Origin of the sequence: Streptomyces corchorusii (genome assembly GCF_001514055.1) — a bacterium.
GTDB lineage: Bacteria > Actinomycetota > Actinomycetes > Streptomycetales > Streptomycetaceae > Streptomyces > Streptomyces olivaceoviridis.
In genome coordinates, this window is sequence record NZ_KQ948371.1 from 56,441 (window position 1) to 153,202 (window position 96,762).

Sequence of the window (96,762 nt, forward strand, 5' to 3'; positions counted from 1 at the left end):
GTCTTCATCCACGCCGGCGCGCTCCACGCCGAGGCGAAGAAGGTGGCGTGGGGGTTGTAGCGCTGGATGAGCTTGATCGTGTCGATGATGTGCAGGTCGATGTCCCGCCGGATGGAGAAGTGCTTCAGCCCGAAGTCGTCGGTGACGCCGGCGGGCAGGTCGTCCTCCGACCAGAACGGCAGGTGCTCGATGAGGTCGGGGCTGCCGATCGTCAGCCGGAACCGGTCCAGGCCCGCGCCGTGCACGGGGTCGACGAGCAGCCGGACGGCCTTCTCCCGCTCGGCCGGGCTGAGCTTCCACAGGTTGGACACGCTCGTCTCGTCCAGGGAGAAGCCCACGCCCGCGTACTGCTGCCGGACGGCCTTCGGGTCCGCGACGACGGTGGCGTCGACCGGGCCGCCGGGGTCGGTGCCGGTCCTGACCTCCGGCAGCGGCAGCCAGGCCCGCGCGGCGCCGGTGGAGTAGGTGCCGGTCACGATCCGGCCGTGTCCGGGCGGTCCGCCCGCGGCTCGGTCGGCGTGCGCGGCCGGGCCCGCGCCGACCAGCGCGGACACGGTCATGGTCGCGACGGCCGCTAGTGCGGTGAGATGACGCCTCACGCCTGCTCCCTGGGCTCCGGGGGTGTCGGGGGTCGGCGCCGTACGGTGCCCACGGCGCGCGACCGCTCCGGATCCAAGCAATTCCGTGACGTTAAGTCAAGGCTTGAAGTAAGCCCTGTTCAGACCTGCCCCACGGCCGTACGCGTGTCGCCGCCGGCCTTCTCCAGACGCCGGGCGGCCTCCTCGGCGGTGCAGTGGGCGAGGAGCATGACGATGGCGGTCTTGGCGTGGCCGCCCGCCGCCCGCAGCGCCTCGGCGGCGGCGTCGGGGTCCGCGCCGGTCGCCTGGACGACCATGCGGCGGGCGCGGTCGAGCAGCTTCTCGTTGCTGGCCCGGACGTCGACCATGAGGTTCCCGTAGACCTTGCCCAGGCGGACCATGGAGGCGGTCGAGAGCATGTTGCACACCATCTTCTCGGCGGTGCCGCCCTTCAGCCGGGTGGACCCGGTGAGGATCTCGGGCCCGGTGGGGACCTCGATGGGGATGTCGGCGTAGCGGCTGATCACCGCGTCGCGGTTGCAGGCGACCGACACCGTCGTCGCGCCCTTGGCGGCGGCGTGCTTCAGGCCGCCGACGACGTAAGGGGTACGGCCGCTGGCGGCGAGCCCGACCACCGTGTCCCGGTCGTCCACGCCGATCCCGTCGAGGTCGGCGGCGGCCCGCTCGGGTTCGTCCTCGGCGCCCTCCACCGCGACGACGAACGCGCCGGGGCCGCCGGAGAGCAGGCCCACCACCTGTTCCGGGGCGGTGCCGAAGGTCGGGGGGCACTCGACGGCGTCGAGCAGGCCGATACGGCCGCTGGTGCCGGCGCCGAGGTAGATCAGCCGACCGCCCCGGCGCAGGGACGCGGTGATCGCCTCCACGGCGGTGCCGATCTCCGCGAGGGCGCCGCGTACCGCGAGGGCGACCGTCTGGTCCTCGTCGTTCATGACCGACAGCAGTTCACCGACCGGCATGCGGTCGAGGTCGGCGGTCCGCTCGTTGCGGGTCTCGGTGCCGAGAGCGCTGAGGTCCATGGCGGCGTTTCCTTTCCTGGGCGGTACGCGGGTTCTTGGGCGAGCCGAGGGCTCGGGCTCTGAGCCGGGGGCTCGGGGGCAGGGGCGGGTGCGCCCCCGCCGGGGTGGAGCCGGAGTGCTGGTGGCGGTAGCGGGACGAGGTGGCGGGCGTGCCGTCAGTCGGTGGTCTGCGCGCGGCGCCCTGGCTGCGGGGGCCTGCGGCGGCGGACGGCCTCGTAGGTCTCGTGCAGCGCCGCGGTCGCGGCGTCGAAGCCGCGCTGGGCGACGCCGACGAACAGGCAGTCGACGACGGCGAGCTGGGCGATGCGGCTGACGGTCGCGCCGGACCGGAAGGGCGTCTCCCGGGCGCAGGTCGTCAGCACGAGGTCCGCGCCGCGGGCCAGCGCGGAGCGGGGGACGTTGGTGAGGGCGATGGTGGTGGCGCCGCGTGCGGCGGCGGCCTGGAGCGGCTCCACGGTGTCCTCGGTCTCCCCGGAGTGGGATATCGCGAGGGCCACGTCGCCGGGTCCGAGCAGGGCCGTCGCGGTGAGGGCCGCGTGCCGGTCGGTCCAGATGAACGCCATGTGGCCGATGCGGTGCAGCTTCTGGTGCAGGTCCTGGCCGACGAAGGCGCTCGCGCCGACGCCGAAGATGTCGATGCGCCGCGCTCCCGCCACGGCGTCCACCGCACGGCCCAGGACGTCGATGTCCAGCCCGGCCCCGGAGTCCTCCAGGGCCCGCACCTCGTTGTAGACGATCTTCTCGACGATCTCGCTCAGCGTGTCGGTGGCGCTGATGTCGGTGCTCGGCATCGGGCGCTCGCCGTCGAGGGCGTGTTCGCGGGCCGCGGCGGCGGCGAGGGCGAGGCGCAGCTGGGGGTAGTTGGTGATGCCTATCGTCCGGCAGAAGCGCATGACCGTGGCCACGGAGGTGTCCGCCCGCCGGCCGAGCGCGCTGATGGACAGCTCCGACGCCTGCGCGGGATCGGCCAGGACGACGTCGGCCACCCGTCGTTCCGACGGTGCCATGGCGGGCAGTTCGGCGCGGATGCGCGCCAGGGTCCCGGCGGGGGACTCGTCCGCCGGCCGGGCCGGGGTGCGGGGTGGTTTCTGGCCGGCCATGGACCGCTGCCTCCTGGGTGAACGCCCGTCTGGGTGGCGCCACAGTAACCAGGCCCCGCGAGGCACGTCAAAAATTTACGGACCTCACCCGATGAGGTTACTTATTGACATCCGGAGGTTCGCCTTCTGATACTCGCTGCACCGCGATCCGCGCCGGCCACTGGCCTCCTGGCCACCCTGTGACCGTTCGACGTGACGGATCCCCTGGACACACGAAGGCGTGCCGCATGACAGCAGCAGTCGCGGTGGACCTGGGCAAGACCGGCTGCCGTGCCGTGCTGTGGGACGGCGCCGGCCCTGCCTCAGACGTCCACGAGGTGCCCGGCGCCCCCGGGCTCGCCACCGACGACGGGGTGACGACGGCCCGTGCGGCCGTGCTCGCCGCCGTCCGGCCCCTCCTGGCGCGGGAGCCGTCCGTCCGGCCGTCGGCCGTCTGCGTGGGCGCGGCGGGAGCCGCCGCCGCACCGGACGCGGCCCGTGCCCTGGCCGGGCTGCTCCTGGACGACCTGTCCGCCGAGGAGGTGGCCGTCACCAGCGACGCGGTCACCGCCCACGCCGGCGCCCTGGGCGGCCGTACCGGCGTCGTGCTCGCGATCGGCACCGGCTCGGTGGCCATCGGCATCGGGGACGACGGCACGTTCGCCCGCGTCGACGGCTGGGGTCCCTGGCTCGGCGACGAGGGCAGCGGCGCCTGGATCGGCGCCGCCGGGCTGCGGGCCGCGCTGCGCGCCCACGACGGGCGCGGCCCGGACACCGCGCTGCTGGCCGCCGCCACCGAGCGCTTCGGCGACCCCGACCGGCTGCCGCTGGCCCTGGGCCGCGACGGCAATCCCGCCCGCACCGCCGCGTCCTTCGCACCGGACGTCGCGCGCACGGCCGCGGCGGGCGACCCCACGGCCTCGGCGATCGTCCGGGACGCCGCCACCGCGCTCGGTGAGGCCGTGCTCGCCGCGGCCCGCCGGATCGGCGGCGACGGCCTCGACGTCGCCGTCACCGGCGGACTCACCGGCCTCGGCGAACCGCTGCTCGGTCCGCTGCGCTCGACGCTCGCCGGCTTCCCGCGCCCCCTGCGCCCGCACCCCCCGCTCGGCGACCCGCTGGACGGCGCGCGCCTGCTGGCCCTGGACGCCCGCAGGCCGCACGAACCCCATGTCGTCCGCGTCCGGCGGGCGGCCCCCTTCCCCCCTGTCCCCACCCCGCCGGTCTCCCCGCCGGCCGTTGCTTAGGAGAGAGCGTGCGCCAACTCGACCTCGTGGTGATCGTCGTGTACCTGGTGGCGATCGCCGTGATCGGACTGCGCCTGGCCGGCCGGCAGAAGACGTCGAAGGACTACTTCGTCGGCGAGGGCAGCATGCCGTGGTGGACGGTGTCGTTCTCCGTGGTCGCCACCGAGACCAGCGTGCTCACCGTCATCAGCGTGCCCGGCGGCGCCTACAGCGGACAGGGCTTCGGCAACGTCGAACTGGCCCTCGGCTACGTCATCGGCCGCGTCGTCGTGGCCACCGTGCTCATCCCGCTGTACAAGCGGGGCGGCTTCGTCAGCGCCTACCAGTACCTGGGGACCAGATTCGGGCTGAAACTCCAGGGGCTGGCGTCGGTCACCTTCGTCTTCACCCGCCTGCTCGCCGAGGGCGTGCGGCTGTTCGCCTCCGCGATCCCCATCAAGCTGCTGCTCGACGAGTTCGGCGTGCACGCGGGCTACCGCGTCATCATCATCGTGCTCACGGTGATCACCGTCGTCTACACGTACCTCGGCGGCATCAAGGCGGTCATCTGGACCGACGCCATCCAGATGGGCCTGTACCTGGGCGGCGCGGTCCTCGCGATCGCCGTCCTGTCCGGGCACGTCGGCGGCGCCGGCTTCTCGCGCGCCCTGCACGCGGGCGAGTTCCGGCTGTTCGACACCGACTTCACTCTCGCGCACATCCTGACCAGCCCGTTCGCCCTGCCCACCGCGATCGTCGGCGGCGCGATCTTCGCCATGGCCAGTCACGGTTCCGACCAGCTCATCGTCCAGCGCATCCTGGCCACCCGCTCCCTGCGCGACGGCCAGAAGGCGATGATCGCCTCCGGTGTCTTCGTCACCTTCCAGTTCGCCGCGTTCTCCCTCGTGGGCGCGCTGCTGTGGGCGTACAACGAGGGCAAGAGCTTCAAGGAGCTCGGCCTGGCCAGCTCCGACAACCTGTACCCGAACTTCATCCTGCACGGGCTGCCCGTGGTGATCTCCGGCCTGCTCGTGGCCGGCATCCTCGGCGCCGCCATGGGCTCGCTGTCCTCGGCGCTGAACTCCATGTCGAACTCGACCGTCGCCGACATCATCCACAGCTTCTTCCGCACGACGCCGTCCGAGGCGTCGCTGCTGAAGCTCGCCCGGGTGATGACGCTGGTGTGGGCGGCGCTGATGGCGGTCTTCGCCTGCGCGTTCAGCACCAGCACGGGCAACGTCTACCTCACCGGCCTGACCATCGCCGGCTACACCTACGGCGCCCTGCTCGGCGCGTTCCTGCTCGGCCGGATCGTCCGGCGCGCCAATGAGGCCGACTCCGTGGTGGCGTTCCTGGTGACGGTCGGCGTGATGACGTACATCGTGCGCGAGGTGAAGATCGACGTGACCGTGGGCGGCGCCACCGTGCCGACGGCCATCGCCGCGCAGTGGCTGGTCCCGATCGGCGTGGTGGTCACCCTGGTCGTCGGCGGTCTGATGAGCTTGTTCCACCGCGCCCCCGAACCCGGGCAGGACCGGTCGGCCGACGGCGACCCCGGCCCCGGCCAGGGGCGGGTCACGGCGGCCGTCCGGCAGGACTGAGTCCGGCCGGGCCGGGGGCGGGACGGCACCGCCGCCCCCGGCCGGCGACCGAGGACCGCACCCACTCCCTTCCCTCACGCTTCCCGGAGGCACGCACCATGTCCCAGCCGCAGCGCACCGCGTCCGCCGAGCCGGCGGGGGACGGTCCCGGAGGGGCCATGCGGGTGATCGGGCTGATGTCCGGCACGTCGTACGACGCCATCGAGGCAGCCGCCGCCGACCTCAGCCTGGACGGCGACAGCCTGCTCCTGCGGCCCCTCGGACACCTCTCCGTGCCCTACCCGGACGACCTGCGCGCCCTGATCGCCGCCACGCTGCCACCGGCCGCCACGACCACGCAGGCCGTCTGCGCGCTGGACAGCGGCATCGGGCAGGCCTTCGCCCGAGCGGCGGCGCGTGCCCTGCGGGAGCTGTGCGCGGGGGCGGCGGACCTGGTGGTCTCGCACGGCCAGACCCTGCACCACTGGGTGGAGGACGGCATCGTCCGCGGCACCCTGCAACTCGGCCAGCCGGCCTGGATCGCCGAGGAGACCGGGCTGCCCGTCGTCTCCGACCTGCGCAGCAGGGACGTCGCCGCCGGCGGCCAGGGCGCCCCGCTGGTCGGTCTGCCCGACACCCTGCTGCTGCGCGCCCTGCCCGGCACCCCGGCGGCGCTGAACCTCGGCGGCATCGCCAACGTCACCGTCGTCGCGCCCGGCGCCGAGCCGCTGGCCTTCGACACCGGCCCCGCCAACGCCCTGCTCGACGCGGCCGTACGCCACTTCACCGGCGACGGCACCGCCTACGACGCGGACGGACGCCGGGCCGCCGCCGGAAACGTCAGCCCCGAACTGCTCCGCTTCCTGCTGGCCGACCCCTACTACCGCAGGCCCGCCCCGAAGACCACCGGCAAGGAGCACTTCCACCTGCCGTACCTGCTGCGGGCGCTGGACGCCGTACCCACGCCCGCCGCCGACGACGTCCTGGCCACGCTGGCCCGGCTGACCGCGGTGACCGTGGCCGACGCCTGCCGGGCCCACGGGGTCACCCAGCTCGTCGCCTCCGGCGGCGGCACCCGCAACCCGGTGCTCATGCGCATGATCGGCGAAGAGCTGCCCGGCGTACCGGTGCGCCGCAGCGACGACCTCGGGCTGCCCTCCGACGCCAAGGAGGCCCTGGCCTTCGCCGTCCTGGGCTTCCTCACGGTCCACGGCCTGCCCGGCACCCACCCCTCCGCCACCGGCGCCGCCAGGGCCACGCTGCTCGGCAGCATCACCCCCGGCCGGGCGCCGCTGCGCCTGCCCGCACCCGTCGACCAGCCGCCGCACCTGCTGCGGATCGTCTGACCCCACCCGAGGACCCATGAGCCCCTCCGCCGCCCCCTCCTCCGCCGCCGCGCACGCGCCCGACCGCCTGGCCGAGCTGCTGTCCGCGTGCGTCGACGACCCGGCCAGGGTCACGACCGACGTCCCCCGCAGGGTCGCCGCCGCCCACGACGCCTCGCCGTACCTGTTCACCCCGCGCGCGGTGGTGCGTGCCGTGTCGGCGGCCGAGGTGGGCGCCCTGATGGCCGGCGCCCGCGCGGCCGGGCTGCCGCTCACCCTGCGCTCGGGCGGCACCAGCCTCGCGGGGCAGGCGGGCGGCGACGGCATCCTCGTGGACGTCCGCAGCGCGTGGCGCGGCGCCGAGGTCCTCGACGACGGGCTGCGCGTCCGGGTGCAGCCGGGGCTGACCGTGCGGCAGGTGAACGCGCGGCTCGCCCGGTACGGACGCCGGCTCGGCCCCGACCCGGCCAGCGAGTCCGCCTGCACCATCGGCGGCCTGGTCGCCAACAACTCCAGCGGCATGAACTGCGGCACCCGGGACAACGCCTACCGGACCATGGAGTCCCTCCAGTTCGTGCTGCCCTCCGGCACGGTGGTCGACACCGCGCTCCCCGACGCGGACCAGGCGCTGCGCGCCCGCGAACCCGAACTGCACGCGGGCCTGCTGCGGCTGCGCGACCGCGTGCGCGGCTCGGCCCGGTCCCGCGCCACCGTCGAGCGGCTGTTCTCGATGAAGAACACCATGGGCTACGGCCTCAACTCGTTCCTGGACCACGACGAACCGGCCGACATCCTCGCCCACCTGATGATCGGCAGCGAGGGCACCCTCGGCTTCGTCGGCGAGGCCGTCTTCCGCACCGTCCCCCTGCTGCCGCACACCGCCACCGGTCTGCTGGTGCTGCCCGGCCTCGCGGAGGCCACCGACGCCCTGCCCGCGCTGCTCGCCGCCGGCGCCCGCACCGCCGAACTCCTCGACGCGGCGTCGCTCCGGGTGGCCCAGCAGTCCCCCGACCCCGTCGACGAGGTGCGCGGCCTGCGCGTGGAGCGGCACGCGGCCCTGCTGGTGGAATTCGCCGAGGAGGACCCCGGGCTGCTGGCACAGCGGGTGGCGGACGCGCGGGCGGCCCTGGACCGGCTGCCCACGGTGAGCGACACCGTGCTCGTGGGCGACCCGCGCCCGCGGGCCCGGCTCTGGCACCTGCGCAAGGGCCTGTACACCGCCGTCGCGGGCGCGCGCCGCCCCGGCACCACCGCGCTGCTGGAGGACATCGCGGTGCCGATGGACCGGCTGACCCGTACCTGCGAGGGCCTGACCGGGCTCTTCGACCGGTACGGCTACCAGGACGCGGTGATCTTCGGCCACGCCCGCGACGGCAACCTGCACTTCATGCTGACCCAGGACTTCGACTCCGCCGCCGAGGTGGAGCGCTACGCCCGGTTCACCGACGCGATGGCCGACCTCGTCCTGGACGCCGGGGGCACGCTGAAGGCGGAGCACGGCACCGGGCGGGCCATGGCGCCGTTCGTGCGCCGGCAGTACGGCGACGAGTTGTACGACGTCATGCGCGAGCTGAAGCGGCTGTGCGACCCGCACGGGGTGCTCAACCCGGGTGTGCTCCTGGACGACGACGCGAGCGCGCACCTGCGCAACCTCAAGAGCATCCCGGAGGTCGACCCCGCCGTCGACGCGTGCGTCGAGTGCGGCTACTGCGAGCCGGTGTGCCCCACCGCCGACGCCACCACGACCCCGCGGCAGCGCATCGCCCTGCGCCGCGAGATCGCGCTGGCCACGGCGGCGGGTGACGAGGAGCGGCGGCGCGCGCTGTCCGAGGACTACGGCTACGCGGCCGTCGACAGTTGCGCGGCCGACAGCCTCTGCGTCACCGCGTGCCCGGTCACCATCGACACCGGGGCGGTGATGAAACGCCTGCGCGCCGACCGGCACGGCGCGGTCGCGCAGCGCGCGGGAGACACGGTGGCCCGGCACTGGGGGACCACGGTCAAGGCCGTGCGCGCCGCCCTGAACACCGCCCACGCCGTCCCCTCCCCCGTCCTGCGCTCCGCCACCGGGGCGCTCCGCCGGCTCGGGGCGGGCGAGCTGGTGCCGGCCTGGTCCGACGACGTCCCCCGCGGCGGCCCCGCCCGTCCCGCGCCCCACGACCCGGCCGGGGCCCGCGCGGTGTTCTTCGCCGCGTGCATCGGCAGTCTCTTCGCACCGGAGGAAGGCGGAGCGGGCAGCCCGGCAGGAGCGGCCGGCGCGGCCGGGGCCTTCCTGCGGCTGTGCGCGCGGGCCGGGGTTCCCGTGACCGTGCCCGCCGGGCTGGACGGGCTGTGCTGTGGCACCCCCTGGCAGTCCAAGGGCTACACGGCCGGGTACCGCACCATGGCCGCCCGCACCCTGGAAGCGCTGTGGGAGGCGAGCGGGCACGGCCGGCTGCCGGTGGTGTGCGACGCCTCGTCCTGCACGCACGGCCTGGACCAACTGCGCGAAGCCCTGCCGGAGTCCGACCGCGCCCGCTTCGCGTCCCTGCGCTTCGTCGACAGCGTCGTCTTCGCCGCCGAGCACCTGCTCCCCGCCCTGCCCGCACCCCGGCGCCTGGGCAGCCTCGCCCTGCACCCCACCTGCTCCACGGTGCACCTCGGCATCGAGACCACCCTGCGCGCCGTGGCCGCGGCGGTGAGCGACGAGGTGACCGTGCCCGACAACTGGGGCTGCTGCGCGTTCGCCGGGGACCGGGGCCTGCTGCACCCGGAGATCACCGCGTCCGCCGTCGCCGCCCAGGCCGCCGAGCTGAACGCGGGCACGTACGACGCGTACGCCTCCTGCAACCGCACCTGCGAGCTGGGCATGACCCGGGCCACGGGCCACCCCTACCGGCACGTCCTGGAACTCCTGGACGAGGCCACGGCCTGAGGGGCGGACGGCGGGCCGGCACCGGCCGGGTGGGCACCGCGGCTCACAGTCGGTCCCCCACGCCGGCCGGCTTTGGAGGATGCGGTCCGCCACCGTCCTTGACGTCCTGCTCGCAGGTGCGTCCGTGGTAGGACTGGTCGTTGGGGATCAACAGGACTCCGGCAACCTGCTCAGGGTGCTCGACGGCGAGCCAGTCGTCGCCCGTGTGGTCACCGTCCGGGCCGAAGGCCTCGGCCGAGTGGACCGTCCGGCACCCCAACGCCACGCGCTCCTCATCGACCGCGCAGGCGTCCACCGCGGGGCCGGATCCCTCGTCGGCGCCGTCGAAGCGGTAGTGGAAGTGGACCTGGTCTCCTTCGTCGGGCACCTGCGGGTGGGGCTCAAGGCGCCAGTCGACGACCTCGGCGATGACGCCGAGAGGCCGCCCGGACACGTCCTCGACCCGCACCCTGACACCGGCCTCACCGCGCTCCGCGGTCGTGTCGGTGCAGCCCCAGTGGGAAGAGCAGCCGGACAGGGCGAGCATCACCAGAGCCGGCAGAGCACCGGCAAGTGCGTGGAACAACGTCTTGCGCGACGGGCCGCCGGCCGCGAGGCGCCCCTCCCGGGCGGGCGCCGTCGGCGGCCCCAGGAGCACGGCGTCTCCCGGAGAGCGGCCGGCGCGGGAACTCCCCGCGTGTACGGCACCGCGCCCGCGCGGCCCTCCGCCCGCGCTGCGGCGGCGCTCGTTCAGCGGGCTCTTCTTCCGATGACCGCGCGCGTGCCTCATCCCCCAGGCGCCCCGCTGCGCAAGCCGTCCATGACCAGGTCGAGGAGGCGGGCGGCGCGGGGTTGCCAGTCGTCGTGGGGGTCGAGTTGCCACAGGCCCGCTATGGCGAGGAAGAAGTCGTCCGCGGTGACTCCGGGCCGGATGGTGCCCGCTTCCTCGTTGGCGCGGAGCAGGAGTTCGGCCGCGTGGGCCACCGGGGTGGGCGACGGCTTGGCGGGGCCGCCCGGCGCGCCGGTGACCTGGCGTATCGCGTCGGCCAGCCCGGCCTTGGCCATGGCGAACTCGGCGAGCCGGTCCATCCAGGCGCGCAGGGCCTCGTCGGGTGCCCGGTCGGCGAGCAGGTGTTCCGCGCTGTCCGAAACCTGCCGCATCTCATGGCGGTAGATCTCCAGGACGAGTGATTCGCGGTTGGGGAAGTTGCGGTAGAAGGTGCCCTGCCCGACACCGGCCTTCTTGGCGATCACGCTCAGCGGGGCGTCGGCGCAGCGCGACAGCTCGGTGAGCGCCACCTCCAGGATGCGCTCGCGGTTGCGCTGTGCGTCCGAGCGCCGGGGTGAGTCCTTCTGCTGCGGCACTCGTCCTCCTCCAGGCTTGGCCGAACCTCGCCCTTGCTAAGCGGACAAGTGTCCGTTACGTTTTCTGTGAGCGGACAGCTATCCGTTTACGTTCACCATAGCGGCTGAGGCGGCCCTACGGCAGTCGCCAGTCACCCTCACCGGGGTCCCAGCCCCCGGCACTCCGCACCCTTCGCACCGCAGCTCCGCACCCGCCCCTCGTGGCACACACCGCACGACGCACCCCCCGCGCCGCCCACCCCCGGCCGCCGGTCCCCCGTCTGTCCTGGAAATGCGAAAGAAGCAGCCCATGGCCTCATCGACGTCCAGTGTCATCACCTTGAAGATCAACGGCGAGAAGTACACACTGCCCGTCGACCACCGCACCACCCTGCTCGACGCCCTGCGCGAGCGGCTCGATCTCACCGGCACCAAGAAGGGCTGCGACCAGGGGCAGTGCGGGGCCTGCACGGTCCTGCTGGACGGGCGCCGGTCCGTCGCCTGTCTGCAACTGGCCGTGGCGGCCGAGGGCCGGGAGATCACCACCATCGAAGGCGTGGCCGACGGCGACCGTCTCCACCCCGTGCAGCAGGCGTTCCTCGACCTGGACGGCTTCCAGTGCGGCTACTGCACACCGGGCCAGATCTGCTCGGCGATCGGGATGATCGAGGAACACGCGGCGGGCTGGCCGAGCGCCGTCACCGAGGACGTCCGCCCCGAAGCGGGGCCACCACCCCTGACCGCCGAGGAGATCCGCGAACGGATGAGCGGAAACCTGTGCCGTTGCGCCGCGTACGTCTCGATCGTCGACGCGGTGGCCCGCGCGGCCGAGGCCCGGTCCGACGAGGGCCGCGCGCACTCCGCGACGGGCGCCGAGGAGGCCGTGGCATGAGGGAGTTCGACTACCAGCGGGCGCACGACGTCGCCGGGGCCGTCGCCCTGCTCGGCACCGACCCGAACACCCGCTACCTCGGTGGCGGCACCAATCTCGTCGACCTGATGAAGACCGGTGTCGAGCGGCCCGCGCGGCTCGTCGACATCCGCGAACTCCCGCTGGACGAGATCGAGGCCACGCCGGAGGGCGGCCTGCGCATCGGCGCCACCGTCACCAACGGCGACCTGGCCGCCCACCCCGAGGTCCGCCGCCGCTACCCGGCGCTCGCCCAGGCGGTGCTGGCCGGTGCCTCCGGGCAGCTGCGCAACATGGCCACGGTCGGCGGGAACCTGCTCCAGCGCACCCGCTGCGGCTACTTCACCGACGTCACCCAGCCCTGCAACAAGCGGGTGCCCGGCAGCGGCTGCCCCGCCATCCAGGGCGAGCACCACAACCACGCGATCCTGGGCGCCTCCGACCACTGCGTGGCCGTACACCCCTCGGACATGGCCGTGGCCCTGACCGCGTTCGACGCCGTGGTCGGGTTCGAGACGGCGGACGGGCCCGGACAGGTGCCGCTCGCCGACTTCTACCTGCCCGTCGGAGACACTCCGCACCGGGAGACCGCCCTGCCGCCGGGCGCGCTGATCACCGGCGTCACGCTGCCGCCCGCCCCGGTCGCCGCCCGCTCCCGCTACCGCAAGGTCCGCGAGCGCGCCTCCTACGCCTTCGCCATCGGCTCCCTCGCCGCCGCGCTCGACGTCCGTGACGGCGTCGTCCAGGACGTGCGCCTGGCCCTCGGCGCCGTGGCCTCCCGCCCGTGGCGGGCCGTCGCGGCCGAGCGGGTCCTGACCGGCGCGCCCGCCACCGCCGAGACCTACGCCGCCGCGGCGGACGCCGAGCTGGCGGCGGCCCGGCCGCTGCCGCACAACGGGTACAAAGTGGACCTCGTCCGCAACCTCGTGGTGGCCGTCCTGACCGAACTCGCCGAGGAGACCGCACGATGACCGCCGTCACCACCGGAACACCCGCGCAGGCGCCCTCGGTGGGCACCGGCCACACCCGTGTCGAGGGCAGGGACAAGGTCACCGGAGCGGCCCGCTACGCGGGCGAGGTGCCCTTCGCCGGCCTCGCCCACGGCTGGCTGGTGCTGTCCACGATCGCCCGGGGCCGCATCAGCGCCCTCGACACCGAGCCCGTCCTCGCCATGCCGGGCGTCCTGGCCGTGCTGGACCACCGCAACGCCCTGCGCCTGGAGACCGACTACACCGGCCTGATGGGCATGCGCCCCGACCCGACCTGGGCGGTCTTCCAGCACGACCGGGTGCCGCACCGGGGCTGGCCAGTCGCGCTGGTAGTCGCGGAGACGTCCGAGCAGGCGCGGGAGGCCGCCGAGGCCCTCGTCGTGCACTACGAGCAGGAACCGCACGACGTCGAGTTCACCGGCGAGCGCCCGGACGCCTACCCGCTGGACGGCCACATGCCGGCGGTGACGCAGAAGGGCGACCTCGACGCGGCCCTCGCCTCCTCGCCCGTCGTCGTGGACGCCGAGTACACCACCCCCGAAGAGCACCACAACCCGATGGAGCCGCACGCGGCGACGGCCCGCTGGGACGGCGGGCAGCTTGAGGTGATCGACTCCAACCAGGGCGTCACCTGGGTCGCCGGCGAACTCGCGAACCTCTTCTCGCTCGACCCGGCCTCCGTGCGGGTGCGTTCCGAGCACGTCGGCGGCGGCTTCGGCAGCAAGGGCGTCCGCGCCCACCAGGTCGCCGCCGTGATGGCCGCGACCGTCCTGCAACGGCCCGTGCGGGTGGTCCTCACCCGGCGCCAGATGTTCTCGCTGGCCGGCTACCGCAGCCCCACCACCCAGCGCGTCCGGCTCGGCGCCGACACCGACGGACGGCTGCGCGCGCTGGAGCACAGCGCCGTCAGCGCCACCTCCACGGTGTACGAGTTCGTCGAACCGAGCGCCGGGGTGGCGCGGGTGATGTACGACGCCGAGGCGCACCACACCGCCAACCGCCTCGTGCGGCTCGACGTGCCGAGCCCGACGTTCATGCGCGCCCCGGGCGAGGCACCCGGGTCGTTCGCGCTGGAGGCGGCGCTCGACGAACTCGCCGAGAAGTGCGGGGTCGACCCGATCGAACTGCGCCTGCGCAACGAACCGGACAAGGGCCCGGTCTCGGGCCTGCCGTTCGCCGGCCGCAATCTGGCCGCCTGCTTCCGCGAGGGCGCCCGGCGGTTCGGCTGGGCGGACCGGGACCCGCGCCCCGGGGTGCGCCGCGACGGGCGCTGGCTGCTCGGCACCGGTACGGCCGCGGCCTCGTTCCCGGCGGGCGCCGCGCCGTCCACCGCCGCCGCGACCGCGCTCCCGGACGGCACCTTCACCGTGCGGATCTCCGCGGCCGACATCGGCACCGGCGCCCGTACCGCGCTCACCCTGGTCGCCGCGGACGCCCTCCAGGTGCCGCCGGAGCGGATCCGGATGCGCATCGGGGACAGCGCCTTCGGCCCCGCGATGATCGCCGGCGGCTCCATGGGCACCCGTTCCTGGTCCTGGGCGGTCCGGGCCGCGGCCGGTGAGCTGCGCGAACGGCTGGCCCTCGGCGCCGACATCCCGCCGGAGGGCATCACCGTCCGCACGAACACCGCCGAGGCCATCGCGGCCCTGCCGCCCGCCGAACGGCACTCCTTCGGCGCGCAGTTCGCCGAGGTCGCCGTGGACGTGGGCACCGGTGAGGTGCGGGTGCGGCGCATGCTCGGCGTCTTCGCGGCGGGCCGGATCATCAACCCGCTCACCGCCCGCAACCAGCTACGGGGCGGCATGATCTGGGGCATCTCCATGGCCCTGCACGAGGAGGCCGTCCGGGACCGCGCCTCGGGCGGCCATGTCGGCGCCGACCTCGCCGGCTACCACGTGGCCACCCACGCCGACGTGCCCCGCGTCGAGGCGGACTGGATCGACGACACGGACCCGGACGACCCGGTCGGCATCAAGGGCATCGGAGAGGTCGGCATCGTCGGCGCCGCGGCGGCGATCGCCAACGCGGTCTGGCACGCGACCGGCGTACGCCATCGTGCCCTGCCCATCCGGCCCGACCGGATCCTGTCGGCCGCCGCGGGGGCGCCGGATGCTTGATCTGGCCGAGGAGCTGCGCCGCTGGACCGAGGAGGGCCGGGAGTTCGCCGTCGCCACCGTGGTGGCGGTCGGCGGCAGCGCGCCGCGCGGTCCCGGCGCGGCCCTCGCCGTCGACAGCGCGGGCACGGTCATCGGCTCGGTCTCCGGCGGCTGCGTGGAGGGCGCGGTCTACGACCTGTGCCGCGAGGCGCTGCGGACCGGCCGGAGCGTGGTCGAACGGTTCGGGTACAGCGACGAGGACGCCTTCGCCGTGGGACTGACCTGCGGCGGGACGCTCGACGTGCTGGTCACGCCGGTCACCGGCGAGGCCCCCGTGAGGACGGTCCTGCGGCCGGCGCTGTCGGCCGCAGCGCGGGACGAACCGGCGGCCCTCGCCCGGGTCGCCCGGGGCCCCGCCGAACTCCTCGGCCGGGCCCTGCTGGTCCGGCCCGACGGCACGTCCGAGGGCGGTCTGGGCGGTCACCCGGAGCTGGACCGGGTGGCGGCGGCCGAGGCCCGCGCCCTGCTGGAGGCGGGCCGCACCGGCACGGTGGAGCTGTCGGCGGACGGCTCGCACTGCCCCGGCGGCGTGACGCTGCTGGTCGAGTCGAACGTGCCGCCCCCGCGCATGATCGTCTTCGGCGCGGTGGACTTCGCGTCGGCGCTGGCCCGGGCCGGCAAGTTCCTCGGCTACCACGTCACCGTCTGCGACGCCCGCCCGGTCTTCGCCACGCCGGGCCGGTTCCCGGACGCCGACGAGGTCGTCGTCGACTGGCCGCACCGCTACCTGCGGCGCACCGCGACCGACGCCCGTACGGTCCTGTGCGTGCTCACCCACGACGCGAAGTTCGACATACCGCTGCTGAAGGTGGCCCTGCGGATGCCGGTCGCGTTCGTCGGGGCGATGGGTTCGCGCCGCACCCACGAGGACCGCGACCGGCGTCTGCGGGCGGAGGGCCTCACCGAACAGGAGCTCTCCCGGCTCCGCTCACCGATCGGCCTGGACCTCGGCGCCCGCACACCGGAGGAGACCGCCCTGTCCATCACGGCGGAGATCGTCGCCGCGCGGCGGGGCGGCACGGGGGTGCCGCTGACCGGCGGGAACACGCCGATCCACCACGAGAACGACAAGGGGCACGGGGACGGCGGACGGGCGGCGGTCGCCTGACGGAACTCGGATACGGCGACCGGGAGTGCCGGTCGCGGTCGGCAGGCCGTCGGACAGGTCCACACCGCAGGCGCCGGTGTGGACCTGTCCGCGGCGGTGGCCACCGCGACCGGCTCCGCATCGCCAGCGCCCGCGCCACATGACCACCCGGCGCCGCAGGCGCGGCGGGCGCGGCCGAGGACATCCGCGAACCGGGCGCCGCCGGGACGACGCCCGACGACATCCGGGCCCGCACCACGACCCGCAGGAGCCGGCTGGTCCACTGCCTCCCCGAGGTGCCGCCGACCGTGCCCGCCAGCGAGGCCGAACCCGCCCTGGAGGCGACCCGCCGCCCCTAGACCCGGGGCGGAGGTCGCCGCGACCACGCCCGCCGGGCCAAGAGAACACCGACGTGGCAGGCGCCCGCCGGCTCCGGTGACCCGTACCCCGGCCTCAGGACGGCCCCGGGAGCCGGAGTCCCTGGAGGAGCAGGGCGACCAGGCGGCGGGGATCGTAGCGGGGGTCGTCGCCGGCGCCGACGCAGAGGTTGCCGACGCCGCGCATCAGTTCGTACGGCTGTACGCCGGGCCGGACCTCGCCCGCCTCGACCGCCGCGTCGAGCAGTCGCTCGGCGACGGGCAGCAGGCGGTCGAGGAAGTAGGTGTGGAGCGCGGCGAAGCCGCTGCTGTCCGGTTGCGGTGTGGCGGCCAGTCCGTGCTTGGTGACCAGGAAGTCGATGAAGAGGTCGATCCACTGGCGCAGCGCCGCGAGCGGCGAGTCGGCGTCGGCCAGCAGGCGCGGGCCCGCCTCGGCGCACTCCTCGACCTGGTGGCGGAAGACGGCGACGACGAGATCGGCCCGCGTCGGGAAGTGCCGGTAGATCGTCCCCATCCCGACGCCCGCCTTGGCGGCGATCTCGCGGATCGGCGCGTCGACGCCGGAGGTCACGAACACCTCGGCGGCGGCGGCCAGCAGCTTCTGCTGGTTGCGCACCGCGTCGGCCCGCCTGCCCGGGGCCGGCGCCGGTCCGGTCTGGCCTGAAGTGGACACCGCTCTGTCTCCTTGCCTCTCGCCGCCGATAAGCGGAGCAATGTTCCGCATGCGCTTGTGAAGCGGAACGGCGTTCCGTATCGTAGCCGTGCCCGCAAGCGGAACAAGGTTCCGTTTCACGTCCGGCCGATGCCGGACCCGAGGAAGGCCACGCCCATGAGCGCACCCGACTCCGCCGCCACCGCCACCCCGCCGGCTCCCGTGCTCTCGTACAGCCCGGTGGTGCTGCCCATCCCCGGACGCCCCGTCGACCTCCAGGTACGCGTCACCGCACCGGTCACCGGGACCGGTCTGCCCGTCGTCCTGCTCTCCCACGGACACGGCAATTCGCACCACCTGTCCTCCCTCAACGGTTACGCGCCGCTCGCCCACCTCTGGGCCGCCTCCGGCCTCGCCGTCGTCCAGCCCACCCACCTCAGCTCCAGGACGCTCGCCCACCTGCTCGCCGACTCCCCCGGAGCACCCTTCTTCTGGCGTTCCCGCGCCGAGGACATGACCCACGTCCTCGACCGCCTCGACGTGATCGAGAACGCCGTACCGGGGCTCGCCGGGCGCCTGGACCGCGACAGCGTCGCCGTGGCCGGACACTCGCTCGGCGGCTTCACCGCGAGCCTCCTGCTGGGCGCCCGGCTCACCGACCCCGACGACGGCGGCGAGGTGCGCCTCCTCGAACCCCGGATCAAGCAGGGCGTTCTGCTGGCCGCCCCCGGCCGGGGCGGTGACGTCCTGAACGGGGTGATGGCCGAACGGGCGCCGGTCTTCCGGACCCTCGACTTCTCCACCATGACCACGCCCGCGCTGGTCGTCGCCGGCGACAGGGACGACTCGCGGCACTTCACGGACATGGGACCGGCCTGGCACGCCGACCCGTACCACCTCGCCCCGGCCCCCAAGACCCTGCTCACCCTGTTCGACGCGGAGCACGGCCTCGGCGGGATCGCCGGGTACGACGCCGCCGAGACGACGGACGAGCACCCCGGACGGGTCGCCGCGCTCGCCCGGCTCACCTCCGCCTACCTGCGCAGCGCGTTCAGCCCGGGCGACAGCGCGTGGCGGGACGCCCAAGAGGCGCTGACCACCGGTCCGGACGCGTTCGGGCGGGTGGAATCCAGGTAGCCGCGCACCCGGGGCCCGCTTGCGTTTGCATGTATACCGCGTCCGCAACTATTGTCAGGCGTGTGCGCATGAATGCCCACGCCTGGAAAGTACAACGGTCGCTCTCGGACGACGCGACGAGGGGTACCCAGACGGGACGCCCCCGCACCCGGCGAGCGGCGCACTTCCGGAAGGACGGCACTGCCATGACCTCGATCCCGAACGTGACGCTGAACAACGGCATCGAGATGCCGCAGCTCGGCTTCGGTGTCTTCCAGGTCCCCGACGACGAGACCACCGCCGCGGTCGCCACCGCGCTGGAGGCCGGGTACCGCAGCATCGACACGGCCGCGATCTACGGCAACGAGCGTGGCGTCGGCCGCGCCATCGCGGAGTCCGGCATCGCGCGCGACGAACTGTTCGTCACCACCAAGCTGTGGAACGAGGACCAGGGTCACGACGCGACCCTCGCGGCCTTCGACGCCTCCCTCGACAAGCTCGGTCTCGACTACGTCGACCTGTACCTCATCCACTGGCCCGCCCCGGCCCGCGACCGGTACCTCGACACCTGGCGGGCCTTCGAGAAGATCCTCGGCGAGGGCCGCGTCCGTGCGATCGGCGTCTCCAACTTCCAGGTGGCCCACCTGGAGCGGCTGATGGAGAACACCGGCGTCACGCCGGCGGTCAACCAGGTCGAGCTGCACCCCGGCCTCCAGCAGGAGGAACTGCGCGCCTTCCACGAGCGGCACGGCATCGCCACGGAGGCGTGGAGCCCGCTCGCGCAGGGCGCGGTCCTCGGTGACCAGGCGGTGGCGGACCTCGCCGCGCGGTACGGCGTGAGCCCGGCGCAGGTCGTACTGCGCTGGCACCTCCAGATCGGCAACATCGTGATCCCCAAGTCGGTGACGCCCGAGCGCGTCCGGCAGAACCTGGACGTCTTCGGCTTCGAGCTGACCGACGAGGACCTGCGCAGCCTGGCCGCCCTGGACCGGGGCCTGCGGACCGGTCCGGACCCCGACACCTTCAACTGAGCGCCGTCGTCCCGTCCCGCATCCGAGGAGGTTTCCCATGCAGATCGACCTGACGGGCCGGACCGCGCTGGTCACCGGCTCCACCCAGGGCATCGGCCAGGCCATCGCCGTCGGCCTCGCCCGCGCCGGCGCGCGGGTGGTCGTCAACGGCCGTCGCGGCGAGACCGTCGAGAAGGCCGTGCAGGAGGTCCGTGCCGAGGCCGGCGCGGCCGACGTCGTGGGCGCGGCCGGGGATCTGGCGACCGCGGACGGCGCCCGGGCCGTGCTCGACGCCGTGCCCGAGATCGACATCCTCGTCAACAACCTCGGGATCTTCGGCGCCACCCCGCCGCTGGAGATCGAGGACGCCGAGTGGGTCCGCTACTTCGAGGTCAACGTGCTGTCCGCGGTCCGGCTGATCCGCGCCTGCCTGCCCGGCATGCGGGACCGGGGCTGGGGCCGCATCCTGAACGTCGCGAGCGACTCCGCCGTGGTGATCCCGGCGGAGATGATCCACTACGGCATGACCAAGACGTCGCTCCTCGCGGTCAGCCGCGGTTTCGCCAAGGAGGCCGCCGGCAGCGGTGTCACCGTCAACTCGGTGATCGCCGGGCCCACGCACACCGGCGGTGTCGAGGACTTCGTCCGGCAACTCGTCGGGGACGAGCTGAGCTGGGACGAGGCACAGCGCGAGTTCATGCTCAAGTACCGGCCGCAGTCCCTGATCCAACGGCTCATCGAGCCCGAGGAGATCGCGAACATGGTCGTCTACCTCAGCTCGCCCCACGCCTCCGCCACCACGGGAGGCGCGCTGCGGGTCGACGGCGGCTACGTGGACTCCATCCTGCCCTGACGCCGGCGTCACAACCCGCGCTTCTCCGGTGCCTTGATGTCAAGGCCGGCGAGAAGAGGGGCGAGACATGGGCGATCACAGGCGACCCGGCGACCGAGGCGTTCGTCGAGGCCGGCCGCCCCCGTACGGTGGTGCCGCCGGGCGCCACCCGGGGGCCCTGGAGTCGTTCCGGCGGGCGCTGGAAACCGGAAACCCGCCGGACCTCCTCGACGTGCTCGCCCCGCGGATCGTCCTCGTGAGCGACGGCGGTGGTCTCAAGCGGGCCGCGCTGCGGCCGATCGTCGGCGCCGGGAGCGTGCTGCGCTTCTCCTTCGGCGGCTGCCCGCGCAGCCGGGGCGCGGTCACCTGCGACCCCGCCGTGGTCAGCGTCATGGCCGTCCGCGTCGAGGACGCCCGCATGACCGGCCTCTCCTCCGTCCGCAACCCGGAGAAGCCGCCCCGTAGCCGCCCTGCTCACGGAATTTCCTGTTCCGCCCAGATGATCTTTCCGTCGGGTGTGTACCGGGCTCCCCAGCGGTGGACCAGTTGGGCCACCAGGAACAGCCCCCGGCCGCCCTCGTCCGTGCTGCGGGCGTGCCGCAGCCGGGGGGCGGTGCTGCTGCCGTCGGCGACCTCGCAGGTCAGACGGGCGTCACGAAGGAGGCGCAGCCGGATCGGCGGGGCCGCGTAGCGGATCGCGTTGGTGACCAGCTCGCTGACGATCAGTTCCGTCGTCATGGCCAGGTCCCCGAAGCCCCATGCCTCCACCTGGCGGGCGGCGCGGCTCCGGACGTCGGCCACCGCGGCCGGGTCCGCCGGGACGTCCCACGAGGCCACGTGGTCGGGCCGTACCGCGTGCGTACGGGCCAGGAGCAGGGCGATGTCGTCGGACTGGGGGCCGGAGGCGAAGCGCTGGACGGTGGTCCGGCACAGGGTGTCCAGGTCGGTGCCGGGCCGGGCCAGGGCCTCGCCGAGCCGGGCCATGCCCACCTCCATGTCGCGGTCGGCCGCCTCGACCAGTCCGTCGGTGTAGAGGCCGAAGACGCTGTCCGGGGGCAGTTCGATCTCGCCGGTCTCGAATCCGATCCCGCCCAGCCCGAGCGGCGGCCCGGCGGGCGGGGTGGGGAAGTCGACGCGACCGTCCGGTGTGACGAGGACGGGCGGCGGATGGCCGGCCCGGGCCATCGTGCACCGCCGGGTGACGGGGTCGTAGACGGCGTACAGGCAGGTCGCCCCGAGGAACGCGCTCGCGCCGTCGTCGGCGGCCCCGTCGCCGGTCTCCTCCTCGCTGAGCCGGAGCACGAGGTCGTCGAGATGGGCCAGCAGGTCGTCGGGCGCCATCTCCATGTCCGCGAGGGTCTGTACGGCGGTGCGCAGCCGGCCCATGCCCGCCGCCGCGGTGATGCCGTGACCGACGACGTCGCCGACCACCAGGCCCACGCGGGCACCGGACAGCGGGATCACGTCGAACCAGTCGCCGCCGACTCCGCCGGCCGGGTCCGCGGGCAGATAGTGCGAGGCCACCTCCAGCGCGGTGCCGCCGCTCAGGGTGTGGGGCAGCAGACTGCGCTGGAGCGTGACGGCCGCCACGTGCTCCCGGGTGTAGCGGCGGGCGTTGTCGACGCACAACGCCGCCCGCGCCACCAGTTCCTGGGCCACCAGGACGTCGTCGGGCTGGAACGAGACGGGGTTGACCGAGCGTACGAACGTGGTGAGGCCGAGGACGGTGTTGCGGGCCCGCATCGGCACGGAGATCAGGGAGTGCAGTCCGAACTCCGTGATGCTGCCGACCCATTCCGGCTGCTGCGCGATCCAGAGGTCGTCGGCCGGGTCGAGCACCGGGACGAGCGTGGGCTCACCCCTGACGAGCATGCCGGGGTCGCGCGGCGGAGGGAGGAAGTCCACCCGGTCGCCGATCCGTGCCACGGCCTCCGGGCAGCCCTCACGCACCGAACTTATCCCGGCGCGGCGCATCACCGGCCGCGCCGACGCCGGTCCGGCGTCGGTCAGCCACGTCCCGTGTCCCGCCGTGCTGAGGACGGGTTCCAGGAGGTCGACGACGACGAAGTCCGCGAGGCGGGGCACCGCGAAGTCGGCCAGCTCCTGGGCCGTGCGCATCACGTCCAGCGTCCTGCCGATGCTGGTGCCGGCCTCGTTGACCATCGACAGCAGCTGGCGGGCGTTCCACCGCTCGGTGACGTCCATGACCATGTAGCAGACGCCCGTGACCGACTCGTCCGCGTCCACCAGGGGGAAGAAGGAGGTGGAGTAGGCGTGCTGGCGGTGGGGGTCCGACCAGCTCCATCCCACGTACTCGTAGTCGGTGACCGGGGCCCCGGTCTCCACGACCTTCCGCATCAGCCCTTCGAGGGTCTCGGTCTGGAGTCCGGGCAGCAGCTCGCTCAGCCGGTGCCCCAGCCGCTGTTCCCGGGGCACGCCGCCCAGGCGTTCCAGCGTGTCGTTCAGCCACACGTAGCGCAGCTGCCGGTCCACCACCGCCATGCCGACCGGCGAGCGGGTCAGGAACCCGTCGAGGACGGACTCGCCCACGGACCACCGCTGCCGCCGTTCGTGCGCCGAGATCAGGAAGCACTCCTCGCCGTGCATGCGGAAGACGGCGGACACCCGGAGGTCGACCTCCATCCGGTGGCCGTCGCGGTGCCGGACGGGGATGAGGCCGCTCCATCCCATGCCGGCCCGGCAGCGTTCGGCGATGCCGACGATGCGCACGGGGTCCTCCGGCATGGCCGCCAGGCGCGCTGCGGACCGGCCGACGGCCTCCGCCGCCGGATAGCCGAACAGGTCCTCGGCGCCCCGGGTCCAGCCGAGCACGATCCCGCGGCCGGAGAGCACGGCGGCCGCGTCGGAGGACGCGTCGAAGAGGTGGCACGCGTCGGCGGGCGCGGGGGGATCGGAGCCGTTTCGCACAGGGTTCATGGGTTCCGTCCTTTACATGACTATGATCCTGCTTGTCTGGTCGATGCGCACGGTCCGGGGGGTGGGGCGGGGCCCGGCCGGGGTTCGCCGGCGGTGGCCGGGGCGTCACGGGGCTGTGTCGCCCCCGCGCAGGACCGGAGGGAGCATGGAAGGAACCGGGTCCGGCCGGAACGGGGCCTTAGCCGGGCGCCGCCGGCCGGTACAGGAGGCTCAGGGATGACAGCCGAATCCTTCCCGACCGACGATGATCCGCCCGACGAGGATCCGTACGACGCCGAGCCGCCCCGGCGGACCAGCCTGCTGGACGTGCTCAGCGTGGCCGCGCTGGTCCTCGACACCGACGGGCGCATCGTGTTCTGGACCCCGCAGGCCGAGGAGTTGTTCGGCTACTCCGCGGACGAGGCACTCGGCAGACCGGCGGCCCGCCTGATCATCCACCCCGAGCACCTGCAAGCGGTCGTCAAGCTGTTCGCGGACGTCATGGCGACGGGCCGGAGCTGGGCCGGCGCGTTCCCCATCCGGCACAAGGACGGCGGCACGCGCCTGATGGAGTTCCGCAACATGCGGCTGCTCGACGACCTCGGGGACGTCTACGCCCTTGGGCTCGCCGCCGACCACAGCCTGCTCCAGCGCGTCGAGACCGATCTCGCCCTGTGTGAGCGGCTGATCAACCAGTCCCCGATCGGTCTCGCCCTGCTGGATCCCGATCTGCGGTATCTGCTGGTCAACCCGGCGCTGGAGCGGATCGACGGCATCCCCGCCGAGGACCACCTCGGCCGCCGGCTGCGGGAGACCCTGCCCTTCCCCGACGTCGACACCGTCGAGTCCGCGCTGCGTCAGGTGCTCACCACCGGCACCCCGCTGCTCGACCAGTACCACGTGGGCCGGCCCCGCTCCGACCCCGAGCACGAGCACGCCTGGTCCCTGTCCTTCTACCGCCTGGAGGACCCGGGCGGGCGGGTGCTCGGCGCCGCCACCTCGGTCGTCGACGTCACCGAACGGCACCGCGCGGCGGCCGAGGCGGACCGGGCCCGGCGCCGGCTGGCTCTGATCGCCCACGCCTCCACCCGCGTCGGCACCAGCCTGGAGGTGGAGCAGACCGCCGCCGAGCTGGCCGAGATCGCCAGCCGCGAACTCGCCGACGTGGTCGCCGTGGACGTACTCGACTCCGCTCTGGCCTGCCGCCGCGTGCGCGAGCCGGCGGGCGGCCCGGAGCTGTTCCGCGCCCTCGCTCTGAGGGCGGCCCACCCCACCGTGGCGCTGCGCGCGGCCGACGCCCCCGGTGACCTCGCCTCCTACGACGGGGACCGGCTGGTCACGCTGTGCGTGCACACCGGCCGGCCGGTCCTGGTGCGGCACGTCGGCGAACGCGATCTGCGGCGGATCGCCCGGGACGCGGAGGCCGCCGCCCTGCTCGCGCGCTCCGGTGTCCACTCGTACCTCGCCGTGCCGCTGATCGCCCACGGCGAGGTGCTGGGCGCCCTCGACCTCAAACGCACCCGCACCCCGGACCCGTTCGACGACGACGACGTCGTCCTGGCCGGCGAGCTGGCGAGCCGTGCCGCCGTGGCCATCGACAACGCCCGCTGGTACCAGAGCGTGCGCAACACCGCCCTGACCCTCCAGCGCAGCCTGCTCCCCGACCATCCGCCGCGCCACACCGGCCTGCTCGTGGCCTCCCGCTACCAGCCGGCGCAGGCCACCAGCGAGGTGGGCGGCGACTGGTACGACGTCATCCCCCTCACCGGCGACAAGACCGCCCTGGTCGTCGGGGACGTCATGGGCAACGGCATCGACGCCGCCGCCACGATGGGCCGGCTGCGCACCGCCACCTGCGCCTACGCGGACCTGGACCTGGACCCGGAGGAGGTGCTCCGGCATCTGGACAAGATCACCTGCGATCTGGAGCACTACATCGTGACGTGTCTCTACGCCGTGTTCGACCCGCACACGCGACAGTGCCGCATGGCCAACGCGGGGCACATGCCGCCCGCGCTGGCCCGCACCGGCGAGGACCCGAGGCTGCTCGACCTGCCCTCCGGTGCCCCGCTCGGCGTCGGCGGCATCCGGTTCGAGACCGCCGCGGTCGGGCTGGGGCCCGGCGACCTGCTGGTGCTCTACACCGACGGCCTCGTCGAGACCCGGCAGCACTCGATCGACGACCGGTTGAACACCCTGCTCGGCTTCCTCGACGCGCCCGAGCGGCCCCTGGAGGAGACCTGCGACCTCCTGCTGTACGGCCTGCGGCACCCCGACGACCACGACGACGTGGCCCTGCTCGTGGCCCGGGCGCTGTAGGCGCGGCGCCCGGGAGCCGGCGTGCTGCCCGGTCCGCGGCCGGGGCTGGACGCCCGCCCCCGGAACGGGACCGGGACGCCTGCCGTCAGAGGACGCCTCCCGCCTCGTCGTGGAAGACCTCCGGCCAGTAACGGTAGCCGTCCGGGGCCGCGGCGGGGGCACAGGCGACCGGGTCGACCGAGGCCAGCACCTCGATCATGGTGTCGGCGAGCTGGTGGTAGAAGTCCTGGGTGAACTCGTGCTCCTTGTCCAGGGCCTGTTCCCGCTGGTGCAGCCAGAGCGTGAAGGCGAGGGTGGAGATGTCGGCGTTGACCGGGACGACGTGGTCGGCGCCGAGCTCGGTGCGGAAGAGGGCACCGGTGCGGCCGTCGATCAGCAGGTCGAAGTCGTGGACCAGCCCGCCGAGCACCACCAGGTGCTCCGCGTCCGGCGGCAGTTGTTCGCCGCCGTGCCACAGGTGGGCGTGCCGGGGGTTGCTCTGCGACTCGGCCCAGTCCTCCGGGAGCGTGACCAGCGGTTCGCCCGGGGGGCCGTAGAACATGAAGCCGTCGCGGGGCAGGCCCGCTTCGGTCAGGAAACGGCGGGTCGGAGCGTGGCCGAGTGCCGCCGGCACCTGGTCGTCGGTGAGCCGCACCATCCCCTCGGCGCCGAACGCCTCGTCCAGCAGACCTTCCGGCAGGTCCAAGGCCAGCCCCCGCCCAGGACCGGCGATCAGGCCGAGCGGGCGTATCACCGCGGCGATCCTCCAGAACGCCGGTATCGGCCGGTCCCAGCCGGACCGCGGACCGGCCGGACCCCAGCCGTCCTCACCCCACTCCTCCTCGGCGAACACCGCCGTCAGCAGGTGCTCGGCGTCCCTCACCGCGTCAGGGCCCGTCCTCCCGGCCAGGCCGGCGAACCGGCCGCGCAGCCCCCGGAACTCGTCCACCGCCGCCAGGAAGCGGGCCAGCGCGCCGACCGACGGCGCCAGCGGGAACAGCTCCGCGCCGCCCGGCGACTTGACGTAGAGCCACATGCTGAAGACCCGCCCGGTGACGGCGTCGAGGACGACCTCCTCGCCGTCCTCGTCGCCCTCCACGATCAGACGGCCGATCAGCAGCAGTCCGGCGAGGTCCGGATCGAGCTCCGCCGGGTCGCCGCCCAGCACGGTCACATGGTCACGGACCGTCAGCAGCGACGGCTCGGTGAGCGGACGGAAACTGACCAGCCCATGGCCGTCCAACCGCTCCCCCGGAGCCAGGACGCGGCGGGTCGGTTCATGGACGATCGCCGGATGCGGCGCGTGCCCGGGCATGACGACGCTGGTCTCGGACATGTCTCCCCCGTGTGCTGAGTTCGAGCGACCCCTCCACGATAGGAGCCGCCACTGACAACGGCGGCCCCCGGTGGCGTGCATATGCCTCTGTCATAATCCGGCCATGTCGAGCCGAGACGCGATCCAGTACGCCCCCGACGCCGGTCTGCTCATGATCCCGGGCGACCCGGCCAAGGACCACACCCCGGGGTTCGCGGTCTTCGGCGACTCCGTCCCCGCCCTGCGGGCGTTCGTCCTGCGCCTGCTGCGGAAGGAGAACGTCAGGCCGGCACCCGGCACGGCAGAGTCCGCCGCCGTCATACCGGTGCGCGTCAGCCTCGTCCCCCGGCCCGACAACGGCTACGACACGCGTGCCGTCTCGGTCGCCGCCCCGCCCGAGCACGGCGGGTCCATTCTCGACCGGCACCTGGGCTACCTCTACAGCAGCGCGCTGGACGTCACCAGTGAGAGCATCCGCAGGCTCACCGAGGAGACCGGCACACCCGTCGGCTGTCACGGATGGATCGAGCTCCACGACCTGGAGAGCGACAGCCGTTTCCACGACGACCTCTACGACGAGGACGACGAGGACGACGAGGACGACGACGGGAACGGCGAGGGCGAGGCCGACGCGGACTGGAAGCCCAGCCGCCACGAGCCGGTGTCGTGGGCGGAGCAGAAGGCCTTCGGGTACGCGGTCGGTTCGGTACGGCTCGTGCTGCCCGAGCGCCGGACCGTACGCGCCCTCGTGGACGCGTACCTGGCAGAACACAACGCGGGGCGGGACGCGGACGGGAACGCGGACCGGGACGCGGAGCAGGAGACTCCGGCCGGTGTCGAGTGGGGCCTGCGCCGGGCGCTGGCCGAGCGGCTCGCCATCCGCATGCGGGCCGGTGTGAGCCACCGGGCCGCCGGCGGGACCTGGGGGCGCGAGACCGAGCGGGACCGCGCGCGGCGGCGCCGGGACGCCGAGGCACGGTCGCTCCTGGAGGCCTGGGAGACGTACCGGAACACGGCGCACGGCTTCCGCGGCCTGCGTGCCGTCACCCGTTCCGTCTTCCACCGCACCCGCGTCCTCGTGCTGGACGCGTCCGGGGTGGAGGTCGGGCAGTACCACGAGCCGGACGGCCCCCTCACCCTCGTCGACGAGCGACTGCGCGCCGAGGCGCTCGACGCGCTGCGCGCGCACGGGGTGGACGTGGACGCGCCCGAGGACCCGGCGGCTCTCGGCGGCTTCCCGGACGCGGTGGTCGTCGTGGGCCGGGGCACGTGGTCCATCCGGCTCCCGAAGCCGGGGGTGTCACGGGACGCGCTCCCCGAAGCCGGCTGGTTCGACCCGGACTCGGGGACGCTCACCGTGTACGCGGCGCCGCTCGCCGAGGCGCTGACGGTGCTGCTGCGCCGGCACGGCGTGCGGCCACTGCTGGTGACCTGGGGCGCGCCGCCCGAGGAGGTGGAGCGGCGCAACCTCCGGGCCGCGTTCGCGCCGGGCGCGATCAGCCCGGTGAGCCGCTCCAGCCGGGTGACGGCCGCCGTGCAGCGGCTGGTCCCGGAGCCCCACCGCCGCTGGCTCGACACGAAGCCCGGCGGCGGGACGGCCACGGCGACGGCCGAGAGCCCGCTGCCGCCGCTCGCCGACGACGCGGCGGAGAACCCGTACTACCGGCGCGCCCTGGAGTCGCTGTTCGGGGCCCCCGTGGACCTGGCGGGACGCGGGCCGTGCCGGCTCTGCGGGCGCTCCGCCCAGTCGGCGCGCCCGGGGCTCTTCTACTGCCACGGCTGCTGCGCCCTGGCGAGGAACGGGGTGCTGCGGGACACCGGCGAGGACGGCGCGTGGACGGAGGCGGTCGTGTACGCGCTGCGCCGGCTCGCTCGGATCGAGTTCTCCGGGCCGCCGTCCCTCGCCCAACTCGACCGCGTCAGCGTCCCGTTCGGCAACGCCGGCCTGGTCGACGAGGCGATGCTCTGCCGTTTCCTGGTGCCGCGCCCCGCCTCCACGCTGCTGAGCGCGCGGCCGGCGCGCCCGGCCCGCACCTGGACGGAGTGGCTGGGGCACGCGGGGCTCCTCACGGACGGGGTCCGCACGTCGATGGGTACGGCGACCAGGGCGACGGACGGGCACCTGTGCCGTTCCCTGTTCGAACGGCACGTGGACGACTTCCTGCACCACTGGGGCGTGGCCCACGAGCCGGAGCCCGCCTACCCGCGCCACCCGGAACTCAACACGACCGGCCTGCGGGCGGACTGGCGCCTGGCGGACGGCACGTTCGTCGAGGCGCTGGGGCTGCTGACGAGGGAGGCGTACGCGGCGAAGGTCGCGCGCAAGCGGGAGCTGGCCCGCCACCACGGCCTGCGTCTCGTCACGGTCACGGCCGAGGACCTCGACCGTCTCCCGGAGGTCTTCGCGGCCTGGCTCCCGAAGAGCCCGGCCGCCGGCTGACGGCCCGCGCCGGGTGCGGAATTCGCTGTCCTCGACGGGCACGGTGACGGACACCCGGAGTGGACCAGCAGGTCCCCGCGCTCCCGGGGCGCGGCCGGGGCGTCCCGCAGTACGGACTTGGCCGGGGCGGTGGGCCCCGCGGCGGCGGTGGCGGCCCAGGCACGCGCCCCACGCCGAGGTGCTGCACCGCTGTCTGGGGGTCCGCGTCGACGCGGCAGTCCCGGGACGCACTGCGGGAGGCCGGGCCGGACCGCGGCTGCTGGACGTGGCGGGCGGGCCGCGGTCGCCGCAGACCTGCGGCGCCGTCGCCGGCACCAGCTCTACAAGATCGCGCCGCACACCTACGACGCCCGGATCACCACCCTGGGCGCCCCGGGGCCGCTCCCGGCGCCTGGCGCTCGCCGCCGACGGCACCCGGGCCGCCCGCGTCCCCGCCACCGCCGACGTCTGCGCCCGGGGCACGGCCCATGAGCTGCTCCTCCCCCTTACGGCCGCGTTCAGGCGGTGACCGCCGTCTCTTCGACCTCCTCCTGCTATGCGGCACCCGTCACGGCGAGCAACGACTCCGTTTCCGTCCACAGTCGCCGTTGGACGTCCTCGCCACGGCCAGGCTCGGGGCACCGCAACGGCCTGGCGTCGCGTACGGAGAAGTAGCCGCCGGTGGTGTGCGCGAACGCCGGATCGGTCGCCAGGCGGACGATGATCCCCGCGCCCCTGCGCGGGTCGCCGACCTTGAGGACGTCCAGGACGCGCCGGAGCGCGGCGGAGCCGGGCAGGTCGCGGCCGAGACCGGTGGCGTTGAAGCCCGGGTCGCAGCAGTTGACCGTGACCTTCGCGGCGTCCAGGCGCCGGGCCAGTTCCCGGGTCCACATGATGGTCATGAGCTTGGTCCGGCCGTAGAGGGCCATCGACTCGCGCCGCGTGTAGGGGGCGGTGTCCCGCAGGTCCGTGGCCGGTGCGATGCTCCCGGCCCGCCGGGAGGCCTCGGAGGCGACGTTCACGATCCGCGCCGGAGCGGACGCCAGGAGCGTGTCCGTCAGCGCCTGGGTCAGGGCGAACGGGCCGAGGTAGTTGACGGCGGTCATCTCCGCCAGCCCCTCGGCCGTGACGCGCTGGGAGAACGCGTGCAGGCCCGCGTTGTTGACCAGTACGTCCAGCCGCGCGTACCGCGCGGCGATCTCCCGGCCCGCCCAGCGGGCCTGTGCGACGACCCCGAGGTCGGCGAGGAAGACGTCGGCCCGCGCGGCACCCCCGGTCACTTCCCCCAGTTCGGCGAGCAGGGCTTCGGCCCTGCCCGGGGACCGCGCCACGATGCCGAGGTCGTAGCCGCGGCGGGCGAGCTCCAGGGCGGCGATCCGGCCCAGCCCGGAGGTCGCGCCGGTGATCACAGCGATGGGACGAGTCACCGCTCCTCCATTCATGAGGTACCTCATCAATTACGTGTGGGACGATACCCGCCGTCATGAGCGAGCACGAAACGACGCCCCCCACCAGCCCCGACCCCGCGGACGTGGGCCTGCGGTTCCTGACCGTCGCCCACCAGGTCCGGACGGCGGTCGACCAGCACATGGCCGCGGCCGGCCTGTCCCTGGCCCGCACCAAGCTGCTACGGCTCCTCGCCCGGCGCGGCGCCCTCCACCAAGCCGAACTCGCCGAGGCGCTCGGCCAGGCGCCCCGCTCCGTCACCCAGGCCGTCGAAGCCCTCGAACGCCTGCGACTGGTCACCCGGGCCTCCGACCCCGTGGACCGCCGGCGCAAGACCGTCACGCTGACCGAGCAGGGCCACGCGGCCCTCGCCGCCGGCGAGCAGGCGGGCACCCGGATACTCCAGCGCATCTTCGGCGCCCTCGACACCCGTCAGCTCACACGCCTGGAACAACTCCTCACGGACACCGACGAAGCCACCCGGCACGGCGCCGCTGGAGACAGGCACCTCTGACGTCGGGCTCACGTCGGCCAGCCGAGCGGGGGCAGGTGTGCGCGCCGGGGGCAGGGGGCTCTCCGGCCGCCTCACTGAAGGCGTCGAGGGCCTCGACGAGTGCCAGGCGCCGGGCCGGCCGCAGTCGCTGGACGATCGCCTGGATCCCGGCCCGGCGTCGGGCGCTGACCGACTCGACGGTCCGCCGGCCTTCCTCGGTGAGCGTCAGCAGCGTCTCCCGGCGGTCGTCGGGATTGGGCTGCCGTTCGGCGAGCCCGGCCGCGATGACGCGGTCCGCCATCCGCAGCGCGGTGGAGGGCGTGACCCGTAGCGACTCGGCCAATGCGACGAGCTTGATGGCACCACGACCGGACATCACGACGAGCATGCGGAACTGCGGCAGCGTGACCCGTTCCTCGACCTCGGCGAGCGAGCGGGCGGAGACCGCCGTCAGCACGCGGGACGCCGTGAGCACCGCCCGGGTGACCGCATCAACGTCATCGGCTTCCCGGGCCGATGCCTCAAGCTGCGCCATACCTGGCCGGGATCTGCCGGGTCGCCCGACGGGGTGGCTTGGCCATCGGTGTCGACTCCCCTTCGCCGGCCCGGTCAGGTCGGCCGTGGTCCGTAGACGCGGTAGTCCTCGGCGTCGGGCCACTTGACCTCCAGGCCGAGGCCGGGCCGCGAGGTGTCCGGGCGCAGGGCGCCGCCGTCGGGTGACAGGGCGCCGTCGAACAGCAGGCGTTCGAGCCGCACGTGGTCGTGGAAGTACTCCAGGTGCCGCAGCCGGCGCACGGCGCAGAACGCGTGGGCGGAGACGGCCGGCGCGCAGTGGGCGGACAGGTCCAGGTGATGGGCCGCCGCGAGGCCGGCCACTTCCAGGACGCCGGTGATGCCTCCGCAGCGGGTGACATCGGCCTGGAGGCAGTCCACGGCGGGGCCTTCGACGAGATGGACGAAGTCCTGTGTGGTGTAGGCGTATTCGCCGGCCGCGATCTCCAGCCGGGCGGGGCCCCGCTCGCGCAGCATGCGCAGGCCGTCCAGGTCCGCGGAGCTGACGGGCTCCTCGAACCAGCGCACGTCCCACTCCTCGTGGAAGCGACGGGCCCAGTACAGCGCCTGCTTGCGGCCCAGCGCCCCGTTGGCGTCGGTGAAGACCTCCGGCTCGTCACCGACGGCCTCGCGGACCGCCGCCAGGCGTCGCGGGTCGGCTTCGGGGTCCCGGGAGGTCTTCAGCTTCACGCGCGGGACGCCCTGCTCCACCCACCCGGCGAGCTGGTCGGTGAGGCGGTCCAGGGAGTAGTTCGTGAAGCCGCCGCTGCCGTACACCGGCACCCGGTCGTGGTACGCCGGGAGCAACTGGACCAGCGGCAGGCCGAGGAGCCGGGCCTTGAGGTCCCACAGCGCCACGTCCACCGCGGAGACCGCCATGGCGCCGACACCGGGACGACCCGCGTTGCGGATCTGACGCCCCATCAACTCCCACAGGACCGCGGGTGCCGTGGCGGCCTGTCCCTTGATCAGCGGCGCGAGCTGGGAGTCGGCGAACGAGGCGACCGACACGTCCCCGTAGGTGTAACCGAGTCCCGTACGACCGCCGGCGTGCACCCGGACCAGGACCATGGTGGTGGAGTCCCATTCCAGGGTGCCGTCCTGTTCCTTGCCGTCCGGGCCGTCGGTCGGCACCTCGAAGGCGTGCACGTCCACCGCGTCGATCCGGCAGTCCGCCGGGCCCGGCCCGGCACCGGTCCGGGCGCCGCTCATGCGGGCCGTCCCGGCAGGCGCCCGGCGGCCTCGGTGAGTTGCGTGCCCGGGGAGAGCCGTTTGCGCCGGCCGACCAGCGCGACCACGGACTGGTGGTCCGGCTTGGTGTCGTACAGCCCGTGGATCCCGTCGCAGGGACAGCCGTGGGCCCGCTCGATCCCCCCTTCCCGCAGGCGCCGCAGGACGAAGTCGGCCACCAGTGTCATGACGTGCTCCCTCCGATCCGCACCTGTGCCACCGCCCGCGGTGGCACAGCCCCCGCCTCCCGGGGCCCCTTCCACATGACCGAGAGGCCGCGCTGGGCCGCCCCCGACCGCGTTGGTCCTCGCGGGCGGGGTGCGCGGCCCGGACGCGGCCGTGGCCGCCACCCCGCGCGGGCAGATGCCCGGCACCCTCCGCCGCGCCCTCCGGGCCGGCGCGGCCCCCGCCGGCGGGGCGTGAGGGATCGAGATGCCCGAGCGTCTCCCGCAGCTCACCCAGGCAGCGGGCGATCAGCCGGGACACATGCATCTGCGAGAGGCCCACCACGGCCGCGATCTGCTGCTGTGTCAGGTCGTGGAAGAAGCGCAGCACCAGGATGCGGCGCTCCCGCTCCGGGAACCGCCTCAGCGCGTCCACGAGCTCCACGCGCTCGGCGGCGGTCTCGATCCGGGCGTCCCGGCCGCCGAGCACCTCACCGAACGCGGGCAGCGCCCCCTCCCGTCCCTCCAACGGCGCGTCGAGCGAGCGGGGCCGTGCCGCGCCCTGGGAGCGGATGGCCTCGGCCACCGCGTCCTCGGACAGACCACAGGCCCGGGCGATCTCCCCGAGCGTGGGCGGGCGACCGCCCCCCGCCTGTTCGAGCTCCCGCCGCACGCGCCGCACCTGCTGCCTGGTCTCCTGCACGGCCCGGGGCAGTCGCACGAGTCCGGCCCGGTCCCTGAAGTGGCGTTTCAGCTCCCCGGTGATCGTCGGCACCGCGTAGGCCAGGAACGGGTGTCCGTGGGCGGGGTCGTAGCCGTCGACGGCCTTCACCAGGCCCACGCAGGCCACCTGGAAGAGGTCGTCCTGCTCCTCGACGCCGATGCCGCGGTACTTGGCGGCGATCCGGCGAGCCACGGGGATCAGGGTGCGGACGGCTCGTTCCCGCGCCGCGTCCCGTTCGCGCCCCGGCGGGTGCCTGCTGATCCGTCCGACGACCTCGTCGATCCGCGGGGACGTCAGTGCGCCGTCGGTGTCGTGCTTGCCCGGCGGGCGGAGGGTGGTCGGGGCGTTCATGTGAGCCTCTGAGCTGGAGGGGCCTGCTGGGCTGCACCATGGGTTTCCCGATTCCTTCGGCCCATGCGAAGATCACCCGCTCGACGGGGATTTCGGGTGGACCCGCGGGTGGAGCGGATGATTCCGGTTTGGCGGTGCCGAGCGGGGTCCCAGACCTCGCGGAGGCACTCCGAGCTCTTCGTGAAGGGTGAACGGCGCCAGGCCCCGAGGTCGCCGCGCAGCAGCCCGCCTCGCCGGTGGACTTCGCGTGCGCGCACGCCATGAACGCGTGAACCACGACGGCGTGGTCGGTGGGGCGGACATGTTTACCGACGGAGCAGGGTGGCTAACCCCCTCGGGTTCGTCACGGATGCCGACCCGTCGGCACACCGCCTGGAGGGCGCACATGTCGAAGACGCACCCGGGGCTGGGGCGGGAAGAAGACGCCTCCCGCAGCCCCCGCGTGCACACGGGTGACAGGATCAGGGACTACCTGACGACCACCGACCACAAGAAGATCGGCAATCTCTACCTCGTCACGTCGTTCGGCTTCTTCCTCGTCGCCGGTCTGATGGCGATGCTGATGCGCGCCGAACTGGCCCGGCCGGGACTCCAGGTCGTCTCCGCGCAGCAGTACAACCAGCTCTTCACGATCCACGGCACGATCATGATGCTGCTCTTCGCGACGCCCACCTTCACCGGCTTCGCGAACGCCGTCATGCCCCTCCAGATCGGGGCTCCCGACGTGGCCTTCCCCCGGCTCAACGCCCTGACCTACTGGCTGTTCCTCTTCGGGGGCCTCACGGTGCTGTCCGGATTCCTGATCGGCAACGGTCCCGCCGATTTCGGCTGGTTCGCCTACTCCCCGCTCAACGACGGGGTGCACAGTCCCGGCCACGGCGGTGACGTGTGGGCGATGGGGCTCGTGCTCTCGGGGGTGAGCACCACGCTCGGAGGCGTCAACTTCATCGCCACGATCGTGTGTCTGCGCTGTCCGGGCATGACCATGTTCCGGATGCCGATCTTCACCTGGAACGTGCTGTTCACCTCGATCCTCGTCCTGCTCGCCTTTCCTCCGTTCGCTGCCCTCCTGCTGGCCCTGATGGCCGACCGGCAGTACGGCGCGCACATCTTCGACTCGGCGACCGGCGGCGCCCTGCTGTGGCAGCACCTCTTCTGGTGGTTCGGCCATCCGGAGGTATACATCGTGGCGCTGCCGTTCTTCGGCGTCGTCACGGAGATCGTCCCGGTGTTCAGCCGCAAGCCGTTGTTCGGCTACGCCGGCATGGTCGGAGCGACCATCGCGATCACCATGTTGTCGGCCTCCGTATGGGCCCACCACATGTTCGCCACGGGTGCGGTGTTTCTGCCGTTCTTCTCCTTCATGTCCTTCCTCATCGCCGTGCCCACCGGTGTGAAGTTCTTCAACTGGATCGGAACCATGTGGAACGGCAGTCTCTCCTTCGAGACACCCATGCTCTGGGCACTCGGTTTCCTCGTCACCTTCCTCCTCGGGGGACTCAGCGGTGTCCTCATCGCCTCACCCGCTCTGGACTTCCATCTGACCGACACCTACTTCATCGTCGCCCACCTGCACTACGTCCTGTTCGGAACGATCGTCTTCGCCATGTTCGGCGGCTTCTACTTCTGGTGGCCCAAGCTGACGGGCCGCATGCTGGACGAGCGCATCGGCAAAGTCCACTTCTGGACCCTGTTCGTGGGCTTCCAGACCACGTTCCTCGTCCAGCACTGGCTGGGAGAGAGCGGGATGCCGCGGCGCTACGCCGACTACCTGGCCGCCGACGGGTTCACCGCCCTGAACACCGTGTCGTCGATCGGTGCCTTCCTGCTCGGGCTCTCCACCCTCCCGTTCCTCTACAACGTCTGGAAGACCGCCCGGTACGCGCCGAAGGTGGGCATGGACGACCCCTGGGGGTACGGCCGCTCACTCGAATGGGCCACCTCGTGTCCCCCGCCCCGGCACAACTTCACGGCGCTGCCCCGGATCCGGTCCGACTCACCGGCCTTCGACCTGCACCACCCGGAGTTCAAGGAGCGACTGCCCCGGCAGGCGCACGGAGCCGTGGAGGCGACCCCCGACCCGGAAGGGAAGCAGAGCGAATGAAGTCCGAGGCCTACCTCTTCGCCGGCGTGGCCGTCTTCTTCCTGGTCACCGACGTCGCCTACATCTGGTTCGCGCGGGAGCCCGTCGGTATCGCGGCCCTGGGCGTCTCCTTCCTCATGGCGTCGGTGATCGCGTTCTTCTCGATGGTCAACCACCGGCGCAAGGGCTCCCGTCCCGAGGACCGTTCCGACGCGGAGATCCAGGAGCGCGGTGGCCGCATCGACTTCTTCCCCCCGCACAGCCGGCACCCGGTGGTGACCGCCGCCGGCGCCACGCTGGTCGCCAACGGGATCGTCTACGGAGACTGGCTGATCCTGATGGGCCTCGGCGTCCTCGGGCTCGGCATCTTCGGCCTGGTCTTCCAGTACGGCGGGCGCGAGAGCGAGTGAGGCGGGCGGCAGCGGAGACTCAGCCCGTCTCCTCCTCGTCCCCGACGCCGCCCGCCACCGGATCGGCGATGCGGGAGCTGACCTGGAGGCGTTCCTCCGCGGTGGCCGGCATGTCGACCCGGTCGCCGTAGTACCAGGAGCTGAGGGACGCCTGGATCCTGCTCCGCCACGGCGCCCGCCGCCCGGGGTGTTCCAGCGGCTGCGGGATGTCCCGCACCAGCAGCTTGTAGCGCTGCTCCGGACCCAGGGGCTCATGCTGCTCGCTGATCCCGCCCGCCAGGTCCTGATACACCTCGCCGGTCTCCTCGCCCTCTTCCAGCAGGTGCCGGTCGTGCCGTTGCAGGGCCAGGCAGACGCGCTTGGTGACCAGGAAGGAAAGGACCGGCAGAACGAACAGCGCGACCCGGAAGATCCACGTCAGTACGTCGACGGAGACGCCGAACCAGACGGTCAGCACGTCGTTGCCCCCGGCCATGAGCAGCACCGCGTACCAGGCGATGCCCGCCACCCCGAGTCCGGTCCGGGTCGGCCGGTCCCGCGGCCGGTCGCACAGATGGTGCTCCACCAGGTCACCGGTCACCCAGCGCTCGAAGAACGGATACATGTAGAGCAGCACGAACAGCAGGGCCGGCAGCACGACAGCGGGCAGCAGGACGTTCCACATGACCGTGTGCCCGGCGACGTTCCACTCGATGCCGGGCATCAGCCGAAGGGCTCCTTCGAGGAACCCGACGTACCAGTCGGGCTGGGCGTCGGTGGAGACCTGGTCGGGCACGTAGGGGCCGAAGAGCCAGACGGGGTTGATCTGTGCGAGCCCGCCCAGAAGCGCTGTGACGCCGGCGACCATCAGCGACAGCCCGGCCGACTTCGCGGTGAACGAGGGGAACATCGGCTGGCCGACGACGTTCCGGTTGGTCTTTCCGCGGCCGGCCCACTGCGTGTGCTTCAGATAGACCACCAGGATCAGGTGCACGGTGATCAGAGCGAGCAGCGCACCGGGGACGAAGAGGACGTGGACGATGTACAGACGCCGGTCGATCGCGGTACCGGGGAAGGGGCCGTCCCACAGGAGGAAGCTCAGGTAGGTTCCGACGACCGGGATCGACAGGACGATGGAATTGGCGGTGCGCAGACCCGTACCGGACAGCAGGTCGTCCGGCAGCGAGTAGCCGCAGAAACCCTCCAGCAAGGACAGCAGGAACAGCGTCACGCCGATGCTCCAGTTCAGCTCCCGGGGCCTGCGGAAGGCACCGGTGAAGAAGACCCTCATCATGTGGACCCCGATGGCCGCCACGAAGACGAGCGCCGACCAGTGGTGCATCTGACGGATCAGCAGACCGCCGCGCACGTCGAAGCTGATGTGGAGGGTCGACTCGTACGCCTTCGAGACGAGCAGCCCCCGCAAGGGCTCATAGGAGCCGCTGTACGGCACCTCGGCGAGACTGGGATCGAAGTAGAGCGTCAGGTAGCTCCCCGTCAGCACCAGGACGACGAAGCTGTAGAGCGCGATCTCCCCCAGCAGGAACGACCAGTGGTCGGGGAAGGCCTTGCGCAGCAGCCGGGCGGACAGTTCCGACACGGGCGACCGCCGGTCGGTCGCGACGTAGGCCCGGAACCCCGCCTGCCGTACCCATCCCCTCATCCTCTCCCTGCGCCGCCGTAGTAGCACGCCCGACCACTCCTCTTCCGCCCGGCCCTCGTGTGCGCCGCACGGCCCGACGGCTCGCACGACGGGCGCCCGGATACCCGAAGGCCGCGTTCCTCAACCGGCCCCGCCCTCGTGCGGGAATGAAACGGCGGCGCGGCGGGCATCCAGGACCGGCGGCTGCCGGTGACCGCCGGTGCCTCGGCTTCAGGGAGCGCGTGTGGGGAGTGACAGCGGCATCATCGGACAGCTCGCGGCGGACCACCGCGCGATCCAGAACCTTCTCGACCGGGTGCGGTCCGCTCCGCCCGGCAGTGACGAGCGCGCGTCACTCGTGGAACGGGTCAGCGGCCGTCTGGTGACCCATCTGGTGGCGGAGAGGGAGTGTCTGCACCCGCTGGTGCGCCGTTACGTCGTGGGCGGGGACCAGGGGGTGGACGAGCTGCTCGCCGTCGACGAGGAGATCCAGCGGACACTGAAGTCCCTCGGGGCCGTCCCGGCACACAGCGAGGAGTACGTGCGTCACCTGCTGGGCCTCGTCTCGTGCGTCACCGAGCACGTGGTGGGGCTGGAACAGCGGTTGTTCCCCCGGCTCCAGGCCGTGGGCCCCGCTGACGCCCTGCGCGACGCGGGCGCCGGGGCACGTCGCACGCAAGCCCTCGGACCCACCCGGCCGCGCCCCGGCGCGCCCGGCTCGCCGGCGCTCACCAGGCTGACCTCCGCCGTCCTGGGGCCCTGGGACCGTCTGCGCGACCGGCTGGGACGCCGTGGCCTGTCGTGAACCCGCGGTCGCCAAGACACCCCCTCCCTGTCCGGCCCGCGCCCGCCGCTCGTCGTGGGACGGACGCTGACCGGAACCCCGGCACGGGTTCGAGGGCGCCCCTCCTCAGGACGGCGGCGGAGCCGGTGCGTCCGCGTCGAGGGCCGCCGCGCGGAGGGCGGCTGCCACGCGGGTGACCGGGTCCGTCGGCGGATGGGGCAGCCGGGCCAGGAGCACGCGCCGCTGTTCCTGGGGCCCGCCGCGGACCGGGAGGGCGCGGACACCCGGTGGCGCGGCGGCGGCGAGGGCGGCCGGCACGATGGTCAGCCCGCAGCCCGCCGCCACGAGGTGGAGCTTGGCGAGCCAGTCGCGCGCGGTGTGGGCGATCTCCGGCCGCTCGTCCAGACCCGGCACACGCCCGTCAGCCGGTCCTCGCCCGAGGAGGACCCCGCGATCCAGCGTCGCCCGCGCAGGTCGGCCACGTCGACGAAACGCCGCGGGCCGGCGGATGGCCGGCGGGCACCGCCAGACACAGCGCGCGTTCGGTCAGGGGCCGCACGACGAGCGGGGGGCGACTCGGCGTCCGGCGGCCGGAACGGCGGCACGGACGCGAGCGGGGCCAGGTCGAGGCTGCCGGCCCGCAGGGCGCGTACCAGCGCCGGGGTGCCGCCCTCCCGGCCGACGCCCCGGAGGCCGGGGCCGGTGCTGCGCAGTGCCGTGAGGGCGCGCGGCAGCAGGGCGGCGCCGGCGCTCGGGAACCAGCCCAGGCGGACCGTCCCGGCCTGCCCGGGCAGGCCCGACGACTCCCTGGCGGTCGCGCCGATCTCGTCCAGCACGACCGTCGCCCGGCGCATGACGACACGGCCGGCCGCGGTGAGCCGTACGCCGCCGCGCCGCCGATCCAGCAGTTCGGCGCCCGCCGCCCGTTCGAGCGCGGCGATCCGCCGTGACACCGCGGACCGCGTGCAGCCCAGCGACGCCGCGGCGGCGGTGGAGGTCCCCCGCTCGGTGACGGCCCGCAAGAAGCGCGGCGCCGTGAGTGACACATCCGTGAAGTCCATGATCGTTCCGCATGCCAGCCCCGTATGGCTTTCGCCGGACTCATGGACCCAGCAGTCTGATCACGGATGCAGCGGCCCGGGGCGGGCCGCCGGAACGCCGCCGGTGCGCAGCAGAGTCAAGGTCGTGTCGAGCGCCGCTTCCAGGTGTCCGATGGTGCCGGTGGACATCAGGATGGTCACGCCGCCCTGCACCGCGGCGACGAGTGCGGCCGCCGTCCGGTCGGCGTCCAGTCCCCGGTCGACCTCGCCGCTGTCCTGCATGTGCCGGATGCCGGTGCGCAGGGCTGACTGCCACTGGCCGATCAACTGGCCCGTGAGTGCCTGTGCGGCCGGGGTGGTGCGGCCCAGCTCGGTGATCAGCACGCCGAGCGGGCAGTTGACGCCCTGCTGCTCGTACCGCCGTACGACGGCGTCGCGCCATGCCTGCCAGGCCGCCCACGTGGTCAGGTCGCCGAGGTGCGGTTCCTGGTCCTCCAGGACGCGTTCGGCCTCGCGGGCGGCCACCGCCAGCAGCAACTCCTCCTTCCCGCCGGGGAAGTAGTGGAAGATCTGGCTCTTGCTGGTCCCGGTGCGGGCCCGGATGTCGTCGAGTGTCGTCCCGGCGGCGCCCCGCTCGCGGATCTCCTCGGCCGCGCCCTCCACGATGCGGCGCCGGGTGGCCATGCCCTTGGGGGTCAGCCGCGGCGCGGTCCCGCTGTGCATGCTCACGTGCCTGCCTCCACTCCCCGCTCTGGACTTACTAGTCCATTTTATGCGAGGGGGGCGTACCCGCGCCGCCTCCTTCGGGCGCCGCCCTGTCAACACTCCCGTAAGGTGCCCGGGTCGGCGTGACGGAGAGGCGGGCGGGGACGTGGCACCCAGGGCAGTGACGCGGGAGCGGTTGGCGGGAGCGGCACGGGCCGCGCTGGGCGGCGGGCGACGGCTGGAGGCGGTCCAGCGGGTCGCGGGCGGCAGCAGGAAGGGCGTGTACCGGCTGGTGATGGACGACGCGTCGACGGCGGTCGCCTATGTGTGGGACGACGGCGAGAACTACTGGCCGGCGGCCCCGAGCGACGACGACCGCACCGACCCGTTCTCACCCGGTCTCGGACTGGACCTGTTCGAGGCCGCCCACGCGCGGCTGGACGCGCTCGGTGTCCGCGTCCCGGCGATCCGCCTGGTCGAGCGGGCCGGCGTCCGCGGCCCGTCCGACCTCGCGGTGGTGGAGGACGTCCGGGGGGAGAACCTGCGGGACCTCGTCGCGCGCGACCCACGCGCCGCCGCCCCGGTCCTGGACCGGCTCGGGGAGGCGCTGGAGGCGATGCGGCGTCACCGCGCCCCCGGCTACGGCAAAGTGGCGGTGGTCGACGGCGGAGGGACGTCACGCGGGACGTCGTGCGAGGGGGTCGTCCTCGCCCGCGCGCTGCGGGACCTCGCGGAGGCCGCCTCGCGTGATCCGCGGATCGGCGCGGCCCGCGGCCGGCTGGAGGAGCGGCTGCGGGACCTGGCGGGCGCGGTGCGGCCCCGCGAGCGGTACGCGGTCGTGCACGGCGAGCTGGGACCCGACCACGTGCTGGTCGACGCGGACGGCCGTCCCGTGCTGATCGACATCGAGGGCACGATGTACTTCGACGTCGAATGGGAGCACGTCTTCCTGCGGATCCGCCTGGGCAACGCGTACGGTCCGCTGACGGTGGCCGGCCTGGACGAGGACCGGCTCGCGCTGTACCTGCTGGCGCAGCGGCTCTCGCTGACGGCGGGCCCGCTGCGGCTGCTCGACGGGGACTTTCCCGACCGGGCGGCGATGGCGGGCATCGCCGAGCACAACCTGCGAGCGGCGCTCGACCTGTGCTGACCCCGCGCCGCCGCCGCAGGGCAGCCGGCGCGACGGTGGCCGGCGCCCCCGGTTACCCTGGTGACCAGCGGCGGCCCGGAACAGGCGGTCGCGCGGCGGTGGGGCTCGCCGCACCCCGAACCGCGGCATCGACGCCGCCGACAGTCCCTGCTTGTGAGCGACCCGCGCCCGCATGCCGGGCGGCCGCACGAGTAGGAGACGCGCGTCCATGACAGCTCCCCGCGACCAGGCCACGGAGCCCACGGTTACCGGCGTCGGTCGGTCCGCGCCCGCGTGGCGCCGCGGACTCGCCGACGGGCAGGCGCCCGTGATCGCGGTGGTGGCGGCCGGCGGCGCGCTGGGGGCCGTGGCCCGCTACGGCGCCTCCCTGCTGTGGCCGACCGCCGAAGGCGCCTTCCCGTGGACCACCCTCGTGGTGAACGCGACCGGCTGCGCGGTGATCGGGGTCTTCATGGTCGTCATCACGGACCTGTGGGCCGCGCACCGGCTGGTGCGCCCCTTCTTCGGCACCGGCGTCCTGGGCGGCTTCACGACCTTCTCCACCTACAGCGTCGACATCCAGCAGCTCGTGCAGAGCGGGCACGCCCGCACCGGCCTGGCCTACCTGGCCGCCACCCTGCTCGCCGCGCTCGCGGCCGTGTGGCTCGCGGCAGCGGCGACCCGCCGCCTGATCTCGTGGAGGAGGACGAAGTGACCCGGTTGCACGGCTCCGCGCTACGCCTGACCATCTTCGTCGGCGAGGGCGACACCTTCCGTCACAGGCCGCTCTACGGCGAGATCATCCACCGCGCCCACCAGGCCGGGCTGGCCGGCGCGAGCGCGTTCCGGGGCATCGAGGGCTACGGCGCCTCCTCCCTGATCCACACCAACCGCCTGCTGTCGCTCAGCGAGGACCTGCCCGTGGCGATCGTGATCGTGGACGACGCGGCCCGTGTCCGCGCCTTCCTGCCCCAACTGGACGACCTGGTCACGGAGGGGCTGGTGATCCTCGACGAGTGCGAGGTCATCCGCTACGTCGGACGCCACGGGGAGAAGCGGGCGAAGTGAACTGGCTCCTCGTCATCGCCGGTGCCGTGGTCGGAGCGCCGCTGCGGTACCTGACCGACCGCGCCGTGCAGGCCCGGCACGACACCGTCCTGCCCTGGGGCACCTTCGTCGTCAACGTGACCGGCTGCCTGGTCCTGGGGCTGCTGTCCGGCGCCGTCACCTACGGCGCCGCCTCCCACTCGGTGCAACTGCTGGTCGGCACCGGGTTCTGCGGAGCGCTGTCCACCTACTCGACCTTCTCCTACGAGACGCTGCGGCTGGCCGAGGCCGGCGCCAGGTTCTTCGCCGCCGCCAACGTCATCGCCAGCGTGGTCACCGGCCTCGGCGCCGCGTTCATCGGCACCGCAGTCGCCCAGGCGATGTGGTCCTGAACCCGACGGCGGACGGGACACTCAGGTCGCCCGGGGCCACTACGACGCCCGCGGGACATGGCGCGGCAGACACGGCCCGGCACACATGACGAAGGCAAGGAGGTCACCCACTCCTTGCCACTCTCAACATATAGCGCACAGGGGGCCTTGCGGCAAGGCCCCGGTGGTGTTGCAGAATCTCCGGCCTCGACCAGAACCTGCGGAAATGGGGGGCCTTGATGATCGACGTGCTCGTGGTCGGCGGTGGACCGACCGGCTTGATGCTGGCCTGCGAACTGCGGCTGCACGACGTACACGTGGTGGTGCTGGAGAAGTTGACCGAGCCGACGCAGCAGTCCCGAGGGCGCGGCCTGCACGCGCGCAGCGTGGAGATCATGGACCAGCGCGGCCTGCTCGACCGGTTCCTGGCGGCCGGTGAGAAGTTCCGCGTCGGCGGGCTCTTCGGCGGTGTCATGAAGCCGTGGCCGGAACGGCTGGACACGGCTCATCCGTACGGCCTCGCCGTCTCGCAGCAGGCCACCGAGCGGCTGCTGAACGAGCGTGCCCTGCAAGCCGGTGCCGAGATCCGGCGCGGCCAGGAGGTGGTCGGGCTGAGCCAGGACGCGGACGGGGTGACGGCCGAACTGGCCGACGGCACGCGGCTGCGCTCGCGGTACCTCGTCGGGTGCGACGGCGGTCGCAGTACGGTGCGCAAGCTGCTCGGCGTCGGCTTCCCCGGTGAGCCCTCCAGGACCGAGACGCTGCTGGGCGACATGGAGGTGACCGAGGATCCGGCGACGATCGCCGCCGTCGTCGCGGAGGTCCGCAAGACCCAGCTCCGGTTCGGCGCCATTCCCGACGTGGACGGGAACAAGGGGGTGTACCGCATCGGCGTCCCCGCCGACGGGGTGGCCGAGGACCGCACGACCGCGCCGACCCTGGAGGAGTTCACGGCACGGCTGCGGGCGGTCGCGGGCACCGACTTCGGGGCGCACTCCCCGCGTTGGCTGTCCCGGTTCGGGGACGCCACCCGGCAGGCCGAGCGCTACCGGGTCGGCCGGGTGCTGCTGGCCGGCGACGCGGCGCACATCCACCCGCCGACCGGCGGGCAGGGGCTCAACCTCGGCGTCCAGGACGCGTTCAACCTCGGCTGGAAGCTGGCCGCCGAGGTGGCCGGCTGGGCGCCGGAGGGCCTGCTGGACAGCTACCACGCCGAACGGCATCCGGTGGGCGCCGCCGTACTGGACAACACCCGTGCGCAGATGACGCTGCTGGGGACCGATCCGGGTGCGACCGCGCTGCGCGAACTGTTCGGCAGGCTGATGGACTTCGAGGAGGTGAACCGGTACGTCACCGGGATCATCACCGCGGTCGACGTCCGCTACGACCTCGGGGACGGGCACGACCTGCTCGGCCGGCGCCTGCGGGACGTCCAGCTGAAGCGGGGCCGCCTCTACGGGCTGATGCACGGCGGCCGTGGACTGCTGCTCGACCAGACCGGCCGGCTCCCGGCGGCGGGCTGGACGGACCGGGTCGACCACGTCGCCGACGTCAGCGAGGAACTGGAGGTGCCCGCGGTACTGCTGCGGCCGGACGGCCATGTGGCCTGGGTCGGCGAGGACCAGCGGGACCTGCACGAGCACCTGTCCCGGTGGTTCGGCGCCGCCGTGGGGTAGGGGTGGTGAGCGGGCGGGTGCGGCGCCGTAGGCAGGCACCCGCCCCTGTCGCGGTCAGCGGTTGACGAAGGTGAGGCTGGTCGCGTCGTAGCGGCTGCCCGCGATGTGCCCGGGCGGGGCCGCGGCCTCGATCGCGGCGATGTCCTCGGCGGACAGCCCGACGTCCAGCGCCGCGAGGTTCTCCTCCAGGTACCGCTGCCTGCGGGTGCCGGGGATCGGCACCACGTCGTCGCCCCGGTGCTGCAACCAGGCCAGGGCGAGCTGGCCGGCCGTGACGGACTTGGCGGCGGCCAGCTCCTCCAGCTTCGCGACGATCGCCAGGTTCCGTTCGAGGTTGCCGTCGGCGAACCGCGGCTGGCTGCGCCGTACGTCGGTCTCCGCCAGCCCGTCGACCGAGCTGTAGCGTCCGGTCAGGAAGCCGCGGCCGAGCGGCGAGAAGGGGACCAGGCCGATGCCGAGTTCACGGCAGACCGGGACGGTCTCCGCCTCCAGGTCCCGGGTCCACAGCGACCACTCGCTCTGCAACGCGGAGATCGGGTGGACCGCGTGCGCCCGCCGGATGGTCTCCGCGCCGGCCTCGGACAGCCCCAGGTACCGCACCTTGCCGGCCCGCACCAGCTCGGCCATGGCCCCGACGGTCTCCTCGATCGGCACCCGCGGATCGACCCGGTGCTGGTAGTAGAGGTCGATGTGGTCGACCCCGAGCCGGCGCAGGGAGGCGTCGCACGCCTGGCGCACATAGGCGGCGTCGCCGCGGATCAGGGTGGGCTCGCCCAGGCGGTTGGCGAAGCCGAACTTGGTCGCCAGCACCACTTCGTCGCGCCGCCCGGCGATGGCCCGCCCGATCAGCTCCTCGTTGTGCCCGGCGCCGTAGAAGTCGGCGGTGTCGAGGAGGGTGACCCCGAGGTCCAGGGCGTGGTGCAGCGTCGCGATCGACTGCGCGTCGTCCGAGGTGCCGTACCCGTGGCTCATGCCCATGCAGCCGAGCCCCTGCGCGGAGACCGCCAGTTCGCCCAGGTACCGGGTGGGGACGTCGGTCATACTGCTGCCTCCTGCGCTCGTCGGAACGTTCACCCGGGACGCTAGGCATTGGAGTGCGCTCCAAGTCAAACGCCGGGCGGCCGTGGTGGCCGAGGCCCTCGTCCGGCGGGACACCGCCGAGCGCGCCCCGGTCCCGGGTCACCCGGCCTGACAGGACGCCTGCGGTTCGGGCAGCCAGTCGCGGGCCGGGTCGTACTCCAGCCACCGGCTGCGCCGCGCCCGCGCTGCGCAGGCGGCGACGAGGTCGTGCAGCCCCGGGTGCCCGGTGCCGGTGCGCCACAACAGCGACCAGGCGTACAGCGGCGTGGGGTGGACGAGCGGTACGGAGCGCAGCCCGGGGACGTCCGGCAGGGGGACGTCGGCGGGGAGCAGCGAGAAGCGGCGCGGCCCGGCCGCCACCTCGGCGAGGAAGTGGGCGAGGCCGAGGTTGACGCTCGTGGCCCTGTTCCGGATCGCGAACCGGTCGGCGAACTGGTGGAGGAAGTCCAGGCGGTCCAGCGGACCGGGCGCCCAGAGGACGCTGTCGCGCAACTGGTCCGGCCGCAGGGCGGGCCGGGCCGCGAGGGGGTGGTCCGCGCCGAGGACGGCGTCCACCGGTTCGAGGCGGACCAGGCGGTGCGCCAGTCCGCCGTGCAGCGGGGGGTGGACCCGGCCGAAGCCCGCGTCGATGTCGCCGTGCAGCAGCGCCGCCGTCACCGACGGAAGGTCACGCCCGTGGCCCAGCACCAACCCGCCGACGCGCCCGGCCGGTTCGGCGTCTCCGGTCCCCTCGGCGTGCCCGGCGGTCCCGGCCACTTGGGCCAGAGTCCGCATCGGCGCGTACAGATGCCCCCACACGTCCACCCGCAGCGGCCGGTCCTCCCCCACCGCCGCCGCCACCGCCGCGTCGGCCGCGGCCAGGGTCTGCCGGGCCGGTCCCAGGAAGCGCTGTCCGGCCTCGGTGAGGCGGACTCCGCTGCCCCCGCGATCGAACAGCTCGGTGCCGAGCAGGGATTCCAGCCGGGCGATCCGCTTCGACAGCGCCTGCTGGGAGATGGCGAGTGTCCCGGCCGCCCGTCCAAAGTGCAGTTCCTCGGCGGCGCGCACGAAGGCACGCAGCTGCGCCCCGTCCAGATCCATGCCCTCACCATAGGTGACAACCAACGGTTGTGGGTCATGCCGGTCGGTTGTTGGATCCCGGCACGGGCGCGGGGGTTGCATTCCGGCATGCGAAGACTGATTCCCACGGGGGACGCCGCGCGTCCGGTCGCCTTCGCCGAGGTCCCCCAGCCCGTCCCGGAGCCCGACGAGGCGCTGGTCAAGGTCGAGGCGTTCGCACCGAACAGGGGCGAGACGTTCCTCCTCGAACACCCCCGGCCCGGACTGCTGCCCGGCAAGGACATCGCGGGGCTCGTCGTCCAGGCCGCGGCCGACGGCTCGGGGCCCGGCGTCGGCACCCGCGTGGTCGGACACCCGGCGCGGGGCGGCTGGGCCGAGTACGCCACCGTGCCCACGCACTCCCTCGCGGTGCTCCCGCCCGGCATCGACGCCGTACGGGCCGCGGCGCTGCCCCTGGCCGGGATCACCGCGCTGCGCCTGCTGCGTACGGCCGGTTCGCTGACCGGCCGGCGGGTGCTGCTGACCGGCGCCTCGGGCGGGGTCGGGCACTACGTCACCGAACTGGCCGTCGGGGCCGGTGCCGAGCTGACCGCGGTGACGGCCACGCCGGCGCGCGGGGCGCGGCTCGCGGAGCTGGGCGCCGAGGTGGTCCACGACGTGGCGGCGGCTCGGGGGCCGTTCGACGTCGTACTGGAGTCCACGGGCGGGCCCGATCTGCCGCGGGCCCTGTCGAAGGCGCGCCCGGGCGGCACCCTCGTCTGGTTCGGCCAGGCGAGCCGCACCCCGGTGACCCTCGACTTCTTCCAGTTGCTGGGCGGGCCCGAGCGCGTGACGATCCACCACTTCCACTACGCCGGCGCCCCGTACGGCCCCGACCTCGCGGCGCTGGTGCGCCTCGTGGAACAGCAGCGGCTGCATCCGGAGATCGGCCGGGTCTCCGACTGGGCCCGGACCGCCGCAACCCTGGTCGACCTGCGGGAGCGCCGGATACGCGGCAAGGCCGTCCTGACGACCGGAGGGGAACGATGAACGCCACGCAGTTCGCCGCCGCCCAGTGGACCCGCGCCACCGGAGCGGGCGTCGACCCGCACGAGTACCGGCGCGTCACCGACGGCCTCGGCTCCGTCGCCGACTGGGGGCCCGCCTTCCTGCGCACCGGACACGCCCACCTGGAGCGCGCGGAGCGGGCCGGCTCCGCCGTCTCCGCGGGCGGGCACCTGCTCATGGCGGCCCGGTGGTTCCACCTGGCCACGCTCGCGCCCTACCCGGACGCCCCGCGTGCCGCGGCCGAGGCGGACCGGGCCCTGGGCCGCGCCCTCACCCTCCTGGAACCCGGTGCGCGGCGCGTGACCGGGGAGGGGTTCACCGGCTGGCTCCGCGGCCCCGCCGACGCGCCCGGCACCGTGGTCGTCGTCCCCGGGCTGGACTCCGCCAAGGAGGAGTTCCTCGACCTGGTGGCCGCGCTGCTGGACCGGGGCCTGGCGGTGTTCGCGATGGACGGCCCGGGGCAGGGCGTGCTCGCGGCCACCACGGTCCTCCGGCCGGAGTACGAGCAGGTCGTCGGCCGGGTCGTCGACGCCCTCGGCGTCGCCCGCGTCGGGCTCGTCGGCCTCAGCCTGGGCGGCTACTTCGCGGCCCGCGCGGCGGCGCTGGAGCCGCGGGTGGCGGCGGTCGCCACCGTCAGCGGCCCCTTCCGCCTCGACTGGGCCGAACTTCCGCCTCCGGTACGGGACATCATGGTCCGCCGCACCGGAGGAGCGGACGCCGCCCGCGCGTTCGCCCGCGATGTCGACCTCACCGGTCTGGCTCCGCGCATCGCGGCCCCGCTGCTGGTCGTGGACGGCGGCCAGGACGTCATCCCCGGTGTGACCGACGGCGAGCCCCTGGCCCGGCTGGCTCCGCACGGCACCTACCTCACCGTCCCGCACGGTGACCACCTCCTCGGCAACGCCCGCCCCGACTGGCTGCCCCGTGTCGCCGACCACCTGGCGCACACCCTGGCGGGGCCACCGGTGTGAACCCGCCGCCACGCCGCGCACCCTGGTGTCGGGGAGCCCGGCGGGCGCGACCAGGGAACGGCCCGGTCCGGGGCGTCCGGTCAGCGCAGGAGCGGTGGGGCGCCGGGTCCGAGGAGCGGTGGGATGCCGGATGCCGGGCGCGGCGGGCAGCCTCCCGGGGCGGAGGCCACCGGTGGCGGCCCGGCGCCGGTCCGGCGTGCCGAGCCCGCCCGGCAGCCGGCGCCCGGTCTCCTCCCGTACGGCCTGCCGGACCCCACGGTGCTCCCAGCCGACGATGCCCAGACCGCCCGGGAGTCGGCGGTGAACAGCGCGTGCGCCCACGGCATGGAGCGGGGGCCGCCGAAGAGGTAGGTCTCCGGTTCGTACACACCGGGCACGGGCCGCGCCCAGGAGTGGCCGCCCTGCCGGCCCGGGTCCAGTCGGCGCAGCAGAGCGGCGCGCAGGTCCTCCGCCCCGGACGGCTCCGCCGCGCGGAACCGCGCGCGCAGTCCCGGGGGTTGAGCATGAAGAAGAAGTCGCGGGCCTGCCCGGATACCGTGAACTCCGCGGACGCGACGGCCCCCGCCCCCGGACGCGTCCAGGGACGGGGGCCGTGCGTATGCCCGCCGTGCGGCCCGCTACGAGCCCGGTCGGGCCGGTACGCGCAGCCGGACCGGGATGTCCGGCACCCAGTACGGACCGTCGGTGCTCAGGGTCAGGGACGCCGTCCAGTCGCCGGGCCGGGTCAGCCGGCGCGGGTCGAGGGTCACCGTGAACGTCGCGCTCCGCCCGGGCCGGAGCGTCAGGCGGTGCGGGTTCGCGGTCAGCCAGGGGACGTCCGTCTCGGTGCGGTCGTATCCGGGCAGCACGTCCACGGTGGACACGGGGACGGGGAACCGCGGCTCGCCGCTGCCGCCCACCCGGTACAGGCCGGGTGCGCCACCACCCCGGTAGACGGCGGCCGGGGCGTCCGGCAGCCGCTTCCAGGCGTCCGTCCCGGGGTCGTAGGCGTACCCCTCCGCGGTGAGCACCCGGTTGGGGCCGACCCGCTTGAATCCGCCCGAGACGAGGAGCTGTCCGTTGGCGGTGGCGTACGCGCCGGACGCCAGGCCGACCGGCATGGCGGCGATGGGCTGCCAGGTGTCGGAGGCCGGGTCGTAGACGTAGCCGGCGCCGGTCTCCACGTAGTCGTGGACGCCGCCCGCGCAGTACAGCCTGCCGTCGACGGCGCCGCAGTTGGCCCAGCTGATGGTCTGCGGGTAGGCGGCGGCCCGGGACCAGGACCGCGCGCCCGGGTCGTAGGCGTACACGGTGTCCGAGCAGTCGGTGTTCGTGCAGCCGCCGACGACGTAGAGCCGCCCGTCGAGCACGGCGCTCGCCGCGCCGTAGTGCCCCTCGGGGATGTCGGGGCCCTTCGACCAACGGCCGGTGGCCGCGTCGAAGACCTGGGTGGTCCGGCTGACGGTCTCCTGGGGGCCCCAGCCGCCCACGGTGTACAGGCGGCTGCCGATGAATCCGTGCGCGGTGGCCTGCCGGGGCTCGGGCGCGGCCGGGCCCCGCTTCCAGGCGCCGGTGGCGGGGTCGTACACGTACAGGTCGGCGGTGGGTTCCTGGCCGTCGGAGCCGAGGGCGGAGTAGAGCCTGCCCCGGTAGGTGCCGACCGCGTTGTCCATCACGGGGACCGGCAGGTCGGGCAGCGCGCGCCAGTCGGTGGCCGGGGCCGGGGACCCCGGCGCCGTGCCGGTGCGCTCGCCGACGCGGAGCCGGATCGGCGCGGTGCCGGTGTTGCGCACCGTCACCTTCCGTACCACGGTGGCCCGTCGGGAGGTGGCGTCGATCCGCCCCGGACGGACCGCCAGCCGGCCCGCCTTGAGGACGAACGAGGCCTCGGTGACCCGGTCGGCGGGCACCTGGACGGTCCGGGTGGCCGTGACGTACGACGGTTTGGCCGCCGTCGCCGTGGTGGACCGGCCGGAGCCGGGCACGAACAGCCGGTAGGCGCCGTCGCCGAGGCGCGGGTCACCGGTCGTGGCGACCGTCGGCGCGGCCGGCCCATCCGCCGAACCGGTGTGCACGACGGCTCCGATCAGCCCCTTCCCGGTGTTCGCGTCGGTGACGGTGCCGGTGAGGACGCCGCCGGGCACGGGTGTCGCGACCCGTTCGGTGACCGTGACGTCGTCCACCGCCCAGAACAGGCCGGGTCCGCTGAAGTGGAACCGCACCCGCACCGCGCGCTCGCCGGCGTAGGCGGTCAGCGGGATCTCCACCCGGCCGCTCGTCCACAGCTGGTCCTGGTGCCACACCGTGGTCCAGGTCCGGCCGTCGTCGGCGCTGACCTGCACCTCGCCCTGCTGTTCCCCGGAGCCCTCGTAGTCCGTGTCGAAGCTCAGCGCCGGGTCCCCGGCGCGGCCGAAGTCGTAGGCGGGGCTGAGCAGGGAGGTGTCCAGGGAGCTCCCGGCGTGGTCGGCGTCGGCGACGGCGAAGCCGCCGGAACCGCCGGTGGTGTTGCCCCGGCCGCCGGGGTCGTCGAACGTCCAGCCCGGGGTGCCGGTCACGCTCCAGCCGGCGGGCGGCCCGGAGGTGCCGTCGAACGTCTCGCTGCCGACGGTGTCCGCCTGCACGGTGTACGCCGGGTCGTCCTCGGCCCAGGTGTCCACGGGCAGGGCCAGGCCCACGGTGAGGTCCGTGCCGCCGACCGCCACCTCGCGCTCCAGGGACTGGTAGGCGCTGTCGTCGCTGACCACGCGCAGGGTGTACGTGTGGTCCTCGGGGAGGTCGAGGCGGTAGGCGCCGGTGACCGGGTCGGACCACACCGGGGCGCCCGGCACCCCGGCCACCGTGATCTTCGCGTGCAGCGGCCAGCCGTGCCCGGAACCGTCGGTGACGGTGCCGGAGATCCGGTGGGTGGCGAGCTTGCGCAGGCCGAGGTCCCCGCTCGCGGTGCCGCCGTCGGTGAGGTGGACGCCCGGCAGGGTGCCCGGCGCGTATCCGTAGGCCGTCACCCGGACGTCGTGGTCACCGGCGGGCAGCGGCAGGGTGTAGCGGCCGCGGGCGTCGGTGGTCGTGCTGTACGGGCCGGCCGTCACCTCGGCCGCCGCGACGCCCGCGCCCGAGCCCGCGTCGGTGACCGTGCCGGTCAGCGTGCCGTGCGGGCCCATCGTGAAGGCCGACAGGCCGTCGGGGGTGCCGAGGCCGGTGGGGCCGTCGTAGCCCGGGCCCGCGGTGCACAGGTAGGCCGGCGCGCAGGTCCCGTTGGCTCCCGCGGTCACGTCGTGCAGTCCCCGGCCGCCGGTGGCGTACGGGTAGACGGCGGGCCGGGAGCCCGCCGCCGGGGTGCCCGCGTTCGCGTACACGCCGGCGATGATCGGCGCCGAGGCGCTGGTGCCGCCCGCCACGCCCCAGCCGCCGGTGTCGCCGTAACTGTCGTACACGGCGACACCCGTGTCCGGGTCGGCCACCGCGGAGACGTCGGCGACGGTACGTCCGGAGCAGCCGGTGTCCCGCTGGAACGCCGGCTTGGGCTCGTACCGGGAGCAGCCGGAGCCCGTTCCACCGCCGTCGTGGTCCCACACCGACTCCGACCAGCCGCGCGCGGTGGCCGGGTCCTTGGTGAGCGTGGTGCCGCCGACCGCGGTGACGTACGGGGAGGCCGCCGGGTACGCCACGCCGTACCCGTAGTCGCCGGAGGAGGCGACGACGGCCACGCCCGGGTGGTCGTAGTGGACGTCGGCCGCCGACTCCGCCGGGTCCTCCGGGAAGAAGGTGTAGTTGGAGCCGTAGGAGTTGGAGACGTACTTCGCGCCGAGCGCGACCGCCTGGTCCACGGCCGCGCCCAGGTCGTCGATCGTGGCGCTGTCCGCCTCGACCAGCAGGATGCGGGCCTTCGGCGCCACCGCGGAGACCATGTCCAGGTCGAGGGAGATCTCGGTCGCCCAGCCGGGGTCGGGGTCCGGGTAGTGGGTGCCGCCGCGCTGGTCGGTCTTGGTGAAGCAGCCGTTGGCGGTGGTGCAGGGCGGCAGCCCGTACTGGGCGCGGTAGACGGCGAGATCGGCCTCGGCGTTCGGGTTGTCGAAGGCGTCGACCACGGCGATGGTGGCGCCGGCGCCGCCGTCCGCGGGGAGGTCGTAGGCACCGCGCAGGTCGGCGGGCCCGTAGCCCTGGGGATCGGCATCGGCCCCGCGCAGCTTCTGACGGTCCGTCACATCGGTGCGGAGCAGGCCGAAGCAGGTGAACTCGTGCGGCTTGGGCGTGCCGCAGAGCGGTCGTACGTGGTCCCGTGAGGTCTGCGTGGCGTGTGCCGCGGGCCGGTCCCCGGCCTCCGCGCGGGCGGGGGCCGGGGCGGCGAGGGCCGTCAGTAAGGCGGCGGCCAGGGCGGCAGCGCAGGCGGCCAGGCGTCTGCGCCGACGGGGCGCGGCGCCCGGGGACACGAGCAGGGATATGGGCAACTCAACTCCTGTGGCATGGGCGGCGATCGGACACGCCGCCCGGCACACGCTAGTTGAGCCGTGAAGGAGTTTCTGTTCCGGGCGGGATCGGGATCTGTACCAGGAGGGAAGTACCGGCGCCGGGGGGCGAGTCGATGGTGAGCGTGCCGTCGAAGGCGGACACCCGGTCCGCCAGGCCGGTCAGTCCGCTGCCGGCGGTGGCGTCGCCGACGCCGCCGACACCGTCGTCCACGATGTGGATCCGCAGGACGTCCGTGAGGTCGAGGGAGATGTCGATCCGGGACGCCTGGGCGTGTTTGACCGCGTTCGTCACCGCCTCGGCCACCACGAAGTACACGTTCGACTCCACGGTGGTGGAGAGCCGCCGCGGGTACTCGCTGCGCACGACGGCCGGGATCGGACACCGGGACGCCAGGTCCTCCACGGCCGCCGCCAGGCCCTTCACCGTCAGCACCAGCGGGTAGATGCCCCTGGCCAGTTCCCGCAGCTCGTCGATCGCCGTCTGCGCGTTGTCGATCGACTGGTCCATCAGCTCGGTCACCGGCGTGTCCGTGTCGGGGATCATCTCCCGCGCGAGCCGGAGCCCGATCATCAGGCTGACGAGGCGTTGCTGCGCCCCGTCGTGCAGGTCGCGGGCCGTACGCCGGTGCACCGCCTCGACGCTCTCCATGGTCCGTCTGCGGCTGTCCTGCAACGAGGTCGCCATCGTGTTGAAGGACGCGCCGAGCGCGTCGATCTCCGCCACCCTGCTGGGCGGGATGCGGACGCCGAGGTCGCCGCCCGCCAGCCGCCCGGCCGCTGCCGCCGCCCCGCGCACGGGCCGTACGACGGCACGGTGCTGGAGCACCGTGAAGGCGGCCACCAGCGCGGTCGAGGCCGCGATGCCCACGCCGGCCGCGATCACCGCCCGGTGCGCGTTGGCACCGGCGGCGTCCTCGCGCGCGGCGAGCTGGGCCCGCTCACCCGCCGTGTACGCGTCGAACTGGTCCCGCAGGGTGTCGACGCGCCGCTTCCCCTCGGCCGTCACCGCCAGACCGGACGCGGCGGGATCGCCCCGCCGGACCGACTCCACCAGCGGGATCGAGTAGTCGTCCAGGAAGGACCGGACGCCCCGTGTGATCTGCTCGGCGGTGCGTCGCTGCGCGGGGGTGGTGGCGGAGTCGCCGAACCGCCGCATCTCGGCGGGCAGCGCCTTGCGCGCCGCCTGCCACGGCTGGAGGAAGTCCTCCCGTTTCGTGATCACGAAGCCGCGCTGCCCGGTCTCCAGGTCCACGAGGAGCTGCTCCATGGTCCCGGCCTCGACGAGAGCCGTGCGGGAGGCGCGGCGCGCCGATGTGGAGTCGTTCGCGTCGTCGATCGCCCACAGCAGGACCACGAACGCGACACCTATCAGCAGGGCCAGCAGGGCGCTCGCCGCGACTGTGAGGCGCGTCAGCCCCAGCCGCCGGCCCCCGTGCCACCGTCGTACCGTCATGTCCGCAATGTAGCCGCATATGACTGGGAAAGTTTGGTGAGGACGCAGAGCAAGTGGCACATGTTATGTCAATGTCATCGACGTGGGCCCGACACATTGACGTGAGTGGACCGAAGCGCACCCGGGGCCGTATGTCACCAGGTTCCGTCGCCGCGGTCCGGCGCCACGCTGTAGGCGGTCGCCGACAGCAGCCCGGTGATCGTGGCGCCGACGGCCAGGAACACGGCCGCCGTCGCGAGCCGGGCGTCGGACGCGAGGTCCGTGGTGAACGGCAGCAGGGCCAGCGCCACGGTCGCCAGGCCGGCGATCCACACGAAGAAGGCGCGCGGCCGGGCGACGGTCAGCAGCAGCAGGTGCAGCAGCCCGGTGCCCACGACGGCGCCGGCCGCCGCCCAGGCCGCCAGGTACCCCGTCGTCACGTCGCCCCACACGCCCGCACCGCGCGGCGCGAACAGCGGAACGTCGAGGACACCGCGGACGAACATCGTGGCCACGACCGCGACCAGCGCCGCGACCACCGCCGTCGCGGCGCCGGTGGCCCACAGCCGGCCGGCCGCGACGGACCGCGGGCCGGGTGGCGCCTGGTACCCGGGGCCGCCGCCCGGGCGGTAGGACGGGACGTCGTCGTACGGAGCGGAACCGGCCATGGGGACCCACCTTTCGCACGCGGTCGTCACGACGTGACGTCGCGGTCGGCCTGCGGACACTCGCGCTGACTCCAGCATGCCTCCGCCACCGCCGAGGGCGCGACCCAAGCCGGCCAACGCCGGTCCCGCCACGTCTCACTGACGGCACGGCAGCTTCGGCGCGTCCGCCCGAACCCACCCCGCGTGCCCGCCGCTTCCCTGCCGCCGAGTACCTTCTTGACCCTCACACCGTGTCAGGCGGTCAGCTCGGAGACATCATGTTCACCATCGGAGACTTCGCCCGGCACGGCCGCGTCTCGGTCCGGATGCTGCGTCACTACGACGCGACCGGTCTGCTGCGCCCCGCCCACGTCGACCCCGCCAGCGGCTACCGCCACTACACCGCGGCCCAACTCGCCCGTCTCAACCGGATCATCGCGCTCAAGGACCTCGGATTCTCCCTCCGGCAGGTCCGCGACATCGTGGACGAGAAGGTGGGCGCCGAGGAACTGCGCGGCATGCTGCGGCTGCGGCGGGCCGAACTGGAGACCGCCATGGCCGCCGCGGGAGCACGGCTGGTCCAGGTCGAGGCGAGGCTCCGAGCGATCGAGAGCGAGGGGCACATGCCCACGAACGACGTCGTCATCAAGACCGTCCCCGGTGTCCGGGTGGCCGAACTGACCGCGACCGCCGCCAGTTTCGGCCCCGAGCACATCGGCCCGGTCATCGGACCGCTCTACGACGAGCTGTTCCGGCGCCTGGACTCGGCGGGCATCGCGCCCACGGGCCCCGGTGTCGCCTTCTACGAGGACGCCCCGGAGGGCGGCGGCAGGATCACCGTCCACGCCGCCGTCCAGGTCTCCGCCCCCCTCCAGGACGACGGCGCCTTCCGCGTCCTGGACCTGCCGGCCCTCGACCGGGCGGCGACCATCGTGCACCGCGGCTCGATGGACACCGTGCTGCCCACCGCGCAGACCCTGGCCCACTGGATCGACGCGGGCGGCTACCGGTCGACCGGCTACCCCCGCGAGGTCAATCTGGAGTGCCCCGAGAACCGCGACGAGTGGGTGACGGAACTCCAGGCGCCGGTGAGCCGGGCCTGACCACCGGCGGGAGGCGCCGACCCCAGGGGACGGCCACCGGGACCACGGGGCGCCGGCCGCCGGGGTCCCGGCACCCGGCCCCCCGCCGGCCCCGCCCGGCAGCGCCGCCCCCCCGTCCCGCTCCGCCGGACAGCCCTACGGCACCTCGCACCCGGCCGTCGGCACCGCCGCCCTCAAGTCCGGTGATGGCAACACACTTTGACGGAGGGTCGCGTCGAGGCGAGCCGGTCCGGCGCCGTCGTCTATTACGGCGTAATCGCCCGCGGACGCCTTTCCCCATCCGGGTCGCTCCCGGAAGGATCGGTGGCAGCGTCCACGTCAGGGACGCCCGAGGAGAAGGAGACGCTGTTGTCCGGACGTACCGTGCTGATCACAGGAGCGTCCAAGGGGATCGGCCTCGCCACCGCGCAGCGGCTCGCCGGCCGGGGACACCGGGTGCTGGGGATCGCCCGCGGTGTCCCGGACGGTGACTTCCCGGGGGTGCTGCACGCGTGCGACCTGGCCGATGTCCGGGGCACCCAGGAGCTGCTGGACGCCCTTGCCCGCGAGGAGCGCGTGGACGCGGTCGTCAACAACGTCGGCCTCGTCCTGCCGGAACCGCTCGGCGAGATCACCCTCGACGCGCTGCGAGAGGTGTATGACCTGAACGTACGCGCCGCCGTGCAGGTCACCCAGGCGTGCGTCGGCGGGATGCGGGAGCGGGGCTGGGGCCGGATCGTCAATGTGACGAGCCGTGCGCAGCATGGTTCGCGCACGCGCAGCAGTTACGCGGCGGCCAAGAGCGCGCTGGTGGGGCTGACCGGCACGTGGGCGCTGGAACTGGCGGAGCACGGGGTGACGGTCAACGCGGTCGCCCCGGGCCCGGTGGAGACCGAACTCTTCCGCGCGCAGCACCCGGTGGGCGGCGCGGAGGAGGCCAGGGTGCTGCGCTCGGTGCCCATGGGCCGCTTCGGCCGCCCGGAGGAGGTCGCCGCGGCCGTCTGCTTCCTGCTGAGCGAGGACGCCGGCTTCATCACCGGCCAGGTGCTCGGCGTGGACGGCGGGGGGACGCTCCCCGGCCGGTGAGGCCGGGCGGCAACGCCTCGGCGGGTCCGGGTGGGCCGGGGTGGCCCGCACCAGGAAGCCATGCCCCCGAACGACCGGCTCGGCCCCCTTCCGTGACGAGGACCGAGCCGGCCGCCGTGCGTACCCGACGGCAGCCGGTGGGGTGGTTCAGCCGCAGCTGAGGAGGCCGGCGGCGGACTTCGCGTCGAGGACGCGGTGCACGCTGTCGGCGACGTCGGCGCGGAACGCGGCGTCGGTCTTCATACGGGCGCTGACCGCCTGTGCCATCGCCGGTACGGTGGACGCCTTCACGGTGAGGATCATGTTGCCGCCCGCCGACAGGAAGTTGACGGCCCGCTGGCCCGGGGTGAACGACTTCACCGCGACGGCCTGCCCGAGGTCGTCCGAGATGACGACGCCCTTGAAACCGAGCTGGGTGCGCAGCAGTTTGCGGATGACCGTCGGCGAGAAGGCCGCGATGTGATGGGAGTCGATCTTCGAGTAGGTGGCCGAGGAGATCATCACGAACGGCGCACCGGACTTGATGCCGGACCGGAACGGGTCGAGGTAGGAACTGGAGGCGGTCGTCACCGAGTCGACGACGTTCGCGGTCGTGTCGGTGTTGCCGATCACCCGGCCGAGACCGGGGAAGTGCTTGAGCGTCGTCATCACATGGGCCTGCTTGAACCCCGCGGAGAAGGCCCCGCTGTGCGAGGTGACGATCTCGGGGGTGTGGCCGAACTCGCGGTTGTAGCGGCCGATGGGCGCGTTGCGCGTGCCGAGGCTGGCCGGCACGACGTCCGCGACGGGCGCGAGGTCGAGGTTCACCCCGGCGGACTTCAGCTGCGTCGCCCAGCCCGCGGCCCGGCTGCGCAGCGTCGACGTCGACCAGGTGCCCTGGGTGAGCGCGGCCGGGATGGTGGAGAACCCGGGGCCGCTCAGCACCTGCACCTGGCCGCCCTCCTGGTCCGTGGAGACCATCAGGCCCACCCGCCGGCCGGAGACCGTGTCCGCCTGGCCCCGGAAGCCGTCCACCACCTTGCGTGTCGCCGCGGTGCCGGCGCTGCTGCGCCCGGTCAGCATGACGGAGCCCACGTGGTAGTCACGCAGCGTGCGCAGATCGGTCGCGCTGGGGCGCGCGGCGGACACCCCGCCCATGAAGAGCTGGCCTATGCGCTGTGCCTGGGTCATACCGGAGTAGACGCGGTCGGCACAGGTGGTGGCGAGGGGCCGCGGGCCCGGGTCGGCGACGGCGCGGACCGGCTGGACGGTATGCGCGTGGGCGGCCGGTTCGCCGCAGGCGACCGCGGTCAGCAGCATGGTGACGAGCGGGATGCCGGTGCGCAGAGCCGCCGAACGGCCCCTTCCTGGCCGGCGGACACGTGCTGTCATGGATGGCGCTCCTGTCTCGGACGATGGGCGGGCAGGGGGGTCGATGGCCCGCTGTTCCTGCACGGCGGGGGCAGACCGCTCCACCGCGCGCCCCCGCTCCCACACGCTACGCCGCACCGACCGGAGATGCGCGCCCTGCCTGGTGGGAAGCCGCGGACCGGCCCGTGGAGCCGTGCGTCGGCATTGTCATGGACCCGTCCGAACCAGAATGAAGTAAGCAAATCGGACATGGATGACTATTGCTTGATATAAAGATCACTTGAAGGCGTGGCCGGTCCTGGAGGGGGGCGGAGCGCTCGCGCCGGTTGTCGGAGATTGGAGCTTCTAAGGAGAGGCATGCGGCCCTTCAGAATCACGGCAACCCGACAGGTCCCGGTTTCCGTGCCGCCCCGGCCGACCCATCCGGAAGGCACCCAGGCACACTGGTACGGCCCCCTGTCCGTCTGTGTGGATCTGGCCGGCGCGGCCCTGCCGGTCACGGCGGCGATCGTGGAGGTCCACGAGCCCCACCCCCTGCGTCTGGCGGCCGTCGCCGCCCTGGTGTGGCCGCTCATCAGAGTGGTCGGCAAACGGTACACCCCCTCCGCCTGGGGTGACGGCGGTGGCCTGGGAGCCGTGCTGCGGGACTGGCTGCTGCTGGTCGGAGCGCTGGCGACCCTGCGCGTGCTGTGCGGCCTGGAGAGCGTGCCGGCCGAAGCCTTCACCGCGCTGATTCCCGCGCTGGTCCTCACCGCGGCCTGCCACAAGGTGATCCACCGTCATCTCCTGGCCGCCCGCCGCAACGGCCGCCTGCTGCGCCATGTCGTGGTCGTCGGGGAAGGCCCGACGATCGACGCGGTGGTCGGTCAGCTGGCCCAGCGCACCGACCACGAGTACGTGATCGTCGGGTGCTGCCCGGTCGGGGAGGACGAGGTGCTCTCCGGTGTCACCGTGCATGCGCGGCTGCCCCGCGAGACACCCGAGCCCCCCGAGCAGGACGCCACCACGGTGCTCGGGGCGGCCGACAAACTCTGCGCCGACCTGGTCTTCGTGGCGCCGGGCCCGCACCTGTCGGGCGAGCGGCTGCGCCGGCTGTCCTGGTCGATGCACGACCGGGGCTGCCCGATCGTCGTCCTGCCCGGCATCGTCGAGGTCGCCCGCCGGCGGGTCCGGCTCACCTCGGCGTCCGGGCTCACCCTGCTGCACATCTCGCCGCCGCTGCGCCGCGGCATGCCGGCCCTGCTGAAGGCGGCCGTGGACCGCGTGGGCGCACTGCTGCTGATCGTGCTGCTCTCGCCGCTGCTGCTCCTGCTGGCGCTGGCCGTGCGGCTCGGCTCCCCCGGTCCCGCCCTCTACCGCCAGATCCGGGCCGGGCAGTACAACACACCGTTCCCGATGTGGAAGTTCCGCACGATGGTGGTCGACGCGGACCGCCTCAAGGACGAGCTGGAGGCGGCGAACGAGAACGACGGCCACATGTTCAAGATGCGCCGCGACCCCCGGGTCACGCCCGTGGGACGCGTCCTGCGCCGCTACTCGCTGGACGAGCTGCCCCAGCTGTTCAACGTCCTCCTCGGCCACATGTCCCTGGTAGGCCCGCGCCCTCCGGTGCCGGAGGAGGTCGTCAAGTACAACCCGGTGGAGATGCGCCGGCTGCACGTCAAGCCGGGGCTGACCGGGCTGTGGCAGGTGAGCGGACGGTCGGACCTGTCCTGGCACGAGACGGTCTCGCTCGACCTGCGCTACGTCGACAACTGGTCCCCCGCCATGGACGTGAACGTGATGGTCCGCACCGTACGCGCGGTGCTGAACGGCCAGGGCGCCTACTGAAGTTGTTCCTCCATCCGGGCAAGCCTGCCGCCAACACGCGCCGATGGCGGCGGGTCCGCCCCCCGGGGCATGAAGGATCACGCCAGGGACCACCGGGCCGAAGGCCTCGGACCTCCGGGCGAAACCGGGAAGGAACCGGAAGGAACACCGTCATGGCGCAGACCGCGGCCGCACCGCACCGGCCCGTCGTCGAGCGATCCCTGCGCGGCTTCACCGGCGCCGGGTACGACAAGGGGCGCCCCCTGCTCGTACAGGCCGCCTGGTTCGCCGTCCTCCACCTGGTCTTCGTCAAATGGTGGTGCCCGGACCGCTGGCGCCCGGTGCTGCTGCGCGCCTTCGGCGCCCGGGTCGGACAGCGGGTGCTGATCCGGCACGGGGTGCGGGTGCACTGGCCGTGGAAGCTGGAGATCGGCGACGACGTGTGGATCGGCGAGGAAGCCTGGATCCTCAATCTCGAACCCGTCACGATCGGCAGCGACTGCTGCGTCTCGCAGAGCGCGCTGCTGTGCACGGGCAGCCATCGCGTCCGTTCCGCCACCTTCGAGTTCGACAACGGCCCCATCCGGCTGGAGCCGGGCAGCTGGGTCGCGGCCCGTGCCGTCGTCCTGCGCGGTGTCACGGTCGGCCGGGGCGGCGTGGTGGGCGCCGGCGCCGTCGCCCACCGGGACCTCGCACCCGGCGAGGTCCTGACGACGAAGGGACGTACGGCATGAGACTGCTCCACGTGGTCACGCTCATCAGCGACGACGGTGCCTTCGGCGGTCCGCCGAGCGTCGCGGTCGCCCAGTCGGAAGAACTGGCCGCACGCGGTCACGATGTCGCGCTGATGTCGCTGTGGCGGGGCAGCGGCCGGGCACCGGAGCGCGTCGGCACCGTCCGGCTGCGCTCCCGTCCCGCCCGTACGCTGCTGCCGGGGCGGGGTTTCATCGGCCTGCTGCACCCCCTCCTCGTACGCGATCTGTGGCGGGCCATGGGCGGCGCCGAGGTCGTGCACGTCCACGCGGGGCGCGACCTGGTCTCCCTCTCCGCCCTCGCCGTCGCCGCCCTGCGCCGGGTGCCGTGTGTGGCGCAGACGCACGGCATGGTCGAGCCGCGCACCGCGCTCCCCGTCCGGCTCTTCGACCTGCTGTACCTGCCGCTGCTGCGCCGGGCGCGCGCCTGCTGCGTCCTGACCGAGCAGGAGCGCGGGCTGGTGGCGCGGGTGCTGGGGCCGGACGGTCCGCCGCTGCGCGTCCTGCCCAACGGGATCGAGCCGGGGCCGCCCGAACCGGAGCCGCGACGGCCGCGCGAGCCGCACGTGCTGTTCCTGGCCCGGCTGCATCCCCGCAAGCGTCCCGAGGCCTTCGTGGAGATGGCCGCGCTGGTCCACCGGGAGATGCCCGAGGCCCGCTTCACGCTGTACGGCCCGGACGACGGATCGCTGCCCGCCGTGCGCCGGCTCATCGAGGAGGGACCCGCGGGCGTGGTCCGCTACGGCGGTGCGCTCGACCTCTCCGAAGCGCGCGAGGCCTACCGTACGGCGGCCGTCCATGTGCTGGCGAGCGTGAACGAGCCGTTCGGCATGACGGTCATCGAGGCGCTGGCCGCCGGCACGCCCGTGGTGTGCACCGACACCTGCGGCATCGCCGACGAGTTGGCCCGCCGTGGCGCCGCCCTCGTCACCGACGGCAGTCCCGAGTCCATGGCGGCAGCGGTCCGCCGGCTGCTCGGCGACCCGGAGCTGTGCGCCCGGATGGCGCGGGCCGGCCGCCGCGTGGTCGAGGACGTCTACTCCATCGGCGCCGTGGTGGACCGCCTGGAGGAGATCTACCTGGGCACCCAGCGGAACGAGCCCGCCGGCCAAGGCGGTACGGACGGCGGAGCACGTCCGACCACCGACCACCCCCAGCAGGAACCGACCCCAGCCGGCTGACCACCCGAGCGAGACCGCCGGACGGGCCGGGCGGGGGGCGGCAACCGGCGGGGCATCCGGCCCCTACTCGGCCGCGCCCCCTCCCACGCCCCCGCCCGCCGAAGTCACCTGAGCCTGTGGCTTGGGCGGGGGGGGGCCGACAACCGGCGGACGCACGGCGCGCACCGGGCAGGCAACCGACCTCACCAGGCCGCGCCCTCTCCCCCGCCACGCGTCCACCGGACTCATCTGAGTCCGCGGGCCCGGACAGGGGACTGGCGACCGGCGGGAGACCGCCCGGCGGTCAACCGGCACGCACCGGGCGGACTTTCGACAGACAACCGGCAGGCGCTCGGCCGCCTCCCCTCCCACGCCCCGCGTGTGTCAGGGGCACCTGAGCCTCCGCACCAGCCCCCCCCCACCCGCCCACCACACCCATGGCAGCGCTCGCGTACACCCCCTCCGCGCCAGCCCCCCACCCGTCCACCCCACCATGACGGCGCATGCGCGCGAGCGCCCCCCGGCGCCGGTTCCGGAGTGTGCCGGCGGCGGGAGGCGTTCGTTCAGGGGTGGCGGCGGGGTCCGCCGGCGCTCGCGCTGTGGAGGATGTCCTCGAAGCGGGAGGCGCAGCCCTCCAGGGCGAACTCGCGCTCGGCCAGGGCGCGGCTCTCCTTGCCGAGCCGCTCGGCGCGGGCCGGGTCGGCAAGGACCTCCCGGACCCAGGTGGCCGCACCCTCCAGGGCCGACTCCTCCGGGGGGAAGACCGCCGACCCGGCCTGCCGGAGCAGCCGCGCGGCGAGGTTGTCGGCGGGCATCAGGCCGAGCACGGGCCGCCCGGCGCACAGATAGGACAGCGTCTTGGACGGGACCGAGAACTGCCCCGCCTCCGGGCCCAGCAGGACGACGAGGACGTCACCCGTGCCCAGCACCTCGGGCAGCCGCTCGTAGGGCTGGAAGGGCAGCAGGGTCAGGTCGACGCCCCGCGCCGCGGCGGCGTCCCTGAGGACGGGTACGGCAGGGCCGTCGTTGACGACGACGAGACGTACCGGACTGCCCTGCTCGCGCAGCCGCTCGGCCAGCCGCACCAGCAGCGCGGGGTTGTGTTTCAGCCCGAGCGTGCCGGAGTACAGCACGGTCCGCACGTCGTGCAGACCGTGCTCCGCCGACCAGCCGTTGGTCCGTGCCACCGGGACGATCTCGTTTAGCGGCGCCCAGTTGGGAATGACGGTGACCTTGCCGGCGGTGCCCCACCGCTCGTGGACCCGCACGAACGAGTCGGCGATCACCACGATGGCCGCGGCCTGCCGCGCCGACCACTTCTCGCCCGCCCCGAACACCTTGGCCGCCAGGCCCATCGACTTGGCGACATCGGCGGCGGCGAAGCTCTCCAGCGCGACCGCGGTCACGTCCTGGTGCCACAGCACCCAGGGGATGCGCAGCCTCTTCAGGACGGCCGCGGCCACGACCAGGACCGGGATCGGCAGGTTGGACAGCAGCGCCACGTCGGGTTGCTCGCGGCGGACCTGCCGGGCCAGTTCGAGCCCCAGCCGGGTCTCCTGGCCGAGCCGGCGGAAGTAGGCCTCCTTGCGCAGCCTGACGCCGTCCCCGATGGTGGCGAAGCGCAGGCCCGCGGCGGGTGCGGCGAGGTCGCCCTTGCCGGAGACGTAGGCCGTGCACGTCGAGTGGACGACCTGGTGACCGCGGCGCGCCAGTTCCCGGCTCAGCTGGGCCTGGAACGGGTGGCCGCTGTAGTCGTGGACGAGGATCCTCATCGTCGCGTGTCCTCGCGGCGGCTCGGGCGTCACTGGTGGGATCGCTTGACCTGGTCGTAGACCCACGCGTAGGTCTGTTCCAGTCCGTCGGCCAGGGAGACCGACGGCTCCCAGCCGTAGATCTCGCGGATCAGGGTGTTGTCGGAGTTGCGTCCGCGCACGCCCTGGGGGGCGTCCAGCCGGTGGCTGCGCTCGCAGCGGATGCCGGCGATCCCCTCGACGATGTCGACGAGCTGGTTGATGGTCACCAGCTCCGAGGAGCCGAGGTTGACCGGTTCGCCGCTGTCCCCCTTCATGATCATCTGGGTGCCGTGGAGGCAGTCGTCGATGTACATGAAGGAGCGGGTCTGGAGGCCGTCGCCCCAGATCTCGATCCGGTGGTCGCCGGAGAGCACCGCCTCGGCCACCTTGCGGCACACCGCGGCGGGGGCCTTCTCCCGGCCGCCGGCCCATGTGCCGTGCGGGCCGTAGACGTTGTGGTAGCGGGCGACGCGGGTGGTGAACCCGTAGTCCTCCGTGTAGTGGCGGCACATGCGCTCGGAGAAGAGCTTCTCCCAGCCGTAGCCGTCCTCGGGCTGCGCCGGGTAGGCGTCCTCCTCGCGCAGCGCGGTGACGTTCGGGTCGGTCTGCTTGGCGGCGGCGTAGACGCAGGCGGAGGAGGAGTAGAAGTAGCGCTCCACCCCGGCCTCGTGGGCGGCCTGGAGCATGTGGGTGCTGGTCAGCACCGACATCATGCAGACGGCCTTGTTGTTCTCGATGAAGCCCATGCCGCCCATGTCGGCGGCCAGCATGTACACGTGCCGTGCGTCCCGGACGCCCGCGCGCGCGTTCTCCAGGAGCGACAGGTCGGCGATCACGTTCTCCGCGGCGTCGTGGACCTGGTACCACTCGTGCCGGGGCTTGATGTCGATGGAGCGGACGGTCAGCCCCTGGGCCAGGAGGGAGCCCACGAGATGGCCTCCGATGAATCCCCCGCCACCGGCAACGACGACATCGACCTGCTTGCCCATGGGCAACTCCTTTGTCCGAAGATCGGATGACCTGGTGCGGTAAAGCAATGCACATTTGTCCCGATTTTCGGCAAATGGCACGCCGACCGGCCTCCCCGCGTCACCCGATGACGGTGCTGTGCGGACGACCGCGCGCGGCCCCCGGGATTCGCGCGCGCCTGTACGGCTTCATGAGGTATGGGCGCTATAACCCTGTTGATGAGCTTTCAGGTGAAATTCCCGACGGGTGAAGACCTTCGGTGGCGCAAGGCTCCCGTCCGCAGCGTGGCCGCGGTCTCCCTGTGGGCCGTGGCGCTGCTGGTCCTGCTGCCGGGGCTGATCCTCCAGTCGGACGGCGCGCGCCTGTCGGTGCCGCTCGCCGTGCAGGGTGTGGTGCTGGGACACACCGGTGTGGCCCTCATCCGTGTGCTCACCGCGACGACGGTCCGGCTCACCGCCCTCGGTTTCTGGGTCTTCGCCTACGTCTGGCTCGGCCTCGCGCCCCTGGCGCAGCTCGCCACCGACACCTACCCCTGGGCCTACCGGACCGGTCAGGGGACCGCCCTCACGGCCGTGGCCGTCGTCGAACTCGGCCTGCTCGCCCACAGTGCGGGCGCCGCCGTCGCCGCCCGTCGGGAGCGCGCCCGTACGGCGGCCGGGCCCGCCGCCCCCTCACCGGGGCCGGTGGAACGGCTGCTGTCCCGCCGCCTCGCGCCCTGGCGCCTGCTGTCGCTGTGCGGGCTCGCCCTCGCCCTGGCGGCGGTGCTCATCCCCAGTCAACCCGGCGGTATGAGCGCCTACTTCACGAGCCGTGAGGCGCTGCGTGAGGCGGGCTCCGCCGACGGTTCGGACAACGCGTTCCTGGCGGCCCTGCGCAGCTGGTCCCTGTCCGTGCCCGCGTTCTGGGCGCTGCTGGGCCTGCTGCACGTACCGCGCGTGCCCGGCGGCGACCGTCTGCTGCGCGGTGTCCGCCGGCTGCTGCTGCCGCTGCTCCTCGCCCTGAACGTCGTCGTCAACAACCCCGTCAGCAAACCGCGGTTCTGGTTCGGCACGGTCCTGCTGACCCTGCTGTTCGCCGTGCCCCGGCTGTCCCGGCCCCGCGCCTTCCGCGTCATCGCGGCCACGCTCATGGCGAGTGTGCTGCTGCTCTTCCCGTACAGCGACTACTTCCGCTACAGCGACCGGGAGCAGTTCACCGTCGTGTCGCTGTCCGCGCAGTTCACCGCCAACGGCGACTACGACGCCTTCCAACAGGTGCAGACCGGCATCGACATGGCGCGGGACCAGGGATTCTCACCGCAGGACGCGCTGGGCCCCGTGCTGTTCGCGGTCCCGCGCTCGGTGTGGCCGGACAAGCCGGGGGACACCGGCATCACCCTGGCCCAGTACGCCGGCTACGACTTCCTCAACCTCTCCGCCCCGCTGTGGATCGAGAGTTACCTGTGGGCCGGCCCGCCCACCGTGGCCGCCGTGTTCTTCCTGCTCGGCGCGGCCGGCCGGCGCATGGACGACGTGCGCCACCGACTCCGCGACCGGGCGGGCACCCTCGCGACGTTCCTGGTCCCGGCGTTCGCCTTCTACCAGATCGTCTTCCTGCGCGGCAGCCTGCTGGGGATCGTCGGCCCGCTGACGCTGCTGGTGACCGTGCCGCTGCTCGTCACCACCCCCGGCGCCCGCGCGGCCCGGCTCGTCCCGTCGGCGCAGCCGACCGCACCCACCCGCCCCGTACAGCTCCCCGGAACAGGAGGGCACCCGTGACCGGCCCCATCCACCTCTACGACCGGTACGACGAGCCGGACCAGCTACGCGACCAACTCCGCCGGCTCCTGCGCCACCGCGGCGTCATCGCCCTCGGGATCGTCCTGGGACTGCTCGGCGGCGCCGCCCTGACCCTCTCCCGGGCCCACACCTACACCTCCACCAGCGAAGTCCTCGTACGCTCCACCGCCGACCCCTTCGGCACGGTCAGCGTGGCCGCCGACAACCAGGTCAGCATGGCCACCGAGCAGCAGATCGCCGCCAGCACCGCGGTCGCCGTCCGCGCGGCACGCCTCATGGGCCAGGCCGACGGCAAGGCCACCGCGCTGGAGGACGGTCTGCGGATCACCAACCAGGCCAAGTCCCAGGTGCTGCGCTTCGAGTTCACCGCCCGCACCCCGAAGCGCGCGGCACGCGGCGCCAACGCCTTCGCCGAGGCCTACCTCGCCGACCGCAAGGCGCGCAACCAGGCCGCCGTCCAGCGGGCCACCCGCGGCGTGGAGCAGCAGATCAAGACGGTGGAGGCGGCGCAGAAGAAGGAGACGGAGGACGACGACGCCACCAAGGCCCTGCAAAGCCAGCTCGACACCCTGCGCAAGCGCGTCGCCGACATCAACTCCCGCGACACCGACGGGGGCGACGTCGTCCGCCGCGGCGAGGCGCCCGCCCGGCCCTCGGTGCCCGGCTGGCCGGCCCTGCTCGCGCTCGGGCTGGCGGGCGGACTGGGCCTCGGCATCCTGCTGGCCTGGCTGCGCTCCGCCCTCGACACCCGGGTCCGGTCGGCCGACGAGGCCCGGGCCGCGCTGCGCACCCCGGTGCTCGGCCTGCTGCCCCCGGGGCACGGCGAGGACGACGACCTGCCGGCGGTCGGCCGCCAGGGCGGTGACCGGGCCGAGATGCTGCGCGCCCTCGCCTACCGGCTGCGCGGGACCGGCCTGCCCGCCGGCACCGGCCGGCTCCTCGTCGTCTCCCCCCGGCGCGGTGCCGCTACCGAGGAGGTCGCCGTGAACCTGGCCGCGGCCCTCGCGGAGTGCGGCGACGAGGTGCTGCTGGTGGACGCCGACCCCGGCACGGCCGCCCTCACGGCCCGGCTGCCGCTGCTGCCGGACGACGCCCGCACGCCCGGGGACGCCCCCTCCCTGCCCGACGGGAGCCGCCTCGTCGACGCCGGGACCGCCGGGCGGTTCGCCTGCTGCGCCGGCGGCAGCACCGGTTCGCCCGCCCGGACGGGCGGGGCCGCCGCCGTCCACCGGCTGCCGGCCGGGTCCGACTCCCGCACCACGGTCGTCGTCACCCGGCCGCTCCTGGAGCACGCCGACGCCCTGGCCCTCACCCAGCGTGTCGACGGCGTCGTGCTGGTCGCCGGCCTCGGCACCACCCGGCGGGACGACCTCAGGCGGGCTCACGAGCTGATCGACGGCTCCGGCGGGACCCTCCTCGGCATCGTGCTCGACGCCGGCCGGCGCGGACGACTCCGTGCCGTCCTGCGCCGCCGCCCCGCGCACCGGCCGGAGGCGGAGACCCTCACACCGGTCGTGGAACTCCCGGCGCAGGACGACACGCTCTCGGTCTCCCGCGGATGACCGCCCCGGAAGCGACCGCCGCCGCCCCCGCCGCCAACAGCGTCGCCGCCGCCGCGCGGGGCGGGTGGTGGGGGGTGGCGGGTTCCGCGACGAACGCCGTCTTCGCCTTCGTCTTCGTCGGCCTGATCACCCGCGCCCTCGGAGCCCAGGGCGCGGGCGCGGTCTTCACGGGCGTGGCCCTGTTCACCATCCTCAGCAACACCTGCAAGCTCGGCGCCGACACCGGGCTCGTCCGGCTGGTCTCGCGGGACATCGCGGTGGGCGGCGGACGCTCGGTGGGCGGTCTGCTGCGCGCGGCCGTCGTACCCGCGGCCGTGGCCAGTACGGCGGCGGCGCTGCCCCTGTTGCTGTGCCCGGGGGTGGCCACCACGCTCCTGCCGCACCTGCCGCCGGCCGACGCGGTCGCCCTGGTCCGGCTCTTCGGGCTGTTCCTGCCCGTCGCCACCGTCGGACTGGTCCTGCTCGGCGCCACCCAGGGCCATGGCACCGTGGTGCCGTTCGTCGGCGTGGAGCAGGTCGGCAAGCCGGTGCTGCGCGTGCTGATCGCCGTACCGCTGGCCGCCTGGGTGCCGGGCCTGCTCCCCCTGGCCGCGGCCTGGTTGCTGCCCGCGCTGGCCGGCACCCTGGCCGCCTGGCCGGCCCTGCGCCGCTGCCGCGCCGTCCGCGGCACCGCGCGGCCGGCCGTGCGCGGGGCCGTTCCCTGGCGCGCCTTCTGGACCTTCGCGGCACCCCGCGCGATCTCGTCCGTCTTCGACATCAGCGCGGTCTGGGTCGGCGTCATCCTGCTGTCCGCGCTGGCCACCGGCGCCGAGGCGGGCGTCTACACCGCCATCGGCCGCGTCGTCACCGCGGGCACCCTGCTGCAACTGGCCGTCCGGCTCGCCGTGGCGCCCCAGATCAGCAGGCTGCTCGCCGTCGACCAGGTCGCCGAGGCGCGCCACCTGCACCGGGTCTCGACCTGCTGGATCGTGCTCTTCTCCTGGCCGCTGTTCGTCCTCGTCGCCGCCTTCCCCCGGACCGTGCTGTCGGTCTTCGGCCCGGAGTTCGTCGGCGGAGCGCCCGCCCTGGTCGTGCTGTGCGTGGCCTCGATGGTCAACGTGGCGGTCGGCAACGCCCAGACCGTGCTGCTGATGTCCGGCCGGAGTTCCTGGCACCTGGCCGTCACCGCGCTCGCGTTCACGGTGCAGTTGACGGTCGGCCTGCTCGCCGTGCCGCGGTGGGGCGTCGTCGGGGCCGCCGTGTCCTGGGGCGCGGCCATCGTGGTGGAGAACCTCTCGGCCGCCCTGCTCATCCGGCTGCGCCTCGGCTTCACGACCGTGGACCGGGGCTACACCACCGCCCTCGGGACCGGACTCGCCGTCTCGCTGGTGCTGGCCGCCGTGCGCTCACTGGGAGGTGACACCCCGTCAGGACTCGCCGCCGGGATGACGTTGGGATTGTGTGCGTTCGGTACTACTTTGTGGTGGTATCGCAGGCCGCTGGGAGTGAGTGAGCTGGTCGGAGTTCTGCGTCGTCGCGCCGCATGAGCCCAGGCAAGGGTGTGCGGTCGGAGTGCGGCGGGCCCCGTGTCACTCCCCGCGCGTCGCCCACACCACTGCCATCCGGGGTGTCCTTTGCGCCTGAGAAATCTCCCGTCGAGGGCGGCCACCAGTGCTGTCGCCGCCACGCTCCTGTGCTCCGCCGCCCTGCTCCATCCCGCTCCCGCCACGGCCGCCGGTGGACCCAGGTCGTCGTTCACCGCCGATCCGCTGACCACCTGGCAGACGAACGGCATCGTCTGGTCGCTGGCCTCCGCGCACGGTGTCGTGTACGTCGGGGGGACCTTCGACGCGGTGCGGCCGCCCGGCGCCAGGCCGGGCGACCGGGAGGTCCCGCGCCGCAACTTCGCCGCGTTCGACGCGGTCACCGGCGCCCTGCTGCCCTGCGCGCCGTCGTTCACCGGCGGCGAGGGAACCGTCCGCGCGCTCAAGACCTCGCCGGACGGCCGGGTGCTGTACGTGGGCGGCTCCTTCAGCCATGTCGGGTCCACCGGCGTGGCCAGCGCCGTCGCCCTGAACACGGCCGACTGCTCCCTGCGCGGGGACTTCCGGCCGGCGGTGTCCGCGACCGTCCGGGCGATCGACGTCACCGACCGGACGGTCTATCTCGGCGGTGACTTCGGACAGGTCGACGGCCGGACCCGCAAGCGCATCGCCGCCTTCACCCCCGAGGGCGACCTGCGGCCCTTCCGGGCCGACGTCGACGCTCCGGTGCGCGCGCTGTCGGTGGTGCCCTCGCACGAGAAGATCTACGCCGGCGGTGACTTCGAGCGGGTCAACGGCCGGCGGGCCCACTCGCTGGTCGCCCTGAACTCCACCAGCGGGGCGACCGAACGCACCTTCCCCGACTGGCTGCCGCCCCGGTCGTCGGTGAAGTCGATCGCGCAGGACGGCACCCGGTTCTACGTGGGCGCCGAGGGTCACGGGCCGGGCATCTTCGACGGCCGTATCGCGGGCCGTCTCGACAACGACCGCATGGTGTGGAAGGACACCTGCCGCGGCGCCACCCAGGTCGTCCTGCCCTACCAGGGCGTCCTCTACAGCGCCTCGCACGCGCACGACTGCCGTGAGACGCCGGGCGGGTTCCCCGAGCGGCACGACCGGCAGCACCTGCTGGCCCAGTCGCCCGGGGACAGCAGGATCCTGCACTGGTTCCCCGATACCGACGAGGGGACGGGGGAGCAGATCGGGCCCCGGGCGCTGACGGTCGCCCGTGGCATCCTCTGGGTGGGCGGCGAGTTCACCAAGGTCAACGGCGAGCCCCAGCAGGCCCTCACGCGCTTCGGGGCCGGCCCCGACACCGGGGCACCGGAGGTTCCCGCCCTCTCGCTCGCCGCCGGGCGCGCCGGACAGGTCACCCTGCGCTGGAAGGCCTCGTGGGACCGGGACGACGCGTCGCTCACCTACCGGCTCTACCGGGACGGCCGGCTGGTCTCCCGGCAGACCCGGTCGTCCACTTACTGGGACCGCCCGTCGATGAGCTACACCGACTCCGTGGGCGCCGGCACCCGTCACCAGTACCGGATCGAGGTGACGGACGGGACGAACACCTCGCGCAAGTCGCCGCCGTTGCAGGTGACCGTGCCCGGCAAAGCGGCGGGTGGCACGGCGAAGTGACCCGCATCGGATTCGCACCCGGCGTCTACGACCTCTTCCACATCGGCCACCTCAACATCCTGCGCGAGGCGCGCCGGCACTGCGACCGCCTCGTCGCCGGAGTCACCTCGGACGACCTGGTCGTGCGTCTCAAGGGCAGACCGCCGGTCGTCCCGCTCGCCGAGCGCCTGGAGATCGTCGGCAGCCTGCGCTGCGTCGACGTGGCCGTCGTCGAGTCGGAGGAGGACAAACTGGAGATGTGGAAGCGGGTCGGCTTCCACACCATCTTCAAGGGCGACGACTGGCGGGGGACGCCCAAGTGGAACCGACTGGAGCGGCGTTTCGCGGAGGTCGGCGTCGAGGTCGTCTACTTCCCCTACACCCTGCACACCTCCAGCACCCTCCTGCGCGGCGCCCTGGAGCTGCTCGCCCGGCCCACGTCGCCGGAGATCCCCTCAGCGCAGCTCGCGGAACCACTTGACCAGGAAGGCCGCCATGAACAGGAGGTGGGCCAGCAGCAGGGTGCAGTAGACGGAAAGGAAGACGTGCTGGCTGCCCAGGAATAGGAAGGCGAGGCAGGTGACGCCGTAGTCGACCGGCAGGAGCAGCAAGGACCGCAGCGCCGGCGCGGGCTCCGCCGGCGCCGGGGCCGCCGTCCGCCGCTTGAGCTGCTCGGTCAGGATGCCGGCGAAGAAGATCACCACGGCCGCCAGCTCGAACAGCAGCGGAGCCAGCAGGAAGGCCGGGTCGGGCAGGGAGAAGAACCGGTAGAACGACACCAGGACGACCAGGTGCACCGTGACCAGCTTGACGCAGTCCAGCACGTGGTCCAGCCACTCGCCGGACGGGCTCCCGGAGCGCTGCGTGCGGGCGAGCTGACCGTCCGCCGCGTCGAGGGCGAACCCCACGGCCAGGGCCGCGCAGACGCAGACCGACAGCCCCGGACCGGGTCGCACCAGGGCCACGGCGGCCAGGGCGGGGAAGGTGAACAGGGCGCCGAGCACCGTCAGCTGGTTGGGGGTCGCGCCGGCCCGGTAGGCCAGCGCCGCCAGGACGCGGCCGGCCGGGCGGTTGACGAACAGGGTGTAGACCGACACCCCCCTCGCGGGCTTCTGCGCTGCCGACATGTGCCTGAGCACCTCGATGAACCCGGTCATTTAGCTCCTTATTGCCTGGAAAGAAGGGGATTATGACAGAAAGGGGCGAATCTATGTCCCGTGTCAGCCGTCGGCGACTTCTGCGTGGCGGCGCCTCGGCGCTGGCGGCGACGGCCCTGTCCACCCGCGGCGCGTCCGCCGTCGCGCGCCCGCCCGCCGATGCGGACACCGTGGTCGACGTGGCCGAGCTGGGGGCGGTCGGCGACGGGCAGACCGACGACACCGAGGCGTTCGAGATCGCCTACACGTTCGCCGCCGCGCGTGTCTCCGAGGGGGTCGGGCGCGTGGTGATCGAGATCCCCGCCGGCCAGTTCCTGATCACCCGTCCGCACGCACTGCTGAACGGAGTCGCTCCGCCGCGGCCCGCGAGCGGCCTGCGGTTCTCCGGTGCGGGCAGGCGCATGACCAGTCTCGTCTTCCGCCCCGGCACCGGCCCCGGCTCCTTCCTCTGCCGCAACCAGGACGTGTGGTCGAACCTCTCCTTCGAACGCATGCAGTTCCGCTCGGCCACACCGGGCGCCTCCTTCTTCGACTCGTACTCGACCGGGCAGGCGCAGGACTACCGGTTCTCCGAGTGCGAGTGGATGGGGGAATGGGAGTACGGGCTGGTCCTGAGCGGCACGGACACCAACTCGGAGATGCGGTGGGAGGCGTGCCGGGTCGGTGGCCGCTACCGCCGGGCGTTCCTGTACTCGGGGCTGACCCGGGACGGGCAGCAGGAGCCGAACGACCAGGACCAGTTCCTCAACTACTGGTTCACCGACATGAAGGTCGAATACGAGTGGGGCAACTTCCTGGAGTTCCCCTACGGCGGCTCCATCGCCTGCCGGGGCGGCTCGTACATCATCACGGACAGACGTCCGCAGAGCACCCCGGAATACGGCACCACCAGCACGTTCTTCCGCTTCCCCGTGGCCCGGCACCACGACTCGGTGCAGCGGTTCCACGCCCAGGACATCCGTTTCGAGGTGCGCAACCCCGACGTGGTCGTCATCGACTGCGTGTGGAACGGCGGCACGGTCCACTTCAGCGACTGCGACGACACCGGCCTCGCCTACAAGGACTTCTCCGCCGAGGTCCGCCCGCACCGCTACGCCGTGGGCCCGCGCGGACCGCTGATCCGCTACGACTCCTGCCAGCTGGTGGGCCGCCACGAGTACCGGCCGGCCTCCGCACCGGACCCCCTCCCGGTCCTCGCCCGCTACGACATGTGTCTGCTGCGCAGCCATACGGCACAGGACTTCGCGGTCACCGGCGGCACGGGGCAGGCGTCCTTCGTGCGGTTCGTCGACTGCGTCGACGCCGGCACCACGAACGGCTCGCCCGCGTCCGCTCCGTCCGCTCCGTCCACCCCGCCCGCCCCGCCCCCGTGCCTCGTGCCGAGCCCGAGCCCCGCGACGGCACCCGAACCGAGTCCCGCCACGACCCCCTCGCCGCAGCCGGCGACGCCCCCCGAGCCCAGTCCCGCGACGACTCCCGGCACCCCGGACACCCCGGCACCGCGCGACACCGGTCAGGCGGGCTGCTCCTCCCCGCAGCAGAAGTCCCCCTGACCCGGTGTACTCCGTCCGAGCCCGTCCGCACAGCGGCGCATCACCCGTGGGAGGGACTTCCCGGCGTCGATGACCGGCGGCGGCACACGTCGGCGCGCAAGCTCACTGGTATCCGCAGTCCCGACGCCGGGAAACGGCCCGGTCAGCACGACGGGCCGATCCCGGTGGCCATCGCTTCAGGGGGCGCCTGAAACTCCGGAAAGGAGTCGTCGCCACGCTCCGGCCCACGCCCTCCCCACCGGTTCGCCACGGTGCGGCGCGGCAGCGAGCGCCCCCCTCGTATCGCAGTCGGCCGCCTCGTTCCGTCCCGGAACCACGCGGTCGCGCCACGACATGAAAGGCATCAGGATGTCACGCTTGGCGCATTCGGCGCTGCATCGGGTCCGTCCGGGCATGGCCGCGCTCACCGCCGTCGCCGCCGTCACGACACTCGGCGTGTCCGTGCCGCCCGCGACGGCCGCGCACGCCCCGTCCGGCCCCCGTGCGGGTGGCACACCGTCAGGGATCAGCAAGCTCACGGGCGAGCTGACGACGCCCTGGGGGATCTCGTTCCTCCGGGGCCGCAACGCGGCGCTGGTGACGGAGCGCGACACCGCCGTGGTCTGGAAGGTCGCCCTGGACGGCGCCAAGAAGAAGGTCGGCACGGTGCCGAACGCGGTGTGGAGCCAGCAGACGCAGGACAAGGGCGGTCTGCTGGGTGTCGCCACGTCCCCGACCTGGAACGGGACCACCGACAAGGACGTGTTCTTCATGGAGACCACGACCAAGGACAACCGTGTGGTCAGGATGAAGTTCGACGGCACCCGGCTGAGCGACTACACCCCCATCCTGACCGGCATCGTCCGGGACACCCAGCACAACGGCGGACAGATCGCCTTCGGGCCCGACGGATATCTGTACGTCGCCACCGGCGACGCCCAGAAGGGCCACCTGGCGCAGGACAAGAAGTCACTCAACGGGAAGATCCTGCGGATCACCAAGAACGGCGCCGCGGCCCCCGGCAACCCGTTCGGAACCCGGGTCTACAGCTACGGCCACCGCAATCCCCAGGGGCTGGCCTGGGACCGCGCCGGACGGCTGTGGTCCACCGAGATCGGCCTGGAGACCTGGGACGAGCTCAACCTCGTCAAGCCGGGCCGGAACTACGGCTGGCCCACCTGCGAGGGCTCCTGCCGCGCCGCGGGGATGACCAACCCGAGGATGGTCTGGGACCCGGACAAGGGAGGCGTGCCCGCGCAGATCGCGATCGTCAACAACGTGATCTACGCCTCCACGCTGAGCGGCCGCCGGCTGTGGCGGGTGCCGATCGACTCCACCGGCCAGGACGTCGGACGGGCCACGGCCTACTACAACGGCGCCTACGGCCGGCTGCGGGCACTGGTGAAGGTCCCCGGCGCGGACCAGCTCTGGCTGGGCACGAGCGACCGCGGCATCGACAAGGACCTGCTCCTGAAGGTGACCATCAAGTAACGACGATCGACCGAAGGCTCCCTCCCGCCCGGGGAGGGCAACACCCCCTCGCAGAAAGGAAGGTACGCACCATGACCGAAGCCGTCGAGCAGGTCGAGCAGCCCGCCCGTACGACCGAGGAGATCGACCGGACCGCCTGGCAGACCCCCGGATACGTGGTCGTCGACACCGCGCTGGAGGTCACCGCCTACTCCCTCAGCGTCCGCTAACCGCCGGCATGCTGCTGCAGGTGCTCGGTACCGCGGCCGGCGGCGGCATCCCCCAGTGGAACTGCGCGTGCCCCGGGTGTTCCGGGGCACGCGCCCACCCCGGGCGGCGCCGCCGACACGCCTCGCTGGCCGTCCGTGCCGACGAGGGCCGCTGGTACCTCGTCAACGCCACCCCCGACATCGGCGACCAGATCGAGGCCCACCCGGTCCTCCACCCCGGGCCGGGGCCCCGGCAGACACCGGTCGCCGGAGTCGTGCTCACCGACGCCGAACTCGACCACACGCTGGGGATCGGGCGGCTGCGCGAGGCGGACGGCGTGGAGATCCTCGCCACCGCCCCGGTCCGCGAGGCGGTCGACACCCGCCTGCGCCTCGGCGCGGTCCTCTCCCCGTACACCACCCTGACCTGGCGGGAGCTGCCGTGCCGGGGGGCACAGCCGCTGCACGCCGACCCGGGCGTCCCGGCCGGATCCGGCGTGCGGATCAGCGCCGTACCCGTCTCCGGCAAGCGCCCGCGCTACGCCGCCGACGCCCCCGACGACGACTCCTGGGTCGTCGCGCTGCGCCTGTACGACCCTGCCACCGGCGGGACCGCCCTGTACGCCCCGGCCGTGGCCGCCTGGTCCGACGCGCTGCACCGAGCCGCCGCCGAGGCCGACTGCGTCATCGTCGACGGCACCTTCTGGGACGACGAGGAGCCCCGCCGCACCGGCATCTCCCCCCGTACCGCCACGGGCATGGGGCACCTGCCCGTCGACGGACCGGGCGGCACCGCCGGCATCCTCGCCGCGCTGTCCGCCCGCTGCCTCTACACCCACCTCAACAACACGAACCCCCTCGTCGACCCCGCCGCGCCGCAAACCAAGCGGCTCGCCCGGCTGGGCATCGAGGTGGCCGAAGACGGAATGGTGATCGAGCTGTGACCACGACACTCGCCCCGCCGGTGAAGCCCTGGAGCCGCGCCGAGTTCGAGGACCGCCTGCGCGCGGTGGGCCAGGACCGCTACCACGACCGCCATCCCTTCAACGTCCGCATGCACCAGGGCGACCTCGGCCCGGACGAGGTGCGCTGCTGGATCACCAACCGCTTCCACTACCAGCGCCACATCCCGGTCAAGGACGCGCTGATCATCGCGAAGCTGGACTCGTCGCGGCTGCGGCGCATGTGGCTGCGGCGGATCGAGGACCACGACGGGCGCGGCGAGGGCGAGGGCGGCATCGAGCGCTGGCTGCGGCTCGGCGAGGCGGCCGGGGTGGACCGCGAGACCCTGTTGTCGGGCGGGACCGTGCTGCCGGGCGTCCGGCTGGCCGTGGAGGGCTACGTCAACTTCTGCCGCCTGCGCTCCACCCTGGAGGCCGTCGCCGCCTCGCTCACCGAGCTGACCGCGCCGGACCTGATGCGGCTGCGCATCGAGGCGTTCGAGCGCCACTACCCGTGGATCGCGCCGGACGGGCTCGCCTACTTCCGCGCCCGCGTCGACCAGGGCCGGCGCGACAGCGCCGAGGCGCTGGACCTCGTCCTGGAGTGGGCCCGCACCCGCGAGGAGCAGGAGAAGGCCGTGGCCGCGCTCTCCTTCAAGTGCGACGTGCTGTGGTCCCTGCTCGACGCCGTACAGCAGTACGCGGGGATCCCCGGGCAGGACGAGCGGGCGCACGGCCGGGACAGCGCGTTGGAGCGGGTGTGATGCCGCCGACCGCGCAGCAGTGGTGCCCGGCGCTCGCCCCCTCGCTGATGCTGCGGCACGACGCCGTGCGCGGCACGGATCTGCTGGTCCTTCCGGAACGCGTGGTCGTGCTCGAAGGACACGGCGGGACGGTCGTCGGCCTGTGCGACGGCACGCGCACCGTGCCCGGGATCGTCGGCGAGCTGGCCGAGCGCTTCCCCGGGGCACCGGTGGCCGCCACCGTCCCCGCGTTCCTCGACAGCCTGCGACAGGAGGGCTGGCTGACGTGACCACCCCCGTGAACCCCGGGTCCGTCGTGGCGCCCGCGCCCCCCTGGGCCCTGCTCGCCGAGCTCACCCACGCCTGCCCGCTGCACTGCCCGTACTGCTCGAACCCGCTGGAACTGGCCCGCCGCTCGGCCGAGCTGAGCACCGACGAGTGGACGGACGTACTGCGTCAGGCCGGCGAACTGGGCGTCGTGCACACGCACCTGTCCGGCGGCGAGCCGCTGCTGCGCCCGGACCTGGAGCGGATCGTCGCCGCCGCCGAGGCCGCCGGGATCTACACCCAGCTGGTCACGAGCGGCACCGGCCTGGACGAGACCCGGCTGGCCGCCCTCACCGGGGCCGGGCTGCGCAGTGTCCAGCTGTCCGTCCAGCACGCCGACCCGGGGGCCAACGACCGCATCGCCGGACGTCCCGCCTCCTTCGCCGCGAAGGAACGGGCCGCGGCGCTCGTCCGCCGGGCCGGAGTCCCGCTCGGCCTGAACGTCGTGCTGCACCGCGACAACCTCGACGCCGTCGACGCCGTCATCGAACTCGGCCTGGCCTGGGGTGCGGACCGCATCGAGCTGGCCAACGCGCAGTTCTACGGCTGGGGCCTGCTCAACCGGGCCGCGCTGCTGCCCACCCGCGACCAGCTGGCCCGCGCCCGGGAGACCGTGGAGCGCCGCCGGGAGGAACTCGCCGGGCGGATCGACCTGGTGTGGGTCGTCCCCGACTACTTCGACGGCGTGGCCAAGCCCTGCATGGGCGGCTGGGGAGCGGTCTCGCTCACCGTCGCGCCGGACGGGACCGTGCTGCCCTGCCCGGCGGCGGCCTCCCTGCCGGACCTGAACCCGCCCAACGTCCGCGACCACCGGCTCGCCTGGATCTGGCAGCGGTCCCCGGCCTTCGACCGCTTCCGCGGCACCGACTGGATGACGGGCCCCTGCCGGGGCTGCCCCCGCCAGGAGGAGGACTTCGGCGGCTGCCGCTGCCAGGCGTTCGCCCTCACCGGTGACGCCGCCCGCACCGATCCGGCGTGCGCGCTCTCCCCCGACCACCACCTCGTCCGCGAGCCGGCCGACGGCGACCGGCCCGAGGCACCGCCGTACGTCTACCGCCGGCCCGGAGCGGTACCGGCACCGGCACCGGCACCGGCACCCACCGTCCTCACCACCGACGGCCCGAAGGGCGGGAGCGGGTAGTGTCGGGCAGCGAGTGACGAGGGGTTCCTGTGCCCGACTCCGATCGGTCGCCGGTGCCGGCCAGTTGGGCGCCCTGCGCGCGGTGGGGCAGGCCCCGACCCTGCTGCTGTCGCATCTCGCCGGCGCGTGGGTGGACAGGTGGCGGACCCGTACGGTGATGGTGCTGACGGACGCCGGCCGGGCCCTGGCACTGGGCGCCGCCGTGGCCGGCCTCCTCGGCGGGCTCGGCCTGCCGGCGCTGCTCGTGGTGGCCGTCGGGGCCGGGCGCGGTCCTGGGCTCGCTGCCGGCCGCCCGCCTGTTGGGCCGGTTCGGGCACGGCGCCGTGCTCGTGCCGCGGCGGCACTCGGCGACGGCGTGTTCCTGTGCGTGCCCGCACTGCACGGCACCCCGGCGGTGACGGTTCCCGCGCTCCTCGCGGTCGGCTTCGTCTTCGGGGCCGCCGGCCGGCTCGTGAACGTCACGGTCATGGCCGTCCGGCAGACCGTCGCCCCGGACGGGATGCGGGGCCGCGTGGCCGTGACGATCAACTTCCCCCGCCCGGGACGGACGCTCCCCGGCCCGCAGGAGGCTGAGGTGCCGGCCGCGGCATGTCCGCCGGCCGGCACCTCAACGAGCGGACCTTCGCCCTCACTTCCCCAGGAAGGCGAGCAGCGCGGTGTTGACCTCCTCGGCGTGGGTCCACAGCAGGCCGTGCGGGGCGCCCTCGATCTCCACGTAGTCGGCGGACGGCAGCGCCTTGTGGAAGGGCCGCGCGGTGCCCTCGACGGGCAGGATCCGGTCGCCGGTACCGTGCAGGATCAGGGCCGGCACGTCGATGGCCGGGATGTCGGCGCGGAAGTCGGTGTACCAGGTGGACGGCGCGGCGGCGGCGGCGAAGAACCCGCCGCCCGCCGCGACGTTCCAGCTGTTGCGCACGGCCTCCTCGCTGATCCGGGTGCCGAGGTTCTCGTCCAGGTTGTAGAAGTCCTTGTAGAAGTCCGTGTAGTAGGCGTAGCGGTCCGCCTTGACGGCCGCGACGACGCCGTCGAAGAACTCCTTCGGGGCGACCCCGTCGGGGTTGTCGTCGCTCTTGAGCAGGCAGGGCTCCAGCGAGGCCAGGAAGGCGACCTTGGAGACCCGGGCGGAGCCGTAGGCGGACACGTACCGGGCGACCTCTCCGGTGCCCATGGAGAAGCCGACCAGCACGGCGTCCCGCAGGTCGAGCGTCTCCATCACGGTGTTCAGGTCGGCCGCGAAGGTGTCGTAGTCGTACCCGGTCGTGGGCTGGCTGGACTGTCCGAAGCCGCGGCGGTCGTACGTGATCACGCGGTAGCCGGCCTCCAGCAGCACGGCGCTCTGCCGCTCCCAGGAGTGACCGTCGAGCGGGAAGCCGTGGATGAGGACGACGGGCTGCCCGGTGCCGTGGTCCTCGTAGTACAGGTCGATGGTGGTGGAGTTCTCCTGGCCCACGGTGATGTACGGCACGCTCTCGTATCCTTCGCTGGAAGTGACTGACGCGCTCATGCTAGGGCGGTGGATGCCGCCGCCTGTTGTCGGCGAGCGCACCGGTTTTTGCCTGAAAGTGCCAGGACGGTCCGCGGTCGCCGTGGCCCGGGGGAGCCGCACCAGCCGTACAACCCTTTGTGCGGGTTGTGGGTCTTCTGAGTGATCACCCTGTGATCGGAGCAACGAGGAGACCATCATCAACGCCATACGCAAGACCCTGACCGCCACCGCCGTCGTCGGTGCCGTCCTCGCGGGTTCCGCGGCCTGCGGAACGGTGGAGCAGCTGTCCGCCGGCAAGAAGCTCGACCGGGCCTTCGAGGAGCTGGGCAAGAAGAACAGGCTCTCCTTCGAGCTCGACGTGGACACCGACGCCGCGACCCTGAAGGCGCTGGACGCCGAGTCCGACCCCGCGCCCGGTGAGGAGATCCCGGACGAGGCCGCCGATCTGATCAGCGACGCCAAGATCACGGTGACCGTGGAGTCGAAGAAGCCGCTCGCCGAGTCCGGCGAGAAGGACCTCGTCGGCACGGCCGTGAAGGTCAGCACCCCGGACGGCGACCTCGCCGAGTACCGGATGATCGGCGACTACGTCTACGCCCGCGTCGACATGGACGCCATGGGCAAGATGTCGGGCAGCCCGGTGCCGTCCGCCGACGACCTGCCGCCGGAGGCCGGGGCGTTCAAGGCCGTCCTTGAGGGCAAGTGGGTGAAGTTCAGCACCAAGGAGATGGACAAGGCCGGCGGTGCGGGCGAGAAGGCCGGCGGCGGTCCCGCGCCCGCGCCGTCCCTCGACGCCAAGACGCAGCAGAAGCTGGTGAAGGCGCTGCGCGAGGTCGTCGCCCGCGAGGTGCGCTTCAAGACGGCCGGCGGCGGGGACGGCACCGAGCACGTCACCGCGACGGCGCCCTTCCGCACGCTGGTCACCGAGCTGTTCGGGGAGCTGCGGCCGCTGACGAAGGACCTGCCGCCGGGCATGGAGCTGCCGACGGACAAGGACCTGAAGGACGCGCCCAACGCCAAGGTGACGGCGGACTTCACCCTCAAGAACGGCGAACTGTCCCAGGTGGACGTGGACCTCGCCAAGCTGGCCGAGAGCGCCAAGGTCAAGAAGCTGGGCCTGACGCTGCGGATGAGCGAGGGCACCAGGCCCACCGCTCCGGCCGGCGCCACGAAGCTCGACATGGGCGACCTCATGAACGGCTTCCTCGGCGGGCCGCGGGTGGGCGGCTCCGACATCGACACGAGCGGTCTCGACCAGGACTTCCCGGGGGACGACTTCTGAGGGAGGCCCCGCAAGGGGAAGGACCCCTGCCAGGCGGTCGGCCTGGCAGGGGTCCTTCCCTGTTCAGCGGGTGTCAGCCGGCGGACTGCCGGCCGTCGGGCTGTCAGCCGTCGGACTCCGCCGACGGGATGTAGGCGCCAGGCACGTCGTTCGGGGCGTAGATCTTCTTCTCGCCGGGGTACGGGCGCGCCCAGTTGTGGGTCTGGTACCAGGTGAGGTGGTTCATCTGGGCCGGGTTGGCGTAGTCGGGGATGGCGTGGGTGCCGGTCAGGTGCTGCTTGGACTTCCAGGCGTCCCACGCGGCGGCGAGGGACTTCTTGTCGGCCGGCACCTTCGCCGACGGCACGGACGCGGCCTTGGGGTCCTGCGGGGCGGGGGTGTCCACGCCGCAGGCCGGCGGGGTCTTCAGACCGTCGGTCAGGGAGGTGCGGTTGGGCAGGGCGGTGAACGGCGTGTAGTCGGGGTGCCGGGTGAACGCGCCCCGCATGGGGGTGGCCGCGCTGTCCTTCTGGTTCATCGGGTGGATCCCGAGGATCTGCTCGATGGTGCGGATCATCGTGATCTGCGAGTAGTAGTGGCTGTCGACCGTGCCGTGCTGGGCCCAGGGGCTGATGATCTGGACCGGGGCGCGGTGGCCGTCGACGTGGTCGAGGCCGGCCTGGGAGTCGTCCTCGACGACGAAGATCGCCGAGTCCTTCCAGTACTTGCTGTGCGAGATCTTGTCGATGATCTTGCCGGTGGCGAGGTCGTTGTCGGCGACCTGGGCGGCCGGGCTCGCCGGACCACCGGTGTGGTCGCTGGAGAGCCAGAACATGTTGAGGTTCGCCGGGCCGTTCTTCTCGAAGTCCTGCTTCCAGATCTCGTACCGGTACAGGTCCGGGACGCTGGTGTCGAACTTCGGGAAGCCGGGTACCGAGACGCTGTTGAGCGACGGGATCGGCGAGGACGAGTTCAGCGGGTAGGCGGTGGCCTGGCCGGTCGCGTCCATGTTCTTGGCGTCGCAGTACAGGTTCTGCCAGCTCGCGCCGGACGGCTTCGTCAGGAACTGCTGGAACTCGCCGAAGTTCCGCACGGACTTGCCGGCCGCCTGCGCGCCCGACCACAGGAAGCCGGTCTTCTGGTGGCCGAGGGCGTCGTCCTCGGTGTCGTAACTGCGCTTGTACTCGCCGGCCGAGGACTCGGTGTACTCGGGGTTGTCGGCCTGCATGAGCCAGTTGTGGCCCTCGGCGGAGTTGGTGCCGATGTCGTAGGTGTTGTCGTACAGCCCGAACTGCTCGGCCAGCGCGTGCTGGTTCGGCGTCACGTTCTCGCCGAACTGCGTCAGCGACGGGTCGCCGTTGCCCTGGGGGACGTCACCGAGGACCTGGTCGTAGGTGCGGTTCTCCTTGACGATCAGGAAGACGTGCTTGATCGTCGAGGGGTCGCCGATCCGCGTCGGGACCGGCTGCGCCTTGCCGTTGCCGTTGCCGTGGCCCTTGGCCAGCCGGACGGAGTCGGCGCTCCAGCCGTTCTGCTGGAAGACCTTGGCGGTCTGGGAGCGGATGACACGGTCGCTGGGCAGGGTGAACTGCGTCAGGCTGGAGGTCGTGTCGTGGGTGCCGTGGCCGGCGGCGGCGGGCCGGCGCGCGTCGATGCCGCGGGTGTTGGAGACGACGACCTTCTTGCCCACGGTGGTGATCTCGGCGGGGAAGTAGTCCGTCGGGAGCAGGCCGATGTAGCTGACCGGCTCCTGCGCGGAGGTGTAGCGGTAGACGGCGACGGCGTTGGCGCGGCCGAGCGTCACCAGCAGGCGGCCGTCGTCGGTGAGGGTCACCGCGTCGGGCTCGTAGCCGACCGAGGCCTCCGGCCACGGCTGGGTGGAGATGTTCTGGACGACCTTGTCCTTGGCGGTGTCGATGACCGACACGTTGTTGTCGGCGGTGTTGGTGACGAACACCGCGCCGCGCTGGGCGTACACGGCGGTCGGGTGCAGGCCGACGTCGATGGTGCCGACGGCGGCGGACGGGTGGGCCAGGTCGATGACGCTGACCGTGCCGGTGGTGGTGGCGCCGGTCTTGGGGTCGGCCGGTACCTGGGTGCCGTAGGAGTTGAGCGTGGACTCGCCGGTCTTCGCGGGCCGTCCGCCCTCGTTGCTGACGTAGAGCTTGTCGCCGACGCGGGCCATGCCGCGCGGGGCGTTGCCCACCGTCCAGCTCTGCTTGACGGTTCCGGTCGCCGCGTCGATCGCGACCACCCGGTTCTGGCCGTTGACCGCGGCGTACACGGTGGAGCCGTCGGCCGAGAACACGGCCGCGGCGGCCAGGGCCTGCTTGCTGCCGTCGGCCGGGATCTTGACGGCCACCGGGTTGGCGAGGGTGCCGTCCGCGTTCACGGTGAACTTGGTGTAGCCGTCGAGCTGGCCCAGCCACAGCTGCTTGCCGTCGGGCGAGTACGTCGGGCCTTCCTGGCCCACGGCGTTGCTGCTGATGCGCAGGTCGTCGGCGGCGTTGGTGCCGACGCGCTGCTTGATCTGCCCCGTCGCGAGGTCGACGACGACCAGCGAGGCGTCGCCGTCGGTGACCGAGGCGACGAGGTGGCTGCCGTCCGGGCTGACCGTCGACGACATGATCTTGCCGTCGTTGATGACGAGGCGGTCACCGTACGGGGCGATGTACTGGTCGGCGGAGACGACCTGGCCCTTGTCGGTGACCTGGCCGACCTGCTCGGTGCCGAACTGGCGGGTTTCGGCGACGGCGGTGCCGGTGGCCAGGGCGGCCGTGGTGATGCATGCCGTGACCAGGGCGGCCCGGCGGCTGACACGTCTGCCCAGCAGGTCGTAGTACTTCTTCTCGGCCTGCCGACGGCGGCGTGTTATCTGCATGTGTCATTCCTTGGGGAATCGGAGGAGTTGGGGGGTGGCCGGAGAGGAAGAGTTCAGGGGGTCCGGGAGTCCGGGGAAGCGGAGAGCAGGTCGATGTTGCCGTCGAACTGCCACAGCGGGTTCGGTGCGTCTCCGGTGGGGGTCCGCACCACGAAGTAGCCGTTCACTTCCTTCGGTCCGTCGCCGTCGGCGACGAACCGCCCGTCCGCGGTGATGTCGAGCTGGTAGACGGCCGACCCGGTGGCCGTGACGCCCGGCAGGTGCCAGGAGACGACGCACCGCCAGTCGTTGCCCGGACCCTGGGCGCCGTCCTGGACACCGGCCTTGGTGCACGCCGCCGAGGTCCGCAACTGCGCCTCGGTGACGGCGGGCCGGTGGAGCTGCTCGGTCTGGAGGCGGTACAGGTGGGCGAACTCCGTGGCGAGCGAGCGCTGCACCTTGGCCTGCTCGATCCCGGAGCCCGTGGCCGTGGTCGTCGCCGCCACGACCGCGACCGTCACGCCGAGCAGCCCCGCGAGCGGCAGGGCGGCCGTGGTGACCGCGCGGCGCGCCGAGCCGTCGTCGGTGGGGTTGGTGAAGTCGCGGCGCAGGAACAGGACATAGGCGAGCACCGTCGCCGTCCCGGCCCACAGGAGACTGACAACGATGCCGATCAGGAGCGGGGTGAGCTGCGCCGGGCTGGTGAACAGGCCGTTCCAGGTGAGGAAGGCGTCGCCGGGCAGGGCGAGGCGTACGGCGACGGGGAGCGGCAGCATCTGGGCGAGCTGCATCGCCAGTGCGACGAGGGCGGGCAGCAGCAGCCCCATCGGGGAGCGTCCCAGGACCACCGATCCGAGCAGCCCGATCCCGGCGAGGGCCAGGGTCGGGGCGAGCACACCGGCCCAGGCGGCCAGGACGGTGCCGGCGGCGTCCCCCGGCGTGAGCAGGTGGCCGTCGAGGCCGATGAGCGGCCGGTTGCCGACGGCGACCAGCCCGCCGACCGTGCTGGAGACGGCCAGCCCGGCCACGAGCAGCAGGATGACGGTGAGGCCGGCCAGTGCCTTCGCGGCGAAGATCCGCCGGGGCGAGCGGACGGCGACGAGGAGGTGGCGCCAGGTGCCGAGCCGGTCCTCGGAGGCGAACACATCGCCGGCGACGACGGAGGTGAGCAGCGGGAGCGCCCAGGTGCCGGCGAAGCCGAGCGTCACCAGGGGGCCGGCCCAGCCGGTGGCGTGCATCCAGCGGCCGAAGAGGGTGTCCGTGGGCAGCGTGCTCTGCGCGCTCACCCCGGCCACGAAGAGCGCCGGCGCGATCCAGCAGGCGAGGAGCAGCAGGCGGATCCGCCACTGGGAGAGGAGCTTGACGACTTCGAAGCGGTAGCTCCGGGCAACCGTGACACGGCCTGACGCGGCGGTGCGCGCAGGGGGTGCGTCGGGGGCCGGGGGCGTGGTCGCGCTCGGGCTTGCGGTGGCGGTCATCGACCGGTCTCCTGCTGCTGGGCGTCGGACATCGGCGGGGCGCCGGCGTCGTCCTGGCGCGGGGTGTCGGCGTCGTTCTGGCGCGGGGTGTCGGCGTCGTTCTGGCGCGGGGCGCCGGACTTCTGCGGGGCGTCGGCGTCGTCCTGTTGCTGGGCGTCGGACTTCTGCCGGGCATCGGCGTCGTCCTGGCGCGGGACGTCGGGCTTCTGCCGGGTGCTGGCGTCATCCTGCTGCTGGGCGTCGGACTTCTGCCGGGCTTCGGCGTCGTCCAGGCGCGGGATGTCGGACACCAGCGGGGCATCGGCGTCGTCCTGCTGCGCAGCATCGGGCTTCCGCTGTTCGGTCAGGGCCAGGAACGCCGCCTCCAACGGGGAGACGACCGGGGCGAGTTCGCGCAGGGCGATGCCCTCGTGGACGAGCCGCACCACCAGGTCGTCGAGGGCGGGCACCAGCGCGCGCAGCACGAGCGCCGCTCCGCCCTGGCGTCCCGCGGCGTCGTCGGCCAGGCGGATACCCGGCGCGTCGGCGGCCAGCCGGCGTGCGCGCTCCGGGTCGGACGTGACCAGCCGGTAGTCGAGTTCGCGGTGTTCGGCGGCCAGCTCGCCCAGCGGCCCGGAGAAGACGATCCGTCCGGTGGCGAGGATGGTGACCTCGGAGCACAGGGCCTCCAGGTCGTCCATCCGGTGGCTGGAGAGCACGACGCTCGTGCCCTCCCGGGCGAGCCGGGTGAGGACACCGTGGACGTGCTTCTTCCCGGCCGGGTCCAGGCCGTTGGAGGGCTCGTCCAGGATGAGCAGCCGCGGCCGGGTGAGCAGGGCCGCGGCGAGGCCGAGGCGCTGCCGCATGCCCAGGGAGAAGCCGCGGGTGCGCTCGTCGGCGACGTCCGTGAGCCCGACCTGGTCGAGGACGTCGTCGATCCCCGCCGCCCGCGTGTCGTCGCCGCGCAGAGCGGCGAGCGCGGCGAGGTTCTGCCGGGCGGTGAGCGAGGGGTACAGCCCCGGGCCGTCCACGAAGCCGGAGACGCCGCCGGGGGCCTCGAACGCGCGGCCCACCGGTGTGCCGAGGATCTCCAGGCTGCCGCTGTCGGCCACGGCGAGGCCGAGGAGGAGGCCGAGCAGCGTCGTCTTGCCGGCCCCGTTGGGTCCGACCAGGCCGTGGATCCGCCCCTGCGCCACCTCCATGTCCACGCCGTCGAGCGCGACGACGTCACCGAAGCACTTGGTGATGCCGCGCGCCCGGATCGCGAACTGTGAGTCCATGAGCCCCTTCTTTCGGAAAAGCCTCATGGACCCTAGGAAGCCCACACGACACCGACAGCGTTCCCCGGTTGAACGCTCAGGGAACGGAAAGCCAAACGCGAGTCAACTGGCGTCCGGTGCGCCTGCGGTCGTCCCCTTTGGGCGGTCTGACCGACCGTCAGCAGGGCGGGAACCGTTCTGTTCCCTGAGTGCACGGATCGCGCGGTCGCGGAACCGCCCGGACGGCCCTTCGCTCTTGCCGGACGCAGGCAACTGGCAGCTACCGAACCCGAGGAAGACCCCATGTTGAGCAAGATGCGTGCATACGGTGCGATATGCGCGTTCGTCGCCTTCCTCCTGGCGATGGCGGAACCCGCTTCGGCCATCCAGGGAGGCACGGTCAGCAAGCACGGCCCGTGGGCGGTGCGTGTGTACATCGACGGCGAGCCGTCCTGCACGGGCACCGTCGTGGCCCCCGAGTGGGTGATCACCGCCGGTCACTGCGTCCGCTACGACAACTGGGACATCACGTTCCGCGTCGGCAGTCTCGACCAGCGGCACGGGAAGGTCGTGCGTCGCGTCGAGAACGGCACGGTGTTCGCGTCCGGGGCCGACGTGGCCCTCGTGCGGGTGCCCCGCCTCGACGTCCAGCCCATCGGACTGGGGACCGGCGCCAGTGTGAAGGTGGGGCGCAGCGTGCGGTCCTACGGCTGGGGCGCCACCTGCGCGCCGCCGCGGAGCGAGGGCTCGTGCCAGTCGAACGTGCTCAAGCAGGCGCAGGTCACGATCGTGAAGCACGCGGACAAGCGGTGCGATCTGCTCGTGGGGACCGGGGACTTCTGCGTGCAGCGCGGCACCGGCCTGCCGGCGGGCGGTGACTCGGGGGGCCCGGCGACGGCGTTCGACAAGGCGGGCCGCGAGGTGCTCGTGGGCGTCCTGTCCGCGTCGGACCGGACGGAGGTCGCCTCGTTCGGAGACGTTACGCGCCTGCGCTCGTGGATCAAGTGGGTCATCCGCACCGGGGGCCACTGACACCGCGAGGAGCGGGGCTGCCGGGCGCACGGGCACCGTTGCCGTCATGCGGACGCCCGTGCGTTGCCCGTCCGGCGGAAGGCCTCCCGTGAAGCGCTCAGCAGTGTCCCGTCGCGGTGTCCTCAGGGCCGGACTCGGCGCGGCGGCGGTGGGGTTACCGGTCCAGGCCGGTGTGGCGTCCGCGTCCCCGGCCGGTCGGGCGGAAGCGGTGACCGCCGCCGGCCGGACCCTCCGGTTCACCGCCGGCACCAACGCGTCCGTGGCCGTCTCGCCGGACGGTGGGCGTCTGATCGTCGAGGTGCAGGGCGTGTTGTGGCCGCTGCCCCGGGCGGGCGGCCCGGCGACGGCACTGACCGGGGCCGAGCTGGAGCCGGTCCGGGTGGCCTGGTCGCCGGACGGTTCCCGGATCGCCGTCCGCGCCTATCAGGGCGGCGGGTTCCACGTGGGGACGATGGCGCCGGACGGCTCCGGTCCGCGCCGGCTGACGTCCGGGCCGTGGGACGACCGGGGCGTCAGCCGGTCGCCCGACGGCAGCCGGATCGCGTTCGCGTCCGAGCGGGGCGGGGACGCCGTACGCGGCAGCTCGTACACCATCTTCCCTGGAGCCGGGGAAGCTCGCCGGCCTCACGGTGATCGACGGCGACCCGTTCCACGACGTCGACGACCTGGTCCGTACCGCCTGGGTCATGCGGGACGGCAGGGTGCACCGCCGCGAGGACCTGGTGAACGCGTTCCCGGCCGGCCCGTCGGCACCGTCCGGCCCGGCACACGCCGACTGGCTCGCCGTCAGCCGCCGGTTGCGCCGGGAGCCCTGCTGTTCGGAACACATCACCGGGCCGTAGCCGAGCTCGGGCGTCCGAACGTTCCGGCGGTCCGGGGCGACCGCGCGTGGCCCGCGTTCGCGGTGTCACCTCCGGTCGAGCCGGGCCACGTGCCGCAGGGAGATCGCGATGTCGTTCTCCCGGCACCAGGCCGTGGCGATGCCGAGCGGGATACCGTGATCGCCGCGTAGCTGGAGCAGGACGCGGGCCCTCTCGGCGGGGTGGTGACGGCGTGCCATCGCACGCTCCAGGAGCATCGGCGCCCTGGAGAGCACGCGTGCGAAGCGTTCGCGTTCCTCTCGTACCGTGTCGAGCAGGTGGTGGGACAGGGGCGTGAAGCCCAGTTTGGTGCGCACGGTTCTGTCCGCCGCCTCGACCAGGGTGTCGAGCCGCGTCAGGGACACACCGGTCAGGGCCAGTTCGGTGCCCGCGTGCCGCAGCAGACGGCGCACGACATGGGCCCTGCCCCGGGGGCCCGGCGCGAAGCCCGAACCGATCAGCAGGGCGGCGGTGAAGGAGCGGTCGACGAGCACACGGACGCGTTGGGCCTGCGCCGTCCGGGTCCCCTGGGCCGGAAGCACCTCCTGGACGTTCTCCACCAGCCGCGTGAAGCGGCGTACGGCGAACGGTTCACGGGTGTCGTCCACGGCACTGAGGAGTTCGCTTTCGAGCACGGCGACCTCCAGCACCGAGCGCACCTGGGAGGCCGCGCTGAACCGCATGCGGGCGAGGACGAGGTAACGACCGCATCGGCAGCCGGGGCCGCACGTGCCGCTGCACGGGGGCCCGACCGGGAACTCGATGCTGAGGCGCGGGCCGCCGGCCAGCGGTGCCCGCTTCCTCGTCGCACGGCGCGCGTCGGACCCGATCTGCCGGGGCTCCACCCCGAGGCGCCCGAGGGCCTGGTGCAGGGGGTCCGCGTCGGAGGGACTCGCCGACACGACGAAGGCCAGGCCGCGCGCGTCCACCCCGGCGCCGGCGAGGGCCTTCGCCACCTCCTCGATGGGCACGTGGAACGGACGGGGACCTGCCCAGACGGCGCTCAGCACACGCTGCGCCGAGGGAGGCACGCCGACCGGCACGGCATGGATGTGACGCGCTCCGATCGACCAGCGCACGGTGTGGACGCCGCCGCGCGAGTGCGAGAGGGAGGCGAGGAGCGGATCGGCCCACGAGGGTGCGAGGTGGCTGGGGAACAGTTCGGCCCGGCCGGGCTGTGCGAGGGCCGGCGGCGGCTGCCAGCGGTAGCCCTGGGCGGCCAAGGCGGCTGACACCTGCTGAATGTCAATCGACGCTTGGTTCACGTCCTGTACCCCGGATCCGATTAGTGACTCGAAAGTGACAGTCAATATAGCAAGTAAAGAACAGACCCCAGAGGCGCTCCAGCCATTTCCGTACATATGGGCACCCAAAGGACAGTCAATCGCTCACCATCGGGACAAGGGGGGCTTTTCCACTGGGTCGTTCATCTCTTGACTGGCTCTGTCATGTCCTGTCACGCTCTCCGCAGTCGAGCCGCACGGCTCAAAAGGCCCTACTGATCGATGGAGAGTTCCTCTCGTGCGCACTCTTGCTGCCCTTTTCCTGGTCGCCGCCGCCCTGCTGTCGGTGGGCTCTCCGCTGGCGGGAGCGCTCCCCCACGACGTCACGGGCACCCAGGTGACGCTCGCGGCCGGCTCGCCCGACGACGACGACCTCCCGCTGTGCTGCTGAGGTGATCGCGCCGCCGGGCACAGGGAAGCGTCCCGCGAGTTCCTCGCGGGACGCTTCGCGCAGGAGTGCCTCGGCTCAGCAGCAGAGGGGAAGGTCCGGGTCGCGGTCGCCCACCGGCGCCTCCGCCACGGAATCCGGAAGCCGCGCGGATCCAGCCGGGCCCGGGACCGGGCCCGAGGGCGCCCCGGGCGCCACGGCACCCGACGCGAAGAGACACAGCAGCGCCACAAGGATGAACGGTGAGCGCCTGGCAAGGGTACTTCTCATGAAGGTTCTCTCCCGATTGCCCGCAATGCACGATGCCAGAAGAGGGGCCTTCCCCGTGCGATAGCACACGAGACCCCACGCGATCTTGACAGCGCGTGACTCACCCGGTCAACGCGGGGGTGTGCATCGGCGTTTCGTCAGCGCCTGTCGGGCTATGTCCGGTTCACCGTCCGGGACGACCGGACGACCGGCGGCTTGTCAGGTCGAGTCAAGAACTTGTCAATATTTGTTGACCGGTTGTCAATTCTCTCCCTAAGGTCGGGCTCCATGAGTGGCTCCATGACCTCCGACCGGCCCGCCACCCTCCTGCGCGATCCCCCCTTCCGCCGTTACTGGACCGCACAGACGGTGTCGCGGCTCGGAGACCAGGTCTCCAACCTCGCCGTCCCGCTCATCGCCGTCACCGTCATCCACGCCGACACCGCGCAGATGGGCTACCTGTCCGCCGCGGCGTGGATTCCGTACCTCCTGTTCGGACTGCACGCGGGTCTGTGGGCGGACCGGCTGCGGCACCGCCGCCGCGCCATGATCGCGGCTGACGTGGGGAGATTCGCCATCCTGATGACGATCCCCGTCGCCCATGCCTTCGGCACGCTCACCTTCTGGCACCTCTACGCCGCGGCCTTCGCCACGGGCGCGCTGTCGGTCGTCTTCGAGGTCTGCAACCCCCCGGTGTTCAAAGCGCTGGTCGATCCGGCGCAGTACGTCGCCGGCAACTCCCTGGTGAGCGGGAACAGGGCCATGGCGAAAGTGGCCGGCCCCACGATCGGCGGCTTCCTGGTCCAGCTGTTCACAGCCCCGGTCGCCCTGGCCGCGGACGCGCTGTCCTACCTCGCTTCCGCGCTGCTGCTGTCCCGTATCGCCCCGGCCGAGGCACCGCCGGCACCACGGGAGGGTGCCGCCATGCGCGCGGCGGTGCGGTACATCGCACGGTCGCCGGCCATCCGGGCCGCGCTGGCCGCCACGGCGAGCGTGAACTTCTTCTGCTTCGGTGTCACCACGCTCTTCGTCCTCTATGCGACCGAGACCCTTCACCTCGGTCCCGACCTGCTCGGTCTGATTCTCGGCGCGGGGGCCGTCGGCGCCGTGGTGGGAGCCGTGTGCGCGACACCGCTGACGCGACGCGTCGGCGTGGGCCCCGCCTTCCTCCTCGGTTGCGTCATGATGCCGGCCTCCATGCTCCTGATTCCCGCCGCCGACGGGCCCACCCACGTGGTGGCGGCGATGCTCGTCGCGGCGGAGTTCGGCTCCGGGATCGGTGTCATGTGGATCGACATCACGGTGGCCACCGTGCTGACCTCGTTGGTCCCCGACGCCTCGCGCTCGATGGTGTTCGGGGTCTACCAGACCGCCAACCTCGGCACCCGGCCCTTCGCGGCACTGGCCGCGGGAACCGCCGCCGGCTGGCTCGACACACGTACGACCCTGTGGATCGCGGTCGCCGGCGCCCTCACCTCGTTCCTGTGGGTGTTGCCCTCTCCCCTGCGCCGGCGCGACCTGCCGAGGGCGGCACACGAAGCCCCCGGCACTGTGACAGGCACCTGACATTGCCGCCAGGGTGCCGCTCACAGTGCCGATTTCGCGCTCCCGACACGGTTAGCGTGAGCCGGCAATCGCTGATCGCCATCGCAACCCGGGCGTCCGCCCCACCCCCACCCGCGTCCGCCGCCGCAGGAAGAACGGGAAAGACAGGTGCCGCCGCAACCCGGATGCACAAGCCGGCTGCGGCACGAGGCCCCTGCCCCCGGTCTCCTGTCGTCTGTCATCGCCCTCATGGAGACTTCCGTGACATCAGCAGATTTCGGCTCCTTCTCCGACAAGTTCGCCACGCAAGTCATCGAGACCCCCGACGCACCCGCGGTGGAACTCGGCGACCGCCACCTCACCTACGCCGACCTGGACCGCCGGGCCGGAGAACTGGCCGCCAGGCTGCGCGCGTCGGGAGTACGACCGGAGACGACGGTCGGCGTGTTCATGGAGCCGTCCCTCGACCTCGTGGTCGCCGTGCTGGCGATCGTCCGTGCGGGCGCCGCCTGGCTGCCGCTGGATCCGTCGTACCCGCGCGACCGTCTCGCCTACATGGTCCGCGACTCCGGCTCGGTGCTGATCGTCGCCGAGACGACGGCACCCGACTGGCTGCGCGACCTCGACGTTCCCCTGCTGGACCCGGCCGCCGACGGCCCCGCGGACCCGGTGTCCCCGCCGCGGCCGCGCCCCGAGTCACCGGCGTACGTCATCTACACCTCCGGCTCCACCGGCCGGCCCAAGGGCGTGACGCTCACCCAGCGCGGTCTCGCCAACCTCGCCGAGGCGCAGATCAGCGTCTTCGGGGTCCGTCCGGGAAAGCGCGTCCTGCAGTTCGCCTCGCCCAGCTTCGACGCGTCCGTCTTCGAACTCACGATGGCGCTGTGCTCCGGCGCCACCCTCGTGCTGCCTCCGCGCCGGGACGTGCTGTACGGCCCCGGCCTCGGGGACTTCCTCGCACAGGCCCGGATCACCCACATCACACTGCCGCCGAGCGTGCTCGGCATGGTGCCCCCGGCGCCCCTGCCGGACCTGGAGACCATCGTCTGCGCCGGTGAGGCCCTGCCGCAGCAGCTCGTGGACCGGTGGGCTCCGGGCCGCACCATGTTCAACGCCTACGGCCCGACCGAGGCCACGGTCTGGGCGTCGGTCTCCCCGGTGTTCCCCGGCGGAGGCAAGCCCGTCATCGGCGGCGCGATCGACGGTGTCCGTCTGTACGTGCTCGACGAGTCGCTGCGCCCGGTACCGGCCGGCGAGTCCGGCGAACTGGTCATCGGCGGCGAGGGCGTGGCGCGCGGCTACATCGGGCGGCCCGGTCTGACGGCGGAGCGCTTCGTACCCGACCCCGGGGCACCGGGCGAGCGCGCCTACCGCACCGGCGACCTGGTCCGGCTGTCGCCGGAGGGGGAGCTGGACTTCCTCGGCCGCATCGACCAGCAGGTCAAGCTCAACGGCTTCCGTATCGAACTCGACGAAGTCGCCGGCGTGCTGCGGGAACACCCGGGGGTGCAGGACGCCGCGGTCGTCGTGGGGCGCGTCGGCGACGAGGACCGGCTGCTCGCCTACGCCGTGGCTCCGGACGTACGGCCCCTGGAACTGCGGGAGTTCGCCGGTGGCCGGCTGCCGCACTACATGGTCCCGTCCGTCGTCCTCATCGACCGCCTGCCGCTGACTCCCAACGGCAAGCTGGACCGTGCCGCGCTCCCGGCCCCCGACCGCGCCTCGCTGGGACTGGGCACGGGCGGCTCGGACACCCGGACCGAGACGGAGCGCCGTCTCGCGGAGATCGCCGCGGAGCTCCTCGGCATCGACGGTGTCGGCGCGGACGACGACTTCTTCCACCTGGGCGGCCACTCGCTGCTCGCCGGCAGGCTCGCGGCCCGTGTCCGCGCCGAGTTCGGCGTCGAACTGCCGATCTCCAGCATCTACGAGGAGCGCACGGTGGCCGGCATGGCGGCGGCGCTGGACCGGCGCGGCGACACCGCGCCGCCCCTGCCACCGGTGGTTCCGGTGCCGCGCGACCGGCCGCTGCCGCTGTCCTTCCCGCAGGAACGCATCTGGTTCCTCGAACAGCTCTCCCCGGGCAACCTGGCCTACAACGCCCAGGCCACCATCCGGCTGCGCGGCCCGCTCGACGCGACGGCACTGCGCGACACCCTCACCGAGATCGTGCGCCGGCACGAGATCTTCCGCACCGCCTTCATGACGGTCGACGGCGTGCCGGTGCAGGAGCCGCGCCCGCCCATGCCGGTGCACATGCCGGTCGTCGACCTGGAGGACGTGCTGCCCGAGGACCGGGAGGCCCGTACCGAGGAAGTGGTGCGGGAGACCATCCGCAAGCCCTTCGAGCTGACCGACCCGCCACTGGCGCGCTGGCTGCTGATCCGGCACGCCGCGGACGACCACACCCTGGTCCAGGTCGAGCACCACTTCGTCCACGACGGCTGGTCGTTCGGCATCCTCCTGGACGAGATCCGCGCGATCTACCCGGAGCTGGCCGCGGGCCGTCCGTCCCCGCTGCCCGAACCGGCCGTGCAGTACGCCGACTTCGCGTCGTGGCAGCGTTCGTGGATGCGTGACGAGGTCCTCGACCGGCATCTCGCCTACTGGAAGCGGCATCTGGAGGGCGCACCGCACGTACTGGACCTGCCCACCGACCGGCCCCGGCCGCGCGTCCCCTCCTTCCACGGGTCGGCCCTGCGGGTCGATCTGCCGGTCGAGCTGAGCCGCGCGCTGCGCCAGTCCAGCCAGCAGTCCGGAGTGACCCTCTTCGCCTCGATGCTGTCCGGCTTCGCCTCCCTGCTGAGCCGCTACTCGGGCCAGAACGACCTGGTCATCGGCACCGGTGCCGCCAACCGCCGCATCGCGGAGACGGAGCGCATGCTCGGCATGGTGGTGAACACGCTGCCCCTGCGCATCGACACCTCCGGCTCACCGAGCTTCGACCGGCTCCGGCACCGCGTGCACGACATCCTGGTCGACACCTCGGACTGGCAGGACGTACCGCTGGGCCGGCTGGTCGAGGCGCTGGCGCCGCCGCGGGTGCCCTCGATCAACCCGCTGTTCCAGGTGATGTTCAGCTTCCACAACGCCTTGGTGCCCGACCTGGAGTTCGGCGGGCTGGAGGGCACCATCCTGGAGCGGCACAACGGCTCCTCCAAGATGGACATGAACATCGTCGTCGTGCCCCGGGCCCAGCAGCGCACCGGTCGTGAGGACCACCCGGACCACGATCGCATCACGCTCATCTGGGAGTACTCCACCGCGCTCTTCGACGAGGCCACGATCCGGCGGATGGTCTCCCACTACATCTCGCTGCTGGAGTCCGCGCTGGCCGATCCGGACCTTCCGACGGACCGGATCAAGCTGGTGGCCGACGGCGACGCGGAGGAGCAGGGGTGGTTGCTGGCATCGGGTGCGGGTGAGGCGGTGGAGTACGCC

The 96,762-nt window shown here is 73.2% G+C and carries 75 protein-coding genes and 5 pseudogenes (1 of these 80 running past the window's edge); 49 read left to right on the top strand and 31 right to left on the bottom strand.

Translation table 11 applies throughout. The features are described from left to right. From AQJ11_RS38465 to AQJ11_RS38475, 3 genes are all read right to left on the bottom strand, one after another. On the bottom strand, positions 1-599 hold the beginning of the coding sequence (locus AQJ11_RS38465; RefSeq protein ID WP_244218566.1) for a glycoside hydrolase family 30 protein. 973 nt of this gene lie to the left of the window's left edge; only the first 599 of its 1,572 coding nucleotides appear in the window; its start codon is at positions 597-599; its stop codon lies beyond the left edge, outside the window. Between the two features lie 119 nt (positions 600-718). Next, positions 719-1,615 carry an N-acetylmuramic acid 6-phosphate etherase gene (murQ, locus tag AQJ11_RS38470; RefSeq protein ID WP_014669310.1) on the bottom strand — a complete coding sequence of 299 codons (897 nt, stop codon included), beginning with the start codon at positions 1,613-1,615 and terminating at the stop codon, positions 719-721. A gap of 155 nt (positions 1,616-1,770) precedes the next feature. Then, on the bottom strand, positions 1,771-2,715 hold the full coding sequence (locus AQJ11_RS38475) for a MurR/RpiR family transcriptional regulator (RefSeq protein ID WP_014669309.1): 945 nt from the start codon (positions 2,713-2,715) through the stop codon (positions 1,771-1,773). Positions 2,716-2,942: 227 nt separating this feature from the next. On the opposite strand from AQJ11_RS38475, the gene AQJ11_RS38480 reads away from it, so the two are divergent. The 4 genes from AQJ11_RS38480 to AQJ11_RS38495 all read left to right on the top strand — a co-directional run bounded on the left by AQJ11_RS38480 (position 2,943) and on the right by AQJ11_RS38495 (position 9,739). Further along, a complete protein-coding gene (locus AQJ11_RS38480; RefSeq protein WP_059266439.1) occupies positions 2,943-3,941 on the top strand; it encodes an N-acetylglucosamine kinase in 999 nt (332 codons plus the stop codon). An 8-nt stretch (positions 3,942-3,949) separates the two neighbouring features. Further along, positions 3,950-5,521 carry a sodium:solute symporter gene (locus AQJ11_RS38485; RefSeq protein WP_059266440.1) on the top strand — a complete coding sequence of 524 codons (1,572 nt, stop codon included), beginning with the start codon at positions 3,950-3,952 and terminating at the stop codon, positions 5,519-5,521. Between the two features lie 158 nt (positions 5,522-5,679). Further along, the gene (locus AQJ11_RS38490) at positions 5,680-6,846 is read left to right on the top strand and encodes an anhydro-N-acetylmuramic acid kinase (protein WP_059266492.1); all 1,167 of its coding nucleotides are present in this window, start codon (positions 5,680-5,682) and stop codon (positions 6,844-6,846) included. Between the two features lie 16 nt (positions 6,847-6,862). Beyond that, positions 6,863-9,739: an FAD-binding and (Fe-S)-binding domain-containing protein gene (locus AQJ11_RS38495; RefSeq protein ID WP_059266441.1), complete on the top strand. Its 2,877-nt coding sequence runs from the start codon at positions 6,863-6,865 to the stop codon at positions 9,737-9,739. A gap of 43 nt (positions 9,740-9,782) precedes the next feature. On the opposite strand, the gene AQJ11_RS38500 is transcribed toward AQJ11_RS38495, so the two are convergent. Together AQJ11_RS38500 and AQJ11_RS38505 are read right to left on the bottom strand one after the other, a co-directional pair. Beyond that, positions 9,783-10,265, bottom strand: a complete 483-nt coding sequence (locus AQJ11_RS38500) for a hypothetical protein (protein WP_208616727.1) — start codon at positions 10,263-10,265, stop codon at positions 9,783-9,785. 239 nt (positions 10,266-10,504) lie between these two features. After that, the gene (locus tag AQJ11_RS38505; protein WP_059266442.1) at positions 10,505-11,083 is read right to left on the bottom strand and encodes a TetR/AcrR family transcriptional regulator; all 579 of its coding nucleotides are present in this window, start codon (positions 11,081-11,083) and stop codon (positions 10,505-10,507) included. Between the two features lie 289 nt (positions 11,084-11,372). On the opposite strand from AQJ11_RS38505, the gene AQJ11_RS38510 reads away from it, so the two are divergent. From AQJ11_RS38510 to AQJ11_RS38525, 4 genes are read left to right on the top strand one after another with little or no spacing between them, the layout of a single operon-like run. Next, a complete protein-coding gene (locus tag AQJ11_RS38510; protein WP_014669302.1) occupies positions 11,373-11,954 on the top strand; it encodes a (2Fe-2S)-binding protein in 582 nt (193 codons plus the stop codon). Beyond that, complete coding sequence (locus AQJ11_RS38515; protein WP_059266443.1) at positions 11,951-12,943, top strand: FAD binding domain-containing protein; 993 nt, start codon at positions 11,951-11,953, stop codon at positions 12,941-12,943. Before AQJ11_RS38510 ends, AQJ11_RS38515 begins: the two co-directional genes overlap by 4 nt. Further along, positions 12,940-15,078 (top strand): xanthine dehydrogenase family protein molybdopterin-binding subunit, encoded by a 2,139-nt coding sequence (locus tag AQJ11_RS38520; protein ID WP_059266444.1) that lies wholly within the window; start codon positions 12,940-12,942, stop codon positions 15,076-15,078. The genes AQJ11_RS38515 and AQJ11_RS38520 overlap by 4 nt, the downstream gene beginning before the upstream one ends. Then, positions 15,071-16,225 carry an XdhC family protein gene (locus AQJ11_RS38525; RefSeq protein WP_059266445.1) on the top strand — a complete coding sequence of 385 codons (1,155 nt, stop codon included), beginning with the start codon at positions 15,071-15,073 and terminating at the stop codon, positions 16,223-16,225. The genes AQJ11_RS38520 and AQJ11_RS38525 overlap by 8 nt, the downstream gene beginning before the upstream one ends. A gap of 432 nt (positions 16,226-16,657) precedes the next feature. On the opposite strand, the gene AQJ11_RS38530 is transcribed toward AQJ11_RS38525, so the two are convergent. Next, a complete protein-coding gene (locus AQJ11_RS38530) occupies positions 16,658-17,254 on the bottom strand; it encodes a TetR/AcrR family transcriptional regulator (protein WP_059266446.1) in 597 nt (198 codons plus the stop codon). A gap of 156 nt (positions 17,255-17,410) precedes the next feature. On the opposite strand from AQJ11_RS38530, the gene AQJ11_RS38535 reads away from it, so the two are divergent. The 3 genes from AQJ11_RS38535 to AQJ11_RS38545 all read left to right on the top strand — a co-directional run bounded on the left by AQJ11_RS38535 (position 17,411) and on the right by AQJ11_RS38545 (position 20,212). Continuing rightward, positions 17,411-18,370, top strand: a complete 960-nt coding sequence (locus tag AQJ11_RS38535) for an alpha/beta hydrolase family protein (protein WP_059266447.1) — start codon at positions 17,411-17,413, stop codon at positions 18,368-18,370. Positions 18,371-18,555: 185 nt separating this feature from the next. Then, a complete protein-coding gene (locus AQJ11_RS38540) occupies positions 18,556-19,380 on the top strand; it encodes an aldo/keto reductase (protein ID WP_014669295.1) in 825 nt (274 codons plus the stop codon). A 37-nt stretch (positions 19,381-19,417) separates the two neighbouring features. Beyond that, positions 19,418-20,212 carry an SDR family NAD(P)-dependent oxidoreductase gene (locus tag AQJ11_RS38545; RefSeq protein WP_014669294.1) on the top strand — a complete coding sequence of 265 codons (795 nt, stop codon included), beginning with the start codon at positions 19,418-19,420 and terminating at the stop codon, positions 20,210-20,212. A gap of 453 nt (positions 20,213-20,665) precedes the next feature. Here AQJ11_RS38545 and AQJ11_RS38550 read toward each other — a convergent pair whose 3' ends face one another. Then, the gene (locus AQJ11_RS38550) at positions 20,666-23,128 is read right to left on the bottom strand and encodes a SpoIIE family protein phosphatase (protein WP_059266448.1); all 2,463 of its coding nucleotides are present in this window, start codon (positions 23,126-23,128) and stop codon (positions 20,666-20,668) included. A 216-nt stretch (positions 23,129-23,344) separates the two neighbouring features. Between AQJ11_RS38550 and AQJ11_RS38555 the strand changes: the two genes are divergently transcribed. After that, positions 23,345-25,426, top strand: coding sequence for a SpoIIE family protein phosphatase (locus AQJ11_RS38555; RefSeq protein WP_059266449.1), 2,082 nt, complete (start codon positions 23,345-23,347; stop codon positions 25,424-25,426). 85 nt (positions 25,427-25,511) lie between these two features. Here AQJ11_RS38555 and AQJ11_RS38560 read toward each other — a convergent pair whose 3' ends face one another. Further along, complete coding sequence (locus AQJ11_RS38560; RefSeq protein WP_059266450.1) at positions 25,512-26,741, bottom strand: SUKH-4 family immunity protein; 1,230 nt, start codon at positions 26,739-26,741, stop codon at positions 25,512-25,514. Between the two features lie 103 nt (positions 26,742-26,844). Between AQJ11_RS38560 and AQJ11_RS38565 the strand changes: the two genes are divergently transcribed. Next, positions 26,845-29,160, top strand: a complete 2,316-nt coding sequence (locus tag AQJ11_RS38565; protein WP_059266451.1) for a hypothetical protein — start codon at positions 26,845-26,847, stop codon at positions 29,158-29,160. A 533-nt stretch (positions 29,161-29,693) separates the two neighbouring features. Here the strand turns inward: AQJ11_RS38565 and AQJ11_RS38570 are convergent. Beyond that, the gene (locus AQJ11_RS38570; protein ID WP_244218567.1) at positions 29,694-30,566 is read right to left on the bottom strand and encodes an SDR family NAD(P)-dependent oxidoreductase; all 873 of its coding nucleotides are present in this window, start codon (positions 30,564-30,566) and stop codon (positions 29,694-29,696) included. A gap of 56 nt (positions 30,567-30,622) precedes the next feature. Between AQJ11_RS38570 and AQJ11_RS38575 the strand changes: the two genes are divergently transcribed. Further along, positions 30,623-31,099 (top strand): MarR family winged helix-turn-helix transcriptional regulator, encoded by a 477-nt coding sequence (locus AQJ11_RS38575; RefSeq protein WP_244218568.1) that lies wholly within the window; start codon positions 30,623-30,625, stop codon positions 31,097-31,099. On the opposite strand, the gene AQJ11_RS47325 is transcribed toward AQJ11_RS38575, so the two are convergent. The 3 genes and pseudogenes from AQJ11_RS47325 to AQJ11_RS51755 all read right to left on the bottom strand — a co-directional run. Then, the gene (locus AQJ11_RS47325) at positions 31,044-31,613 is read right to left on the bottom strand and encodes a MarR family winged helix-turn-helix transcriptional regulator (RefSeq protein WP_079082608.1); all 570 of its coding nucleotides are present in this window, start codon (positions 31,611-31,613) and stop codon (positions 31,044-31,046) included. The two genes, AQJ11_RS38575 and AQJ11_RS47325, sit on opposite strands and share 56 nt — an antisense overlap. A 74-nt stretch (positions 31,614-31,687) precedes the next feature. Beyond that, complete coding sequence (locus AQJ11_RS51750; RefSeq protein ID WP_059266453.1) at positions 31,688-32,842, bottom strand: enolase C-terminal domain-like protein; 1,155 nt, start codon at positions 32,840-32,842, stop codon at positions 31,688-31,690. 471 nt (positions 32,843-33,313) lie between these two features. After that, positions 33,314-34,099: pseudogene (locus tag AQJ11_RS51755) on the bottom strand (sigma-70 family RNA polymerase sigma factor); the annotation flags it as partial. Positions 34,100-34,484: 385 nt separating this feature from the next. Between AQJ11_RS51755 and ctaD the strand changes: the two are divergent. Both ctaD and ctaF read left to right on the top strand, forming a co-directional pair. Then, complete coding sequence (gene ctaD / locus AQJ11_RS38600; RefSeq protein ID WP_014669282.1) at positions 34,485-36,203, top strand: aa3-type cytochrome oxidase subunit I; 1,719 nt, start codon at positions 34,485-34,487, stop codon at positions 36,201-36,203. Next, complete coding sequence (ctaF, locus tag AQJ11_RS38605; RefSeq protein ID WP_014669281.1) at positions 36,200-36,592, top strand: aa3-type cytochrome oxidase subunit IV; 393 nt, start codon at positions 36,200-36,202, stop codon at positions 36,590-36,592. Before ctaD ends, ctaF begins: the two co-directional genes overlap by 4 nt. A gap of 19 nt (positions 36,593-36,611) precedes the next feature. On the opposite strand, the gene qcrB is transcribed toward ctaF, so the two are convergent. Then, positions 36,612-38,234, bottom strand: coding sequence for a cytochrome bc1 complex cytochrome b subunit (gene qcrB / locus AQJ11_RS38610; RefSeq protein WP_059266456.1), 1,623 nt, complete (start codon positions 38,232-38,234; stop codon positions 36,612-36,614). A gap of 223 nt (positions 38,235-38,457) precedes the next feature. Between qcrB and AQJ11_RS38615 the strand changes: the two genes are divergently transcribed. Beyond that, positions 38,458-39,018 (top strand): hemerythrin domain-containing protein, encoded by a 561-nt coding sequence (locus AQJ11_RS38615; RefSeq protein WP_059266457.1) that lies wholly within the window; start codon positions 38,458-38,460, stop codon positions 39,016-39,018. Positions 39,019-39,123: 105 nt separating this feature from the next. Here the strand turns inward: AQJ11_RS38615 and AQJ11_RS52265 are convergent, their stop codons facing one another. From AQJ11_RS52265 to AQJ11_RS38630, 3 genes are read right to left on the bottom strand one after another with little or no spacing between them, the layout of a single operon-like run. Continuing rightward, a complete protein-coding gene (locus AQJ11_RS52265) occupies positions 39,124-39,342 on the bottom strand; it encodes a transcriptional regulator (RefSeq protein ID WP_279616974.1) in 219 nt (72 codons plus the stop codon). Next, entirely contained in the window at positions 39,321-40,058 is a 738-nt protein-coding gene (locus AQJ11_RS38625; RefSeq protein ID WP_059266459.1) for a LysR family transcriptional regulator, read from the bottom strand. Before AQJ11_RS38625 ends, AQJ11_RS52265 begins: the two co-directional genes overlap by 22 nt. A gap of 60 nt (positions 40,059-40,118) precedes the next feature. Then, on the bottom strand, positions 40,119-40,760 hold the full coding sequence (locus tag AQJ11_RS38630; RefSeq protein WP_244218575.1) for a TetR/AcrR family transcriptional regulator: 642 nt from the start codon (positions 40,758-40,760) through the stop codon (positions 40,119-40,121). A gap of 163 nt (positions 40,761-40,923) precedes the next feature. Between AQJ11_RS38630 and AQJ11_RS38635 the strand changes: the two genes are divergently transcribed. The 5 genes from AQJ11_RS38635 (at position 40,924) to rox (ending at position 44,965) form a co-directional block, all read left to right on the top strand. Beyond that, on the top strand, positions 40,924-41,892 hold the full coding sequence (locus AQJ11_RS38635; RefSeq protein ID WP_059266461.1) for a phosphotransferase family protein: 969 nt from the start codon (positions 40,924-40,926) through the stop codon (positions 41,890-41,892). Between the two features lie 208 nt (positions 41,893-42,100). After that, positions 42,101-42,586, top strand: coding sequence for a fluoride efflux transporter CrcB (crcB, locus tag AQJ11_RS38640; RefSeq protein ID WP_059266462.1), 486 nt, complete (start codon positions 42,101-42,103; stop codon positions 42,584-42,586). Continuing rightward, positions 42,583-42,939 carry a DUF190 domain-containing protein gene (locus AQJ11_RS38645; protein ID WP_059266463.1) on the top strand — a complete coding sequence of 119 codons (357 nt, stop codon included), beginning with the start codon at positions 42,583-42,585 and terminating at the stop codon, positions 42,937-42,939. Before crcB (AQJ11_RS38640) ends, AQJ11_RS38645 begins: the two co-directional genes overlap by 4 nt. Then, positions 42,936-43,310: a fluoride efflux transporter CrcB gene (gene crcB, locus AQJ11_RS38650; protein ID WP_014669273.1), complete on the top strand. Its 375-nt coding sequence runs from the start codon at positions 42,936-42,938 to the stop codon at positions 43,308-43,310. The genes AQJ11_RS38645 and crcB (AQJ11_RS38650) overlap by 4 nt, the downstream gene beginning before the upstream one ends. Before the next feature lie 218 nt (positions 43,311-43,528). Next, entirely contained in the window at positions 43,529-44,965 is a 1,437-nt protein-coding gene (rox, locus tag AQJ11_RS38655) for a rifampin monooxygenase (RefSeq protein WP_059266464.1), read from the top strand. A 54-nt stretch (positions 44,966-45,019) separates the two neighbouring features. On the opposite strand, the gene AQJ11_RS38660 is transcribed toward rox, so the two are convergent. Both AQJ11_RS38660 and AQJ11_RS38665 read right to left on the bottom strand, forming a co-directional pair. Continuing rightward, positions 45,020-46,006, bottom strand: coding sequence for an aldo/keto reductase (locus tag AQJ11_RS38660; RefSeq protein ID WP_059266465.1), 987 nt, complete (start codon positions 46,004-46,006; stop codon positions 45,020-45,022). Between the two features lie 138 nt (positions 46,007-46,144). Further along, positions 46,145-47,125 carry a LysR family transcriptional regulator gene (locus AQJ11_RS38665; protein ID WP_014669270.1) on the bottom strand — a complete coding sequence of 327 codons (981 nt, stop codon included), beginning with the start codon at positions 47,123-47,125 and terminating at the stop codon, positions 46,145-46,147. Between the two features lie 87 nt (positions 47,126-47,212). On the opposite strand from AQJ11_RS38665, the gene AQJ11_RS38670 reads away from it, so the two are divergent. Both AQJ11_RS38670 and AQJ11_RS38675 read left to right on the top strand, forming a co-directional pair. After that, complete coding sequence (locus tag AQJ11_RS38670; protein ID WP_014669269.1) at positions 47,213-48,133, top strand: zinc-binding dehydrogenase; 921 nt, start codon at positions 47,213-47,215, stop codon at positions 48,131-48,133. Then, the gene (locus AQJ11_RS38675; RefSeq protein WP_059266466.1) at positions 48,130-49,122 is read left to right on the top strand and encodes an alpha/beta hydrolase family protein; all 993 of its coding nucleotides are present in this window, start codon (positions 48,130-48,132) and stop codon (positions 49,120-49,122) included. The genes AQJ11_RS38670 and AQJ11_RS38675 overlap by 4 nt, the downstream gene beginning before the upstream one ends. Positions 49,123-49,202: 80 nt before the next feature. On the opposite strand, the gene AQJ11_RS51760 is transcribed toward AQJ11_RS38675, so the two are convergent. From AQJ11_RS51760 to AQJ11_RS38695, 4 genes are all read right to left on the bottom strand, one after another. Continuing rightward, a complete protein-coding gene (locus AQJ11_RS51760) occupies positions 49,203-49,703 on the bottom strand; it encodes a lantibiotic dehydratase C-terminal domain-containing protein (protein ID WP_341846316.1) in 501 nt (166 codons plus the stop codon). A 36-nt stretch (positions 49,704-49,739) separates the two neighbouring features. Next, on the bottom strand, positions 49,740-53,546 hold the full coding sequence (locus tag AQJ11_RS38685; RefSeq protein ID WP_059266468.1) for a Kelch repeat-containing protein: 3,807 nt from the start codon (positions 53,544-53,546) through the stop codon (positions 49,740-49,742). A 49-nt stretch (positions 53,547-53,595) separates the two neighbouring features. After that, on the bottom strand, positions 53,596-55,020 hold the full coding sequence (locus AQJ11_RS38690; RefSeq protein ID WP_244218569.1) for a CHASE3 domain-containing protein: 1,425 nt from the start codon (positions 55,018-55,020) through the stop codon (positions 53,596-53,598). A gap of 134 nt (positions 55,021-55,154) precedes the next feature. Further along, the gene (locus tag AQJ11_RS38695; protein WP_058084834.1) at positions 55,155-55,667 is read right to left on the bottom strand and encodes a DUF6069 family protein; all 513 of its coding nucleotides are present in this window, start codon (positions 55,665-55,667) and stop codon (positions 55,155-55,157) included. A 257-nt stretch (positions 55,668-55,924) separates the two neighbouring features. Here AQJ11_RS38695 and AQJ11_RS38700 point away from each other — a divergent pair, with 257 nt between their 5' ends. Both AQJ11_RS38700 and AQJ11_RS38705 read left to right on the top strand, forming a co-directional pair. Beyond that, complete coding sequence (locus AQJ11_RS38700; RefSeq protein WP_059266469.1) at positions 55,925-56,749, top strand: MerR family transcriptional regulator; 825 nt, start codon at positions 55,925-55,927, stop codon at positions 56,747-56,749. Between the two features lie 348 nt (positions 56,750-57,097). Beyond that, on the top strand, positions 57,098-57,814 hold the full coding sequence (locus AQJ11_RS38705; protein ID WP_244218570.1) for an SDR family oxidoreductase: 717 nt from the start codon (positions 57,098-57,100) through the stop codon (positions 57,812-57,814). Positions 57,815-57,961: 147 nt separating this feature from the next. Here AQJ11_RS38705 and AQJ11_RS38710 read toward each other — a convergent pair whose 3' ends face one another. Continuing rightward, complete coding sequence (locus AQJ11_RS38710; RefSeq protein ID WP_058084831.1) at positions 57,962-59,185, bottom strand: glycoside hydrolase family 3 N-terminal domain-containing protein; 1,224 nt, start codon at positions 59,183-59,185, stop codon at positions 57,962-57,964. A 447-nt stretch (positions 59,186-59,632) separates the two neighbouring features. On the opposite strand from AQJ11_RS38710, the gene AQJ11_RS38715 reads away from it, so the two are divergent. The 3 genes from AQJ11_RS38715 to AQJ11_RS38725 all read left to right on the top strand — a co-directional run bounded on the left by AQJ11_RS38715 (position 59,633) and on the right by AQJ11_RS38725 (position 62,906). Beyond that, positions 59,633-60,994 carry a sugar transferase gene (locus AQJ11_RS38715; RefSeq protein WP_059266495.1) on the top strand — a complete coding sequence of 454 codons (1,362 nt, stop codon included), beginning with the start codon at positions 59,633-59,635 and terminating at the stop codon, positions 60,992-60,994. 152 nt (positions 60,995-61,146) lie between these two features. Next, positions 61,147-61,707 carry an LbetaH domain-containing protein gene (locus AQJ11_RS38720; protein ID WP_059266471.1) on the top strand — a complete coding sequence of 187 codons (561 nt, stop codon included), beginning with the start codon at positions 61,147-61,149 and terminating at the stop codon, positions 61,705-61,707. Further along, positions 61,704-62,906 (top strand): glycosyltransferase family 4 protein, encoded by a 1,203-nt coding sequence (locus AQJ11_RS38725; RefSeq protein WP_059266472.1) that lies wholly within the window; start codon positions 61,704-61,706, stop codon positions 62,904-62,906. Before AQJ11_RS38720 ends, AQJ11_RS38725 begins: the two co-directional genes overlap by 4 nt. 542 nt (positions 62,907-63,448) lie before the next feature. Here AQJ11_RS38725 and AQJ11_RS38730 read toward each other — a convergent pair. Both AQJ11_RS38730 and AQJ11_RS38735 read right to left on the bottom strand, forming a co-directional pair. Further along, positions 63,449-64,657 carry a glycosyltransferase family 4 protein gene (locus tag AQJ11_RS38730; protein WP_059266473.1) on the bottom strand — a complete coding sequence of 403 codons (1,209 nt, stop codon included), beginning with the start codon at positions 64,655-64,657 and terminating at the stop codon, positions 63,449-63,451. A gap of 29 nt (positions 64,658-64,686) precedes the next feature. Further along, positions 64,687-65,667, bottom strand: coding sequence for an NAD-dependent epimerase/dehydratase family protein (locus tag AQJ11_RS38735; RefSeq protein WP_059266474.1), 981 nt, complete (start codon positions 65,665-65,667; stop codon positions 64,687-64,689). Between the two features lie 264 nt (positions 65,668-65,931). On the opposite strand from AQJ11_RS38735, the gene AQJ11_RS38740 reads away from it, so the two are divergent. From AQJ11_RS38740 to AQJ11_RS38760, 5 genes and pseudogenes are all read left to right on the top strand, one after another. After that, positions 65,932-67,404 carry a hypothetical protein gene (locus AQJ11_RS38740; protein WP_059266475.1) on the top strand — a complete coding sequence of 491 codons (1,473 nt, stop codon included), beginning with the start codon at positions 65,932-65,934 and terminating at the stop codon, positions 67,402-67,404. Then, on the top strand, positions 67,401-68,987 hold the full coding sequence (locus AQJ11_RS38745; protein ID WP_059266476.1) for a hypothetical protein: 1,587 nt from the start codon (positions 67,401-67,403) through the stop codon (positions 68,985-68,987). The genes AQJ11_RS38740 and AQJ11_RS38745 overlap by 4 nt, the downstream gene beginning before the upstream one ends. Beyond that, positions 68,984-70,513, top strand: coding sequence for a lipopolysaccharide biosynthesis protein (locus tag AQJ11_RS38750; protein ID WP_059266477.1), 1,530 nt, complete (start codon positions 68,984-68,986; stop codon positions 70,511-70,513). The genes AQJ11_RS38745 and AQJ11_RS38750 overlap by 4 nt, the downstream gene beginning before the upstream one ends. An 87-nt stretch (positions 70,514-70,600) precedes the next feature. Next, a complete protein-coding gene (locus AQJ11_RS38755) occupies positions 70,601-72,142 on the top strand; it encodes a hypothetical protein (RefSeq protein WP_059266478.1) in 1,542 nt (513 codons plus the stop codon). Further along, positions 72,139-72,576 (top strand): annotated as a pseudogene (locus AQJ11_RS38760) (FAD synthase family protein); the annotation flags it as partial. The gene AQJ11_RS38755 and the pseudogene AQJ11_RS38760, both read left to right, overlap by 4 nt. Here the strand turns inward: AQJ11_RS38760 and AQJ11_RS38765 are convergent. Then, the gene (locus tag AQJ11_RS38765; protein ID WP_059266479.1) at positions 72,577-73,278 is read right to left on the bottom strand and encodes a CDP-alcohol phosphatidyltransferase family protein; all 702 of its coding nucleotides are present in this window, start codon (positions 73,276-73,278) and stop codon (positions 72,577-72,579) included. Positions 73,279-73,331: 53 nt separating this feature from the next. Between AQJ11_RS38765 and AQJ11_RS38770 the strand changes: the two genes are divergently transcribed. From AQJ11_RS38770 to AQJ11_RS51765, 8 genes and pseudogenes are all read left to right on the top strand, one after another. Continuing rightward, positions 73,332-74,831 (top strand): glycosyl hydrolase family 28-related protein, encoded by a 1,500-nt coding sequence (locus AQJ11_RS38770; RefSeq protein ID WP_059266480.1) that lies wholly within the window; start codon positions 73,332-73,334, stop codon positions 74,829-74,831. 393 nt (positions 74,832-75,224) lie between these two features. Further along, a complete protein-coding gene (locus AQJ11_RS38775) occupies positions 75,225-76,301 on the top strand; it encodes a PQQ-dependent sugar dehydrogenase (protein ID WP_059266496.1) in 1,077 nt (358 codons plus the stop codon). 71 nt (positions 76,302-76,372) lie between these two features. Then, positions 76,373-76,510, top strand: coding sequence for a pyrroloquinoline quinone precursor peptide PqqA (gene pqqA / locus AQJ11_RS38780; RefSeq protein WP_014669248.1), 138 nt, complete (start codon positions 76,373-76,375; stop codon positions 76,508-76,510). 8 nt (positions 76,511-76,518) lie between these two features. Further along, the gene (pqqB, locus tag AQJ11_RS38785) at positions 76,519-77,433 is read left to right on the top strand and encodes a pyrroloquinoline quinone biosynthesis protein PqqB (protein ID WP_059266481.1); all 915 of its coding nucleotides are present in this window, start codon (positions 76,519-76,521) and stop codon (positions 77,431-77,433) included. After that, positions 77,430-78,194: a pyrroloquinoline-quinone synthase PqqC gene (pqqC, locus tag AQJ11_RS38790; RefSeq protein ID WP_014669246.1), complete on the top strand. Its 765-nt coding sequence runs from the start codon at positions 77,430-77,432 to the stop codon at positions 78,192-78,194. Before pqqB ends, pqqC begins: the two co-directional genes overlap by 4 nt. Continuing rightward, positions 78,194-78,463, top strand: coding sequence for a pyrroloquinoline quinone biosynthesis peptide chaperone PqqD (gene pqqD, locus AQJ11_RS38795; RefSeq protein WP_237281266.1), 270 nt, complete (start codon positions 78,194-78,196; stop codon positions 78,461-78,463). The genes pqqC and pqqD overlap by 1 nt, the downstream gene beginning before the upstream one ends. Continuing rightward, on the top strand, positions 78,460-79,641 hold the full coding sequence (pqqE, locus tag AQJ11_RS38800) for a pyrroloquinoline quinone biosynthesis protein PqqE (RefSeq protein WP_059266482.1): 1,182 nt from the start codon (positions 78,460-78,462) through the stop codon (positions 79,639-79,641). The genes pqqD and pqqE overlap by 4 nt, the downstream gene beginning before the upstream one ends. Positions 79,642-79,654: 13 nt before the next feature. Continuing rightward, a pseudogene (locus AQJ11_RS51765) lies at positions 79,655-80,191 on the top strand (hypothetical protein); the annotation flags it as partial. A 78-nt stretch (positions 80,192-80,269) separates the two neighbouring features. On the opposite strand, the gene AQJ11_RS38805 reads toward AQJ11_RS51765, so the two are convergent. Beyond that, on the bottom strand, positions 80,270-81,106 hold the full coding sequence (locus AQJ11_RS38805; protein ID WP_014669243.1) for an alpha/beta fold hydrolase: 837 nt from the start codon (positions 81,104-81,106) through the stop codon (positions 80,270-80,272). A gap of 295 nt (positions 81,107-81,401) precedes the next feature. Here AQJ11_RS38805 and AQJ11_RS38810 point away from each other — a divergent pair, with 295 nt between their 5' ends. Then, positions 81,402-82,409 carry a hypothetical protein gene (locus AQJ11_RS38810; protein ID WP_059266483.1) on the top strand — a complete coding sequence of 336 codons (1,008 nt, stop codon included), beginning with the start codon at positions 81,402-81,404 and terminating at the stop codon, positions 82,407-82,409. A 103-nt stretch (positions 82,410-82,512) separates the two neighbouring features. Here AQJ11_RS38810 and AQJ11_RS38815 read toward each other — a convergent pair whose 3' ends face one another. The 3 genes and pseudogenes from AQJ11_RS38815 to AQJ11_RS38825 form a co-directional block, all read right to left on the bottom strand. Continuing rightward, the gene (locus tag AQJ11_RS38815; RefSeq protein ID WP_059266484.1) at positions 82,513-85,269 is read right to left on the bottom strand and encodes a bifunctional YncE/alkaline phosphatase family protein; all 2,757 of its coding nucleotides are present in this window, start codon (positions 85,267-85,269) and stop codon (positions 82,513-82,515) included. A 53-nt stretch (positions 85,270-85,322) separates the two neighbouring features. After that, a complete protein-coding gene (locus AQJ11_RS38820; RefSeq protein WP_059266485.1) occupies positions 85,323-86,726 on the bottom strand; it encodes an ABC transporter permease in 1,404 nt (467 codons plus the stop codon). Between the two features lie 329 nt (positions 86,727-87,055). Next, positions 87,056-87,985: pseudogene (locus tag AQJ11_RS38825) on the bottom strand (ABC transporter ATP-binding protein); the annotation flags it as partial. A 294-nt stretch (positions 87,986-88,279) separates the two neighbouring features. Between AQJ11_RS38825 and AQJ11_RS38830 the strand changes: the two are divergent. From AQJ11_RS38830 to AQJ11_RS38835, 3 genes and pseudogenes are all read left to right on the top strand, one after another. Further along, positions 88,280-88,996 carry a S1 family peptidase gene (locus AQJ11_RS38830; protein WP_244218571.1) on the top strand — a complete coding sequence of 239 codons (717 nt, stop codon included), beginning with the start codon at positions 88,280-88,282 and terminating at the stop codon, positions 88,994-88,996. 46 nt (positions 88,997-89,042) lie between these two features. Next, a pseudogene (locus AQJ11_RS53105) lies at positions 89,043-89,594 on the top strand (TolB family protein); the annotation flags it as partial. A 31-nt stretch (positions 89,595-89,625) separates the two neighbouring features. After that, positions 89,626-89,838, top strand: a complete 213-nt coding sequence (locus AQJ11_RS38835) for a hypothetical protein (protein ID WP_059266488.1) — start codon at positions 89,626-89,628, stop codon at positions 89,836-89,838. 65 nt (positions 89,839-89,903) lie between these two features. Here AQJ11_RS38835 and AQJ11_RS38840 read toward each other — a convergent pair whose 3' ends face one another. Further along, a complete protein-coding gene (locus AQJ11_RS38840) occupies positions 89,904-91,091 on the bottom strand; it encodes an alanine--tRNA ligase-related protein (RefSeq protein ID WP_244218573.1) in 1,188 nt (395 codons plus the stop codon). A 286-nt stretch (positions 91,092-91,377) separates the two neighbouring features. On the opposite strand from AQJ11_RS38840, the gene AQJ11_RS50140 reads away from it, so the two are divergent. The 3 genes from AQJ11_RS50140 to AQJ11_RS38850 form a co-directional block, all read left to right on the top strand. After that, the gene (locus AQJ11_RS50140; protein WP_014669235.1) at positions 91,378-91,530 is read left to right on the top strand and encodes a hypothetical protein; all 153 of its coding nucleotides are present in this window, start codon (positions 91,378-91,380) and stop codon (positions 91,528-91,530) included. A gap of 534 nt (positions 91,531-92,064) precedes the next feature. Then, positions 92,065-93,342 carry an MFS transporter gene (locus AQJ11_RS38845; protein ID WP_244218574.1) on the top strand — a complete coding sequence of 426 codons (1,278 nt, stop codon included), beginning with the start codon at positions 92,065-92,067 and terminating at the stop codon, positions 93,340-93,342. A 240-nt stretch (positions 93,343-93,582) separates the two neighbouring features. Then, on the top strand, positions 93,583-96,762 hold a 3,180-nt coding region (locus tag AQJ11_RS38850; RefSeq protein WP_159061767.1), incomplete at its 3' end, for a non-ribosomal peptide synthetase.

Coding starts and splice junctions, on each gene's coding strand:
- murQ (WP_014669310.1), bottom strand. CDS start 1,615: ATGGACCTCAGCGCTCTCGGCACCGAGACCCGCAACGAGCGGACCGCC.
- AQJ11_RS38475 (WP_014669309.1), bottom strand. CDS start 2,715: ATGGCCGGCCAGAAACCACCCCGCACCCCGGCCCGGCCGGCGGACGAG.
- AQJ11_RS38480 (WP_059266439.1), top strand. CDS start 2,943: ATGACAGCAGCAGTCGCGGTGGACCTGGGCAAGACCGGCTGCCGTGCC.
- AQJ11_RS38490 (WP_059266492.1), top strand. CDS start 5,680: ATGCGGGTGATCGGGCTGATGTCCGGCACGTCGTACGACGCCATCGAG.
- AQJ11_RS38495 (WP_059266441.1), top strand. CDS start 6,863: ATGAGCCCCTCCGCCGCCCCCTCCTCCGCCGCCGCGCACGCGCCCGAC.
- AQJ11_RS38500 (WP_208616727.1), bottom strand. CDS start 10,265: ATGCTCGCCCTGTCCGGCTGCTCTTCCCACTGGGGCTGCACCGACACG.
- AQJ11_RS38510 (WP_014669302.1), top strand. CDS start 11,373: ATGGCCTCATCGACGTCCAGTGTCATCACCTTGAAGATCAACGGCGAG.
- AQJ11_RS38515 (WP_059266443.1), top strand. CDS start 11,951: ATGAGGGAGTTCGACTACCAGCGGGCGCACGACGTCGCCGGGGCCGTC.
- AQJ11_RS38520 (WP_059266444.1), top strand. CDS start 12,940: ATGACCGCCGTCACCACCGGAACACCCGCGCAGGCGCCCTCGGTGGGC.
- AQJ11_RS38525 (WP_059266445.1), top strand. CDS start 15,071: ATGCTTGATCTGGCCGAGGAGCTGCGCCGCTGGACCGAGGAGGGCCGG.
- AQJ11_RS38535 (WP_059266447.1), top strand. CDS start 17,411: ATGAGCGCACCCGACTCCGCCGCCACCGCCACCCCGCCGGCTCCCGTG.
- AQJ11_RS38540 (WP_014669295.1), top strand. CDS start 18,556: ATGACCTCGATCCCGAACGTGACGCTGAACAACGGCATCGAGATGCCG.
- AQJ11_RS38545 (WP_014669294.1), top strand. CDS start 19,418: ATGCAGATCGACCTGACGGGCCGGACCGCGCTGGTCACCGGCTCCACC.
- AQJ11_RS38550 (WP_059266448.1), bottom strand. CDS start 23,128: ATGAACCCTGTGCGAAACGGCTCCGATCCCCCCGCGCCCGCCGACGCG.
- AQJ11_RS38555 (WP_059266449.1), top strand. CDS start 23,345: ATGACAGCCGAATCCTTCCCGACCGACGATGATCCGCCCGACGAGGAT.
- AQJ11_RS38560 (WP_059266450.1), bottom strand. CDS start 26,741: ATGTCCGAGACCAGCGTCGTCATGCCCGGGCACGCGCCGCATCCGGCG.
- AQJ11_RS38565 (WP_059266451.1), top strand. CDS start 26,845: ATGTCGAGCCGAGACGCGATCCAGTACGCCCCCGACGCCGGTCTGCTC.
- AQJ11_RS38575 (WP_244218568.1), top strand. CDS start 30,623: ATGAGCGAGCACGAAACGACGCCCCCCACCAGCCCCGACCCCGCGGAC.
- AQJ11_RS47325 (WP_079082608.1), bottom strand. CDS start 31,613: ATGGCGCAGCTTGAGGCATCGGCCCGGGAAGCCGATGACGTTGATGCG.
- AQJ11_RS51750 (WP_059266453.1), bottom strand. CDS start 32,842: ATGAGCGGCGCCCGGACCGGTGCCGGGCCGGGCCCGGCGGACTGCCGG.
- ctaD (WP_014669282.1), top strand. CDS start 34,485: ATGTCGAAGACGCACCCGGGGCTGGGGCGGGAAGAAGACGCCTCCCGC.
- ctaF (WP_014669281.1), top strand. CDS start 36,200: ATGAAGTCCGAGGCCTACCTCTTCGCCGGCGTGGCCGTCTTCTTCCTG.
- qcrB (WP_059266456.1), bottom strand. CDS start 38,234: ATGAGGGGATGGGTACGGCAGGCGGGGTTCCGGGCCTACGTCGCGACC.
- AQJ11_RS38625 (WP_059266459.1), bottom strand. CDS start 40,058: ATGGACTTCACGGATGTGTCACTCACGGCGCCGCGCTTCTTGCGGGCC.
- AQJ11_RS38630 (WP_244218575.1), bottom strand. CDS start 40,760: ATGCACAGCGGGACCGCGCCGCGGCTGACCCCCAAGGGCATGGCCACC.
- crcB (WP_059266462.1), top strand. CDS start 42,101: ATGACAGCTCCCCGCGACCAGGCCACGGAGCCCACGGTTACCGGCGTC.
- rox (WP_059266464.1), top strand. CDS start 43,529: ATGATCGACGTGCTCGTGGTCGGCGGTGGACCGACCGGCTTGATGCTG.
- AQJ11_RS38660 (WP_059266465.1), bottom strand. CDS start 46,006: ATGACCGACGTCCCCACCCGGTACCTGGGCGAACTGGCGGTCTCCGCG.
- AQJ11_RS38665 (WP_014669270.1), bottom strand. CDS start 47,125: ATGGATCTGGACGGGGCGCAGCTGCGTGCCTTCGTGCGCGCCGCCGAG.
- AQJ11_RS38670 (WP_014669269.1), top strand. CDS start 47,213: ATGCGAAGACTGATTCCCACGGGGGACGCCGCGCGTCCGGTCGCCTTC.
- AQJ11_RS38675 (WP_059266466.1), top strand. CDS start 48,130: ATGAACGCCACGCAGTTCGCCGCCGCCCAGTGGACCCGCGCCACCGGA.
- AQJ11_RS38690 (WP_244218569.1), bottom strand. CDS start 55,020: ATGACGGTACGACGGTGGCACGGGGGCCGGCGGCTGGGGCTGACGCGC.
- AQJ11_RS38695 (WP_058084834.1), bottom strand. CDS start 55,667: ATGGCCGGTTCCGCTCCGTACGACGACGTCCCGTCCTACCGCCCGGGC.
- AQJ11_RS38700 (WP_059266469.1), top strand. CDS start 55,925: ATGTTCACCATCGGAGACTTCGCCCGGCACGGCCGCGTCTCGGTCCGG.
- AQJ11_RS38710 (WP_058084831.1), bottom strand. CDS start 59,185: ATGACAGCACGTGTCCGCCGGCCAGGAAGGGGCCGTTCGGCGGCTCTG.
- AQJ11_RS38720 (WP_059266471.1), top strand. CDS start 61,147: ATGGCGCAGACCGCGGCCGCACCGCACCGGCCCGTCGTCGAGCGATCC.
- AQJ11_RS38725 (WP_059266472.1), top strand. CDS start 61,704: ATGAGACTGCTCCACGTGGTCACGCTCATCAGCGACGACGGTGCCTTC.
- AQJ11_RS38730 (WP_059266473.1), bottom strand. CDS start 64,657: ATGAGGATCCTCGTCCACGACTACAGCGGCCACCCGTTCCAGGCCCAG.
- AQJ11_RS38735 (WP_059266474.1), bottom strand. CDS start 65,667: ATGGGCAAGCAGGTCGATGTCGTCGTTGCCGGTGGCGGGGGATTCATC.
- AQJ11_RS38750 (WP_059266477.1), top strand. CDS start 68,984: ATGACCGCCCCGGAAGCGACCGCCGCCGCCCCCGCCGCCAACAGCGTC.
- AQJ11_RS38765 (WP_059266479.1), bottom strand. CDS start 73,278: ATGACCGGGTTCATCGAGGTGCTCAGGCACATGTCGGCAGCGCAGAAG.
- AQJ11_RS38770 (WP_059266480.1), top strand. CDS start 73,332: ATGTCCCGTGTCAGCCGTCGGCGACTTCTGCGTGGCGGCGCCTCGGCG.
- AQJ11_RS38775 (WP_059266496.1), top strand. CDS start 75,225: ATGGCCGCGCTCACCGCCGTCGCCGCCGTCACGACACTCGGCGTGTCC.
- pqqA (WP_014669248.1), top strand. CDS start 76,373: ATGACCGAAGCCGTCGAGCAGGTCGAGCAGCCCGCCCGTACGACCGAG.
- pqqB (WP_059266481.1), top strand. CDS start 76,519: ATGCTGCTGCAGGTGCTCGGTACCGCGGCCGGCGGCGGCATCCCCCAG.
- pqqD (WP_237281266.1), top strand. CDS start 78,194: ATGCCGCCGACCGCGCAGCAGTGGTGCCCGGCGCTCGCCCCCTCGCTG.
- AQJ11_RS38815 (WP_059266484.1), bottom strand. CDS start 85,269: ATGCAGATAACACGCCGCCGTCGGCAGGCCGAGAAGAAGTACTACGAC.
- AQJ11_RS38820 (WP_059266485.1), bottom strand. CDS start 86,726: ATGACCGCCACCGCAAGCCCGAGCGCGACCACGCCCCCGGCCCCCGAC.
- AQJ11_RS38830 (WP_244218571.1), top strand. CDS start 88,280: ATGCGTGCATACGGTGCGATATGCGCGTTCGTCGCCTTCCTCCTGGCG.
- AQJ11_RS38845 (WP_244218574.1), top strand. CDS start 92,065: ATGAGTGGCTCCATGACCTCCGACCGGCCCGCCACCCTCCTGCGCGAT.